The organism is Methylobacterium sp. PvP105 (assembly GCF_017876975.1).
Classification (GTDB): domain Bacteria; phylum Pseudomonadota; class Alphaproteobacteria; order Rhizobiales; family Beijerinckiaceae; genus Methylobacterium; species Methylobacterium radiotolerans.
The window spans coordinates 4638484-4751484 of sequence record NZ_JAGIPA010000001.1 but is presented as its reverse complement, the minus strand read 5'-3'; the positions used below and the strand labels follow the sequence as shown (position 1 = coordinate 4751484).

General features: G+C 71.6%; 104 protein-coding genes (2 of these 104 cut by a window edge). 53 read left to right on the top strand and 51 right to left on the bottom strand.

The genetic code is table 11. The annotated features are described in order from the left end of the window. Window positions 1–2269, bottom strand: partial view of a double-strand break repair helicase AddA gene (addA, locus tag J3A75_RS23260; protein WP_070999939.1) — the 5' portion only. It extends 1229 nt beyond the left edge of the window; 2269 of the gene's 3498 nt are visible here — the first part of the coding sequence; the start codon lies at window positions 2267–2269; its stop codon lies beyond the left edge, outside the window. A 137-nt stretch (window positions 2270–2406) separates the two neighbouring features. Between addA and minC (J3A75_RS23255) the strand changes: the two genes are divergently transcribed. The 5 genes from minC (J3A75_RS23255) to J3A75_RS23235 all read left to right on the top strand — a co-directional run bounded on the left by minC (J3A75_RS23255) (window position 2407) and on the right by J3A75_RS23235 (window position 6299). Next, window positions 2407–3150, top strand: coding sequence for a septum site-determining protein MinC (minC, locus tag J3A75_RS23255; protein ID WP_012320318.1), 744 nt, complete (start codon window positions 2407–2409; stop codon window positions 3148–3150). A 206-nt stretch (window positions 3151–3356) separates the two neighbouring features. After that, on the top strand, window positions 3357–4085 hold the full coding sequence (minC, locus tag J3A75_RS23250; RefSeq protein WP_012320317.1) for a septum site-determining protein MinC: 729 nt from the start codon (window positions 3357–3359) through the stop codon (window positions 4083–4085). A gap of 13 nt (window positions 4086–4098) precedes the next feature. Continuing rightward, entirely contained in the window at window positions 4099–4914 is an 816-nt protein-coding gene (minD, locus tag J3A75_RS23245; RefSeq protein ID WP_012320316.1) for a septum site-determining protein MinD, read from the top strand. Further along, window positions 4911–5252 carry a cell division topological specificity factor MinE gene (gene minE, locus J3A75_RS23240; protein WP_012320315.1) on the top strand — a complete coding sequence of 114 codons (342 nt, stop codon included), beginning with the start codon at window positions 4911–4913 and terminating at the stop codon, window positions 5250–5252. The genes minD and minE overlap by 4 nt, the downstream gene beginning before the upstream one ends. Before the next feature lie 162 nt (window positions 5253–5414). Then, window positions 5415–6299, top strand: coding sequence for an alpha/beta fold hydrolase (locus J3A75_RS23235; RefSeq protein WP_029358940.1), 885 nt, complete (start codon window positions 5415–5417; stop codon window positions 6297–6299). On the opposite strand, the gene J3A75_RS23230 is transcribed toward J3A75_RS23235, so the two are convergent. Together J3A75_RS23230 and J3A75_RS23225 are read right to left on the bottom strand one after the other, a co-directional pair. Continuing rightward, window positions 6289–7725, bottom strand: coding sequence for a cytochrome P450 (locus J3A75_RS23230; protein WP_199825798.1), 1437 nt, complete (start codon window positions 7723–7725; stop codon window positions 6289–6291). The two genes, J3A75_RS23235 and J3A75_RS23230, sit on opposite strands and share 11 nt — an antisense overlap. Window positions 7726–7802: 77 nt before the next feature. Next, window positions 7803–10451 (bottom strand): ABC transporter ATP-binding protein/permease, encoded by a 2649-nt coding sequence (locus J3A75_RS23225; protein WP_070999938.1) that lies wholly within the window; start codon window positions 10449–10451, stop codon window positions 7803–7805. Between the two features lie 416 nt (window positions 10452–10867). Here J3A75_RS23225 and typA point away from each other — a divergent pair, with 416 nt between their 5' ends. Further along, window positions 10868–12691 carry a translational GTPase TypA gene (typA, locus tag J3A75_RS23220; protein WP_012320311.1) on the top strand — a complete coding sequence of 608 codons (1824 nt, stop codon included), beginning with the start codon at window positions 10868–10870 and terminating at the stop codon, window positions 12689–12691. Window positions 12692–12857: 166 nt separating this feature from the next. Further along, on the top strand, window positions 12858–13091 hold the full coding sequence (locus J3A75_RS23215; RefSeq protein WP_070999937.1) for an RAG2 PHD domain containing protein: 234 nt from the start codon (window positions 12858–12860) through the stop codon (window positions 13089–13091). 52 nt (window positions 13092–13143) lie between these two features. Here J3A75_RS23215 and J3A75_RS23210 read toward each other — a convergent pair whose 3' ends face one another. From J3A75_RS23210 to cysK, 5 genes are all read right to left on the bottom strand, one after another. Then, complete coding sequence (locus J3A75_RS23210; protein WP_164891370.1) at window positions 13144–13302, bottom strand: hypothetical protein; 159 nt, start codon at window positions 13300–13302, stop codon at window positions 13144–13146. Then, the gene (locus tag J3A75_RS23205; RefSeq protein ID WP_012320308.1) at window positions 13299–13613 is read right to left on the bottom strand and encodes a hypothetical protein; all 315 of its coding nucleotides are present in this window, start codon (window positions 13611–13613) and stop codon (window positions 13299–13301) included. The genes J3A75_RS23210 and J3A75_RS23205 overlap by 4 nt, the downstream gene beginning before the upstream one ends. Beyond that, window positions 13613–13792: a hypothetical protein gene (locus tag J3A75_RS23200; RefSeq protein WP_058606441.1), complete on the bottom strand. Its 180-nt coding sequence runs from the start codon at window positions 13790–13792 to the stop codon at window positions 13613–13615. Before J3A75_RS23200 ends, J3A75_RS23205 begins: the two co-directional genes overlap by 1 nt. An 81-nt stretch (window positions 13793–13873) precedes the next feature. Beyond that, window positions 13874–14377, bottom strand: coding sequence for a hypothetical protein (locus tag J3A75_RS23195; protein ID WP_012320306.1), 504 nt, complete (start codon window positions 14375–14377; stop codon window positions 13874–13876). Window positions 14378–14684: 307 nt separating this feature from the next. Further along, on the bottom strand, window positions 14685–15659 hold the full coding sequence (gene cysK, locus J3A75_RS23190) for a cysteine synthase A (RefSeq protein WP_070999936.1): 975 nt from the start codon (window positions 15657–15659) through the stop codon (window positions 14685–14687). Window positions 15660–15888: 229 nt separating this feature from the next. Between cysK and J3A75_RS23185 the strand changes: the two genes are divergently transcribed. After that, the gene (locus J3A75_RS23185; RefSeq protein WP_083374380.1) at window positions 15889–16887 is read left to right on the top strand and encodes a TAXI family TRAP transporter solute-binding subunit; all 999 of its coding nucleotides are present in this window, start codon (window positions 15889–15891) and stop codon (window positions 16885–16887) included. 9 nt (window positions 16888–16896) lie between these two features. Here the strand turns inward: J3A75_RS23185 and J3A75_RS23180 are convergent, their stop codons facing one another. Next, window positions 16897–17433: a GcrA family cell cycle regulator gene (locus J3A75_RS23180; protein ID WP_024829353.1), complete on the bottom strand. Its 537-nt coding sequence runs from the start codon at window positions 17431–17433 to the stop codon at window positions 16897–16899. 456 nt (window positions 17434–17889) lie between these two features. Here J3A75_RS23180 and J3A75_RS23175 point away from each other — a divergent pair, with 456 nt between their 5' ends. After that, window positions 17890–19077 (top strand): patatin-like phospholipase family protein, encoded by a 1188-nt coding sequence (locus J3A75_RS23175; protein WP_024829354.1) that lies wholly within the window; start codon window positions 17890–17892, stop codon window positions 19075–19077. 53 nt (window positions 19078–19130) lie between these two features. Here the strand turns inward: J3A75_RS23175 and J3A75_RS23170 are convergent, their stop codons facing one another. From J3A75_RS23170 to J3A75_RS23160, 3 genes are all read right to left on the bottom strand, one after another. Continuing rightward, window positions 19131–19259 carry a hypothetical protein gene (locus J3A75_RS23170; protein WP_012320301.1) on the bottom strand — a complete coding sequence of 43 codons (129 nt, stop codon included), beginning with the start codon at window positions 19257–19259 and terminating at the stop codon, window positions 19131–19133. 95 nt (window positions 19260–19354) lie between these two features. Beyond that, window positions 19355–20767, bottom strand: coding sequence for a pyruvate kinase (gene pyk, locus J3A75_RS23165; RefSeq protein WP_012320300.1), 1413 nt, complete (start codon window positions 20765–20767; stop codon window positions 19355–19357). Window positions 20768–20919: 152 nt separating this feature from the next. Further along, window positions 20920–21414: an SRPBCC family protein gene (locus J3A75_RS23160; protein ID WP_070999934.1), complete on the bottom strand. Its 495-nt coding sequence runs from the start codon at window positions 21412–21414 to the stop codon at window positions 20920–20922. Between the two features lie 144 nt (window positions 21415–21558). Here J3A75_RS23160 and J3A75_RS23155 point away from each other — a divergent pair, with 144 nt between their 5' ends. Next, window positions 21559–22851: a lytic murein transglycosylase gene (locus J3A75_RS23155; protein ID WP_070999933.1), complete on the top strand. Its 1293-nt coding sequence runs from the start codon at window positions 21559–21561 to the stop codon at window positions 22849–22851. Window positions 22852–22858: 7 nt separating this feature from the next. On the opposite strand, the gene J3A75_RS23150 is transcribed toward J3A75_RS23155, so the two are convergent. From J3A75_RS23150 to J3A75_RS23115, 8 genes are all read right to left on the bottom strand, one after another. Next, the gene (locus J3A75_RS23150; protein WP_024829356.1) at window positions 22859–23647 is read right to left on the bottom strand and encodes an aldolase; all 789 of its coding nucleotides are present in this window, start codon (window positions 23645–23647) and stop codon (window positions 22859–22861) included. An 87-nt stretch (window positions 23648–23734) separates the two neighbouring features. Further along, window positions 23735–24751, bottom strand: coding sequence for a biotin-dependent carboxyltransferase family protein (locus J3A75_RS23145; protein WP_024829357.1), 1017 nt, complete (start codon window positions 24749–24751; stop codon window positions 23735–23737). Further along, window positions 24751–25485: a 5-oxoprolinase subunit B family protein gene (locus J3A75_RS23140; protein WP_070999932.1), complete on the bottom strand. Its 735-nt coding sequence runs from the start codon at window positions 25483–25485 to the stop codon at window positions 24751–24753. The genes J3A75_RS23145 and J3A75_RS23140 overlap by 1 nt, the downstream gene beginning before the upstream one ends. Continuing rightward, a complete protein-coding gene (locus tag J3A75_RS23135) occupies window positions 25482–26243 on the bottom strand; it encodes a 5-oxoprolinase subunit PxpA (protein ID WP_024829359.1) in 762 nt (253 codons plus the stop codon). The genes J3A75_RS23140 and J3A75_RS23135 overlap by 4 nt, the downstream gene beginning before the upstream one ends. A 28-nt stretch (window positions 26244–26271) precedes the next feature. Beyond that, window positions 26272–27543, bottom strand: coding sequence for an MFS transporter (locus J3A75_RS23130; protein WP_012320293.1), 1272 nt, complete (start codon window positions 27541–27543; stop codon window positions 26272–26274). A 43-nt stretch (window positions 27544–27586) separates the two neighbouring features. Beyond that, entirely contained in the window at window positions 27587–28402 is an 816-nt protein-coding gene (locus J3A75_RS23125; RefSeq protein ID WP_029358951.1) for a putative hydro-lyase, read from the bottom strand. 165 nt (window positions 28403–28567) lie between these two features. After that, entirely contained in the window at window positions 28568–29461 is an 894-nt protein-coding gene (locus J3A75_RS23120; protein ID WP_012320291.1) for a LysR family transcriptional regulator, read from the bottom strand. A 121-nt stretch (window positions 29462–29582) separates the two neighbouring features. Beyond that, window positions 29583–31091 (bottom strand): oligosaccharide flippase family protein, encoded by a 1509-nt coding sequence (locus J3A75_RS23115; RefSeq protein WP_029358953.1) that lies wholly within the window; start codon window positions 31089–31091, stop codon window positions 29583–29585. An 809-nt stretch (window positions 31092–31900) separates the two neighbouring features. Between J3A75_RS23115 and J3A75_RS23110 the strand changes: the two genes are divergently transcribed. After that, window positions 31901–32827 carry a glycosyltransferase family 2 protein gene (locus tag J3A75_RS23110; RefSeq protein WP_070999931.1) on the top strand — a complete coding sequence of 309 codons (927 nt, stop codon included), beginning with the start codon at window positions 31901–31903 and terminating at the stop codon, window positions 32825–32827. A 52-nt stretch (window positions 32828–32879) separates the two neighbouring features. Here the strand turns inward: J3A75_RS23110 and J3A75_RS23105 are convergent, their stop codons facing one another. The 4 genes from J3A75_RS23105 to J3A75_RS23090 form a co-directional block, all read right to left on the bottom strand. After that, entirely contained in the window at window positions 32880–33293 is a 414-nt protein-coding gene (locus J3A75_RS23105; RefSeq protein ID WP_012320288.1) for a DCC1-like thiol-disulfide oxidoreductase family protein, read from the bottom strand. Next, window positions 33290–34969 (bottom strand): hypothetical protein, encoded by a 1680-nt coding sequence (locus tag J3A75_RS23100; RefSeq protein ID WP_024829363.1) that lies wholly within the window; start codon window positions 34967–34969, stop codon window positions 33290–33292. Before J3A75_RS23100 ends, J3A75_RS23105 begins: the two co-directional genes overlap by 4 nt. Window positions 34970–35266: 297 nt before the next feature. Next, window positions 35267–36019: a glycosyltransferase family 25 protein gene (locus tag J3A75_RS23095; RefSeq protein WP_012320286.1), complete on the bottom strand. Its 753-nt coding sequence runs from the start codon at window positions 36017–36019 to the stop codon at window positions 35267–35269. A gap of 156 nt (window positions 36020–36175) precedes the next feature. Then, window positions 36176–37513 (bottom strand): O-antigen ligase family protein, encoded by a 1338-nt coding sequence (locus tag J3A75_RS23090; RefSeq protein WP_245364402.1) that lies wholly within the window; start codon window positions 37511–37513, stop codon window positions 36176–36178. A gap of 423 nt (window positions 37514–37936) precedes the next feature. Between J3A75_RS23090 and J3A75_RS23085 the strand changes: the two genes are divergently transcribed. The 3 genes from J3A75_RS23085 (at window position 37937) to J3A75_RS23075 (ending at window position 42796) form a co-directional block, all read left to right on the top strand. Further along, window positions 37937–38335, top strand: a complete 399-nt coding sequence (locus J3A75_RS23085) for a hypothetical protein (RefSeq protein WP_012320284.1) — start codon at window positions 37937–37939, stop codon at window positions 38333–38335. Window positions 38336–38526: 191 nt separating this feature from the next. Beyond that, window positions 38527–39636 carry an efflux RND transporter periplasmic adaptor subunit gene (locus J3A75_RS23080; RefSeq protein WP_029358959.1) on the top strand — a complete coding sequence of 370 codons (1110 nt, stop codon included), beginning with the start codon at window positions 38527–38529 and terminating at the stop codon, window positions 39634–39636. Continuing rightward, the gene (locus J3A75_RS23075) at window positions 39629–42796 is read left to right on the top strand and encodes an efflux RND transporter permease subunit (protein WP_070999930.1); all 3168 of its coding nucleotides are present in this window, start codon (window positions 39629–39631) and stop codon (window positions 42794–42796) included. The genes J3A75_RS23080 and J3A75_RS23075 overlap by 8 nt, the downstream gene beginning before the upstream one ends. Window positions 42797–42838: 42 nt before the next feature. Here the strand turns inward: J3A75_RS23075 and J3A75_RS23070 are convergent, their stop codons facing one another. From J3A75_RS23070 to J3A75_RS23060, 3 genes are all read right to left on the bottom strand, one after another. Next, window positions 42839–43621, bottom strand: a complete 783-nt coding sequence (locus J3A75_RS23070) for an ABC transporter ATP-binding protein (RefSeq protein ID WP_024829367.1) — start codon at window positions 43619–43621, stop codon at window positions 42839–42841. An 85-nt stretch (window positions 43622–43706) separates the two neighbouring features. Continuing rightward, on the bottom strand, window positions 43707–44486 hold the full coding sequence (locus tag J3A75_RS23065; protein WP_245295806.1) for an ABC transporter permease: 780 nt from the start codon (window positions 44484–44486) through the stop codon (window positions 43707–43709). An 8-nt stretch (window positions 44487–44494) separates the two neighbouring features. Further along, a complete protein-coding gene (locus J3A75_RS23060) occupies window positions 44495–45475 on the bottom strand; it encodes an aliphatic sulfonate ABC transporter substrate-binding protein (RefSeq protein WP_012320279.1) in 981 nt (326 codons plus the stop codon). A gap of 606 nt (window positions 45476–46081) precedes the next feature. On the opposite strand from J3A75_RS23060, the gene J3A75_RS23055 reads away from it, so the two are divergent. The 6 genes from J3A75_RS23055 to J3A75_RS23030 all read left to right on the top strand — a co-directional run bounded on the left by J3A75_RS23055 (window position 46082) and on the right by J3A75_RS23030 (window position 53179). Next, window positions 46082–47338, top strand: a complete 1257-nt coding sequence (locus tag J3A75_RS23055) for an NAD(P)/FAD-dependent oxidoreductase (RefSeq protein WP_012320278.1) — start codon at window positions 46082–46084, stop codon at window positions 47336–47338. A 213-nt stretch (window positions 47339–47551) separates the two neighbouring features. Continuing rightward, window positions 47552–48271 (top strand): cell division protein DivIVA, encoded by a 720-nt coding sequence (locus J3A75_RS23050; RefSeq protein WP_245364403.1) that lies wholly within the window; start codon window positions 47552–47554, stop codon window positions 48269–48271. Window positions 48272–48384: 113 nt separating this feature from the next. Then, a complete protein-coding gene (locus J3A75_RS23045; protein ID WP_070999929.1) occupies window positions 48385–48630 on the top strand; it encodes a hypothetical protein in 246 nt (81 codons plus the stop codon). Between the two features lie 857 nt (window positions 48631–49487). Continuing rightward, complete coding sequence (locus J3A75_RS23040; RefSeq protein ID WP_024829371.1) at window positions 49488–50030, top strand: DUF4188 domain-containing protein; 543 nt, start codon at window positions 49488–49490, stop codon at window positions 50028–50030. Between the two features lie 136 nt (window positions 50031–50166). Then, on the top strand, window positions 50167–51522 hold the full coding sequence (locus tag J3A75_RS23035; protein ID WP_245295805.1) for an LLM class flavin-dependent oxidoreductase: 1356 nt from the start codon (window positions 50167–50169) through the stop codon (window positions 51520–51522). A 145-nt stretch (window positions 51523–51667) separates the two neighbouring features. Next, window positions 51668–53179 (top strand): HWE histidine kinase domain-containing protein, encoded by a 1512-nt coding sequence (locus J3A75_RS23030; RefSeq protein WP_012320273.1) that lies wholly within the window; start codon window positions 51668–51670, stop codon window positions 53177–53179. A 20-nt stretch (window positions 53180–53199) separates the two neighbouring features. Here J3A75_RS23030 and J3A75_RS23025 read toward each other — a convergent pair whose 3' ends face one another. The 6 genes from J3A75_RS23025 to J3A75_RS23000 all read right to left on the bottom strand — a co-directional run bounded on the left by J3A75_RS23025 (window position 53200) and on the right by J3A75_RS23000 (window position 59484). Continuing rightward, the gene (locus J3A75_RS23025) at window positions 53200–53766 is read right to left on the bottom strand and encodes a cytochrome b (RefSeq protein WP_012320272.1); all 567 of its coding nucleotides are present in this window, start codon (window positions 53764–53766) and stop codon (window positions 53200–53202) included. Then, window positions 53763–54911 (bottom strand): acyl-CoA dehydrogenase family protein, encoded by a 1149-nt coding sequence (locus J3A75_RS23020; RefSeq protein WP_070999928.1) that lies wholly within the window; start codon window positions 54909–54911, stop codon window positions 53763–53765. The genes J3A75_RS23025 and J3A75_RS23020 overlap by 4 nt, the downstream gene beginning before the upstream one ends. A gap of 276 nt (window positions 54912–55187) precedes the next feature. Next, window positions 55188–56078, bottom strand: a complete 891-nt coding sequence (locus tag J3A75_RS23015; protein ID WP_053620502.1) for a LysR family transcriptional regulator — start codon at window positions 56076–56078, stop codon at window positions 55188–55190. Between the two features lie 81 nt (window positions 56079–56159). Further along, window positions 56160–56624: a DUF1348 family protein gene (locus J3A75_RS23010; RefSeq protein ID WP_070999927.1), complete on the bottom strand. Its 465-nt coding sequence runs from the start codon at window positions 56622–56624 to the stop codon at window positions 56160–56162. A gap of 122 nt (window positions 56625–56746) precedes the next feature. Continuing rightward, window positions 56747–58810: a pyridoxamine 5'-phosphate oxidase family protein gene (locus tag J3A75_RS23005; protein ID WP_024829374.1), complete on the bottom strand. Its 2064-nt coding sequence runs from the start codon at window positions 58808–58810 to the stop codon at window positions 56747–56749. Between the two features lie 56 nt (window positions 58811–58866). Further along, window positions 58867–59484, bottom strand: coding sequence for a glutathione S-transferase family protein (locus J3A75_RS23000; RefSeq protein WP_024829375.1), 618 nt, complete (start codon window positions 59482–59484; stop codon window positions 58867–58869). A 435-nt stretch (window positions 59485–59919) separates the two neighbouring features. Between J3A75_RS23000 and J3A75_RS22995 the strand changes: the two genes are divergently transcribed. The 12 genes from J3A75_RS22995 (at window position 59920) to eutC (ending at window position 71528) form a co-directional block, all read left to right on the top strand. Next, window positions 59920–61074 (top strand): transporter substrate-binding domain-containing protein, encoded by a 1155-nt coding sequence (locus J3A75_RS22995; RefSeq protein WP_070999926.1) that lies wholly within the window; start codon window positions 59920–59922, stop codon window positions 61072–61074. Further along, the gene (locus J3A75_RS22990) at window positions 61071–61712 is read left to right on the top strand and encodes an ANTAR domain-containing response regulator (RefSeq protein WP_012320265.1); all 642 of its coding nucleotides are present in this window, start codon (window positions 61071–61073) and stop codon (window positions 61710–61712) included. The genes J3A75_RS22995 and J3A75_RS22990 overlap by 4 nt, the downstream gene beginning before the upstream one ends. 35 nt (window positions 61713–61747) lie before the next feature. Further along, the gene (locus J3A75_RS22985; RefSeq protein ID WP_012320264.1) at window positions 61748–62995 is read left to right on the top strand and encodes an urea ABC transporter substrate-binding protein; all 1248 of its coding nucleotides are present in this window, start codon (window positions 61748–61750) and stop codon (window positions 62993–62995) included. 103 nt (window positions 62996–63098) lie between these two features. Continuing rightward, a complete protein-coding gene (locus J3A75_RS22980; protein WP_012320263.1) occupies window positions 63099–63971 on the top strand; it encodes an ABC transporter permease subunit in 873 nt (290 codons plus the stop codon). A 10-nt stretch (window positions 63972–63981) separates the two neighbouring features. After that, the gene (locus J3A75_RS22975) at window positions 63982–65028 is read left to right on the top strand and encodes a branched-chain amino acid ABC transporter permease (RefSeq protein WP_012320262.1); all 1047 of its coding nucleotides are present in this window, start codon (window positions 63982–63984) and stop codon (window positions 65026–65028) included. Next, the gene (locus J3A75_RS22970) at window positions 65025–65771 is read left to right on the top strand and encodes an ABC transporter ATP-binding protein (protein ID WP_043074114.1); all 747 of its coding nucleotides are present in this window, start codon (window positions 65025–65027) and stop codon (window positions 65769–65771) included. Before J3A75_RS22975 ends, J3A75_RS22970 begins: the two co-directional genes overlap by 4 nt. Next, window positions 65764–66474 carry an ABC transporter ATP-binding protein gene (locus J3A75_RS22965; RefSeq protein WP_012320260.1) on the top strand — a complete coding sequence of 237 codons (711 nt, stop codon included), beginning with the start codon at window positions 65764–65766 and terminating at the stop codon, window positions 66472–66474. The genes J3A75_RS22970 and J3A75_RS22965 overlap by 8 nt, the downstream gene beginning before the upstream one ends. Window positions 66475–66507: 33 nt before the next feature. Continuing rightward, the gene (locus J3A75_RS22960; RefSeq protein ID WP_070999925.1) at window positions 66508–67500 is read left to right on the top strand and encodes an acetamidase/formamidase family protein; all 993 of its coding nucleotides are present in this window, start codon (window positions 66508–66510) and stop codon (window positions 67498–67500) included. 21 nt (window positions 67501–67521) lie between these two features. After that, window positions 67522–68283, top strand: a complete 762-nt coding sequence (locus tag J3A75_RS22955; RefSeq protein ID WP_043074112.1) for an SDR family NAD(P)-dependent oxidoreductase — start codon at window positions 67522–67524, stop codon at window positions 68281–68283. Window positions 68284–68540: 257 nt separating this feature from the next. Then, window positions 68541–69245 (top strand): L,D-transpeptidase, encoded by a 705-nt coding sequence (locus J3A75_RS22950; protein ID WP_012320257.1) that lies wholly within the window; start codon window positions 68541–68543, stop codon window positions 69243–69245. A 97-nt stretch (window positions 69246–69342) separates the two neighbouring features. Further along, on the top strand, window positions 69343–70746 hold the full coding sequence (locus J3A75_RS22945; protein WP_070999924.1) for an ethanolamine ammonia-lyase subunit EutB: 1404 nt from the start codon (window positions 69343–69345) through the stop codon (window positions 70744–70746). After that, window positions 70743–71528 (top strand): ethanolamine ammonia-lyase subunit EutC, encoded by a 786-nt coding sequence (gene eutC, locus J3A75_RS22940; protein WP_012320255.1) that lies wholly within the window; start codon window positions 70743–70745, stop codon window positions 71526–71528. Before J3A75_RS22945 ends, eutC begins: the two co-directional genes overlap by 4 nt. A 25-nt stretch (window positions 71529–71553) precedes the next feature. Here the strand turns inward: eutC and J3A75_RS22935 are convergent, their stop codons facing one another. Next, window positions 71554–72510, bottom strand: a complete 957-nt coding sequence (locus tag J3A75_RS22935) for a GlxA family transcriptional regulator (RefSeq protein ID WP_012320254.1) — start codon at window positions 72508–72510, stop codon at window positions 71554–71556. Window positions 72511–72704: 194 nt separating this feature from the next. Here J3A75_RS22935 and solA point away from each other — a divergent pair, with 194 nt between their 5' ends. The 5 genes from solA to J3A75_RS22910 all read left to right on the top strand — a co-directional run bounded on the left by solA (window position 72705) and on the right by J3A75_RS22910 (window position 77210). Continuing rightward, a complete protein-coding gene (gene solA, locus J3A75_RS22930; RefSeq protein ID WP_409518674.1) occupies window positions 72705–73877 on the top strand; it encodes an N-methyl-L-tryptophan oxidase in 1173 nt (390 codons plus the stop codon). A gap of 71 nt (window positions 73878–73948) precedes the next feature. Continuing rightward, the gene (locus J3A75_RS22925; protein WP_012320252.1) at window positions 73949–74791 is read left to right on the top strand and encodes a transporter substrate-binding domain-containing protein; all 843 of its coding nucleotides are present in this window, start codon (window positions 73949–73951) and stop codon (window positions 74789–74791) included. Window positions 74792–74828: 37 nt separating this feature from the next. Continuing rightward, on the top strand, window positions 74829–75578 hold the full coding sequence (locus J3A75_RS22920) for an amino acid ABC transporter permease (protein WP_012320251.1): 750 nt from the start codon (window positions 74829–74831) through the stop codon (window positions 75576–75578). Continuing rightward, window positions 75575–76426 carry an amino acid ABC transporter permease gene (locus J3A75_RS22915; protein WP_070999923.1) on the top strand — a complete coding sequence of 284 codons (852 nt, stop codon included), beginning with the start codon at window positions 75575–75577 and terminating at the stop codon, window positions 76424–76426. The genes J3A75_RS22920 and J3A75_RS22915 overlap by 4 nt, the downstream gene beginning before the upstream one ends. Before the next feature lie 4 nt (window positions 76427–76430). Continuing rightward, window positions 76431–77210 (top strand): amino acid ABC transporter ATP-binding protein, encoded by a 780-nt coding sequence (locus tag J3A75_RS22910; RefSeq protein WP_012320249.1) that lies wholly within the window; start codon window positions 76431–76433, stop codon window positions 77208–77210. A 33-nt stretch (window positions 77211–77243) separates the two neighbouring features. Here J3A75_RS22910 and J3A75_RS22905 read toward each other — a convergent pair whose 3' ends face one another. The 4 genes from J3A75_RS22905 to J3A75_RS22890 are packed head-to-tail and all read right to left on the bottom strand — an operon-like array spanning window position 77244 to window position 82678. Beyond that, a complete protein-coding gene (locus tag J3A75_RS22905) occupies window positions 77244–78134 on the bottom strand; it encodes a polysaccharide deacetylase family protein (protein WP_070999922.1) in 891 nt (296 codons plus the stop codon). A gap of 11 nt (window positions 78135–78145) precedes the next feature. Beyond that, a complete protein-coding gene (locus tag J3A75_RS22900; protein WP_070999921.1) occupies window positions 78146–80614 on the bottom strand; it encodes an ATP-binding cassette domain-containing protein in 2469 nt (822 codons plus the stop codon). A gap of 4 nt (window positions 80615–80618) precedes the next feature. Beyond that, window positions 80619–81488, bottom strand: a complete 870-nt coding sequence (locus J3A75_RS22895; protein ID WP_070999920.1) for a branched-chain amino acid ABC transporter permease — start codon at window positions 81486–81488, stop codon at window positions 80619–80621. A gap of 8 nt (window positions 81489–81496) precedes the next feature. Then, window positions 81497–82678, bottom strand: a complete 1182-nt coding sequence (locus J3A75_RS22890) for an ABC transporter substrate-binding protein (protein ID WP_043074107.1) — start codon at window positions 82676–82678, stop codon at window positions 81497–81499. Window positions 82679–82875: 197 nt separating this feature from the next. On the opposite strand from J3A75_RS22890, the gene J3A75_RS22885 reads away from it, so the two are divergent. Then, window positions 82876–83292 (top strand): nuclear transport factor 2 family protein, encoded by a 417-nt coding sequence (locus J3A75_RS22885; protein WP_012320244.1) that lies wholly within the window; start codon window positions 82876–82878, stop codon window positions 83290–83292. Window positions 83293–83301: 9 nt separating this feature from the next. On the opposite strand, the gene J3A75_RS22880 is transcribed toward J3A75_RS22885, so the two are convergent. Next, complete coding sequence (locus J3A75_RS22880; protein ID WP_070999919.1) at window positions 83302–84009, bottom strand: GntR family transcriptional regulator; 708 nt, start codon at window positions 84007–84009, stop codon at window positions 83302–83304. A 536-nt stretch (window positions 84010–84545) separates the two neighbouring features. Between J3A75_RS22880 and J3A75_RS22875 the strand changes: the two genes are divergently transcribed. From J3A75_RS22875 to J3A75_RS22860, 4 genes are all read left to right on the top strand, one after another. After that, window positions 84546–84926 (top strand): hypothetical protein, encoded by a 381-nt coding sequence (locus J3A75_RS22875; RefSeq protein ID WP_012320242.1) that lies wholly within the window; start codon window positions 84546–84548, stop codon window positions 84924–84926. Between the two features lie 213 nt (window positions 84927–85139). After that, complete coding sequence (locus tag J3A75_RS22870; protein WP_012320241.1) at window positions 85140–86003, top strand: outer membrane protein; 864 nt, start codon at window positions 85140–85142, stop codon at window positions 86001–86003. Window positions 86004–86369: 366 nt separating this feature from the next. Beyond that, window positions 86370–86603, top strand: a complete 234-nt coding sequence (locus J3A75_RS37405; RefSeq protein WP_158682012.1) for a hypothetical protein — start codon at window positions 86370–86372, stop codon at window positions 86601–86603. Between the two features lie 886 nt (window positions 86604–87489). Next, the gene (locus tag J3A75_RS22860) at window positions 87490–89271 is read left to right on the top strand and encodes a putative bifunctional diguanylate cyclase/phosphodiesterase (RefSeq protein WP_029361359.1); all 1782 of its coding nucleotides are present in this window, start codon (window positions 87490–87492) and stop codon (window positions 89269–89271) included. A gap of 407 nt (window positions 89272–89678) precedes the next feature. Here the strand turns inward: J3A75_RS22860 and J3A75_RS22855 are convergent, their stop codons facing one another. The 3 genes from J3A75_RS22855 to J3A75_RS22845 form a co-directional block, all read right to left on the bottom strand. Beyond that, window positions 89679–89966 carry a hypothetical protein gene (locus tag J3A75_RS22855; protein ID WP_024829391.1) on the bottom strand — a complete coding sequence of 96 codons (288 nt, stop codon included), beginning with the start codon at window positions 89964–89966 and terminating at the stop codon, window positions 89679–89681. A gap of 202 nt (window positions 89967–90168) precedes the next feature. Continuing rightward, window positions 90169–90432, bottom strand: a complete 264-nt coding sequence (locus tag J3A75_RS22850; protein ID WP_012320238.1) for a hypothetical protein — start codon at window positions 90430–90432, stop codon at window positions 90169–90171. A gap of 1 nt (window position 90433) precedes the next feature. Next, window positions 90434–92125 carry a methyl-accepting chemotaxis protein gene (locus tag J3A75_RS22845; RefSeq protein WP_012320237.1) on the bottom strand — a complete coding sequence of 564 codons (1692 nt, stop codon included), beginning with the start codon at window positions 92123–92125 and terminating at the stop codon, window positions 90434–90436. A gap of 554 nt (window positions 92126–92679) precedes the next feature. On the opposite strand from J3A75_RS22845, the gene J3A75_RS22840 reads away from it, so the two are divergent. Next, complete coding sequence (locus J3A75_RS22840; protein ID WP_012320236.1) at window positions 92680–93105, top strand: MucR family transcriptional regulator; 426 nt, start codon at window positions 92680–92682, stop codon at window positions 93103–93105. A 258-nt stretch (window positions 93106–93363) separates the two neighbouring features. On the opposite strand, the gene J3A75_RS22835 is transcribed toward J3A75_RS22840, so the two are convergent. Continuing rightward, on the bottom strand, window positions 93364–93546 hold the full coding sequence (locus tag J3A75_RS22835; RefSeq protein ID WP_024829393.1) for a hypothetical protein: 183 nt from the start codon (window positions 93544–93546) through the stop codon (window positions 93364–93366). 200 nt (window positions 93547–93746) lie between these two features. Continuing rightward, the gene (locus J3A75_RS22830; RefSeq protein WP_024829394.1) at window positions 93747–94151 is read right to left on the bottom strand and encodes a DUF983 domain-containing protein; all 405 of its coding nucleotides are present in this window, start codon (window positions 94149–94151) and stop codon (window positions 93747–93749) included. A gap of 199 nt (window positions 94152–94350) precedes the next feature. Here J3A75_RS22830 and J3A75_RS22825 point away from each other — a divergent pair, with 199 nt between their 5' ends. Both J3A75_RS22825 and J3A75_RS22820 read left to right on the top strand, forming a co-directional pair. Next, on the top strand, window positions 94351–95742 hold the full coding sequence (locus tag J3A75_RS22825; protein ID WP_043074097.1) for a PLP-dependent aminotransferase family protein: 1392 nt from the start codon (window positions 94351–94353) through the stop codon (window positions 95740–95742). A gap of 160 nt (window positions 95743–95902) precedes the next feature. Beyond that, window positions 95903–96412 (top strand): c-type cytochrome, encoded by a 510-nt coding sequence (locus tag J3A75_RS22820; RefSeq protein ID WP_083374379.1) that lies wholly within the window; start codon window positions 95903–95905, stop codon window positions 96410–96412. Window positions 96413–96473: 61 nt separating this feature from the next. Here the strand turns inward: J3A75_RS22820 and J3A75_RS37080 are convergent, their stop codons facing one another. Next, complete coding sequence (locus J3A75_RS37080) at window positions 96474–96605, bottom strand: hypothetical protein (protein WP_012320231.1); 132 nt, start codon at window positions 96603–96605, stop codon at window positions 96474–96476. A gap of 224 nt (window positions 96606–96829) precedes the next feature. Next, window positions 96830–98584, bottom strand: coding sequence for a DUF3369 domain-containing protein (locus J3A75_RS22815; protein WP_070999916.1), 1755 nt, complete (start codon window positions 98582–98584; stop codon window positions 96830–96832). Window positions 98585–98718: 134 nt separating this feature from the next. On the opposite strand from J3A75_RS22815, the gene J3A75_RS22810 reads away from it, so the two are divergent. The 5 genes from J3A75_RS22810 to J3A75_RS22790 all read left to right on the top strand — a co-directional run bounded on the left by J3A75_RS22810 (window position 98719) and on the right by J3A75_RS22790 (window position 104399). After that, entirely contained in the window at window positions 98719–99480 is a 762-nt protein-coding gene (locus J3A75_RS22810) for a response regulator (protein ID WP_012320229.1), read from the top strand. Between the two features lie 140 nt (window positions 99481–99620). Then, on the top strand, window positions 99621–99878 hold the full coding sequence (locus tag J3A75_RS22805; protein ID WP_043074095.1) for a hypothetical protein: 258 nt from the start codon (window positions 99621–99623) through the stop codon (window positions 99876–99878). A 15-nt stretch (window positions 99879–99893) separates the two neighbouring features. Then, a complete protein-coding gene (locus tag J3A75_RS22800) occupies window positions 99894–100127 on the top strand; it encodes a hypothetical protein (protein WP_070999914.1) in 234 nt (77 codons plus the stop codon). Window positions 100128–100389: 262 nt separating this feature from the next. Then, window positions 100390–102765, top strand: coding sequence for a sensor histidine kinase (locus J3A75_RS22795; RefSeq protein ID WP_071000711.1), 2376 nt, complete (start codon window positions 100390–100392; stop codon window positions 102763–102765). After that, the gene (locus J3A75_RS22790; protein ID WP_070999913.1) at window positions 102762–104399 is read left to right on the top strand and encodes an ABC transporter substrate-binding protein; all 1638 of its coding nucleotides are present in this window, start codon (window positions 102762–102764) and stop codon (window positions 104397–104399) included. Before J3A75_RS22795 ends, J3A75_RS22790 begins: the two co-directional genes overlap by 4 nt. Window positions 104400–104432: 33 nt before the next feature. Here the strand turns inward: J3A75_RS22790 and ugpB are convergent, their stop codons facing one another. Next, window positions 104433–105740: a sn-glycerol-3-phosphate ABC transporter substrate-binding protein UgpB gene (gene ugpB, locus J3A75_RS22785; RefSeq protein ID WP_107645346.1), complete on the bottom strand. Its 1308-nt coding sequence runs from the start codon at window positions 105738–105740 to the stop codon at window positions 104433–104435. Between the two features lie 50 nt (window positions 105741–105790). Beyond that, window positions 105791–108136: a sensor histidine kinase gene (locus J3A75_RS22780; RefSeq protein WP_012320224.1), complete on the bottom strand. Its 2346-nt coding sequence runs from the start codon at window positions 108134–108136 to the stop codon at window positions 105791–105793. A 209-nt stretch (window positions 108137–108345) separates the two neighbouring features. Between J3A75_RS22780 and J3A75_RS22775 the strand changes: the two genes are divergently transcribed. The 3 genes from J3A75_RS22775 to efeB all read left to right on the top strand — a co-directional run bounded on the left by J3A75_RS22775 (window position 108346) and on the right by efeB (window position 110981). Beyond that, a complete protein-coding gene (locus J3A75_RS22775) occupies window positions 108346–108531 on the top strand; it encodes a hypothetical protein (RefSeq protein ID WP_012320223.1) in 186 nt (61 codons plus the stop codon). 241 nt (window positions 108532–108772) lie between these two features. Continuing rightward, window positions 108773–109660 (top strand): iron uptake system protein EfeO, encoded by an 888-nt coding sequence (gene efeO, locus J3A75_RS22770; protein ID WP_024829404.1) that lies wholly within the window; start codon window positions 108773–108775, stop codon window positions 109658–109660. A gap of 79 nt (window positions 109661–109739) precedes the next feature. Beyond that, complete coding sequence (gene efeB, locus J3A75_RS22765; RefSeq protein WP_012320221.1) at window positions 109740–110981, top strand: iron uptake transporter deferrochelatase/peroxidase subunit; 1242 nt, start codon at window positions 109740–109742, stop codon at window positions 110979–110981. A 308-nt stretch (window positions 110982–111289) separates the two neighbouring features. On the opposite strand, the gene J3A75_RS22760 is transcribed toward efeB, so the two are convergent. From J3A75_RS22760 to fixJ, 3 genes are all read right to left on the bottom strand, one after another. Further along, window positions 111290–111970: a helix-turn-helix domain-containing protein gene (locus J3A75_RS22760; RefSeq protein WP_012320220.1), complete on the bottom strand. Its 681-nt coding sequence runs from the start codon at window positions 111968–111970 to the stop codon at window positions 111290–111292. 72 nt (window positions 111971–112042) lie between these two features. After that, window positions 112043–112450, bottom strand: a complete 408-nt coding sequence (locus J3A75_RS22755; protein ID WP_024829406.1) for a response regulator transcription factor — start codon at window positions 112448–112450, stop codon at window positions 112043–112045. Between the two features lie 191 nt (window positions 112451–112641). After that, window positions 112642–113001, bottom strand: partial view of a response regulator FixJ gene (gene fixJ / locus J3A75_RS22750; protein WP_012320218.1) — the 3' portion only. The gene runs 258 nt beyond the window's last position; 360 of the gene's 618 nt are visible here — the last part of the coding sequence; its start codon lies beyond the right edge, outside the window; its stop codon occupies window positions 112642–112644.

The window sequence follows — 113001 nt, the reverse complement described above, 5'->3', positions numbered from 1 at the left end:
CGAGGAACACGTCGATGGCGTCCCCGGCCTCGCCGCCGAGGCGGGCCACCAGCTTGGCCCGGCCGCCCTGCGGCCCGAGGAGCCGGGCGTAGAAGCCGAACGGGCCGTGGAGCCCCGCCAGCGCGATCCAGCCCGACAGGGCCTCGAGCCCGCGCCGCGCGGCCGCGTCGCCCGCTTCGGCGTGGCGGTGCAGCGCATCCTCCAGGGTCTCGGCGAGGTCGCGGCGGGCCGCGATCCGCACCAGGTCGTCGTCGGTGAGGCCAACGAGCGGCGTCTTGAGGGCGGTCGCGAGGGTCAGGTCGTCGGCCGGCAGGAGCCCCGCCCGGCCGGCGGCGACCAGGTCGGCCACGGCGATGTGCGCGGAGACCTCGAGCCGGTCCTGCCCGGCGACCGGGACGCCGATGCCCTTCAGGGCGCGGATCACCTCCTCGAAGGCGGGCCCGCGCTTCCGGACCAGGATCAGGACGTCCCCGGGGCGCCAGATCCGGCCGGTCGCGTCCCCCGTGGTGGTCCAGGCGCGCACCGCCTGCGCCACCCGGCGGGCGGTAATGATCGCGGGAGCGCTGGTCTCCGGCGCGTCGACGGGGGCGGTCCAGGCATCCGGCTCCGCGGCCGGCTCCGGCTCGGCGATCGGCCACAGCTCCACCGCGCCGGGCGCGCCCGGCCGGGCACTGGCATGCACGGTCGTGCGCACCGTGTCCTCGAACGAGAGCCCCTCGTTGTGCGCGTCGAGAGCGAAGACCGCGTCGACGGCGCGCAGGACGAGGCCGGTCGAGCGGAACGACAGGGTGAGCGGCACGTCCTCGAAGGTCAGGCCGGCCGAGCGCGATTCCGCGATCCAGGACGCGCGGGTCAGGGCGAATTCCCGCGGCTCCGCGCCCTGGAAGCCGTAGATCGACTGCTTGGGATCGCCCACCGCGAAGCGCGTCCGGCTGCCGATCCGCGCGCCCTCGCCGGCGGCGAATTCCTGCGTGATCGCCCGCAGGATCGCCCACTGCTCCGGGTTCGTGTCCTGCGCCTCGTCGACGAGGACGTGGTCGATCCCGCGGTCGAGCTTGTACAGGACCCAGCCGGCACCGACGCGCCCGAGCAGGTCCAGCGCCTTGTGGATCAGGTCGTCGAAGTCGAGGGCGCCGAGGCGCGCCTTCTGCGCCTCGACGCGGCGGTGGATCTCGGCGGCGATCTGGAACAGCGCCTGCGTGCGGGCATGGGCCCGGGCGGCGCGCAGGCGGTCGAACAGCGGCTCCAGCCGGTCCCGCTCGGCGAGCAGCGCCGCCTTGGCGCCGGCCGGCACGCCCTTGGTCCCGAGGCTGCTGTCGGCCTTGGGCTCGTCCTTCTGGGTGAAGAACACCGACCGGTAGAGGGCGAGCGCCTCGGCCCGTTCGGGAAGGTCCGCCGCGCGCACCCGCTCGGCCTCGGCGGCCTCCAGGGCGTCGGCGAGCTTCTCGTCGTTGGCCTTGCCGGTGCGGAGCGCCGCGACCAGCGCGGCGCGCTCCTCCGGACGGCACCCGGGACCGCCCTCGAGGATCGCGGCCTCGATCCGCTCGGCGGATTCCTCGGCCGCCAACCCCAGCGCCCCGTGCAGCCGACCGAAGGCCCGCTCCAGGCCGGCGGCGTCGCCGATGAAGCTCCGCGCCCGCATGGCCGCCCGGATCGCCGCCCGCAGGGTGTCGCCCGTGGCTTCCGGCGTGACCCGCGCGAGGGCGGCGCTCAGCGGCGTGTCGCCGTTCGCGACGGCGTCGGCCAGGACGTTGGCCATCTCGATGTCGAACAGTTCCCGGGCCTTGGCCTCGTCGAGCACCACGAAGCGGGCCGGCACGTTCGCCTCGAAGGGGAACATGTGAAGCAGCCGCTCGCACAGGGCGTGCAGCGTCTCGATCTTGAGGCCGCCCGGCGTCTCGACCGCCCGGGCGAAGAGGCGGCGCGCCAGCCGCAGGCGCTCGGGCCCGGCGCGCTCGCCGGTGAGTTCGGCGAGTTCGGCGGCGAGGGTCTCGTCGTCCAGCGTCACCCAGCGACCGAGGAGCCGGAAGACGCGGATCGCCATATTGGCCGCCGCGGCCTTGGTGAAGGTCAGGCAGAGGATCCGGCCGGGCGGCGCCTCGTCGAGGAGCAGCCGGACCACCCGGTCGGTGAGGACCTTGGTCTTGCCCGCGCCGGCATTGGCCGAGACCCAGGCCGAGGCGCGCGGGTCGGCGGCCCGACGCTGGTTGGCGCGGGTCAGGTCATCGACGACGAAGGGGGCGGGGGCGTGCGAGGTGGCGCTGCTCAACGGTCCGGTCCGGCTCGGCTGCCGGCTCTCTCTACAACAGAAACGCGCCCGCGGACCGGCCAAGGCGTCACACCGGGCCTTGCGGGATTGCTCCCGGCGCGGCGCCGTCCCATGGATGCAGACGATCCCTCCCGCGCATGCCGAACACGCCCGTGACCCAGCCGACATCCGAGCCGGCGCGCCCGCCGATCCGCTTCCGCGGCCGCTCCTTCATGGCCACCGTCCTGGCGCCGATACCCCCGGTGGCCGACTGGTTCGGCGACCTCGACGCCCTCAACCGCCGCGCGCCGAACTTCTTCGCCGGCCGGCCGGTGATCCTCGACCTGTCCGGATTGCGGCTCAACCGGGAGGATCTCGACGGTCTGCTCGCCGAGCTGGCCGCCCGCAACATCGCGGTCCTCGGGATCGAGGGCGCGGCGCCGTCGCTGCTGGATTCCGGAACCCCGCCGGCCCTGTCGGGCGGGCGGCCTGCCGGGGAGGTCGCCGCCCCGGACGAGTCGGCCGCGGACGCGCCGGCGCCGGCCGAGCCGCAGGCCAAGGAGACGGCCCGCTCGCTGATCCTCGACGCGCCCGTGCGCTCCGGCCAGACCGTGCTGCATCTCGAGGGCGACGTCACGGTGCTTGGCGCCGTGGCGTCGGGTGCCGAGGTGATCGCGGGGGGCTCCATCCACGTCTACGGCGCCCTGCGCGGTCGCGCGATCGCCGGCGCGGCCGGGAACCCGACGGCGCGGATCTGGTGCCGGCGGTTCGAGCCGGAGCTGGTGGCGATCGACGGCCTCTACCGCGCCGCCGACGACCTCGACCCGGCCTTCCGGGGACAGGCCGTGGAGGTGCGGCTGCTGGAAGACGCGATCAAGCTCAACCTGTTCGAGCGGGGGTGAGAAGCTTCCCGACGGCCCCTCCCGTCTCCGCGGCGCGCTCGGACAGGTGGTGCTCCCCTCGCGAGAGCCGCGATGGGGCTGTGAAACCGTCCTCCGCTGCCCCGATACCAGGATCCCGGCAGAATTTGCCGACCGGATCAGAAACTTAACCCTTCGGTAACCATACCCGCCGTCAATGGTCCGGTAAGGACTCTTAACGGGCGGACATGAGCGACACCCTCCCCGAGCCGATCGATCCGGAGACCGCCCGCGCGGCGGCTCCTTCCGCGCCCCGGCCGCTCAGCCTGCGCGGACGGGCCTTCAAGGCCCTGGCCCTCTGCCCCGAGCCGCCGCTTCCGGAGTGGCTCGCGGGACTCGACGCGGCGCTCAAGCGCTCGCCGACCCTGCTGAAAGGCCGGGCCGTCATCCTGGACTGCGCCCAGCTCAAGCCCGAGCCGGACGCGCTCGAGACGCTCATGAACGAGCTCAAGGCCCGCGGCATCGCGGTCCTGGGCATCGAGGGTGCCGACGCGGTCGCGGACGGTCTGCCGCCGCTGCTGGTCAAGGGGCACCCGTCCGAGAAGGTCGAGATCCCGAGCGTCCCGGCCGAGCCGGAGCCGCAGGTGGTCACCTCGATCACCGTCGAGGGCTCGGTCCGCTCCGGCCAGAGCGTCATCAACCCGACCGGCGACGTCACCGTGATGGGGTCGGTCTCCTCCGGGGCCGAGATCCTGGCCGGCGGCTCCATCCACGTCTACGGCGCCCTGCGCGGTCGCGCGATCGCCGGAGCCGCGCGCAACCCGCGCGCACGAATCTACTGCCGCAAATTCGAGCCCGAGTTGCTGGGGATCGACCGCCTCGTGCGGACGGCGGAGGACATGGGCACGGCCCTGCGCGGCAAGGCCGCCCAGGTCTGGCTCGATGGCGGCAACATCCGAATGGCAAGCCTGGATTAAGGGAGATCGACGCGTGGCAAAGGTTCTCGTCGTCACATCGGGCAAGGGCGGCGTCGGCAAGACGACGACGACCGCGGCCCTCGGAGCGGCCCTGGCCCAGGGTGGTCAGAGCGTGTGCGTCGTCGACTTCGACGTCGGCCTGCGCAACCTCGACCTCGTCATGGGTGCCGAGCGCCGGGTCGTCTACGACCTCATCAACGTGGTCAACGGCGACGCCAAGCTGCCGCAGGCCCTCATCAAGGACAAGCGGCTCGAGACCCTGCACCTCCTGCCGGCCTCGCAGACCCGCGACAAGGACGCGCTCACCGACGCGGGCGTCGCCCGGGTGATGGAAGAGCTGCGCGAGAAGTTCGACTGGGTCATCTGCGACTCCCCCGCCGGCATCGAGCGCGGCGCCCAGCTCGCCATGCACCACGCCGACGTGGCGGTGGTCGTGACCAACCCCGAGGTCTCCTCGGTGCGCGACTCCGACCGGATCATCGGCCTCCTCGATTCCAAGACCGCCAAGGCGGAGAAGGGCGAGGACATGGAGAAGCACCTGATCCTCACCCGCTACGACCCGATGCGGGCCGACCGCGGCGACATGCTCAAGACCGAGGACGTGCTCGACATCCTGTCGATCCCGCTGCTCGCGATCATCCCGGAGAGCCAGGAGGTGCTGCGCGCCTCGAACCTCGGCTGCCCGGTCACGCTGAACAACCCGCTCTGCGCCCCGGCGCGGGCCTACGCCGACGCGGCCCGCCGGCTCAAGGGCGAATCGGTCCCGATGAGTCTGCCGGTCGAGCGCAAGTCCTTCCTCGACAAGCTGTTCATGCGGAGGGCGGCGTGAGCATCCTGGGACTGTTCCAGAAGCGCAGCTCCGGCGCGGTCGCCCGCGACCGCCTGCAGCTGATCCTCGCCCACGAGCGCGCGGAGTCGGGTCGCCCCGACCTCGTGATCCAGCTCCGGGAGGAAATCCTGGCGGTGATCGCCAACCATGTCGCGGTGGAGCCCGACAAGGTGAAGGTCACCCTGGAGCGCGGCGAGGGTGTCTCGACCCTCGGCCTCGACATCGAGCTGCCGCTCGGCGCCTCGGGCAAGCTCGACGCCAAGCTGGCCGCGAAGCTCGCGGAGGTCGCCGCCAACAAGGGGGGCGCCAAGCCGGCCTCCTCCAAGAAGGCCGCTTGAGCCGGGCGGGGACCGTCCCCGCCGGCACGGAAGACTCGAGCCGCGCCCGGTCCGCCGGGTGCGGCTTCGTCGTGCCCGCCACGAAGTCCGGCCTCGGCTCTCGACCGGGTGCCCCGTCGCGCCATCTCGGAGTCCTGGGGGGTGGTCGGTGAGAGGATCGACATGCCGAGCGCCACGACGGACGACGGGATACGGCTCCATTACGAGGAGAGCGGCGAGGGGACGCCGCTGATCTTCGTCCACGAATTCGCCGGCGACCATCGCAGCTACGAGGCCCAGCTGCGCCATTTCGGCCGCCGCTACCGCGCGGTCGCGTTCAATGCCCGGGGCTACCCGCCCTCCGACGTGCCGGAGGCCGTCTCGGCCTACGCGCAGGCGCGCGCCGCCGACGACATCCTGGCCATCCTCGATCATCTCGGCGCGCCGAAGGCCCACGTCGCCGGCATCTCGATGGGCGCCTTCGCGACCCTGCATTTCGGCCTGCGGCACCCTGACCGCGCGCTGTCGCTCTGCCTCGGCGGCTGCGGCTACGGCGCGGAGCCCGAGCGGCAGGCCCTGTTCCGCGCCGAGGCGGACGCCACCGCCGAGATGCTGCGCCGCGACGGCATGGCGGCCTTCGCGGAGCGCTACGCCGTCGGGCCGACGCGGGTGCAGTTCGAGACCAAGGACCCGCGCGGGCACGCCGAGTTCAAGCGGATGCTCGCCGAGCACTCGGCCCTCGGCTCGGCCAACACCCAGGCCGGCGTGCAGAAGGGGCGGCCGTCGCTCTACGACCTCACGGATGAGCTCGGCCGCATGACCGTCCCGACCCTGATCGTCGCCGGCGACGAGGACTGGCCCTGCCTCGCCCCGAGCCTGATGCTCAAGCGGGTCATCCCCTCCGCGGCCCTCGCCATGCTGCCCAATACCGGCCACGCCCTCTCGGTCGAGGAGCCCGACGCCTACAACCGGCTCCTCGACGACTTCCTGGCGCAGGTGGAGAGCGGCCGCTGGCCGATGCGCGATCCCCGCGCGACCTCGGCGACGATCACCGGGATCAGGGGCTGAGCGGCTCGCGGGGGATCAGTCGGAACCGGGCCGGCCGGTCCGGCTGGGTCGTGACGACCGCCTGGGGCAGCACCGGCTCGCGCTCGTCGAGCACCAGCCGGAACCGCTGCAGCACCCGCGCCAGGGACAGGACGGCCTCGCTCAGGGCGAACTGCGCGCCGATGCACACACGCGGACCGGCCCCGAACGGCAGGTAGGCGAAGCGCCGCGGCGCGGGCGCGCCGGGCAGGAAGCGGCCCGGATCGAACGCGTCCGGATCCGTCCAGAGCGCGCGGTGGCGGTGGAGTACCCAGGGGCTCACCATGACGATGTCGCTCGCCTTGACGGCGTGGCCCGCCACGTTGTCCGGGCCGAGCGCACGCCGGACGACCACGAAGGCCGCCGGGTACAGGCGCAGGGTCTCGTCGATCACCGCGCGGGTCAGTGGCAGCCGCCCGTCGCTCTGGCATCCGGTCGGATCGGTCAGGTCGGCGGCCCGCGCCTCGGCGGCGACCCGCTCCTGGACCTCCGGCGCGAGGGCGAGCAGGTAGGCCGCCCAGAACAGCGTGCCGGCCGTGGTCTCGTGGCCTGCCAGGATCATGGTGGCGACTTGGTCGCGCAGCTCGTCGGGCGTGAAGGCCGCGCCCGTGTCCGGATTGCGCGCGGCCGCGAGCAGGTCGAGGAGATCGCCCGACCGGGACCGGTCCCGCTCCGCCGCCCGGCGCGCCGCGATGATCCGGTCGAGGAACGGGATCCACCGGCGCCGGAACCGGCCGCGCGACCAGTCGAGGGGCACCGGCCAGCCCGGGGGGATCACGATGTCGAGGAGGTGCGGCCGCCCCATCCGCTCGGCATACTCGGCGATGAACTGGCGCAGCTCGGCGCCGTGCTCGTCCATGCCCACCGAGAACATGGCGCGCCCGGCGATCTCGAGGGCGAGTCGGTAGAAGGACGTGAACAGGTCGACCGGCCCCGCCGCGGCCTCGGCGGCGATCCGCTCCATCCCGTCGGTCACGGCGGCGGCGATATGGGGCACCAGCCCGTCGATCGCCCGCGGCGTGAAGGCCGGCGCCAGGGTCCGCCGCTGGTGCCGCCACGCCGAGCCCTCACTGATCAGGAGCCCGTCGCCGAGGATCGGGCGCAGGATGCGGGTCGTCCCGGTAGTGCGGGCGTAGTTCGCCTGGTTCTCGACCAGGACCCGGCGGATCGCCTCGGGGTCGTTCAGCACGAAACTCGACCGTCCGAGCAGGCCCCGGCGAGTGACCGGCTCCTCGAAGGCGCGCTGGGGGAAGCCCGCCAGCGCGTTGTCGCGGATCGAGCGCAGGTAGGCGGCCAGCGGCAGCTCGCGCTCCGGCGGGGCGCGGTGCGGCGGCACCACGCGCGGCATCCCGGCGAGGCTCGGGATCGTCCGGTCCGGGGTCGCGGTGGCGTCCGAGAATGTTGGCATGGGGTGCCATCCTGTGCCGGAGACGGGCGGCCCTGTAAACCGCCGCCCGCGCCCCGCGCGCACCGGTCACGCTCACGTCATTCGGCCGCCGTGCGCAGGCGCGTCTCGGCGCTCTGGACCGGCAGGCGCGCGGGGAACCGGGCCGGATCCGATTCCGGCGACAGGCTCGCCACGAGGCTGGCCCGGGGCAGGGTGGTCTCGGTCACGTCGAGCAGGGTGTCGACGCCCCGCTCCAGATGCTCGTCCACCCGGTCGATCACGAGGATCTCCGGGTCGCGCAGGATCGCCCGTGCGAGACCGACCCGGACCCGGACGCGCTCGGGGAGCAGCTGCCCGCGGTTGCCGACCTCCTTCTCGAGGCCGCGCCGCTGGATCGGCCGCTCCAGGTCGAATTCGCGGAACACCGCGCGGGCCTCCCGCTGAATCAGCGCCTCGCCATGCATCCGCGCCGTGTCGATGCGGCCGAAGAGCAGATTGTCGAGCACCGTGCTGCGCGGGTTGATCCGGTTCGGGTCGTAGGATTCGACGTCGCACCCGTCGTCGCCGTGCATGAAGCCCTGCACGACGGCCCGCGCGCCGACGATCCGCTTGGCCAAGGTCTCGTCGAGCAGGCCGAAGCGCATCCGCGGCTCGACATAGGCCAGGGCCAGGGCCAGGAAGGCCACGCTGTCGGCCTCGCTCAGGCGCCCCGCGTCGGGCAGGCGCGCGAGCCGGCGCAGGTAGTCCGGCAGCGCGTCCGGGGTGATCAGCGAGAACCGCCGGAACAGCGGGTGGCCCGGCGGCACGTCGGCGAAAATGTCCTTGAGGTTGCTGGCGATAGCCACGCCCATCCGGTCCAGCTCGTCGAGGAGCTTCACCTTGTCCAGCGCTTCGCGGAACAGCGTGACGCCGGCCAGACGGCGCGGTTCCGTCAGCGTCGGGTCGCGGGGGACGCCGAACAGCAGGTTCTCTCCGACGGTGGCCTGCTCGTTGTAGCGGCCTCGGGCGAACGGGATCACCAAGTCGGCGAGGCCCTTCTGGGCGAAGTGCTCGCGCAGGTGCTCCCGCGCCGCGATCATGCGCTGGCCCACCGGCGTGTCATGGGCCACCGAACTCAGGGCGCCGAGCCCGAACCGGTAGAGTTCGTCGCCGAGATCGAGCCGGCCGAGCAGGTCGAGCAGGCGCTCGTCGAGCTCCCCGGCATCCCGGACGCCGAGGCGCTCGAAGTCGATCCAGGGGTCCTCGACGCTGTCGCAGGGATTGCCGGTCTTCACCGCCTCGTTGATCCGCGTTTTGCTGAGATCGAGGCTGTTGGTGCGCAGCGGGTGCACGCGCAGCCCGTAGAGGATGTTGTCGCGTAGCGTCCCAGGGAACAGCACGGGCTGGACGCCCGCATAGGCGATGCGGCGCGCGTGGTGCCGGCGCGGCAGGGTGGAGAGGTCGTGCTCCCCGATCCGGATCGTTCCCCCGGGCGGCGACTGCAACCCGGCCAGGACCCTGACGAATTCCTGCGCGATCGGTCCGGGCGGGACCAGGGCGATCCGCCCCGGCAGACGCACCTCCGCGTCCCCGACCTCGATCACGGAGCCGCCCTGCGGATCGCGCAGCTGCAGGCCCTCGAGGCGCAGCGGGCTGCCGAGGCGGGGCGCCGCGCGCTCGGATTCGTGCTCCGCCGGCACAAGGCGCTGCGGACCGAAATGCGCCGCCACGGTCTCGTACTTGACCTCGACGTCGAGGCGCTGCTGGTCCCAGTCGATCAGCTCCTTGAGGGGCGGCGGCAGGTCGCGATAGGCGGCCAGGACCGCCACGAGCTGGCCGATGTCGAGCTGCCCCTTCAGGGCGAAGTAGCCGCCGATCGCGTAGAACAGGAACGGCGTCACCTGCGCGAGCAGGTTGTTGAGGTACTTCACCGCGAACTTGCGGCGGTAGATCCGCAGCCGCAGGTCGTAGAGCCGGTAGAGGCGGCCGCCGATCTCCGCCCGCTCCCAGCGGCCGGTGTCGTTGAGCAGCACCGCCTGCAGGCCGTCCAGCACCTCGGCGACGCGGCCGGCGAGGGCGCGGGACGCGATCTGGCGCTGGCGGCTGAGGCGGATGATCTCCCGCCGCAGCCGCGGGATCACGATCATCTGCACGGCGACCATGCCGCCGGCCGCGATGCCGAGCCACATGTTCTGCATCATGATGAAGGCCAGCGCCGTCGCGGCCTGCGTGCCCAGGAAGACCGGCACCACGATCGCGTCGCCGATGAAGGAGCCGATCGGCTCGACCTCGTCCCGGATGATCGTCGCCGTCTCGGAGGATTTCACCTCCCGCTGCGTCTCCGGCGAGAAGCGCAGCATCAGCGAGAACAGCTGGAAGCGCAGGCGGCGCAGCATCCGCTCGCCGAGGATGCCCTTCTGCAGGTTGATCCAGAACTTGAAGGCGCCGTTGATCAGGACGAGGCTGAGGAACAGGGTCGACAGGCTCAGCAGCAGCTCGAACCGGTCGAGCTGGAACCCCTCGAACAGGTGGGTCTTGCCGCCGCCCAGGAAGGCGGGCCACTCGACCGTGAGCTCGAGGAACGGCGCGGTCGCCTCGCCGTGCGCGTAGGCCTTCCCGGTGATCGCGTCGTTGACGATGCGCTTCGGCAGGTCGAGCGAGGCGAAGTAGAACGGGAGCGACGCGAGCACGACGGCGCAGATCCTGAGCTGCGCGCCCTTCGAGTAGCGCCAGATGTACGGGAACAGCCGCGGCTCAAGCGCGCGCATCGTGTCCTTCCGAGGAAAGCCCGCCCCGGCAGCCCGAGGGCCGAATCGCCGCAGCCGGGCACCTGATCCTGGTCGATACGCTACCCGAGGGATCCGGTTTCATCCAATACAACCCGATACGGACGGCTTCGCGCCGATCACGGCGTCATCGTGCCGTCATATAGGGCAGGCGGTGCGGGAGAGAGCGCGCAGATCAGCCCTGCAGCGGCGGCCAGGCCGCGGCCCCGCGCCGGTGCCACCTTCGGAACTGCCCCCAGCAATCCCCGCCACGCGACGCCCCCATGACCTCAGCGGCCTTGCCCAACCGCGCGCGTCCTTATATTGCGACGCAACCACCACGACTCCGTACCTGAACCGGCGCGGACGGCCGCGCCGCGCGGCCGCCAGGGAGCCGGCACAACCCGTTTCGGGCCGCCATGAATCTGCGCAACATCGCCATCATCGCTCACGTCGACCACGGCAAGACGACCCTCGTCGACAAGCTGCTGGCCCAGTCCGGCACCTTCCGCGAGAATCAGCGGGTCGAGGAGCGGGCGATGGACTCGAACGACCTCGAGAAGGAGCGCGGCATCACGATCCTCGCCAAGGCGACCTCGGTCGTCTGGAAGGACACCCGCGTCAACATCGTCGACACTCCCGGCCACGCCGATTTCGGCGGCGAGGTCGAGCGCATCCTGTCGATGGTCGACGGCGTGATCGTGCTGGTGGACGCCGCCGAGGGGCCGATGCCCCAGACGAAGTTCGTGGTCGGCAAGGCGCTCAAGATCGGCCTGCGCCCGATCGTGGCGATCAACAAGGTCGACCGTCCGGACGCCCGCATCAACGAGGTCGTGAACGAGGTCTTCGACCTGTTCGCCGCCCTCGACGCCACCGACGAGCAGCTCGACTTCCCGATCCTCTACGGGTCGGGCCGCAACGGCTGGATGGCCGACAGCCCGGACGCGGACCCGTCGGTCGGCCTCACCCCGCTGTTCGACCTCGTGCTCAAGCACGTGCCGCCGGCCCGCACCGAGGAGGGGCCGTTCCGGATGCTCGGCACCCTGCTGGAGGCCAACCCGTTCCTCGGCCGCATCATCACCGGCCGCATCGCCGCGGGCTCGGTGAAGCCCAACCAGTCGATCAAGGTCCTCGACCGTCACGGCAAGGTCGTCGAGACCGGCCGCGTGTCGAAGATCCTCGCCTTCCGCGGCCTCGAGCGCGCCCCGATCGATGTGGGCGAGGCGGGCGACATCGTGTCGATCGCCGGCCTGATGAAGGGCACCGTGGCCGACACGTTCTGCGACCCGCAGGTCGAGACCCCGATCCAGGCGCAGCCGATCGACCCGCCGACCGTGACGATGTCGTTCATCGTCAACGACAGCCCGCTCGCCGGCACCGAGGGCGACAAGGTCACGAGCCGCATGATCCGCGACCGCCTGTTCAAGGAGGCCGAGGGCAACGTCACGCTCAAGATCGAGGAGGCCGCCGACAAGGACAGCTTCTACGTCTCGGGCCGCGGCGAGCTGCAGCTCTCGATCCTGATCGAGACCATGCGCCGCGAGGGTTTCGAGATCGCCGTGTCGCGGCCCCGCGTCGTGTACGAGCGCGACGAGAACGGCGGACTTCTGGAGCCGATCGAGGAGGTCGTCATCGACGTCGACGAGGAGCATTCCGGCGTCGTCGTGCAGAAGATGTCCGAGCGGAAGGCCGAGATGCTGGAGATGCGGCCCTCGGGCGGTAACCGCCTGCGCCTCGTGTTCCACGCCCCGACCCGCGGCCTGATCGGCTACCAGGGCGAGCTGCTGACCGACACCCGCGGCACCGCGATCATGAACCGGCTGTTCAAGGCCTACGAGCCCTACAAGGGCGAGATGCCGGGCCGGCGCAACGGCGTGCTGATCTCCAACGACCAGGGCGAGGCCGTGGCCTACGCCATGTGGAACCTGGAGGACCGCGGCCCGATGATGATCGAGCCCGGCTGGAAGGTGTACCAGGGCATGATCGTCGGCGAGCACAACCGCGAGAACGATCTCGAGGTGAACGTGCTCAAGGGCAAGAAGCTCACCAACATCCGCACCACGTCGAAGGACGAGGCAGTGCGCCTCACGCCGCCGATCCGGATGACCCTGGAGCGCTCGCTGGCCTGGATCCAGGACGACGAGCTCGTCGAGGTGACGCCGAAGTCGATCCGCCTGCGCAAGGCGATCCTCGACCCGAACGACCGCAAGCGGGCCGAGCGGTCGAAGGAGAACGCCGCCTGAAGCGGTCAACCGTCGCCGATCGTGTACGACAGGCAACCGGGCGCTCAGGCCCGGTTGCTGATGCGGCCCTTATTCCGGGCCGCTCTCGGGCCTATCGAACCCTTATGCCGGGGGCGATACCTCGGTGCGGCGGACCCGAGAGGCCCGCGTGAACCCCGTGACACCGATGCCCGTCGCGTTGAACCCGCTTCCGTCGCTCGCCCAGGCCGCCTCCGCGCCACCCTCATACCTCGTCGGTCAGGACGGCGAGGGGCATTGGGTCGCGGTCGAGACCGGTGGGCGCGCCGGAGGCATCTTCCGCAGCCGCCAGGACGCGATCCGCTACGCCTGCGTCGAGACTGGCTGCCGTCCCGGCGAGGTGCTGCTGGCCTCCGGGCCGATCGCCTTCCGGCTCTCCTGAACCCCGGGACGCCGCGGCGTACCTCGCCGCGGCGCCGCTCGGGCCTGTCGCGTCAGCTGCTGCCGGGATCGGTCTCGTCGTTCTGGGTCCCGCCAGAGGGCGTACCCTGTCCGGGCTTGCCCTCCGTCTTCTCGTTCGGGTCCTTGACCGCGTCGGGGGCGACGTTCTTCGGCGCGTCCGGCTGCGCGCCGGTCTCTCGAGGCTCGCTCATTCCCGGTTCTCTCGCTCCGCCCGGTAGTGCCCGCCCGCGACCTTCGTGTCGGCGGCCGGACCCCGCGAGGCCTTCTGGTCCGAATGCCCCCCTGAGGAGCCGCCGATCGCCGGCGGCGCGCGGCCGGGCTCGCCGGCCGCGCCCCAGCCCTCCTTGGGTTCGGGCCGCGGCGTCTCGCCGGAGCCCATGTCGGTGATCGCCGCCTGATCGGAGGTCTGATGGCCGCCCCCGGCGGGCGGGCTCCCGCGCGACCCGACCTTGTCGTCGGGCTTGCGGGTGACCGTTCCGGATTCGCTCGTCGGCCTGACCATCAGCGCTTCCCGTCGTCCTGGCCGATGGCGGCGGTGGCGCGGTCGATCGCCTCACCGAGATCGGTGCCGGACCGCGCCTCGTCCTCCATCTGCCCGAGCTTCTCGCGCGGCGTCTCGGTGTCGGTGGTCGCCCCAGCGTCGGGGTCCTCCCGCGACGGCCGTCCGGTCTGTTCTGTCATGGCTCGCCTCTCTGCGTCTTCGGGAGACAACGGAGGCGGCGGGGGAGGGTTGCGCGGACCGGGTGACCGACGGCGTGCGGTTCAGGTCTCCGGGCCGACGATCCGGGACAGGACGGCGTGCATGAGATGCCGCGCCGAATCCTCCGCCGCCCCGCGATCCGACGCCCGGGCCTCGATCGTCAGGAGATCCCCGTCCCGCAGGATGACCGCGGTGGCGCCCGCGCCGCTGTCCAGCGCGTACACGCTCATCCAGCCGACCGCCGGGCCGGCGGCCAGACCCGAGAGGCGGCAATCCGGATTGCGCTTCACGCAGATCGCCTCGAGCGCCGCGAGGGTCGTCTGGCCGGAGCGGACCCGGGCCTCGGTTCCGTCGGCGAGGCGCCCGATCCGCATCTCGATCGACGGGGCGCCCGTGCAGGCGGCGCAGTTCAGGTTGAGATGCTGCGCCTCCACCTGCGCCGTGGCCCGAGGCCCGAGCGCCGCTCTGGCGGTTTCGGCCAGCCCGGTGAGGTCGTGGACCGCGAAGCCCAGGGCCATCGCCGCCTGAGCCCAGAGGCCAAACACGAGAATCAGAAGGCTGCGCATGGGAAGAAGCATTGTCCGTTCGCCGGTCGGCGTTAACGGAAAGATCCTGCTGCGTCCAGATGCGGTGGGCCGGGGCGATTGTCTCGGCGACGGCAGATCAAATCGACTGTTCTGCTGTGGTTATTGTTCAGAAGATCGATCTTCTGGCCTGCAAGGGCGCGATCGGGCGGTCGAATGAACGAAAATTCGGCCTCGTCGCGTCGACTGTATTGGTGGCCACTCGGGCGAGGGCCGCGCGGATCCGTGTCCGCGCGGACCGGGTGGCCGACGGGAGGGGAGCGGCCCGAAGGCCGCCCCGCTGCCGGCCTCAGCCGATCCCGTCGAAGAGGGCGGACGAGATGTAGCGCTCGGCGAACGAGCAGGCGACGGTCACGATCCGCTTGCCCTGGAACTCGGGGCGCTTGGCCAGCTCCAGCGCCGCCGCGACGTTGCCACCGGTGGAGATGCCGCCCGGGATGCCCTCCAGACGGGCGAGCGCCCGGGATGTCTCGAACGCCGCCTGGTTGGTGACCTTCAGGACGCCGTCGAGGATGTTGGTGTGCAGGTTGTCGGGGATGAACCCGGCGCCGATGCCCTGGATCTTGTGCGGGCCGGGCTGGCCGCCGGAGATCACCGGGGAATCCTCGGGCTCCACCGCGAAGACCTTGAGGTTCGGCAGGCGCGGCTTCAGCACCTCGCCGACGCCCGTCACCGTGCCGCCGGTGCCGACGCCGGCCACGAACGCGTCGAGCTGGCCGCCCGTGTCGCTCCAGATCTCCTCGGCGGTGGTCTTGCGGTGGATCTCCGGGTTGGCCGGGTTCGAGAACTGCTGCGGCATGACCGAGCCCGGGATCTCCTTCAGCAGCTCCTCGGCCTTGGCGATCGCGCCCTTCATGCCCTGCGCGCCCGGCGTGAGCGCCAGCTCCGCGCCCAGGAAGGCGAGCATCTTGCGCCGCTCCAGCGACATCGTCTCGGGCATCACCAGGATGAGCCGGTAGCCGCGGGCTGCCGCCGTGAAGGCGAGGGCGATGCCGGTGTTGCCCGAGGTCGGCTCGACCAGCGTGCCGCCAGGCTGGAGCTTGCCGGAGGCCTCCAGCGCATCGATCATGTTGACGCCGATGCGGTCCTTCACGCTGGCGATCGGGTTGAAGAACTCGAGCTTCAGCAGAATCTCGGCGTCGACGCCGTGCTCCTTGGGCAGCCGGTTCAGGCGCACCAGAGGGGTGTTGCCGATGGTCTCGGTGATCGAGCCGTAGACACGGCCGTGGCCGACCTTCGCCGGTGCGTTGAGGGTATCGGCCATCGCGGAACTCCTGCTCGTGGTGACGGATCGGACAGATGTCGTGCCCGGGGGCGGCCCCGCCAAGGGATCGCCCTCGCGTGGGAGGCTTGACCGGCCCGGACGGGAGGCTGCGATATCGCGTTGCCGCGGCCGGAGCAATCGGGCTAAGTGCCGTTACCGAAAGTTCTTTCCGGAATTGGGCGAACTTTCGGAGCGGGGTGGAAGACCTTTATTGAGCGGCCCTTTCCTCATGGAATTCTATTCTCCAGCCTGCCCGGCCACGGCCGGCGCTGCCGGACCGTTCGGCGCATTCGGCAGGCGGGGCCTGCCCCTTCGGCCGACTCGTCGGGCCGCTCTGCTGGCGGGCCTCGGCCTGATCCTGGCGCCGCCGGCGCGCGCCGCCGGGGCGCTCCGCCTCGTGCTCGCCACCGCGACGCCCGGCGGCGGCTTCCCGGCCTTCGGGGAGACCTTCGCCGGCGCGATCGCGGCCGCGGACCCGGCCCTGACCGTCGAGCGGCGTGCCACCGGCGGCTCGTCCGAGAATGTCGGCCTCCTCCGCGCCGGCCGCGTCGATCTCGGCCTCGTGCAGGGGGAGTACGCCTATCCCGCCCTCGCCGAGGGCGGCGGCCTGACCGTTCTGGCGCCGATGTACCCGACGCCGGGCCTGTTCGTGGTGCCGGCCGGCAGCGCGATCCGCTCGGTGGCGGATCTGCGCGGGCGCAGGGTCGTCCTCGGCACGCACAAGTCCGGGCTCACCGTCATGGGCCGGAGCGCCCTCGGCGCCTCCGGGCTCGATCCCGAGCGCGACATCAGCCCGATCCTGCTCGACCGGGCCGCCGACGGTCCGATACTGGTGCGGGAGGGCCGCGCCGACGCGCTGTGGGGCGGCGGCCTCGACTGGCCGGGCTTCCGCGCCCTGGCCTCGGATCCCGGCGGAGCCCGCTTCTTCGGACCGTCCGAGGCGGGCATTGCGCGCCTCGCGCAGCCCGGCGCGGCGACGCGGCGTCTCACGGTTCCGGCCGGCAGCTTCGCCGGGCAGGCGGAGCCGATCGAGACGGTCGGATCCTGGAGCTTCGTGCTCGCGCGGCCCGGCCTCGACGAGGAGACGGCCTACCGCGTCGTGAGTGCGCTGGCGCGGACCGATCTCACCACCGCCCGGCCGAGGAACCTCGTCGGCCTCGTCACGGCGGATCGGGTCAATCCCGGGACCGCCCGCGTCCTCCGCGAAGCCGGCGTGACGCTGCGCTGACGGCGCGGCTCAGCGGAAGGAGGCGACGCGGCGATCACGCTTCCGCTCGGCGGCGGGCTGGTAGGCGATCTCGGCGTGATGGGTGCAGTACGGCAGGCCGGTGATCGACCGGGCGCCGCAGAAGCGGAATTCCGGCGTCGTCGGGTCGCCGAGGGGCCAGCGGCACATGGATTCCCGGAGGTCCATGATGGTGACGCGCTCCGACACCGCGAGGGCCACGGGCGCGGGCGCCGCGGCCGGCGCGGGCGCCGGGAATTCCGGGGCCGGACGGTGGGCCAGGATCGCGACCGGCTCGGGCGCCTGGGTCTCGACCACCGCGATGGCGGTCTCGATCTCGACCGTCTTCGACGGCGGGACGGCGGTGGCGGTTTCCTCGCCGCCGCGGGCGCGGCCGGCCAGACCGAGGCGGTGGACCTTGCCGATGACGGCGTTGCGGGTGACGCCGCCGAGTTGCGCCGCGATCTTGCTGGCGCTCTGCCCGTCTTCCCACAGGCGACGCAGCATCGCCACGCGATCGTCCGTCCAGCCGAGACCCGCTTCCATCATCCCCTCCGCCCCCTGCGGCTCGGCTGCGTTCCCGAAGGCACGTCCGTGTGTTCCAGGCCGACAGGCGCCGTATCCTCGGCCGGCCCTCTCGCCACGCAGACCGCGCCCTCGCGCACCGGCTGCCGCATCGCGTGCGACACCCTGTCTCGCCAGGCCACGGGGGAACCCTAGCGCGGCGCTCGCGAACCTTGCAAGGGCGCGCGGCCACCGGGCACCAGCCGCCGCGCCGCCTGTCCACCGGCAATGGCCCGAACCGGCACGGCCCGGTACGGCGCCGCACCGTCCCGCGCGCGCCCGCCACGGCCACGCTCGCGCCCCGATCGCGTGGGAGCGTGACCCCACCGCAACAGCGCGGCCTTATCGTTCCGTCGAAGCCGGCTAAGACGGAACAGGCGATACGGCCAAGCTCGTTCCGTGTGGCAGAGTGGGCGTGTTTCGCGGTTCGAGGAAGTGACGATGGGTTCTCGTCAGGTCAGCCTGCGCATGGCGGTGGCGTTCGGGCTGGCGGCGCAGGTCGCGGCCTGCGGCAGCGTTCCGCGGACTCCCTACAGCGCCGAGCAGGCGGCGTTCGCCACCGTGCCGGGCATTCCCGGCGCGCGCGTCTTCGCGGACGCGTCGGTGGACACGATCGCGGCCCTCGCCGCCAATCCGGAGCGGCGCCTCAAGGGCTTCACCTACCTGGCCCTGTCGGGCGGCGGCGGCGACGGCGCCTACGGGGCGGGCGTGCTCAACGGCTGGACGGCGTCCGGCAAGCGGCCGGAATTCACCCTGGTCTCCGGCGTCTCGACGGGGGCGCTGATCGCGCCCTTCGCGTTCCTGGGCTCGGCCTACGATCCTTACCTCACCGAGTTCTACACGAGCGGCGTCGCCGGCGAGCTCGTGGCCTCGCCGAATCTGGCCAACGTGCTGTTCGGCTCCGGCCTGTTCGGCGACGGGCGCCTGCGCAACCTCATCGACCGCTACGTCACGGACGATCTCCTCAAGGCCGTGGCCGAGGAGCACGCCAAGGGCCGGCGCCTGCTCGTCGTGACGACGAACCTGGATTCCCAGCGCGCGGTGATCTGGAACATGGGCGCCATCGCGGCGAGCGGGGTGCCCAATGCCCGCCAGCTGTTCCGCGACGTCCTGGCGGCCTCGGCCAGCATCCCGGCGGTGTTCCCGCCCCAGTTCATCGACGTCTCGGCGGGCGACGCGCGCTTCCAGGAGATGCACGTCGACGGCTCGGTGGTGACACCGGTCTTCACCCTGCCGCAGACCCTGCTGCTGCGCGACGGACGGATCCGCACCGGCGGCAAGGCCGAGATCTACGTGGTGATCAACGGCCGCCTGGAGCCGGACTTCGAGGTCACGAAGGACAACACGCTCTCGATCGTGGAGCGCTCCTTCACGACGGCGAGCCGCGCCCGCTCCCGCGCGACGCTGACGGCGACCTACGCGCTGGCGCGCACCAACGGCATCGGCTTCAATCTCACCTACATCGACGAGAACGGACCCAAGGCCTCCGCCGCGAAGGGCTTCGACACCGCCTACATGCGCGCCCTGTACGAGGCCGGCTACGAGAAGGGCCGGACAGGCGCCTTCTGGCAGCACTCGATCCCCGCCGCGCCGGTGCTGAAGGAGACGGCGAGCGCCGTGGCCAACTGATCGCCCGACCGTTCCGCCGCGCGCCCGACACGGGCGCGCGGCGAACGGCGCGGCTACTTGCCCAGGATCTTCGTCACGAGGCGGCCGAGGGGCGTCGCCGTGCTGGCGTTCCGGTCGTCCCGGTCGACGGGGCGATTCTCGTTGCCGAGGATCTTGGTGACGATGCGTCCGATCAGGTTCATGGGTCGGCCCTCCGGTCACGCGCCCAAATGGCGCAGCTTCCCCAACAACGGGTCAGGCGCGGGCCGCGTTCCAGCCCGGCGCCCGATCGGGCGCCTCAGACCTGCATGAGGCGGATGTTGTTGGTGTTGCCGGCGGTGTGGAACGGGATGCCGGCGGTGACCACGATGATGTCGTTCGACCGCGCGAAGCCCTCGTCCTGCGCGTGGTGGCAGGCCTTCGAGGTCATCTCCTCGTAGCTGTCGACGTCCTCCGTCAGGACGCTGTGCGCCCCCCACAGCAGGCTCAGCCGCCGCGAGGTCGCGACGTTGGGGGTCAGGGCCAGGATCGACGCGGCGGGGCGCTTGCGCGCGACCCGCGCGGCCGTCGTCCCGCTCGCCGTGTAGGCGACGATCGCGGCGGCGTGCACGGCCTCGGCGAGGTCGGCCGTGGCGGTCGCCACCGCGTGGGGCGGCGTCTCCTCCTCGCCCGGCTCCGAGGCCGCGACGATCGAGTGGTAGAGCTTGTGCCCCTCCACGCTCCGGATGATCCGATCCATCATCGCCACCGCCTCGACCGGGTAGCGGCCTGTGGCGGATTCCGCCGACAGCATCACGGCGTCGGCGCCGTCATAGATGGCGGTGGCGACGTCCGACGCCTCCGCCCGGGTGGGCGCGGGGGCGTTGACCATCGAGTCGAGCATCTGGGTCGCCACCACGACGGGCTTCACGGCGAGCCGGCAGGCCCGGATCAGCTCCTTCTGCCGCCCCGGCACGTCCTCGTGCGGGATCTCGACGCCGAGGTCGCCGCGGGCGACCATCACGGCGTCGGAGAGCCGGATGATGTCGGCGATCCGCTCCAGCGCCTGCGGCTTCTCGATCTTCGACATGATGCCGGCCCGATCGCCGATGATTCCCCGCGCCTCGATGACGTCGGACGGCTTCTGGACGAAGGACAGGGCGACCCAGTCGACGCCGAGATCGAGCCCGAAGGCGAGGTCCGCCCGGTCCTTCTCGGTGAGCGGCGACAGGTCCAGCAGCGTACCCGGCAGGTTCACGCCCTTGCGGTTCGAGATCGGCCCGCCGGTGACGACCTCGGCGGTGATCGAGGTCCGCTCGGGCCCGGTGACCCGCACCCGCACCCGGCCGTCGTCGATGAGGAGTTCCTGGCCCGGCACGACGGCGTCGAAGATCTCCGGGTGGTGCAGCGGGATCGCCTGCTTGTCGCCGTCGGCGCCCTCGAGGACGAAGCGGACCGTCTCGCCGGCCTCGAGATCGAGCCGGCCGCCCTGCAGCGTGCCGATCCGGATCTTCGGCCCCTGCAGGTCCTGCAGGATGCCGATCGGCCGGCCGACCTCCTTCTCGAGGGCGCGGATGGCGCCGTGGACCTTGGCGTGATCCGCCTGGAGGCCGTGGCTGAAATTGAGCCGGAACGTGTCGACGCCGGCGAGGAACAGGGCGCGGAGCTGGTCCGGGGCGGAGCTGGCGGGACCGACGGTGGCGACGATCTTGGCGTGGCGGTGACGGCGCATGCGGGTCTCGGCCTCCTGAGGCTGCCTCTGGGAATCGAGCCGGGCGCTCGCTCGCGCCGACGGCGCTCACATCGGTCCGCGACGGCCCCGCGGCGAGACCCCGCGGCGCGCGGCGGGCGATTTTTCGCGCGGCGGGCCGATTCCGCGGGCGGCTATCTGGCCGCCTCCCGGGCGATCCCGGCAAGGCCGGCGTCGAACACGCCCGTGATGTCGGCGACGGCGTCGGCGTCGCTCATGCCCTCGGCGTCGAAGGTCGCGCTCCAGATCACCATGGACCCCGCGCCGTTGGGACGGACCGCCAGCGTCGCGTTGTAGGCGCGCACCGGCAGGGGACCCTGGATGAAGCTGTAGCTGTAGCTCATGCCGGTCTCGTCGCGCGCGGTCTCGACCTCGGCGATCGTGCCCCGGCCGCCCTGCACCACGAGGCCGCGGATCTGCGCGCGGATGCCGTCATCGTCGTCGTCGCCCGAAAGGATGCAGCGCTGGACCTGCGGGTGCCAGTTCTGGATCGCGCAGAAATCGCCGACCAGCGCCCAGACCGCCGCGGGCGGGGCCGGGACGTCGCGGCTGCGGGTGACCTCCAGGGCGCTGGCCGGTCCGGCGCCGAGGACGGCCGCGACGATGACCGTCAGGGAAGCGGGCTGCATCACGGGTGGTCTCCGGGCAGGCGGGCTGGTGTGACGCGACTTGGGGCGCTGCCGGGGCCGCGGCGAGCCTCGGGCCGCGTCTCGAAGGTGTCGCTGCCGGCCCGCTATGCTACGCCGCCCTCGTCTGGATCACCGGAGATGCCCATGGACGATCGCGCCGCGCCGAAGCGGCCCGTGACCCGGAGCGGCGCAACGCGCGCGGTCCTGGCGACGGGTGCCGCACTCGTCTTCGGCACGGTCGTGCCGGCGCGCGCCGCCGGGCCCGACCCCACCCCGCCGGTCGCACCGCAGTCCTTCGAGGCCTGCCGGGCCGACCTGATCGCCTGGGTCACGGCCCGCGCCGTGCCGCAGGGCCTCGCCGAGGCGCAGCTCGCCCACCTCACGCCCGACCCCGACGTGATCGCCGCGACCCAGAGCCAGGGCGAGTTCGTCCGGCCGATCTGGGACTACATCGAGGCCAGCGTCACGCCGGCCCGCGTCGAGTCCGGTCAGCGCAAGCTCGCCGAGCACGCCGACACGCTCGCGGCCATCGAGGCCAGGTACGGGGTCGACCGCCACATCCTGGTGGCGTTCTGGGGCGTGGAGTCGAGCTACGGCGCCGTGCTCGACAATGCGGCGGTGGTGAAGCCGGTCGTCCGCTCGCTCGCGACGCTCGGCTGCAGCGACCCCAACCGCATGACCTACTGGCGCGACGAGCTGGCGGCGGCGCTCCAGATCCTGGCCTGGAACCAGGCGCCCCTCGACCGGATGCCCGCCGGGCTCACCGGATCCTGGGCAGGCGCCATGGGGCACACGCAGTTCATGCCCAGTGTATACCAGCGCGAGGCGGTCGACTTCGACGGGGACGGCCGGCGCGACATCTGGACCTCGGTGCCGGACGCGCTCGCGTCGACGGCGAACTACCTGCGCAGCCACGGCTGGAGACCCGGCGAGGGCTGGGGCGCCGAGGCGGTGCTGCCCGAGACCTTCGACGCGGCGCTCGCCGACGAGACGACGGTCCGCACCGTCGCGGCGTGGCGGGGGCTCGGCGTGAGGCCCGCCCGCGACCGCGCCCTGCCGGACACGGCCGAGGCGACCCTGATCCTGCCCGCCGGGATCCGCGGCCCCGCCTTCCTGCTGCAGCCGAACTTCGCGGTGATCCTCCGCTACAACACGGCCCTGTCCTACGCGCTGACCGTCGCGCTCCTGTCGGAGCGCCTGCGCGGCGACCCGGGCCTGGTGCACGACTGGCCGCGGGGCGACCGGCCCCTCACCGCCGACGAGCGGCGCGACCTGCAGACCCGCCTGACGGAGCGCGGCTTCGCCACCGGCGGGGTCGACGGCAAGATCGGCCCGAAGACGCGGGCGGCGCTGCGCGCCTTCCAGGGGTCGGTCGGCCTGCCGCCGGACGGTTACGCCGACGCCGCGCTGCTGGACCGGGTCCGGGCCGCGCCCTAACGGGCGCTCACGCCAGGAAGGCGGGCTCGTCCCGGGCGAGCACCCGCTTGACGCTCTCCAGGTGCAGCCGCGCGCTCTCGGCGCGGCCGGCCGCCTCCTGGGCCGCCACGTGCTTCACGATCGCCTCGGGCACGGCCTTGAGCGCGCGCCCCGTGCTCATGGCCAGGACCTGCGCCTGCGCGGCGCGCTCCAGGTAGTAGAGGTCGTCCCAGGCCTCCGCGATGGTCTCGCCCAGCACCATCACGCCGTGGTTCTTCAGGAACACCACGTCCGCATCGCCGGCGCTCTCGGCGATCCGCCGGCCCTCGGACGCGTCGAGCGCCAGTCCGTTGTAATCCTCGTCCACCGCGATGCGGCCGTAGAAGCGCAGGGCGGTCTGGCCCGCCCACAGCAGCGGCTCTCCCTCCAGCATGGCGAGGGCCGTCGCGTAAGGCATGTGGGTGTGGAACGCGGCCCGGGCCCGGGGCTTCAGCCGGTGCAGTTCGGCGTGGATGTGGAAGGCGGTGGCCTCCGGCTGGCCGTCGCCCTCGATGACGTTGCCGTGGAAGTCGCAGAGCAGCAGGCTCGACGCGGTGACCTCCGCGAAGGAGAGGCCGTAGGGATTGACCAGGAACAGGTCGGGCCGCTCCGGCAGCACCGCCGAGAAGTGGTTGCAGATGCCCTCTTCCAGGCCGTGGCGGGCGGCCCAGCGCAGGCAGGCGGCGAGGTCGATCCGGGCGCGGCGCACGCTGTCGGCGTTCAGGGGCTCGTTGCTGCGGGCCGGCGGGGTCCCCGGGGCGGTAACGGCGTGCGCCATGCGTGCGGGCTTTCCTGTGTAAAGGGATCGGGCCGGGCGACCCGGCCGGGGCCGCACTCTAGACGCTCGCGCGCAGCCGCCAAGCGCTCAGGCGCGGCCGTCCGTGACGCCGCCGACGAGGTTGAGGCCGAGCAGGAAGTCCGACGCGAAATCCGTGCGGACGACCGGCTCGCGCGGGATCGCCTCGCGCAGGAGATCGCGCTCGGCGCGGCGCGCCGCGACCGCCTCCGCCACCGAGACGCGCCGGAACGACAGGCGCGCCCCGCCCCGGACCTGCGCCAGCCGCCCGAGATCCGGCCCGATGACCGTGGCGATCTTGGGGTAGCCGCCGGTGGATTGCCGGTCGGCCATCAGGATGATCGGCAGGCCGTTGCCGGGGATCTGGATCGCCCCCATGGCGACGCCGTCGGAGACGATGTCGTGCCCCTTGGCGTGTTTCAGCGGGGTGCCGTCGACGAAGCAGGCCATCCGGTCGCCGCGCGGCGAGACCGTCCAGGGGCCGGCCAGGAACGCCGCGATCTGGTCTGGCGCGAAGTAGTCGTCCTGCGGGCCCAGCACGACCCGGATCTCCCGCCCGTCCCGGATGAGCCAGGGCGCGACGAGCCGCTGCGGCGGCCCGTCCGGTGTCCGACCCTCGGCGACGGGGAGGCGGTCGCCCGCGGCGAGGCCGCGGCCGTCGAGGCCGCCCAGCCCCGAGCGGGTATGGGTCGCCGCCGACCCGAGGACCGGCGCCACGTCGAGACGCCCGGCGACCGCGAGGTAGCCCCAGGCGCCGGCGTCGCCGGCCCGCACGACGAGGGTCTGGCCGGGCTCCAGGGTGAGCGCGACCGTGTCGGGCAGGAGCACGCCGTCCAGCGCGACGCGGAAGCCCGGCGCCAGCAGGGCGAGCCCGACGGCGCCGTCCTGCGCCGAGACGGTGACGCCGCCGGTGGAGATCTCGACGGCGGTGGCGTCGAGGGCGTTGGACGCCGCCCGGTTGGCGGCGGCGTGCATCAGCGGATCCATCGGGCCCGCGGCCGTGATGCCGTAGCGCAGGTAGCCGTGCCGGCCCCCGTCCTGCAGGGTGATGCCGGGTCCGGCGGCGTCGATGACGAGGGCGGGCATCAGCGCGCCTCCCCGCGGCGGGCCACCGGCTCGCCCGCCGCCTCGCGCGCCGTGAGGGCGTCGAAGGCCGCCGCATCCACGGGCTCGAAGCGGATCAGGTCGCCGGCGCCGACGAAGAAGCTCGGGTCGCGCTCCGGCGCGTAGAGGCGGGCCGGGGTCGCGCCGATCACGTACCAGCCGGTCGGCATCGGCACGGTCGCCACCGCGGCGAGTCCGCCGCCGATCATGATGGCGTTGCGCGGGTGCGGCGGCCGCGGGCTCGCCCGCCGGGGCACCGCCAGGGGCTTCGGCAGGCCGCCGAGATACGCGAAGCCCGGCGCGAAGCCGTACATGTAGACCCGGAAGGTCGTGGCCGCGTGGCTCGATACCACCGTCTCCGGCGACAGGCCGCTCTGCTCGGCGACCTGCGCGACGTCCTCCCCGTGGGCCGCGTCGTAGCAGCAGGGCAGGGTCCAGAGGGTCGGGCTCGCCGCGCGCGCGGTCGCGCCCGCCGCCAGCGTCCGGACCCGCTCGGCGAGCGTCCCGCGGTCGAGCACCAGCGGGTCGTAGTGCAGCATCAGGGAGCGGTAGGTCGGCACGCGCTCCCGCAGCCCCTCCGGCGGGTCCGCCCCGAGGGCGTCGTCGAGCGCCAGGACTCGGTCGCTGATCGCCGGGTCGACCGTGCTGCCGAACTCGACCACGAGGGCCGCCTCGCCGGCGTCGAGGAGGCGGGGCTCGTCCAGCGCCGCGCTCACGGCCGGAACGGCGCCAGCGTGACGCCCGCGCCCTCCAGCCGGGTCCGCACCGCCCGCGCCGTGGCGACGGCGTGGTCGGAATCGCCGTGGACGCAGATCGAGCGGATCGGCGTCGGCAGCGTTTGACTGTCGGCCGTGAGGATCGCGCCCGCCTCGACCATGCGCAGGACGCGGTCGGCCGCCTCGCCGGAATCGGTGATCATCGCGCCGGGCTGGCTGCGGGGGATCAGCAGGCCGGTCGGCGTGTAGCCGCGATCGGCGAAGATCTCCTGGTGGACCTCGAGGCCGCAGGCCTCGCCCGCCGCTACCTGGGCGGTCAGCGCGATGGCGAGCAGCGCCAGCTCCCGGTCCACCGCGCGGACCGCGCGGGCGATGGCGTCGGCCACCGGCCGCTCCTCGGCGGCGACGTTGGCCAGCGCCCCGTGGGCCTTCACGTAGGTGATGCGGTGGCCGGCATAGGCGGCGAGGGCCTGCGCGGCGCCGATCTGGTAGGCGACGAGCCGCTCGATCTCGGCCGGGCTGTACGGCATCCGTCGCCGCCCGAAGCCCCAGAGGTCCGGGAAGCCCGGATGGGCGCCGACGGCGACGCCGCGCGCCTTCGCCAGCGCGAAGGTCCGGGCCATGATCTCGGGGTCGCCGGCGTGGAGCCCGCAGGCGACGTTGGCCGAGGTGACGATCCCGAGGATTGCCGCGTCGTCGCCGCAGGCGTAGGCGCCGTAGCCCTCGCCGAGGTCGGAATTGAGGTCCACGCTGGTCATCGCCGCCGCTCCGCGTGCCGATCGGGTCTCACAGGGCCGCAACGGGTTCCGGCTCGGCCGGATCCGCGGTGCAAGAATCGAGCGCGCGGCCCGCCGTCTCCGGCAAGAGAAGCGCCGCGACGATCACGAGGCAATAGGCCCCCGCCGCCACGACGCCGATGGCGGTGCCGAGTGTCAGCGAGCCGCTGAGATGGCCTACTACGGCCGGGCAGATCGCGCCCGTGGCGCGGCCGAAATTGTAGCAGAATCCCTGTGCGGAGCCGCGGATCCGGCTCGGGAACAGCTCGCTCAGGAAGGCGCCCATCCCGGAGAAGACGCCGGAGAGGAAGAAGCCCAGCGGGAAGCCGAGGACCAGCATCACCGGGTCGGTGATCGGGATCAGCGTGTAGGCCAGCACGAGGACACCGGCGCAGAAGCCGAACAGGACGAAGCCGCGACGGCGCCCGATGCGGTCGGAGAGCCAGGCGCTGGTCAGGTATCCGACGAACGACCCGAAGATGAGCATCAGCAGGTAGCCGCTGGTGTTCAGCACCGAGAGGTTGCGCTCCGTCTTCAAGTAGGTCGGGAGCCACGTGGTCACCGCGTAGTAGCCGCCCTGCATGCCGGTCGCGAGCAGGCTCGCCAGCACGGTCCGGCCGATCAGCGGCCGGGAGAAGATGTCGAGGAAGCTGCCGGTATCGCCGACGTCGCGCATCGCGGCGCGGGTCTGGCGGTAGATCTCGGGGTCCTCGATGTTGCGGCGGATCCAGAAGATCAGCACCGAGGGGAGGGCGCCGAGCCAGAACAGGATCCGCCACGCCACGGCGGGCTCCGCCAGGGCGAACACGGCCCAGAAGGCGATGGCCGCGCAGGCCCAGCCGACCGCCCAGCTCGACTGGACGAGCCCCACCGCCTTGCCGCGGTAGCGCGCCTGGATCGTCTCGGCGATCAGCACCGACCCCACCGACCACTCGCCGCCGAAGCCGAAGCCCTGGAGCGCGCGGGTCACGAGCAGCTGCTCGTACGAGTGGGTGAAGCCGCTGAGCACCGTGAACAGGGTGAACCACGCGACGGTGCCCTGCAGGACGACCACCCGGCCGTAGCGGTCCGCCAGGATTCCGGCTGCCCAGCCGCCGATCGCCGAGGTCACCAGCGCGGCGGTGGCGATGTTGCCGGCCTCGACCTTGGTCAGGCCCCAGACCACGACCAGGGTCGGGATCAGGAAGGTGTAGACCATGTAGTCGAACGCATCGACGCCGTAGCCCGCGAAGGCCGCGCCCAGGACCCGGCGTTCCGCCGGACTCGTGTCTTTCACCCACATGGCGCAACTCCTTCGCGGACGGGCCGCCACGCGGCCGGGAGGGTCACAGGAACGGCAGGTCCCGGTTGAGGAGGTCGGTGATCAGCATGTGACCGGGCGCGTGGGTGATGCAGAGCGGCAGTCGCGCCGCCATCGCCACCGCCTGCGGGGTGACCCCGCAGGCCCAGAAGACCGGGAGCTCGTCGGGCTCGATCGGGACGGGGTCGCCGAAATCCGGCCGCGCGAGGTCGCGGATGCCGATCAGGCCCGGGTCGCCGAGATGGATCGGCGCCCCGTGGACCGCCGGCATCCGGGCCGTCACCTGCACGGCCTTGATGGCGTCCGCCGCCTTCATCGGCCGCATGGAGACCACCAGGGGGCCGTGGAACGGTCCCGACGGTTGGGTCTCGATCGACGTCCGGTACATCGCGACGTTGCGGCCCAGGGCAACGTGCCGGAGCGGGATGCCCGCCTCGATCAGGCCGGCCTCGAACGAGAAGGAGCAGCCGAGGACGAAGGTGACGAGGTCCTCGCGCCAGACGCCGGTCAGGTCGGGCAGCTCCGCCGCGAGTTCGCCCCCCTCGTAGACGCGATAGCCGGGGACGTCGGTGGCGAGGTCGAGGTCCGCCCCGAGCGTCGGAAGCGCGCGGGCGCCGGGCCGCGAGACGCCGAGGATCGGGCAGGGCTTCGGGTTCTGCTGGCAGAAGCGGTGGAAATCCTCCGCCATGGCCCGCGGCAGGATCATCAGGTTGCCCTGCGCGTGGGCGGGGACGAGACCCGAGGTGTGGCCCCGGAACCGGCCCGCGCGGATCGCGCGCCGCGCGTCCGCCGCGTCGGCGAAGACAGGTGCGGCGCCGTCGGCGCCCGGGTGCTGGCTCACCGCGTTGATCTCCCCGGCTGGTCGTCGCGCGCCGGAACGGCCGCGTCGGCCGCCCGGATTCCGCAAGATCCCGATCGCTTCAGCGATTCATTTCCTGCGGCAACGATCCCATCGCGCCGCGGGGCGCGCCAATCGTGATTGCGAATGGGGCGCGATAAACCCGTCTTATCGGCCGGCGGCCCAGGTCTCGGCGACCTCCTGGGCGAGGCGGGCCGCGTCCGCCACGAAGTGGTGGGCCGGCCGCTTCGTGTGCATCGCCGTGAAGGTCAGGTCCGAGAGCGTCGGCTCGGCCGGCAGGACCCGCAGGGTGCCGGCGCGGAGCTCGGCCTCGACCACGGCCGGCGGGATCACGCAGATCCCGAGGCCCTCGACGCCCATCTTCACGATGGTGGCCAGCGAGGCGCTCGTGTGGATCTGGCTCGGCAGGAGGTTCTCCTGCAGGACGAGGTCGCGCAGCTCGACGTAGGGGCTGGTGTTGCGCGGGTAGGTGATGAGCGGGTGGTGCAGCAGCGCGCCGAGGCTCAGGGGCTCGTCGCCCGGCAGCAGGCCCGGCGCGGCGATCCAGGCGACGGGGGTGCTGAACAGCGCGCGGTTGGCGAAGCTCGGCAGGGTGATCGGGCCGACGAGGAAAGCGAGGTCGATCTCGTCGGCGACCAGGGCGGCCTGCATGTTCGGCGAGATGTCGACCGTGATGTCGACGCCGATCCCGGGATGGGCGGCGCGCATGCGCTCGATGAAGCGCGACAGCCACAGGTGGACGATCGTCTCGGACACGCCGAGCCGCAGGGTGCCCCGCGTCCGGCCGGTCTCGTGCAGGGCCGCGCTCATCTCGGTCTGGAGCGCCAGGAACCGCTCGGCGAAGCCGAGGAGCAGACGCCCCCGCTCCGTCAGCGCGACGTCCCGGCTGCGGCGCTCGAACAGCGTCCCGTACTCATGCTCCAGGGCCGCGATGCGCTGGGAAACCGCCGGCTGGGTGGTGTTCACCTTCTCGCTGGCGCGCCGGAAGCTCGAGAGTTTCGCGACCCAGTAGAACACCTCCAAGCTGCGGAAATCCGCCATCCCGCGATCGTCCCGCGCCGCCGTCGTGTCCGGTCATATCGCGCTCCGGCGCGCGGAAGCGCAAGCGTGCGGCTGCTCTCGTCCTGGGTGGACGACCTGACGCTCGCGCCGCGGCGCGCCGCTAGAGGTCCGACACGGTCGTGGCCGGGCGGGCCGGGCGCATGTGCGCGAGTAGCAGGCGCGCTTCCGCGACCAGGGGATGGTCCAGGTACCAGAGGCCGCAGGCCCAGCCGGCGACCCCGGCGGCGATCGCGGCCGCGAGGCTCGGCAGCGGCGTCTCGGCCGACCATCCCCAAGCCGACATGACCAGGATGGCGGGTGCGACGGCGATCGCCGTCAGTGTGGCGGCGTGGAGGTAGATGGGGGCGTAGTCGCGCCTGAAGGTGTCGGTCATCCGCTCGAGATGCGGCCGATAGAGTCCCACGGCCAGGAGCGCCTCGCCGATCCGTGCCGCGCCCGCGCCGCCGAGGCCGAACAGGCAGCCGACGCTGAACATCACGAAGCCGGCGCCGTGGCGCAGGAACTCGAACCGCGCCTGGAGGGCGGTCTGATCCCGGATCAGGAACACCTCCCAGGTCATGCTGAGCGAACTCAGGACGATCGCGGCCACGGACAGCAGGCAGAAGGGCAGCGCCGCGCCGTCCCAGCCCGGACCGAGCAGGAGGCGCACGATCGGCCCGGCCAGGACGGCCGCGCCCGCGAAGGCCGGCCAGAGCAGCACGGTGATCATCCGCAGCGTGTGGAGGTAGCACGCGCGCAGGGACTGTCCGTTCCGCTGCTGATTCGCGAGGTCCACGAAGGTGATGCGGGTGATCACCACGTGGAGGTGGTCCCACATCAGGGTGTTGAGGCTCGCCGCGCGGGAGTAGAGGCCGAGGGCGCTGAGCCCGAGCATCCGCCCGAGGACGAGGTCGCCCATCCGGCCGGCGATCCCCGCGACCCCCGCGATGGCGAAGAGCCGGCCGCCGTAGGTCAGGATCTCGCGCCAGCCCGCGAGCCCGAGGCGCAGCGACACGTAGCGCAGCCCGAGGCCGTTCGCAGCCAGCGCCGCCGCGACGGCGCCCGCGGCCTGCCCGTAGGCCTGGCTCATGTAGCTGAAGCCGAGGAGGGCCAGCGCCAGCATCGCGCCACTGGCGACGAGACCGCGCAGCATGTTGACCAGGGCCACGCCGCGGAAATTGCCGTGCCGCTCGATCATGGCGGCCGGGCGGAACTCCAGTGCGCCGACGAGGGGCACCACGGCGAGGATGGCGAGGGCGCGCTGGACCTCCGGCTCACCGAGGAGAACGCTGCCGAACACGCTGAAGGCCAGGATCAGGATCGCCGCCGCGCCCGACAGCATCAGGTTCACCGTGAAGACGCTCGCCAGCAGCGCCGCGTCCACCCGCTCCGCGCGGACGATGTAGCTCGATAGGCCGCAGGAGCGCAGCGTCGACAGCAGGCCCGCGATGGCGGCCGCGAGGCTGAAGATGCCGGTCTCGTGGGGGGTGAGCAGGCGCGCCAGGGCGAGCGAGGTACCGAACTGTGCCAGGAACAGGCCGCCCTGGCAGAATCCCATCCAGGCCAGGCTGCGGCGCTTCGAGAACGCGGGCGGCGCCGTCGCTTCCGGCCCCTCTCGGAGTTCTGCCATGGGATCCTTCGGACGCGACAGGGTGGAGGCGGCGCTGGCTGCGGCCAGGGCGCGATCGGTCAGAACGGTCTAACAATGCCCGGTCGACCGTGGCAGCTGGCCAATCGGAGGACCAGGCCCACGCCCGATGGCCGAGGCCAAGCGGGCCTGCCGTCAAGCTCTGGAGCCGCGGAGAGGCCTGAAACCTTCGGATTCCTGCCAGGGAAGAGCTGCCTCTTGCTGTATGGGGTGAGTAGAATCGGGGTGCGTCGATAGAGAAATCCAGGATCCGAGGTATCCATTCTTTATCGGCTGCTTCTGGTGCGGCTCGGGCTGTATGCATCGCGTTGTATCGCGATTTCGAAAAAATCGATCACATGAATGGTGCGCGGCTCGGACAGAATGATCTGCATCGGCGGGCGAAAGCTCTCGCGAATGATTTGAGGGCACCGTCTCGGCGCGTCCGGGGCTGCTCTCTGATGCACTGGGCAGAGGAGATATCGCGCATTTGTGGTGATAGACCGGCAAATTCTTGGGACGTATTTCTCGTCTCATGGGACGAGAAAAGCGAGATCGGGCGATCGTGGTCGGAGCAGGGGGCGGAGCTGATCTCTTTCTATAGTTCGCCGACGATGGGAGCAGCGGCCGCTTTGCCTCAGCAGCCGCGATTTTTTGCGACGCCACATCACCGAGATGTTTGGTTCCGCATCCAAAAGGCGTAGCCCGCCCTACGGCGCACGGATCAATGGAGTGCAATGATATTACTATACCTTGTCTGCAGCTTGTTTTATAAGTTCCCGGTCCTGGCAGTATTTTTGAGATAATGCCAAATGAAAGTCAGCTTTATCGTATGTACCCGGAACCGCGTTGCGTCCCTCTTGGAAACGCTCGGGTCGATGACGCGGGCGATCGAGGCCGCGCCGGGCGCTGAGGCCGAGATCATCGTCGTAGATAACGGGTCGAGGGACGGGACGGATACGGCGCTGAAGCGCTGGTCGGCCTCCGTGTCGACCGATCGTTTCGATGTTCTGCTCCTCGCGCAGTCGCGCCCGGGTGTTGCTGGGTCTCGAAACGCCGCGATCGCGCGTTCTTCCGGAGACATCATCGCGTTCATCGACGACGATTGCGTCGTGTCGGATCAGTATCTGCGAGACCTGATCGCGCACTATGCCGGCGACACGGAAAGCGTCATTCGCGGTGGCCGGGTCGAGCTGGGATCGCCGCAGGACATCGACTTCACCACGAAGACCGCGGCCCGGGCCAGCCGGCTGACGTACCCTGACCATCCCGGCGGCTTCGTCCACGGTTGCAACATGACCTGCAGCCGTGCCGTCATCGAGCGGATCGGCGGGTTCGACGCGGCCTTCGGCCCCGGAGCGACGTTCCGCGCGGCCGAGGATACGGATTTCATCTATCGCGGCTGGGCGGCCGGCGTGGCCGTCGAGTACGTGCCCGACATGAGCGTCAAGCACTTCCACGGGCGCCGGGATCACCGCACGATCGACCGACTGCACTGGAACTACCAGTTTGGCAACGGCGCGCTCTACGCCAAGCACATCGGCCGCAGCCCGTGGCTGATCAAGCACCTGTACTGGTCCGCCCGCAACGCCGCCCGCGAGCTGGTCGGGGGCCCGCGCTTCGACGCGCATCTCGGCCTGACGTGGCGCGCCATCGTGACCGCCAATCTGAGCGGCGTCCTGGCCTTCGCCTGGCACAGCGCGCGGACGCTGCTGACGCGCTCCACCGTCCGGGCCTAGACCCCTGCGCTCCGTCGGGCACGGCCGGAGCGCGGCTCGTGCAGTGGCCCGCTCAGCGGGTCGTCGCGCCGCCGGACTGCGCGAGGAGCGTCCGGCCGAGCATCAGTAGCGTGACGCGCCGTCCGAGCTTCATCGCCGGGTAGAGAAGCCGCGCACGACCGGGACTGCGCAGGAGTCGCGCGAGGAGCCGGCTGGCCACGCCCCGGTCGTCGCTGAGGCGCGACAGCAGGACGAGCGCGTCCGGGCCGTAGTACAGGTTCGCCCCGTGACGGACGACCATGCCCTCGTTGAGGTCGTACCCGCGCCGGGTGATCTCGTCGACCAGGGGACCGCCGCTCCGGGCGTCCACCAGGGCGACGGTGCCCACGGACCGGCGCAGGGCCATGAGGTGCACGTAGTTCGAGCAGAACGGACATTCGCCGTCGTAGACCACCGTCAGGGCGGCCTCGGTGGAGGGGGCGGTCATGGGGTCAGATCGATCCTGTGCTCGGCTTCGGACACCACGCGGCGGACGGTGACGCCGTCCTGCATGCTGAAGCAGACGGATTCGCGCCGGTACACGTAGGCGACGATGTCGGCCATGGCGACCGTGTCGAAGCCGGCGGCATACTGGAGCGGCACGAAGAAGTGGTGCGGATAGAGCGCGTAGGGAAACAGGCCGGTCCTATCGCGGATCGCGCTCACGAGGCGATGGTAGCCCCGGATATAGGCGTCCATCGCCGGCCCATCGATCTCGGTCTTCGCGTATTCCTGCCCCATGCCGTCCGGCGCGGTCAGGACGGGCACGTCGCAGGCCGTCGAGGCCGTGACCTTGCGGAACACCTGAGTCCCGCCGTTCGGATTGTCGAGGGCGAAGGCGTGCGCGGCGTCGGGCGCGCCGTAGGCCATGTGGGCGAACGGGTAGGAGTAGAAGGTGAAGAAGTTGGTCGGCACGTAGTGCCGCTGGCCGTTCCGGTCGATCGCCTCGAAGTACATCTTGTTGTTGGCCAAGGTGTCGTACCAGCCGAGCCAGGCCTGGGTCATGAAGGTGTTGCCGGTCAGGATGAACAGCACCGACAGGATCCCGACCGAGACCGGCGGGCGCTCGTAGTGCCGGCTGACGACGACGGCAGCGATGGCGAGGTTCAGCATGATCCAGGGGGCGAAGTTGGCGCCCATGAGCACGATGATCGACAGGTGCATCACGTCGAAGCCGAGCAGGAGCAGCAGCAGCCAGCGGCGCGGCATCAGGATCCCCACCAGGGCGATACCCTGCCCGAACAGGATGAGCGTGTTCGTCAGCGCGCTCGAATGGCTCAGGATCATCCGCATCGCCTCCACCAGCACGGGCCAGCCCGCGTAGGGGACGTGATTGTTGTCGAGGCCGACGACGAAGATCTTGCCGGGATCGTTGTTGAGCAGCCAGGAGAGCGGGCCCTCGTCGAGCGTGACCTTGGCGAGGAACGAGGAATAGTAGTTGCCGAGGTGGATGCTGATCGCCGCCGCGATCAGCACCTTCGAGAACATCGTGCTGGCCGCCGCGACGTCCGCCCGCGCCGAGGCGCCCAGGCCGGGCCAGTCGCGGATCCGCGCGGTCATGTGGGCCACCAGGAGGCCGGCGACGAGGCAGAAGCTCACCTCCGCGAGCGGCAGCACGTCGATGATGTGGCCGTGCCAGAGGCCGGTGACCCGGATGACCGCCTGCTTGCTCCAGACCAGATAGGTGGCGCTGATCAGGGCGAGGGAGGGCCAGCGCAGGCAGAGTACACCCCCGGCCACGGCCGCGACCCAGAGCACCGCGATGGCGCCGACGGCGACGGTCGCCTTGGCACCCGGGAGGACGATGGGGAAGAGCGGATAGTGGATCAGCGCGTACCCGCCCGCGATCGCACCGATCATCTGCAGCAACCGGACCGCGGCGAGATCGGCGGCGGCGAAGCGCACCCGCGTCATCGCGAGGGCCAGCGCCACGGGGAGCGCCACCCCGTAGTAATTGTTGATCGCCGTGACGCCGTGCGAGATCTTCAGCAGGGCCAGCAGGCCGCCGATCTGCGCGACCAGGATCAGGTAATAGCGCGCCCGGTCCGCCACCGGCCGGACGAGGCGTCTCAGGGCTGAGTCGAGGGACTTGTCCGTGCCGGTGATCGGGAGCGAGCTGCTCATCGTCTGTCTTCCGCCGCGCTGGTGCGACCGCCGCCGTTGGAGGCGACGACCTCATCCCCAAGGGCCCGCGACGACGGGGCGGCCAGCGGCCGAACGGGTCCCTCCGTCATACGGGCGTCTCGAGGAGGGCCCGCCGCGGACGAGTCCTGCCGCCGCGGGCTCCTGCCTCGCCGGTGAGCTTGGCATTTCACGGGGGTGTGAGGAGCCGCAAAGAGGGGGATCGCACCTACGCCTTTCGGTCATCCCGGCCGTCTGAAGTCCAGGCACACGCGGCCGCACCGCGGAGCGGGACGCGCGTCAGCGCGGCGCCTGTCCCGCCAGGGGGGAGGTCTCGTCGACGAACGTCATCTTGGCGGCGAGGCGCGCCGCCAGGATCCGTCGCCGCGCGGTGAACAGGGGCCTGAGGAGGGCGCTGCCCTTCAGGAAGGCCGCGATCCTGGAGCGGGACGTGAAGATGGTCGACTCGAAGGGCTGCCGGGAGACGGCGTTCGGGACGAGCGCGCGACCGCGTGTCAGGGCGCCGCGCTCGAAGAAGTAGCTCCAGTTGTCCGACGTCACCGCGACCGGTCGGTTCGCGCGCAGGATCCCCTCGGCCGCCGCCCGGGTGATGACGTAGGCCGCGGCCGTGCCGAGGCTGCTCATGTCCATGGGCAGGCACAGCCGGTGCTCGCCGACGGTCACGGCGCCGACCGAGCTGAACGCGCCGACCGTCTCGGCCCAGTTGAAGAGCAGGACGACGTCGCCGGGCCGCAAGGCGGCCTCGATGCCGGCCACGATCTGATGGATCTGCGGCGGCAGGACGACGTCATCCTCGACGATGAGGGCGTGGGGCAGGTCGAGCGCGATCATCCGCTCGTAGGCGCTCATGTGGGACAGCGCGCACCCGATCTGACCGGCGGTCAGGTCGGGCTGGAACGGGGCGTTCGGATCCGGGACCGGGCCTTCGTAGCCTGTGATCTCGCAGTGCCGCCCCCAAACGGCGGCGAGGTGCCGGGTCAGATAGGCGTGCCGTTCGCGGAACCGGGGCAGGGAGATCCCGAAGCAGTACATCGTCGTCACCTCTGATGGGGCCTGTCCGACCGGCCGCGGCGACCGCGTTCGGCGCCCGTGATTCTTCCCGATCAGGACCTTCGACCCCGATCGAGATCTTCGACGCCGGCCGTTCGGGGCCCCGCCGCGGGTCGGGCGCCGCTCAGGGCTGGCGGGTCAGTCGCGGGTGATCGGTTCGCTCCCGTCGATGGTCGGTGACCGCACCACCGGCAGGATCGCCGCGAGGAGGAGCTGGTGGAGACCGTGATTGACGAAGAGCGGGCACTCGAAACACACCAGGACGAAGAGCTGGCTCATGAACAGGATCGGCCAAGCCTCGACGTAGCCGGAGGAGCGCGCGAAATCGGCGATCACCCGGCGTGCGGTGTCGAGCAGCGCGACCGTGAAGAGGATCACGCCGACGATCCCGAACGCCACGGCCGTGTCGATGAAGTTGTTGTGGAAGAACCACAGCTTCTGCTTCATGACGAAGTGCAGGTAGGCGGCCGTGGTGACCGGGCTCTCCCAATAGGCTTTGTAGCCGATGCCGATGAGCGGCTCCCGCCAGAACTGGTCGAGGCCGAACTGCCAGAGGACGGTTCGGCCGGTCAGCGTGGTGTCCTTGCCGAGATCGGACAGAAGGCTCGCCGAGATGTCGGCCCCGCGCGCGGCGGCGACGAGGATCCCGACACCCGCCAGGGCGATGGCGATGCCGAGGCAGAAGCCGGTCACGTGCTTGCCCTGCCGCCACGCGAAGATCGCGGCGAGCGGCATCAGCCCCGCGGTGGCCGCCACCAGGGCCGTGGCCGAGTGCGTCGCCAGGAGGAGCGCCAGGGCGAGACAGAAGCCGAACGCGGTCAGGAGACGGTTCCATCCCTGCAGGAAGAGGCAGGCCGCGCAGAGGATCTGAAGGCTCGACAGGGAACCGAGGACGTTCTTGTGCGAGTAGATCCCGGCCCAGTTGCCGTCGGTCCCGCGCGTCAGGGCCGGCGCCGCCACCGTGAGGAAGGCCGACAGAAGCTGCCCGGCCAGCAGGCCCAGGAAGACGATCCTGACCAGGCGGGACAGACCCATGGTCGTCCGCAGGGTGATGCCGGCCACGATCGTCGCGAGCAACTGGAGTCCGTGATAGGCGGAGAGGCCGGGCGTCAGGGACCAGAGGGCCGACGCGATCGCGAGGAGCGGCCAGCTGAGCAGCAGCAGGCGGCTGCCGAACAGGGTGGCGACGAGGTCGCGGCGCAGGACCAGGAACGCGAAGGCGATCAGGTCGGTGCCGATCCAGACGGCCTTGTCGACGCCCGGCAGCTTGATCTGCTCGCCGACCACCGGCGCGAAGAGGAACAGGACGATCCACGCCGCGGCGGCCACGCCGAGCCGGGGCATTGCGTCGACGCCTTCACCCGCGCCCCCGGCACCCGCCCAACGGTGATCCGGCCCGTACGGCCCGAGCGGCGACCACGCGAGGCCGCTCGCATGGCCCGGTCCAAGGCTCGCCAAGTCTCGTGGAAACGCCATCGCTCGATCTCGGACGCCCGGGGTGAGGCAGTGTCCCGTCCGCCCTGCGGTCGGACACCGCTCGGGGCTGCCGCGGACACGCCCCCTCGCGAGTCGACGCTAGTCCGGGCATTCCGAACTCAGAACTCGACCAAACGAGGTAGCGGCGGCTCGCGGAGGGCGCGGGCCCGGAAGGCCGCGACGGGACACGCTGCCGAAGCGACCGCCGTGGCGGGATAAGATGCCGCAGCCCGTGTTCGCAGCCGCGACGTCGAACCGACCATGCCGCTGCGGGTACTGTCTCTTTATCATACGATTCAAGCTTGTCCGACGCTCCGCAATAGCGCGATCGGCAGGCAGCATTTCGCGGAACTTGGGACTCGTGGCGGAACTCCTGGGACGATTAGGCATTTGGCAGTTCGATAAATCCTGGAGGAGCGTTTGATGAAGGTCTCTCGTCTGTCCGGCGCGGTTGCGCTTCTGGCCCTGATTGCCGGTCCCGCCCTCGCGGCGCCGTGCAACACCGGAACCACAAAGTCGAAGACCCCCGATCAGCAGGCTTCGAATCCCAAGAGCTCCGACGTCGACAAGTCGAGCAAGAACCTCGCTGGCGGCAACCAGCCGGCCTCGCCGGGCACCGTCGGCGCCATGAACAACGCGGGCGCCACGCAGACGGCCGATCGTCAGGCGCAGACCGACGCCGGCTCCAAGTCGAATTCGACCGACCCGGCCGCCGCGAATCTGGCCGGTGGTCAGCAGCCGGCTTCCCCCGGCACGGTCGGTGCCATGAACAAGGCCGCCGCCGATCGGCAGACTGCCCCGGTATCCGGCGACGATTGCTGATCTGACCCGACCTTTCCCGGCACGTTGAGAGCCCGCCTCGCACCGTCGAGGCGGGCTCTCGCGTGCCTGCCCGCGCTCCGGACAAACCCACAGCCAGACTCCCGCCTGACGGTTTGAGCCGGCCACGTTCGGGTGTATTCGGCACCGAAACCGGGTAGATTCGGCAATCGGGCCAGGGGGAGGATCGCGACGTGAGTGGTCGCCGGGCGCTGCTGCTCATCGGAGGGATCCTGCTGGCCGCGGCCGGTCTCGCTGTCACGCCGACGGGCGAACGCCTTCGCGCCGATGCCGGCCCGGTGGTCGCGGAGGTGCGGGCGCGCGTCGCGGCGCTGATCCCCGCACGGCGGGACGATACGTCCACGGCCGCGCAGCTGCCGGCGCCGCGCACCGCCATCGAGGACGGCCGGACCCTGGTCCGGCTGACGCCGGCCGAGCGCGCGCGGATCGGTCTCGTCGCCGAGGCGCGACCCGCCATCCTTCACCGACAGGAATTGACCGCCTACGGCAGCGTCCTCGATCTCGCCCGCATCACCGAACTGACCAACAGCTACGCGGGCGCCGTGGCGGCGCTCCAGACGGCCCGCGCCCGGGTCGAGGTCTCGGCCAGCGCCGCCCGCCGCGCGCGGACTCTCGGGGCCGGGGTGGTGGCGGTGGCGCAGATCGAGACCGCCGAGGGCACGCTCCTGACCGATCAGGCGTCGGTCACCGCGGCGGAGTCGCAGGTGCGCACCCTCGCGGCGACGGCGCGCCAGGAATGGGGCCCTGTGCTCGGCAAGGCGATCATCGAGCGGTCGCCCCTGGTAACGCGCCTGATCGAGCGGACCGACTTCCTCGTGCAGGTGACGCTGCCACCGGGGGAGACTCTGCCGGAGGCGCCGCGGGCCGCTTTCGCCGAGGTGCCACCGCAGAGCGAGCGAGTCGCCCTGCGACTGGTCTCGCCGGCGACGCGGACCGATCCGCGGATCCAGGGGCAGAGCTTCTTCTACCTCGTCTCCGGCGACAGCGGCCTCCTGCCCGGGACCAGCACGATGGCGTTCCTGGCGGCGCCGCGGGCGGTGAAGGGCGTGCTCGTGCCGGAGGACGCCGTCGTCCACGGGGAGGGCGGGACCTGGGTGTATCGCGGGGCCGGCGACGGCGCCTTCGTGCGCCATCCGGTGCGGCCGGACGCCCCGATGTCGGCCGATGCCTTCGTGGTCGAGGATCTGCCGGACGGCAGCGAGATCGTGCTGCGGGGCGCGCAGGCCCTGCTCTCGGAGGAGATGAAGAGCCGCATCCGCGTCGTGGGCGACGACGATGATTGAGCCCCCCGCTGCCGCCGGCCGCGGCGGTCCGCAGGCGGCCCTCGTCGGCTTCGCCGTCCGGTTGCCCAAGGTGGTGCTGGCGCTGGCCTGCGCGGTCCTGGTCTTCGGCCTCTACGCCCTCGCGGGGGCGCGCTACGACGTGTTCCCGGAATTCGCGCCGCCGACCGTCACGATCCAGACCGAGGCGCCGGGCCTCGATTCGGAGCAGGTCGAGGTGCTGGTCACGCAGCCCGTGGAGGTGGCGGTCGGCGGCCTGCCGGGCCTGGAGACTTTGCGCTCCACCTCGATCCAGGGCCTGTCGGTGATCACCGCCGCGTTCCGGCCAGGCAGCGACGTCGACCGGATCCGCCAGCGGGTCAACGAGCGCCTGGCGGCTCTCGCCGGCCGCATGCCGGACGGGGTCGCGGCGCCCGCCATGACCCCGCTGACCTCCTCGACGCTGACCGTGCTCCTCGTCGGGCTCACCTCCGAGACCCGCGACGCCATGGACCTGCGCCAGGTCGCTGAATGGACCGTGCGCCGACGTCTCCAGGGGGTGCCCGGCATCGCCCAGGTCTCGCTCTACGGCGGGGGCGTCCGCGCCCTGCAGGTCCAGGTCCGCCCCGACGACCTGATCCGCTTCCAGATCGGCCTCAACGACGTCCTGGCGGCCGCCCGGAAGGGGACCGGTGTGCGCGGGGCGGGATTCGTCGACACGCCGAACCAGCGCGTCCTGCTCCGGACCGAGGGGCAGTCGCTCACCCCGGAAGCGCTCGGGCAGATCGTGCTCCACAACGACGGCGGGGCGAGCGTGGTCCTCTCGGACGTGGCGACCGTCACGGCCGCGCCCGAGCCGGCGATCAGCGCGGCCCTCGTGGACGGCAAGCCCGGCGTGCTGCTGATGGTCGGCGCCCAGGTGGGCGTCGATACACGCGCCGTGACTGCCCGCCTGGAGGCGGCCCTCGACGAGTTGCGGCCGGTCCTGAAGCGCGAGGGCGTGAGCGTGCGGGCCGACCTGTTCCGGCCGGCGAACTTCGTGGACGTCGCCACCGGCAACGTGATCCAGGCGCTGGCGCTCGGCGGCGTGCTGGTGGTGGTCGTGCTCCTCGTCTTCCTGGCGGACTGGCGGGCCGCGCTGATCAGCGCGACGGCGATCCCGCTGTCGCTGATCGCCGCCGCGCTGGCCCTCCAGGCCTGGGGCGAGAGCCTCAACACGATGACGCTCGGCGGGCTGGCCCTGGCCATCGGCGAGGTGGTCGACGACGCGGTCATCGGCGTCGAGAACGTCTCGCGCCGGCTGCGGGAGGCGCGGGGCGGACGGCGCGGCCTGCCCCGCGTGGTGCTGGCCGCGATGCTGGAGGTGCGGACCTCGGTCGCCTACGCGACCCTCGCGGTGATCCTGATGTTCCTGCCGGTCCTGGCGCTGACCGGCGTCGCCGGCCGCCTGTTCGGGCCGCTGGCGCTCGCTTACATCGCGGCCGTCGTCGCCTCGCTCCTCGTGGCGCTCACGGTCACGCCGGCCTTGGCGCTCCTGCTCCTCGGAGGCCGCATGGCGCGCGACACGGGCGCGGCGCCGCCCGACCCGCCCGTGGTGCGCTGGAGCCGGGCCGCCTACCTGCGGTTGCTCGCCGGGATCGGGCGGGTGCCGCGGATCGCGATGGCGGGCGCCCTGCTGGTCACCCTCGCGGGGGCCGCCATCCTGCCGACCCTCGGCGCGGTGTTCCTCCCTGACCTGAAGGAGGGGCACATGATCCTGCACATGGTGGCCATTCCCGGCACCTCCCTGCAGGAATCGCAGCGGCTCGGGACGCTGATCACCGGTGACCTGAAGGACATATCGGGCGTGCGCGCCGTGGCGGCGCAGATCGGACGGGCCGAGGCCGCCGAGGATACCGCCGGGCCGCATTACAGCGAGATCCACATCGACCTGGAGCCGGGCCTCGACGGCGCCGCCCAGCGCCGGGTCGAGGCGGCCATCCGGCAGCTGATCGCCGGCTTCCCGGGGGCGGCGTTCTCGCTGAAGACCTTCCTCACCGAGCGCATCGAGGAGACCGTCTCGGGCTTCACCGCGCCGGTCGTCGTCAACGTGGTCGGCAGCGACCTCGACCGGATCGAGGCCGTGGCCCGCTCGGTGGCGCAGGAGCTCTCGGAGGTGAAGGGCGCCCGGGATGTCCAGCAGGCCTCGCCGGCCGGGCTGCCGCAGGTCACGGTGGCGCTGCGACCGGTGGACCTGCGGCACTGGGGGCTCGATCCCGTGGAGGTGCTGGAGGCGGTGCGCACAGCCTACCAGGGCGACACGGTCGGTCAGACCTATCGCGGCAACGCCGTGTTCAACGTGCTGGTGATCCTCGACGCGCGCGTGCGGGACCGCCTCAGCGCGGTGGGCGACCTGCCCCTGCGGGCGCCCGGCGGACGCTACGTCCGGCTGTCCCAGGTCGCCGACGTCTACGAGAGCGCCGGACGCTACCAGGTCCAGCACCTCGGCGCGCAGCGGGTGCAGGCGGTGACGGCCAACGTCGCCGACCGCGACGTGGCGGGCTTCGTGGCGGCGGCCAAGCGCAAGATCGCCCGCGAGGTTCGGCTGCCGGAGGGCGTCTACGTCACCTTCTCGGGTGCCGCCGAGGCGCAGGCGGCCGCCCGCCGCGACCTGCTGGTCCATGCCGGGATGGCCGGCTTCGGCATCGTGGTGCTCCTGGCCATCGTCACCGGCTCCGCGGCGAACCTGCTCCTGGTCCTCGTCAACCTGCCCTTCGCCTTCGTGGGCGGCGTGGCGGCCGCGGCGCTCACCGGCGGGGTGCTGTCGCTGGGCTCGATCGTCGGCTTCGTGACCCTGTCGGGCATCTCGTTGCGCAACAGCGTGATGATGATCGCCCATTACGAGCAGATGGTCACCCGGAACGGGCGGCCGTGGGACGCCGCCACGGCGGCGGAGGGCGCCGCGGACCGGATGGTTCCGATCCTGATGACCTCCTTGGTCACGGGCCTCGGCCTGCTGCCGCTGGCGCTCGGCGCCGGTGAACCCGGCCGCGAGATCGAGGGCCCGATGGCCCTCGTGATCCTCGGCGGCCTCGTCACCTCGACGGTGCTGAACCTGCTGATCCTGCCGGTGATGGCGCTGCGGTACGCCCGGTTCCGCCACCAGGACCCCGCGGATCTGGAACTGACGGCGGTCGGGTCCTGAGGGCGCGCCCAGCCGGCGCCGGCTGACGGGCCCCCGCTGGCCCTACCACCAGCTCGCACGGGTCTCGGGAGCGGGCGGCCGGCTGCTCGCGGCCGGGCGCAGGGAGTGGTCGAGCGCGGCCAGCACGCGGCGCACGGCCTCCTCGTAGGTCGCGGCCACCGGCTCGCGCGGCCGGGCGAGCCCGATCGGGACGGTCTCGTCGAGGCGCCCGGGCCGCGGGCGCATCACCACCACCCGGTCGGCCAGGGTGACGGCCTCCCCGACATCGTGCGTGACGATCAGGATCGTCGGCTTCGACTCGGCCCAGAGATCGAGGAGCTGGTCGTGCAGCCCCTTCCGGGTGAATGCGTCGAGGGCGGAGAACGGTTCGTCGAGGAGCAGCACCCGTGGGCGCGCCACGAAGGCCCGGGCGATCGCCACGCGCTGCTGCTGACCGCCGGACAGCTCGCGCGGCCAGCGGCCGCCGTGCTCGGCGAGCCCGACGCGCTCCAGGGCGTGCGCGACGCGGGCGCGGCGCTCGGACCGGGACAGGTCGGCGAGGCCGAAGCCGACGTTGCCGGCCACGTCGAGCCAGGGCAGCAGGCGCGGCTCCTGGAAGACGACGCCGACGCTCGGATGGGGCGCGCGGATTGGCTCGCCGTCGACCGCGACGGCACCCGCGCTCGCGTGGTCGAGCCCCGCGATCAGCCGGAGCAGCGTCGTCTTCCCGCAGCCCGAGCCGCCGATCAGCGCGACGATCTCGCCCTGCTTCACCGACAGGTCGATGCCCGACAGCGCCTGCGTGCCGTCCGCGTAGGTCTTGGAGAGGGCGTCGACGGTCAGCACGGGCGTCTCTCGGCGGGCGTGGCGTGGGGATCGCGTCGCGCGGCGCCCTCCCGGCCCGCGGCGCGCGTCCGCACCGGTGCGGCGGTCACAGGCTGTCCCGCACGGTATCCTGCCACCGGGTCAGGGGGCCGGTCAGGGCGACCAGGGCCATGTCGGCCGCCTTGCCGACGAGGGCGAAGGCGATGATCGCCGCCACGATCTGGTCGGGCTTGCTGAACTGCTGACCGTCCACCAGCAGGTAGCCGAGCCCCTCCGAGGCGCCCATCAGCTCCGCCGCCACGACGAACAGGAAGCCGAGGCCGAGCCCCGTGCGCAGGCCCACCAGGGTCGCCGGCAGCACGGCCGGCAGCAGGATCCGGCGGGCGAGGGCGAGCCGCGACAGCCGGAAGATCCGGCCGACCTCGACCAGCTTGCGGTCCACCGAGGCGATCGCGCCGGAGACACCGACATAAACGGGGAAGAACACGCCCACGGCGATCAGCAGCACCTTCGGTGTCTCCAGGATGCCGAACCACAGGATGAAGAGCGGCACCCAGGCGAGCGACGGGACGGCCCGCAGCGCCTGCAGGCTCGGGTCGAGGAGCCAGCGCAGCGGCGGGACCGTGGCGACGAGGGCCCCGGCCAGGATGCCGGCCGCCGCGCCGCACAGGAAACCGAGCCCGACCCGCACGAGGGTCGCCTCGACATGCATCCAGAGGTCGCCCGAGACGGCCAGCGCCCAGAGGGTCGCGGCGATCCGGCTCGGCGGCGGGAGCAGCCGCCCGGACGCCGCCCCGCTGGCGACCGCGATCTCCCAGCCGATCGCCAGTATGAGCGGCAGGAGCAGGCCCAGTCCGGCGCGACCGCCCCGCCGCAGCAGCGGCACGCGGCCGCTCACTGTCCGGCGACGGGATTGAAGCGCGTGTCGAGCAGGCCGTCGACGGACGCGGACACGTCGGTGCCCGCCGGGATGATCCCGGCCTGCTGGAGGGCGGTGCCGGCCGCCTTGATCGACTGCGCCTGGGCGGCGCCGATCGCCGGCTGGGACAGGTCGGTCCGCTCGAGCTGCCGGGCGATCACCGGCTCGGGCAGCTTGGTGGCCGCGACGAGGGCGGCTGACAGGGCCTGCGGGTTGGCCAGGGCGTGAGCGCGCGCCCGCTCGTAGGCGGCGATCACCGTCCGGACGAGGTCGGGATGGGCCGTCGCGAAGTCCTCCCGGACGTCGAGCAGACCCCAGGTGTTCGCCGCGGCGTCGCGGTAGAACAGGACGTCGCCGTTCTCGATCTCGGCCGCCGCCATCATCGGGTCGAGGCCGGCCCAGGCATCGACGTCGCCGCGGTCGAGGGCGGTCCGTCCGTCCGCGTGCTGCAGCAGCACGAGCTTGGCGTCGCGCTCGGTGAGGCCGGCGCCCTGGAGCGCGCGGATCAGGAAGATGTGCGGGTCGGTGCCCCGGGTGACGGCGACGCGCTTGCCCTTCAGGTCGGCAGGCTTGGTGATGCCGCTGTCCTTGCGGGTGACGAGCGCCGTCCACTCGGGGCGCGAGTAGGCGTAGATCGCCTTGATCGGGTTGCCGTTGATCCGAGCCACGAGGGCCGCGGCGCCGGCCGCCGACCCGAAATCGATGGCCCCGGCGTTCAGGAACTCGAGCGCCTTGTTGGAGCCGAGCGACTGGACCCAGCGGACCTTGATGCCCCGCGGCGCCAGCGCCTCCTCGAGGAAGCCCTTGTCCTTCAGGAGCAGGCCGACCGGGTTGTAGGTCGCCCAGTCCAGGCGGATCTCCTTCGGATCGTCGGCCCGGGCCTCGCGCGTCGCGAGCGCGCCGATGCAGGCCAGGGCGACGCTGGCGGCCAGAAGGGATCGGCGGGTGGTGCGCATGGTCGGGCCTGATGTCGTGGCGAAACGGAGGGCGGGGTGCGGGGCCGGCGCGGGGCAGCGGACCCGCGTCGCGGCGCGGTCCCGAGCGGTCTCGTCCGGGCGGCTGGGTTCAGGGACGCGGCGCGGTCGGCGCGTCGATCGGACGAACGTGTCCGGTGCGTGCGAGATCCGGAATGGCCCCGATCCCGCGACCCGCGCCGACACGTTTCCCGGCTCCGGGATCGCGACCGGTCCGCCCCTGCGTCTTCATCGTACCTGCGCGGCCCTCAGCGTAACTGTGAATACAAGATCCTGTCGGCCGGTCGCGGAGTCAACAAAAGGGCTTTCTCTACTTGGCGGTGCCGGAGCAAGAATTTTCGGTCGTCCGACCGGGGACGAGAAGAATCTACGCGCCGCGCGGCGGCACCGCGCCTCCCGCACTGTCGTGAGACCGCGGCTGCGGGCTGACACGCCGTTCCGGCTCGACGCAGGCGCGCCGCAGCGCGGGCTGCACGACAGGCGTTGGACTGTTCGAAGCCGTAGCCGAGCGATTTAAGGCAGTAACCGTTGCTGCGAGGCCGAGCGACGTGCAGAGTTCGATGCCCCGGGCGCGCGCGGAGCTCTGCTATGGTCTCGAGAATCGTCGTGATCGGCGGCGGCTTCGCCGGTCTCTGGGCCGCCGCCGCGGCCGCGCGCGCGCGGACCGAGTTCGGCCTCGACGACCGGATCGCGGTCACGGTGATCGCGCCGGACGGGTTCCACGTCATCCGGGTCCGCTGCTACGAGACCGATCTCAGCGCCCTGCGCGTGCCCCTCGACGACGTCCTCGGACCGATCGGCGTGCATCGCCGCGCGGGGCGCGCGATCGACATCGACCCTGCGGCACGCACGGTCACGGTCGAGTCCGCCGCGCCATCCGGCGGCGTCGACACGCTGGCGTATGACCGCCTCATCCTGGCCGCCGGAAGCCTGCTGCTGCGGCCCGATATCCCGGGTATCGGCGACGCCTTCGATGTCGACACCTTCGCGGGGGCTCAGGCCCTATCGGCGCATCTCGATCGCCTCGGCGACGCGGGCCGTCCTGACCAGACCGGCCGCTGGACCGCCGTCGTCATCGGCGGCGGTCTGGTGGGACTGGAGCTCGCCTGCGAGCTGCCCGTCCGGCTCGCCGCTGCCCGCGACCGGGTCGGGGCGACGGGGCCGGTCCGCACCTTCCTGATCGACCAAGCGGAGGAGATCGGGAGCGCCATGGGCGCGGCCGCCCTGCCGGCGATCCGCGAGGCTTTGAGCGGGGCCGGCGTGACCTGCGTCGGCGGTGCGCGAGTCGCCGCCATCGATCGCGCCGGTGTGACGCTGGCGGACGGAACGCACCTGCCCGCCTGGACGAGTGTCTGCGCCACCGGCATGCGGGCGAACCCGCTGGGCGCGACGCTCGACGTCCCGCGCGACACGCTCGGCCGCGTGCCGGTCGACGCCTTCCTGGCCGTCGAGGGGCTCGCCGACATCTACGCGGCCGGTGACGTCGCCTCGGCGGCGGCCGACGATGCCGGCCATCGCACGGTGATGTCGTGCCAGCACGCCCGGCCGATGGGCCGGTTCGCCGGCTACAACGCCGTCTGCGATCTCGCCGGCCGGCCGGAGCGGCGGCTGCGCTTCGCCGCGCCCGACTACGTCACCGTGCTCGATCTGGGCGCCTGGGGAGCGGTCTACACCTCCGGCTGGGATCGCGGCACGCTGGTCTCGTCCGGCGCCGCCGCGAAGGCAACGAAGCGGATCATCAACGGCACGCGGATCTATCCGCCCCTCGACCGCGACGCTGCGGCCATCCTGGCCGCGGCCGCGCCGATCATCCAGGCTGCGCCCGCGACCCGGGCGGGGCAATGATGCCGGCGTGCCTGCGCCGGGTTCGGCTTACCGGTCTCCGGCGGCAGTGACGCTGGCGAAAGCGCTCGTGAGGCGCCGAACACCGCGGACGATCGGACGGAGCATTGTCGAGCCAGCCAGCTCCGACCTGCCGAGACTGATAGGTGTCAATCGAGCCGGCCCGGAGTTCGGCCTGCAGACGGCGGGTTAACTGTCCATCAACCATACCAGAGATTGTATTGGCCGTCGATAAAATCCCGCCAGGGTAGAGCCATCATGGTCGCGGCCCCCACAGCCACATGGTCCCATATCCTCACGCAGGTCGCCGACAGCCTGGACCGCTTCGTCGAAGAATCGTCCGCCGAGATCGCGAAGCTCAAGCCTTCCTTCGATACGGTCGGGGTGCCGGCCGGATCCACCGCGCTACACATCGAGGAGGTCGCGCATCCGCCGATCTTGCCGGAACCCGCGGTCAACGACGCGGGCCCCGCGGCGGCCCCCTCAGATCCCGAGGCGGTGTCGGATTGGATGAGCACGCTCGACATCATCAACGGCATGGCCGGCCGCGCCGAAGCGCAGAAGCAGCGTCTGCAGGAGCAGAGGACATCGCACGAAGCCGCCCTGGCCGCCGCGCAGCGCGCGCTGGCGGAGACGCAGCACCGCCTGCACCTGTCCGAGATGCGCGTCCGCGAGGTCGAGGCCCGCTCCGATATCCGGCTGCAGCGAGTCCAGGCCGAGGCCGATGCCCAGGTGCAGGACATCCGCGCGGAGGCCGAGGCCCGGGTTCGGACGATCCGCGCCGAGGCGGAGGCCTGGGTTCGGGCCGCCGAGGAGCAGGTCCGCGTCGCCGACCTGCGCGCCGAAACGGCGGAGAAGTGGCTCGGCCGGATCGACGCGGCCGCCAAGGCCCTTCTTCTGGGCAGCCACGGGCGCCGCGGACCTTCGAGAGCCTGAGGCCGAATGCCGGGGCCGAGCCCGTGTCGGCGCCAGGCCGCCCGCCCCACCGGCGCGCCGCTTCCCGGCGCCGGCCGGAGCCCGGTATCGGACGTCCAGCCCGAAGAAGGATCGTGGCGATTGCCTGTTCGGCCGAAGCCGCGCGCCGGTTCAGCCCGTGGAGCGCGTCGATCCGGCTGGTCGCCGCCGTGGCGGTCGCCGCCGCGCTGCCCCTCTGCGGCTGCGTGTCCACCCCCGCGCCGACCGCCGACATCGCCGTGGCGGATCCTTCGGCGTCGCTCCAGGCGGCGACGATGCGGCCCGGTCCGGACATCGACGCGAGCCCGTCCCGATGGCGCCTGCGGCTCACCCGTCTCTAGGCGCGGTCCGGCCACGGCTCGGCTCCAGGATCGGCCTTCGTTATGCCCTGCCGGCTGTCCGAGCGCGGCGCGCGACGTTCCCGACACGGACTATCTCAACGGAGACGCTGCTACATCGCCGGATCCTGACGTCTGGCGCGAACCCATCGCGCGGCGTGTCGAAGGCCTCGAACCGTCGGCGCGGTGACCCGCGGCCGGTTCACGCGGTGGTGGCCGAGCGCGCGAGGGCCGGCGGGCCGCCACCCAACCGCGGCATCCTCCGGCGCGCACCCGGACCGGGCTGCTGGACCACCCGGGCCGTGCGCCTCGCATCGACGCGCCGGGCGGCGTCGCACCGCGTGACCCTCGAGTCTTACAAACTGTTCATGTCGTCGAAGGCAAATCGTCAGATGAAGAGGGCAACCCAAGAGACGTCGAGGAATTGACCGGCTGTAGCAAGCCTGAAGATCTTGCCGGGCCCGACAGGGGCCGATCCCTCAGAGAGAGTCGAGACAATGACTGATCCTGGCACCTTCCGCGAAGCCCTTCTCGCTGTGGTTGTCTTGGGAGGAGGGGCTTTCATGGTGGAGCAGTACATCCGGATCCGGGCATGGCCTCGGTCCCGGCCAGACCGCGCGGATGGCGGTGAGCGCGCGCGCTGAGGCGCGCGCCATCCGGATTTGTCCCGCGGACGCGCGCGCGGCGGATTCCGGTTCGACCGGAGGCCGCGCCCGCGACCGGGCCGTGTCCATGAGCTGCTGAGAGTTGGCCGATACTGGCAGGCGCTCCAGGTTGTAGCCGCCATGCCGGGCGAATATTGCTGAAAGTCGATATCGTCGCGTATTCTTGGCGCCCACGGCCGACCGGATCGGCCCGCGATGGAAGGCGCGATCATGGGCGCGATCAAGGGCGCGAACCGGCGAGACGCGGTTCCGGACTTCTCGGGATACCCGGACCTCGTCGTGATCTATCTGGGCATGAAGGTCCGGACCCTGGCCGGCGTGAAGACACTGCTCGGCTTCGGCCCCCGGATCGACAGGGTCGGCGCTGCGCGGCCGGAGGGACTGCTGCACTACGAGAACAACATCATCTTCAGCCTGCGCCCGCTGCATGTCGGCATGCGCTGGTACTGGCGCGACATCGACAGCATGGTCGCGTGGTCCAAGTCCGAGCCGCACCGGATCTGGTGGCGGGATTTCCTGCGGGACACGCGCGGCGTCGGCATCTGGCACGAGACCTACCACATGCGCGGCGGCATGGAGGCGATCTATCACGACGTCGCCGAGCCAGTCGGATTCTCGGCCTTCATGCCGATGCAGGAGGCCCGGGGCTCCCTGGTGGCGCGGCACGGACGGTACGCCTCCTCGGACCTGCGCGATCTTCCCGCCGACAACGCGCCGGACGCCTCCGTCCCGCGCTGACGCGCTGCCCGCCGCACCTGCCGGACTTCCACCGCGCACCCGCGACGGGCCGCGGGCGGGCGGGGCGGGGTTCGCCCCGGCGGGCGGGTCGGCTAGACACCGGCCCGTGCGAGAGGCACGGAGCGGATCAGGCACGATGACGGTCGGTTCGATGAGACAGGGCACCCTGCGCCTCGGCGCGTTCTTCTACGCGACCGGCCACCACGTCGCCGGCTGGCGCCATCCGTCCAGCGAGGCCGACGGCGGCCTCGTCCTGGAGCGCTATGTCGGCTGGGCGCGGCGGGCCGAGGCCGCGAAATTCGACCTCATCTTCCTCGAGGACGGGAGCGGGATCCGCGACCTCGACCTGCGATCGAGCGAGCGCACCGCGCGCTCGACCCATTTCGAGCCCCTGACGCTGCTGTCGGCCCTCGCGGCGGTGACGAGCCGGATCGGTCTCGTCGCCACCACCTCCACCAGCTTCAACGAGCCCTTCAACGTCGCGCGCCGGTTCGCCTCCCTCGACCATCTCAGCGGCGGGCGCGCCGGCTGGAACCTCGTGACCTCCGCGACCGACGCGGAGGCGGCGAATTTCGGCGGCGACCGGATCGACCCCCATGCCGACCGCTACGAGCGTGCCGAGGAGTTCGCGGACGTGGTCCTCGGGCTGTGGAACACCTGGGACGACGGCGCCGTGATCATCGATCGCGCGAGCGGCCAGTTCTCGAAGCCGGACGGCTTCCGCCCGCTGAACCATCGGGGCAAGCATTTCGAGGTCCGCGGTCCGCTCAACATCTCGCGGACGCCGCAGGGCCAGCCCGTGCTGGTGCAGGCCGGCGCCTCCGGACCCGGCAAGGACCTCGCGGCGCGGACCGCCGAGATCGTCTTCACCGCGAACCAGACGCTGGAGGAGGCGGTCGAGTTCTACGGCGATCTCAAGGGGCGCATGCCCGGTTTCGGTCGTGCGCCGGATGACCTGAAGATCATGCCCGGCCTGTTCCCCGTCGTCGGGCGCAGCGAGGCCGAGGCGCGGGCGAAGTTCGAGGCGCTGCAGGACCTGATCGACCCGGTGGTCGGGCTGGCGCTGCTCGGTCGCATGATCGGCGGCCACGACCTGTCGGGCTACGATCCCGAGGGGCCGGTGCCGGAGCTGCCCGAGACCGAAGGCATCAAGTCCCGCCAGCAGCTCATGTTCGACCTCGCCCGCCGCGAGGGCCTGACCCTGCGCCAGCTCTACCTGCGCATCGCCGGGGCGCGCGGCCACTCGCAGATCGTCGGCACGCCCGCCCAGATCGCGGACGAGATGGAGGCACGGTTCCGCGCCGGCGGGGCGGACGGCTTCAACATCATGCCGCCGACGCTGCCCGGAGGCCTCGACGACTTCATCGCGCTGGTCCTGCCGGAGCTGCGGCGGCGCGGCCTGTTCCGGACCGAGTACGAGGGCCGGACCCTGCGGGACCATCTCGGCTCGCGGCCGCCGGCAGGGTTCGGTCCCGGTCGGGCCACGGTGTAGCGGCCGGGGGCTTCCCGCTCGACCCGGTCCAGATCGGGCGAGGCGTCGCGGTGCACCTGCGGCGTCTCGGCCCGCGTGACGGTTGCGCACAAGCGATCCGCGCTGTGGTACAGCCACGCGACAAGGGCCGAGGGCCGCCATCGGTATGTCGTGGCAGGGGCGACGGGCATTGACGGATCAGCAGGAACGCACGCGCTTCGAGGCGGAATTCGCCCGCACCGACGCGAGTACCGACCCCTTCGTCTCCGCCGTGCGGGCGACGCGGATGCCGATGCTGATCACCGATCCCCATCAGCCGGACAACCCCATCGTCTTCGTCAACGCCGCCTTCTCGAAGCTGACCGGGTACCGCCACGACGAGATCATCGGCCGGAACTGCCGGTTCCTGCAGGGGGCCGAAACTAACAAGGCCGACATCGCGAAGATCAGGGCGGCGATCGCCCGCCGCGTGCCGATCGAGATCGAGCTCCTGAACCACAAGAAGAGCGGCGAGGTCTTCTGGAACCGGCTCCTGATCTCGCCGGTCTTCGATCGCGACGGGGAGCTCACCTACTTCTTCGCGTCGCAGTTCGACGTGACGCTGGAGCGGGAGAAGCTCGCGCGGATGCAGCGCGACCGGGAGGCGCTCGAGCGGGAGGTGGAGCGCCGCACCGGCGATCTCACCCGCAGCGAGGAGCGGCTGCGGTTCATCCTGAAGGCCGGACGATTCGGATCGTGGACCCTCGATCTCGCCGACATGCGGCTCGTGGCCTCCGACGCCTGCAAGGAGAATTTCGGGCGGGCGCCGGGCGAGCCGTTCAGCTACGAGGACCTGATCGCCGCGATCGATCCCGAGGACCGGCCCCGCATGCAGGCGGCGGTGCAGACCTCGATCCGCGAGCACAGCGACTACGACATCGAGTACCGGGCGCGCACGCCCGGCGGTGAGCTGCGCTGGCTGCAGATCCGCGGTCAGACCTTCTACGACTCGGTCGGCCAGCCGCTGAGCATGGCCGGCGTCTCCATCGACGTGACCGAGCGCAAGCGCGCGGAGGAGCATCGCACGCTCCTGGCCGACGAGCTGAACCACCGGGTGAAGAACTCGATGGCGACCATGCAGTCGATCGCGCACCAGACCCTGCGCAACGCCGCGTCCCTTGAGGAGGCGCACAGGACCCTCGACGCGCGGCTGCACTCCCTCTCGGCGGCACACGACGTCCTGACCCGCGAGAGCTGGATCGGGGCCACGCTGAACGTCATCGTGGAGGGCACTCTCCAGGCATTCCGGGGCGGCGCGAGCCAGCGCTTCCTGATCAACGGCCCGGACGTGTGGCTGACGCCGCGCCTGACCCTCGCCTTCACGATGGCGCTGCACGAACTGGCGACCAACGCGGTGAAGTACGGCGCCCTGTCGAACGACCGGGGGCGGGTGATCCTGAACTGGGACGTTGTGGATGGGGCGACGCCGGCCCATCTCTGGTTCCGGTGGGAGGAGGTCGGCGGACCCGCGGTGACGGCGCCGGCCCGCGGCGGTTTCGGCACGCGGCTCATCGAGCGGGCGCTGGCCGCCGAGATGGGTGGCTCGGCGGAGATCGAGTACCGCGCCCACGGCGTGGTGTTCACGCTGAACGCGCCGCTGCCCGACCGGGCGCCCGCCGCGGCGGAGGCGAAAGCCTGAGGCGCGCGCGGCGCCACCGGTCAGGTCATGCGCGTCAGGACGGCCTCGTTCCAGAGCCTGCGGTGCAGGATCGCCATCGCGGCGTGGCCGAGCACGACGGCCAGGAGCGCGAAGCCCAGCCAGTAGTGGAGCAGATCGGCGGGCAGCATCATCCACTCGATCTTCGTCTCGCGCCCCGGCATCACCGGGACGCCGTAGGGCGTGAAGGGCTTGCCCGATCCGTACTGGCGCAGCAGCGCGAGGCTCGGCACCAGGACCATCAGGAGATAGATCAGGCCGTGACCGGCCGCGACGGCGCGCCCCGGCGCGCCCGGATGGGCGGGGCGCCGGTGAAGGTTGGCGAGGCCCCAGACCCCGCGCAGCAGCACGAGCACGAACAGGGTGAAGCCGAGCGTGAAGTGGCTGCCGCCGACGAGGCGCGTCAGCGCCGTGTCGCCGATCGTGACGTAGAGCAGCGCGCCCGCGAATTGCCAGGCGAACAGGGCGGCCATCAGCCAGTGGAAACCGCGACTCACGCGGCCGTAGCGCTCGGGCGTGTCCAGCCAGACGGCCCGCGGTGCGGTGGTGGGACGTCCCGGCCCCGTCACGCGGCGTTCTCGGTCCACAGGTCACCGGCCATGCCGGCGCTCCGCAGAATCTCGGAGGCCGCGCTGGTGAGCGCACGATCCGGCCCGGGCTGGCGCAGGTAGGTGGCGAGATCGCGCGACAGCCGCTCCAGCGGATGGCCGCGCAGGAAGCCCTGCAGGCCGACCGAGCGCTGGGCCAGCTGGAGCACGTCGAGGCCGGCCCGTTCGACCGCGAGGCGGACCAGATTGATGTAGGCGACGACGCGCTCCGGCGGCATCGCCGCGTCCGACGCGATCTGCGCCCCGCGCTCGACCCAGAGCCGCGCGCCCTCGACCGCGATGGCGCCCTCGCCGAGGCGCGCCAGCTGGTGCGGGTCGCCGCCCCGGCCGAGGCGGTCCAGATGGCCGCGCCAGGCATCGTACACCGCCTCGATGCCGCCGAGCTGCACCGCCGCGAATCGCCACGCGCCGCCCGAGAAGGCCGGTTGCCGGAAGTAATCGTCGGGCGCGCCCAGGATCTGATCGGCGTCGAACGCGAGCCCGGTGAAGTCGACGGTGCCGGTCGCCGAGGCGCGCATGCCCTGCGCCCGCCAGGCCGCGAGGTCGGCCCGCGTGCCGGCCTCGATCGGCACCACCATCATCGCCGTGCCGGCCTGTGCCGGATGCCCCGCGGTGACGAGGGCGCGGGTGACGAAGCCGGCGCCCGACGCATAGGTCTTCACGCCGCGGAGATGGCCGCTGGCGTCCGAGGCCTCGATCCGCAGGCCGCCTTCGCCCGGCTCGGTGTTCCAGACACCGAACAGGTGGCCGGCGCGCGCGTCCGCGAACAGGCGGACGCGCTGGGCGGGCGCGCCGTACCGGGCGATGAGCTGGAGGGCGTTGACGTGGCCTTCGTAGAGCCGGCCGAGGGCGAGGCTCCCGTAGCCGACCAGCCGCAGAACCTCCGCCAGGGCACCGGCGCCCGGCTCCGTCCCCAGGCCCGCGCCGCCGTGATCCACCGGGACGGGCGCGGCGAGCAGACCCAGGCGGGCGAGATCGGCGATGTCGTCCTGCGGAAAGCCGTGGTCGTGATCCTGGGCGTCGGCCCGCGCGGGCGCCGCCGCGGCGATCGCGCGGGCGGCCGCCGCGGAATCGTAGACGGGGTCCAGGCGGGTCCATTGATCCATGCGCCTGTCTCCTCTCAGATCGCCGCCGGACGCGGCGTGCGCGCCGCGTGCCGCTGGTCCGGGCACATCGCGCCATCGAGATACGGGCGAGCGGCCGCTGAAGCGCGGCCGCGCACGGTCGCGCGCTCGGGTCTCGTCACGTATGGCCCCCATTGCCCGCGGAAGATGCGGGCGATCCTAAAAAACTAACTTAAGACTGAAACATCCTTTCCTGGCCGCGGCTGCGACCAATACGACCCGAGCGGCCAGAACGGCCCTCGCCGGCCCGGCGCGCCCTCAGTTCAGCGTCGGGTTGGCGCGCAGGCGCGACACCGCCAGGTCGACGAAGGTCCGAACCTTGGCGGGCGCGTGCCGGCCTTCCGGGTAGAGCACGTGGACGGGCAGCGGCGCCTCCTCGTACTCGGCGAGCACGATCTGCAGGCGGCCGTCCCGCAGGTCCGGGCCGATCTGGTAGTTCAGGACCCGCGCCAGCCCCCAGCCCGACCGGGCGGCGCCGATCGAGACCTCGTTGGTGTTGCCCTGCAGGGTCGGGTGAATGACCACCCGCTCGTTTCGGCCGAACCGCCATTCCGGCGACGCGAAGGCGCCGGTGGAGACGGCGATCCGGTGCCGCTTCAGATCCGCCGGCGTCGTCGGCACGCCGTGCCGCGCGAAGTAGTCCGGGGCGCCGCAGATGACGTGGCGCACCGACCCGACCCGGGCTGCGGTGAACCCGGAATCGGTTAGGTGACCGATGCGGATCGCTACGTCGATCCCTTCCTCGACGATGCTCACCGGCCGGTCGACGAAGAGGGTCCGCGCCGCCATGGTGGGGTAGGTGTCGAGGTAGTCGGTGACGATCGGGAGCACGTGCATCCGCCCGAACAGGACCGAGGCCGTCACCGCGAGCGTGCCCGAGGGCGTCGCGTTGGAGCCGGCCGCCGCCGATTCCGCCTCGGCGATGTCGGCCAGGATCCGCCGGCAATCCTCGTAGTACCGGCTGCCCGCCTCCGTGAGCTTCACGGAGCGTGTCGTCCGGATCAGGAGGCGGGCGCCGATGGTCTCCTCGAGCGCGGCCACGGCGCGCGTCACGGCCGGCGGGCTCATGTGCAGGAGCCGGGCGGTCTGCGCGAAGCTCGCCGTCTCGGCGACCTTGGCGAAGATGCGCATGGCCTGCCACCGATCCATGGCTTCGCTCCGGGATTTCGCGGCCGGGTCGCGACGCTCACGCCAGGCCCGGCCTGTCGTGTCGGCGTGTCGGCCGGGCGGTCAGAAGCCGAAATGGCTCAGGCCCGGATGATCGTCCGGCCGGCGCCCGAGGGTCCAGTGGAACTTGCGGTCCGTCTCCGCGATGGGCAACTCGTTGATGCTGCTGTGCCGATAGCGCATCAGCCCGTCCTCGGCGAACTCCCAGTTCTCGTTGCCGTAGGCCCGGAACCAGTGGCCGCTGTCGTCGTGGTACTCGTAGGCGTAGCGCACGGCGATCCGGTTGCCGGTGAAGGCCCAGAGCTCCTTGATGAGACGGTAATCGAGCTCCCGGTTCCACTTGCGGGTCAGGAACGCCTCCACCTCCTGCCGTCCGTTCAGGAACTCGGCGCGGTTCCGCCAGCGGGTGTCGGTCGTGTAGGCCAGCGCGACCTTGGCCGGATCGCGGCCGTTCCAGCCATCCTCGGCGAGGCGGACCTTCGTGATCGCGCTCTGCTCGTCGAAGGGCGGCAGCGGCGGACGGGACATGGTGGACTCCTTGTTCTCGGGATGAAGGTTCAGCCCGGCTCCGGTATCGGCGCTGCGCAGAATGATCCGGCGCCGCCGGGCGCGGAAGGTGGAAAACGGCGCGGGCCGCGCCGTCCCGCGCGTCAGAGCGCGAGCTGCACCCGGCCTGTGCCCTCCGCGGGCACTGCGGAGCAGATCAGCACCTCGTCCTCCGCCACGGGCGCGCTCGGTTCCCGGAGGTAGGTCACCGCGCCGGCGAGCAGCTTGGTCCGGCAGGTCCCGCAGCTGCCTTCGCGGCAGCTGAAATCCGGCGCGAGGCCGCGGGCTTCGGCGAGGTCGAGGAGGCTGCCTGAATTCGGCGTCCAGCGCGCCTCCTTACCGGTGTCGAGAAAGGCGACCGGCACCGTCTCGGTGGCGGCCGGCGGGCGCGGGCGCGCCGCCACCGCCGTCCCCGCGTTGCGGACCAGCCCCGAGGGCCCGAACGCCTCCGCGTGGATCCGGTCGTCCGCCACGTTGTAGCCGCGCAGCCCGTCGTAGAGCGCCTGGGTGAAAGCCGGTGGGCCGCACAGGTAGAAGTCGTAGTCCGCGAAGGCGAGGAACCGCGTGAGCAGCGCCATGTCGATCCGGCCCGCGGCCTCGTAATCGGTGCCGGGCCGGGCATCGGACACGTCGCTCAGGACGCGCACGATCCGGACCGCCCCCTGCGCCGCCGCGGCGAGTTCGGACAGCTCCCCGTCGAAGGCGCGCTCGGCGCGCGTGCGGGCGGCGTAGACGAGCGTGGTCGGGCGGATCCTGCGGGTGCGCAGGCCCTCGTAGACCACGTGCCGGAGCATCGCGAGGAGCGGCGTGATCCCGACGCCGCCGGCGAGCAGCACCGCGGGGCGCGCCGCGCCCGCATCGAGGGTGAAGCCGCCGTCGGGCGCGCGCGCCTCGACGATGTCCCCGACCCGAAGGCGGTCGTGGAGGTGCTGCGAGACGGCACCGTCGCGCTTCACGCTGATCCGGTAGGTGGGATCCGAGGGCGCGACCGAGAGCGTGTAGGTCCGGATCACCGGCGCCTCCGCCCCGGGCAGCGTCACGCGGATCGGGAGATGCTGGCCCGCGCGGTGCGGGAGTCGGCCGGCCCCGTCGTCCGGTGCCAGGTGGAAGGACCGGATGGTGCGGCTCTCGTCGACGATCTTCGCCACCCGGAACGGCCGCCACCGCGTCGCGCGCCCGGTCGCCCGGACGCGGTCGGCTGCCTCCGCCCAGTCGCCGGTCATCAGCGCGTTCGGCGACCAGCCGTCCGCCCGGAACGTCCAGCGCAGCGGCAGGGCGCCGCGCCGGCGGATCACCCGGCGCGGCCGGAAGGTCCAGAGCCGCTCGGCGCCCTGGAACGCGGCGATCTCGGGCGAGTCCAGGATCACCGCGGCGTCGCCGGTCAGCTGCAGGAGATCGCCCGTCTCGAAATCGGTGAAGACCAGGCCGGCCCTGCCGTTCAGGAGGATGTTCCCGAGGGTGGCGAAGAACAGGTTGCCGGCGAAGTCAGGGATGGTCAGCGTGCCGTCCGCGGCGACGCGGACGAACCCCGCCCTGCCGCCGCGATGCGAGACGTCGACCTGGCGCCGGCCCTCGCGGTCGGCGTAGGAGGCCACGAAGAACGTGTCGGCCGCCGCGATCAGGGCGCGCGCCGACGCGTCGAGCTCCGCGCTCTCCTCGGCGGTGACCGGGACGGGGACGCCCGGCTCGCCCACGAAGGTCATGTCGCGCAGCTGGATGTATTGCGGGCAGTTCCCGAAGCTCTGATCGACGTCGAAGTGCAGGACCCCGCCGTCCGTGGAGCGGACGAGGCCGTTGACGCGGTTGCGGCGGCGGCTGCTCAGCTCGATCCCCAGGAGACCGATGGCGTCGCCGGCGCGCGTGCCCTCGGACGCGGGGTCGGCCGGGTCCGGTCGCGCGGCGATGTCGAGGGTCGTGGCCGAGGGCGAGGTGATGAAGCCGGGCCTGCCGGCCAGGAGCGTGGCCCAGGCGTCGCCCTGCCGGTCGACGCTGCCCAGCACGATGAACGGGATCTGCGCGTAGAAGGCGCGGTGCTGATCGGGCATGAAATCCCGCACCACCCTCTGGCCGATCACCGCCATCCGGTCGGCGGCGCCGACCGACTCCTGGATGGACGTCTCGCCGGCATGCCAGGTCGGCAGCGTCGCAAAGGTTTGACCGTCAGCCATCTCCGCCTCCTCCACGCGTTCCCCCCCGGGCGCGGGTGCGCCCGGGGCTCTTCTGGTCACGCCGCCGCCGTGAGGCCCGCGGGAGTCTCGGCGAAGGGGACGAAGCCCGGCAGGCCCTCGACCCGGCGCAGGAAGGCCTCGACCCGCGGGTAGCCCGACAGGTCCACGTTCCCCTCCGGGGCGCGGGCGAGGTAGCTGTAGACCGCCACGTCCGCGATGGTCGGCCGCTCGGCCGCGAGCCAGTCCCGCCCGTCGAGATGTGCCTCGATCCGTCCCAGGAGCGTGTGCGCCCGGCCGATCACCTCCTCCGGTGAGAACTTGGCGCCGAAGACCGTGATCAGCCGCGCGGCCGCCGGGCCGTAGGCGAGCTCGCCCGCCGCGACCGAGAGCCAGCGCTGGACCGCCGCCGCGGCGCGCGGATCCTCGGGCAGCCAGTCGGACCGGCCGAGCCGCTTCGCCACGTAGACGAGGATGGCGTTGGAATCGGAGACGATCACGCCGTCGTCGTCGAGCACCGGCACCTGACCGAACGGGTTCATGGCGAGGAAGGCCGGCGTCTTGTGCGCGCCCGCCTTCAAGTCGACCTCGATCAGCTCGTGCGGGGCGTCGACCAGGGACAGGAACAGGCGCGCCCGGTGCGCGTGGCCCGAGAGGGGATGGTGGTAGAGCTTCATGGTGGATCTCCGTCGGGAGCCGGGATCGTCCCGGGCCGTATGAGGAGAATGCCGTCGCTTCCGGGCGAGCAGAATGCGCGTTCTGCGCAGTTCATCATTCCTGAGATTGGAATAATCGCGCCCGCCGATGGTGCCGACCTCGATCCTGCTCCCGCGTCGGCCGGCCTCCGCCTCACCTCCGCAGCAGCACCGCGGATCTCGGCGCCGGTGAGGGGCGGTCGCGCGGACGCCGGCCAGCGAGCCGGGAAGCAACCACCCAGACTCCGGTTCTGAAAAGACTGCGCGGCACTTGACACAAGGGCCATAACCGAGGAGCCTAGTTTTCAGGCGCGGGGCAAAGCTGCCCAGTTTCGCGCCAATACGTCACCATCTTTCTCGGCGATGCCGCCCGCAGTGCTCACGCACTGGCGGGCTTTTTGCGTTCTGAAGGACTGCATGGGCCTCAGCCATCACCGCGTCGGCATCCTCTTCTCCGCGGACGGACCTTACGGTCTCGTCGGGCGGGCGATGCTGAACGGCGCATTGCTGGCCGTCGCGGAGGTGAACGCGCGCGGCGAATGCGTCCTCGAGCCGGTGATCTGCGATCCGCACGGCGCCCTCGCGGGCTACGTCGCCGGGGCCGAGCGGCTCCTCGGCGGGGGGATCCGCCACGTCGTCGGCTGCTACACCTCGTCGAGCCGCAAGGAGATCATCCCGATCTTCGAGAAGCGGGACGCCCTGCTCTGGTATCCGTCGCATTACGAGGGCTTCGAGACCTCGGCGAACGTGGTCTACACCGGCGCTGCGCCGAATCAGCACATCGTCCCGCTGGTCCGGCACCTGCTGGCCCGGGGCGGCCGCACGGCCTTCTGCGTCGGCTCCAACTACATCTGGGCGTGGGAGAACAACCGGATCCTGCGCGAGACGCTGGCGATCGCCGGCGGCGCGGTCGCGGGCGAGCGCTACCTGGCGGTGGGCGAGACCGCCTTCGATCAGGTGATCGCGGCGATCCTGGCCGCGAGGCCGGACTTCGTGTTCAACACGCTGATCGGCATCTCGGCGTACCGGTTCTTCCGCGACTTCCGGAGCGCCTGCGCGGCGCACGGCATCGACCAGGCGCGGACCATACCGGTGGCGAGCTGCAGCCTCGCCGAGCCGGAACTGGAGGCGATCGGGCCGGAGGCGGTCGACGGCCACCTGTCCTCCAGCGTCTACTTCACGTCGATCGACACGTCCCGCAACCGCGCCTTCCTGGCGGCCTACGCGACGCGCTTCCCCGACGGGCCGACCCCCTCGGCGGATGCCGAGGCCTCGTACATCGCGGTGCATCTCCTGGCGCGGGCGCTGGTGCGGGCCGGGACCGAGGACGCCGCGTCGGTGCGCCGGGCGGCCTGCGCGGAGGGGTTCGACGCGCCCCAGGGGCCGGTGTGCCTCGACGAGACGACGCTCCACGCCTGCCTGACGCCCCGGATCGGGCTCTCGACGGCGGCGGCCCGCTTCACCATCGTGGCGGAGGCCGCGGAGCCGGTCGCGCCGGACCCCTACCTCGTGCGCAGCGATCCGCGCGTCGTGCCGGTGAGCCGGCGCCCGCGCCTGCGGGCGGTGCCATGACGACGCCCCGGCTGATTCAGAACTTCAGCGGCGCGCAGGCCCTGCTGATCGCGCCGCCGAGCACCGCCACGGACGTCCTGGCGAGCACCCTGATGAAGCTCGGGCTCACCGTGGCCTCGGTCGTGCCGGCCGGCGAGGCGCCGTGGCTCGATCTCGAGAGCCTCGATCCCGAGCACCACATCGTCGTCGTCGACGGCGACCTGCCGCTGCCGGGCCTCGCGGCGAGCGCCGTCCCGGACCTGCCGCCGGTCCCGGTGGTCGGGCTCGTGGGCGTCGAGGCGCCGAGCCGCCTCAAGGGGCTGCTCCAGCTCGGCGCCACCGGCCTGCTGCGCAAGCCGATCCACGGCGCCTCTGTCTACGCGGCCCTGTTCCTCGCGGTGAACGAACACAACCGGCGCCGCCTGCTCGAGGAGCGCATAGCGCGCCACGAGGAGCGGCGGCGCGGCCGGCGCCACGTCGTCAAGGCGATCCTGCGGCTGATGCAGGAGCACGGCCTCGACGACGACGCGGCCTACGAGGCCCTGCGCCGCGACGCCATGCGCGCCCGTCAGCCCCTCGAAGCCTACTGCGAGGCGCTGGTGCGCGCCCGTCCGTCGGTCACGGCGCCTGCCGCCGCGCCGCGGCTCGCCCGATCCTGAGTTTCCGTCGCCACCCCGAAGACGAGGACGCCCTGATGCCGAGAACGCCCCGCGGATCCCGACTGCCCGCCCTCGCGGCCGCCCTGCTCGCGGGCGCTTCCCTGGCCGCCCCCGCGGCCCGCGCCGCGGACCCGATCAAGCTCGGCGTCCTCGAGGACCAGTCCGGCGATTTCGCGGTCGCCACCATCGGCAAGGTCCACGGCATCCAGCTCGCCGCGGACGAGATCAACGCCGCGGGCGGCATCGCCGGGCGCAAGCTGGAGCTCGTCATCTACGACACGCAGTCCGACAACACGCGCTACCAGGAATTCATGCGCCGCGTGCTCCAGCGCGACAAGGTCAACGCCGTCTTCGCGGGCTTCTCCAGCGCGTCCCGCGAGGCCTACCGGCCGATCGTCGACCAGCTGGACGGCTTCGCCTTCTACAACAATCAGTACGAGGGCGGCGTCTGCGACGGCCACATGGTCGTCACGGGCGCGGTGCCGGAGCAGCAATTCTCGACGCTGATCCCGTGGATGATGGAGAAGTTCGGCAAGCGGGTCTACACGATCGCGGCCGACTACAACTTCGGTCAGATCTCGGCCGAGTGGGTGCGCAACATCGTCAAGGAGAACGGCGGCGAGATGGTCGGGGAGGAGTTCATCCCCCTCGGCGTGTCGCAGTTCTCGCAGACGATCCAGAACATCCAGAAGGCCAAGCCCGACATCCTGATGACGCTGCTCGTCGGCACCGCGCAGGCCTCCTACTACGAGCAGGCGGCGGCCGCGAACCTGAAGGTGCCGATGGGCTCCTCGGTCAATATCGGCCAGGGCTACGAGCACAAGCGCTTCCAGCCTCCGAGCCTCGCCAACATGTACGTGACCACCAACTACATCGAGGAGGTCGACAGCCCGTCGAGCAAGGCCTTCCTCGCCAAGTGGAAGGCGAAGTTCCCGAACGAGCCGTACGTGAACCAGGAGGCCGAGAACTCCTACCTCGCGGTCTACCTCTACAAGCAGATGGTCGAGCGGGCGAACGGATCGACCAAGCGGGCTGACCTGCGCAAGGTCATCGCGGCGGGCGACGTCTGCGTGGACGCGCCGGAGGGCAAGGTCTGCATCGACCCGAAGAGCCAGCACGCGTCGCACACGATCTACCTCGCGAAGGTCGACGAGAAGCACGCGATCTCCTTCCCGAAGACCTGGGACAACATCCAGCCCTACTGGCTCGGGAAGGCCGGCTGCGACCTGACGCAGAAGGATCCGATGGCGCAGTACACGCCGAGCAACCCGCCGAAGCCCTGACCTGCCGGGACGGAAATCCGCGCGCCACGGCCCCGGGCCGGAGACGACGCGACGTTGCCGGGGCCGAGGCCCCGGCCCACAGCCATCACGATCGGGCCTCCGGATGGATCTGCTGACCCACGCCTTCACGTTCCTCTACCAGATCGGCGACGCGTTCTCGTTCCTGGTCCTCTCCGCCTGCGGCCTCGCGGTGGTGTTCGGCATGATGGGCGTGATCAACCTCGCGCACGGCGAGCTGATCATGTGCGGCGCCTACGTCACGGCGGCGACCACGCGGGCCGGGCTGCCGCTGCCGCTGGGCATCCTGGCGGGCGCGCTCGCGGCCGGGGCCGTCGGCATGGTGATGGAGCGCCTCGTCATCCGCCACCTCTACGGGCGGCCCCTCGACACGATCGTGGCGACCTGGGGCATCAGCCTCGCGGCGACGCAGGGCACGCTGATCCTGCTCGGCTCGAGCATGCCGGGGATCGGCACGCCGCTCGGCAGCTTCACGGTCGGCGGCTACTCCTACTCGACCTACCGCGTGGTGCTGATGGTCGCCGCCGTCGCGGTGCTGGCCGGGCTCTACATCGCCTTCAACGCCACCCGCTTCGGGACGCTCGCCCGCGCCACCATCCAGGTGCCGCACATGGCCGAGGCCCTCGGGGTCGACACCCGGACGGTCTACGCCCTGACCTTCGGCCTCGGCGCGGCGCTGGCGGGCCTCGCGGGCGGGCTCTACGCGCCGACCATGACGATCGTGCCGACCATGGGGACGACCTTCATCATGGAGGCGTTCGTCACCGTGGTGGTCGGGGGCGCCGACATCTTCCTCGGGACGGCACCGGCGGCCCTGGTGCTCGGCACGGTGCGGGCGCTGCTCACCACCTGGCAGGGCCAGCTGTTCGGGCAGATCGGGCTCCTCGTCGCGGTCATCCTGGTGATCCGGGTGCTGCCGCGGGGCATCTCGGGCCTGATCCTGCGCGAGCGGGCGTGAGGCCATGGCGATGACGCTGCTCCGCCGCCTCGAAGGCCCGCAGACCCTGGGACGCGGGCCCGCCTTCTGGACCGTCTTCGCGGTCGCGGTCGCGGCGGCCGTCGCCTACCCGTGGTTCGCCGACGGCTACACGGTCGGCAACACCGCCTACTTCTTCTGCTGGGTATTCATGGCCCTCGGCCTGTGCCTGATCTGGGGCTACGGCGGCGCGCTCAGCTTCGGCCAGACCGCCTTCTTCGGCCTCTCCGGCTACGCCTACGGCGTGCTCACGCTGAACGTCGGCGCCGCCTACGGCTTCACCCTGGCGGCGCTGGTTCTGGCGGTGGCGCTCTCGGCCGTGATGGCGGCGCTCCTCGGCTACTTCCTGTTCTTCGGCCGGATCGGCGGGGTCTTCCTCGGCATCATCACCCTGTCGGTGACGCTCGCCCTGGAGCGCTTCATGGCGCAGACCGCCGGCCCGGAATGGAAGATCGGGGCGGCACGCCTCAACGGCTACAACGGCATGAGCGGCATGCCGCCCCTCACCGTGCCGTGGTTCGACGGCGACCTCGTGCTGTTCCCCGACGTGGCGCTCTACTACGGGCTGCTGGCTCTCCTGATCGTCGTCTACCTCGCGCTGCGCATCCTGGTGAACGCGCGGTTCGGCAACGTGCTGGTGGCGATCCGCGAGAACCCGGAACGGGCCGAGATGCTGGGCTACGACGTGCGGCGCTACCAGCTCGCCGCCTTCGTGATCGGCTCGGGCCTCGCGGGGCTGAGCGGCACGCTCTACACTGCCTGGGGCCAGTACATCACGCCCTCCAGCATGGGTCTCACCGCCGCCGCGCTGCCGGTGATCTGGGTCGCGGTCGGCGGCCGCGGCGACCTGACGGCGACGCTCATCGGCACGCTCCTGGTGCTCGGCGGCTTCCAGGCGCTCACGATCTACGGCAGCCAGTATGCCCTCGTGGTGATGGGCCTGCTCCTCGTCGCGGTGGTGCTGGCGGCGCCCGACGGCCTCGTCGTGGCGGCCCTGCGCGGCCTCGGCCGCCTGCGTCGCCGGGAGGCGGGCCGATGACGCCGCTCCTCGAGACCCGCAACCTCAGCAAGCATTTCGGCGGGCTGCACGTCACCAACGACGTGAATTTCGCCCTCGGGGCGGGGGAGATCCACTGCCTGATCGGACCGAACGGCGCCGGCAAGAGCACCTTCTTCCGCCTGCTGCTGGGCGAGTACACGCCGGAGCGGGGACAGATCCTCTACGCCGGCGAGGACATCACCGCGCTCAAGCCCTTCGCGCGGATCCGGCGGGGCATGAGCGTCAAGTTTCAGGTGCCGGGCATCTTCCCGAGCCTGTCGGTCGCACACAACCTGGAGATCGCCCTGCAGCACCACCTGGAGGGCGCCTCGCTCGGGGCGGAGATCCGGCGGCTGCTCGCCTTCCTCAACCTCACCGCGGCGGCCTCCGACCGGGCCGGCGCCCTCAGCCACGGGCAGAAGCAGTGGCTGGAGATCGGCATGGCGATCAGCCTCAAGCCGCGCCTGCTCCTCCTCGACGAGCCCACAGCCGGGATGTCGCCGGACGAGACCTTCGCCACCGGCGAGATGGTGCAGGCGCTCAACCGCGACGGCGTCGCTGTGCTGGCCATCGAGCACGACATGGCCTTCGTCCGGCAGATCGCCCAGCGGGTGACCGTGCTCCATGTCGGGCGAATCTTCGCCCAGGGCACCACCGAGGCGATCATCGCGGACGAGCGGGTCGCCGCGATCTACCTCGGGGAGGCGGACGCGCCGCCGCTGCGGAGCGTCGCCGATGCCTGAGCCGCTCCTCACGACGACCGGCCTCCGCGCCGGCTACGGCGGCAAGCCCGTGCTGCAGGGCGTCGACCTCGCGGTCCAGCCCGGCGAGATCGTGGCGGTGATCGGCCGCAACGGCGTCGGCAAGTCGACGCTGATGCGCAGCCTCGTCGGGCTGCTGCCCGCCTCCGCGGGCGGCATCGCGTTCCGGGGCGCGGCCGTGGAGGGGCTCGCCGCCCACCGCCGCGCCCGCCTCGGCATCGGTTACGTGCCCCAGGGCCGCGACGTGTTCCCGCGCATGAGCGTCGCCGACAACCTGACGGTCGGCGCCTCCCTGCTGCCGAAGGGCGAGCGGCCGGATTACGAGCGCGCCTTCGGGCCGTTCCCGATCCTGCGGGAGCGGCGCGGGCAGCGCGCCGGGACGCTCTCGGGCGGCCAGCAGCAGCAGCTCGCCATCGGCCGCGTCCTCGTCGGCGGGCCCGCGCTGATCCTGCTCGACGAGCCCTCCGAGGGCATCCAGCCCTCGGTGGTGCAGCAGATCGGCCGCACCCTGGTCGATCTCAACCGCCGCACCGGGGTGACGATCGTGTTCGTGGAGCAGAACCTCGACCTGATCCGCGCCATGGCCCAGCGCAGCTACGTCCTGGACAAGGGCCGGATTGTCGCGGAGCTGACGGCCCGGGATCTCGACGACCGCGACCTCGTGCGGCGCCACCTCGCCGTCTGACACCAAAGTCCGACAACCAAGGGAGAGACGACCATGCAGTGGCTCGACCAGTCCATCATGGCCCACAAGGGCGTCGCGGGCGGCAAGCCCGGCCAGGAGCACACGATCACCGAGGCCGAGCAGGGCCGCTACCACTACGTCTACGGGCCCTTCGCCGAGCCGGTGCTGACCGTCGATCCCGGCGCCGTCGTCACGGTCGAGACCCACGACGCGTTCGAGGGCAAGATCCGCCACGAGACCGACAGCCCGACGCAGATTCTGAACTTTCCCTACCTCAACCCGCAGAACGGGCCGATCTACGTGAACGGCGCGGAGAAGGGCGACTGCCTCGCGGTGGCGATCCGCTCGATCCGGCCGCGCGGCCCGCAGCCCTGCGGCACGACGCTGATCATGCCGGAATTCGGCGGCCTCGTCGCCACCGGCGACACAGCGCTCCTCAACCCGTCCCTCCCCGAGCGGGTGCGCAAGCTCGAGGTCACGGCCGAGACCGGCGTGCGCTGGAGCGACCGGATCACGCTGCCCTACCAGCCGTTCATCGGCACGATCGGCACCTCGCCGGAGATCGAGGCGATCTCGTCGCTGCAGCCGGACTATTACGGCGGCAACATGGACCTGCCGGACGTGGGCGTCGGCGCGGTGATCTACCTGCCGGTGAATACCGCGGGCGCGCTCCTCTATCTCGGCGACTGCCACGCCGCGCAGGGCGACGGCGAGCTCTGCGGCGTCGCGGTGGAGCACCCCACCCACACGACGGTGCAGATCGACCTGATCAAGGGCTGGACCTTCCGCTGGCCGCGGCTCGAGACCGCCGACTTCTACATGACGATCGGCTCGGCCCGGCCGATGGAGGACGCCGCGCGCATCGCCTACCGGGAGCTGGTTCGCTGGCTCGCGGCCGATTTCGGGTTCGACGAGATCGACGCCTACATGCTGCTCACCCAGTGCGGGCGCGTCCGGCTCGGCAACATGGTCGATCCGAAATACACGCTCGGCGCCTCGATCACGAAGGCGATCGCCCACGCCTGATCGGCGCCGGAGGAGGACGGCATGGATCTCGGGCTGAGAGGCCGCCGCGCGCTGGTGACCGGCGGCACCAAGGGGATCGGCGCGGCGATCGTCGACCTGCTGGCCGACGAGGGGGCCGCGGTCGCCCTCTGCGCCCGCAACGCCGCGGAGGTCGCCGCCAAGGTGGCGGCCCTGCGTGCCAGGGGCGTGGCGGCAACCGGGCGCGCCGTCGACGTCGCCGATTCCGCGGCCCTGCGCGGCTGGGTCGCGGAGGCCGCGGAGGAGCTCGGCGGCCTCGACATCGTGGTGCCGAACGTCAGCGCCCTCGCGGTCGGCGGCGACGAGGCGGCGTGGCGGAGCGGCTTCGCCGTGGACATGATGGGCACCGTCTCGGCGGTCGAGGCGGCGATGCCGTACCTCGAGCGCTCCGAGGCGGGCGCGATCGTCGTCATCTCCAGCGTCTCCGGGCGCGAGATCGACTTCGCGGCCGGTCCCTACGGCGCCTTCAAGGCCGCGCTGATCCACTACGCGCAGGGCCTCGCCTTCCAGCTCGCGCCCCGGAACATCCGCGCCAACTCGGTCGCGCCCGGCAACACCTACTTCGCGGGCGGCGTCTGGCACCAGATCGAGACCGGCAACCCGGCGCTGTTCGCCGAGGCGCTCCGGCTGAACCCGACCGGCCGGATGGCGCGGCCCGAGGAGGTGGCGCGCGCGGCCGTCTTCCTGGCGAGCCCGGCCGCCAGCTTCATCACCGGAACCAACCTCGTGGTCGACGGCAGCCTGACCCGCGGCGTGCAGTTCTGACGCCGATCGGCCTCGCCCCGCGCCGGGACACCTGGGGCTTCCGAAGCACACCCGGCGCGTTCAGCACGGTCGTTCAGCGAGGAAGTCCGGAGATCGCGAGGACTCACCACACTTGCGACGCATTTCGGCCGCTCTCAACCCGGTAAAGACAAGCTTGCCACGCGCGCTGGCACGCGGCACTCTCGAGCTTGGCCGTTCGCGCGGCGGTGGCACGCCGCGCGGTCGCGCCGGGCTGCAGGACAGGGAAGTCCAGGGCGATGATGACGGACGATCGCGAGGCCGGAGGCCTCGACGGGCGCGGGCGCCTCGGATGCGGGGCGGGCGTTCTCAGCCGCCGGTCGTTCCTGGCCGGCTCGGCCCTCGGGATCGGCGCGCTCTCGCTCGGTGGGTGCGGGACGACCGACACCCTGCTCATGGCCGAGGCGGCGAAGACCTACGGTCCGATGCCGAACGAGAAGTTCCCGATCCCGGCGGTCGACATCAGCAAGGTCAACCCGAAATACTATCGGCGGACCGTCCAGTACGCCTCGTCGGAGGCGCCCGGCACGATCGTGGTCGATCCCGCCAACTATTACGTCTACCGCATCGAGGGCGACGGCACCGCCACGCGCTACGGGGCCAATGTCGGCCGCCAGGGATTCCTGTGGAACGGGAACGCCTATGTCGGCCGCAAGTCCGAGTGGGCGACCTGGACCCCGCCCAAGGAGATGATCCGGCGCCAGCCCGAGGCCGCGAAATACGCCCGCGGCATGCCGGGCGGCCTCGACAACCCGCTCGGCGCCCGCACGCTGCACCTGTACCAGAACGGCGCCTACACGCTCTACACGATCTACGCCAGCAGCGACGCCGAATCGATCGGCACGGGCATCACCAGCGGCTGCGTCGGCCTGCTCAGCCAGGACATGATCCACCTCTACGCGCGCACGCCGGTGAAGACCAAGGTGGTCGTGCTGCCGGCCTGAGGGCGGGCAGCGCCCGCGCCGTCCCCGCTTCCCGGAGGCCCCGACATCCTGCAGGATCGGGATCCCTGAGATCCGACAGCGCGCCGGGAGCGCCCGCATGGCCTACGCGACGACGATCGAAGGCACACGCTTCACCTTCCCCGACCTGCGCAGCCTGCTCGCCAAGGCGACGCCGGAGCGCTCGGGCGACCAGCTCGCCGGGCTCTGCGCGGAAGGTCCGGTCGAGCGCCTGGCCGCGCAGATCGCCCTCGCCGACCTGCCGCTCAGGACCTTCCTGGCCGAGGAGCTGATCCCCTCGGACGAGGACGAGGTCTCGGACCTGATCGCCCGCCGGCACGACGCCGCGGCCTTCGCGCCGGTCTCGTCGCTGACGGTCGGCGCCTTCCGCGAGTGGCTGCTCGCGCCCGCCGCCGACGCGCGGGCGCTCGCCGCCCTGTCGCCCGGCCTCACGCCCGAGATGGTCGCGGCAGTGTCGAAGATCTGCCGCCTGCAGGACCTCGTCGCGGTGGCCGCCAAGCGGCCGGTGGTGACGCGCTTCCGCTCGACCATCGGCCTGCCCGGGCGCCTCGCCACACGCAACCAGCCCAACCACCCGACCGACTCGTCCGAGGGCATCCTGATCTCGGCCCTCGACGGCCTGCTGATGGGCTCGGGCGACGCGGTGATCGGCGTGAACCCGGCGACCGATTCCCTGCCGGACTACATCCGCATCGTCGAGCTGCTGGAGACCCTGCGGCTGCGCCTCGACGTGCCGACCCAGCACTGCTGCCTCGGCCACGTCACGGTGGCGATCGAGGCCATGGCCCGGGGTGCGCCGGTCGACCTCGTGTTCCAGTCGGTGGCCGGCTCGCAGAAAGCCAATGCCGGCTTCGGGGTCGACCTCGCCGTCCTGCGCGAGGCCTCCCAGGCGGCGCGCGCGCTCGGCCGCTGCCCGGAGGGCGGGCAGTTCATGTACTTCGAGACCGGCCAGGGCTCGGCCCTCTCGGCGGACGCTCACTGGGGCGTCGACCAGCAGACGATGGAGGCGCGGGCCTACGCGGTGGCGCGGGAGTTCGACCCGCTGCTCGTCAACACGGTCGTGGGCTTCATCGGTCCCGAGTACCTGTACAGCGGCAAGCAGATCATCCGCGCCGGACTGGAGGACCACTTCTGCGGCAAGCTTCTCGGCCTGCCGATGGGCGTGGACGTCTGCTACACCAACCACGCCGACGCCGACGGCGAGGACATGGACGCGCTCCTGACCCTGCTGTGCGCGGCCGGGGTCAACTTCGTCATCACCGTGCCGGGGGCGGACGACGTGATGCTGAACTACCAGTCGCTCTCCCACCACGACGCGGTCTTCGCCCGCGAGACCCTGGGACGCCCTCCGGCGCCGGAATTCGAGGCGTGGCTGCGAGCCGTGCGCATCACGGACGCGCAGGGTCGGCTGGCCAGCGCGGCGGGCGTGCTGCCCCAGGCCCTCGCCGAGGCGTCCCGGCTCCTGCCCGGGAGGGCGGCGTGAGCGACCCGGCCGAGCCGGCGCGCCCGGGCCCCCCGACGCTGCGCGACCTGCGCGGGCTGACCCAGGCGCGCATCGCGCTGGGCGCGCACGGGGCCGGCCTCCCGACCGGCGCGGCGCTCGCCTTCGGCCTCGACCATGCCCGCGCCCGCGAGGCGGTGTGGACGCCCCTCGACGCGGCGGCGATCCGCGAGGCGCTGCGGGTCGAGGGCCTGGACTCGGTGGAGGTCCGCTCCGCCGTGGCCGACCGGACGGAGTACCTGCGCCGGCCGGACAAGGGCCGCAGCCTCGATCCAGGGGCCGCGTCCGCGCTCGACGGGCACGGGCCGGGCTTCGATGTCGCCGTCGTGATCGCGGACGGCCTGTCGGCCACGGCGGTCGCGCTGAACGCGGTCCCGGCCGCCGCGGCGCTGGCGGCGCGGGTGCGGCGGGCCGGCTGGAGCCTGGCGCCCGTGGTCGTCGCGCTCCAGGGCCGCGTGGCGATCGGCGACCCGATCGGGGCGCGGCTCGGGGCGCGCTGCGTCGTGGTGCTGATCGGCGAGCGTCCGGGCCTGTCGGCCTCGGACAGCCTGGGCTGCTACGTCACGTTCGGCCCGGAGCCGGGCCTGCCCGACGCGCGGCGCAACTGCATCTCGAACATCCGGGAGGGCGGCCTGGCGGTCGAGGCGGCCGCCGGGCAGATGGAGGCTCTGCTGCGGGCGATGCTGGCCCAGGGCACCAGCGGCGTCGCGCTGCGCCGGGGCGATCCCGCCGACCCGCCGGCTCTCCCGGACGCGCGCGACTAGACCGCTCGGACTGCCCGGGTGGACGTCACGCTCGCTCCGCGGACGGGCTGCAGCCGAACCGGGACCGGTAGCAGCGGGCGAAATGGGCCGCGCTCGAGAAGCCGCAGGCTGTGGCGATCTCTCCGATCCGGAGCGGGCTCTGGCGCAGCAGGCGCCGTCCGTGGGCGAGGCGGATCGCCCGGTACTGGGCCGAGAAGCTCAGCCCGAGCTTCTCGAGGAACAGCCGGTCGAGGTGGCGCGGGCTGATCGCCGCGAGGCGCGCCATCGCGAGGCGGCCGAGCGGCGCCTCCACGGTCTTCTCCATGGTCTCCAGTACCGCCAGCAGGGCCGGATGGTGGACCCCGTAGCGCTCGACCGCGGAGGCCCGCTGCGGGTCGTCGGCGGCGCCGATGGCGGTGTGGAGGAACCAGTCGGAGACGCGGCGGGCGAAAGCCTCGCCCATGCGCTCGGCGATCAGGGCGTGGGCCATCTCCAGGGGCGCGACCCCGCCGCCGCAGGTCAGGCGATCGCCGTCGGCGACGTAGCGCGCCCGGCTCAGGCGTGCCTCCGGGAAGGTCTCGACCGTGGCGCCTGCATATTCCCAGTGGAGCGTGAACGCGCGATCGGCCAGTAGGCCCGCCGCGGCCATCAGGTAGGGACCGCCCGAGATGCCGCCGATGCGGACGCCGAGCCGGGCCATCCGCCGCAGGGTCGCGTGGATCTCGGGCCTGTCCCACCCGTTCGGCTCGCCGCCGGCGCAGACGAAAAGGGTGTGGAGCTGGCCGCGCAGGCGCGGCAGCGCCTCGGTGGGGACCTCTGCGCCCGACGAGGCGGCGACCCGGCCCTCTGCCTCGCCGAAATAGCGCAGCCGGTAGAGCGGCCGCCCGGCGAGCTCGTTGGCCGCGCGGAACGGCTCGCAGCCCGAGGCGAAGGACAGCAGCGCGAAGCCGGGCACGAGGATGAAGCCGATCTCCTGCGGTCGATCCCCGGTCTCCGCGTCCATGTCGCCCGCGCCCTCCGCTCCCTGACGGCTCAAACGTGCAAGAAGTCGTCCGTTTCGGTCAAACGTCTCGTCCGGCATCCATCATTCTGCGTGTCGTCTTCCTGTGCCGCGCGAGACCGCCCCCGGATGCCTCGACCTGCCGATCTTCCTCCGTTCCGCGCTGCGGCGGTGTCCCGTCCCGGCAGCGAGCGGGCGTGCCGGCCGTGAGCCGCCGCTACGATGTCGCCGTCCTGGGCCTCGGCGCGATGGGCAGCGCCGCGCTCTACCAGCTGGCGAAACGGGGCGCCTCGGTGATCGGGCTCGACCGCTTCGCGCCGCCCCACGTCCTCGGGTCCAGCCACGGCGAGACGCGGATCACCCGCCAGGCGGTCGGCGAGGGCGCTGACTACGTCCCCTTCGTGACCGCCTCGCACCGCATCTGGCGCGAGCTGGAGGCCGAGACCGGCGAGACTTTGCTGAACGCCTGCGGGGCGCTCGTCATGGCCCCGGGCCACGGCGTCTCCTCGCATCACGGCAAGCCGGACTTCGTCGGACGCTCCATCAGCGCCGCTGAGGGCGCCGGCATCGTCCACGAGGTGCTCGACGGCGCGGAGGTGGCCCGCCGGTTCCCGCAATTCCTCAACCTCGCGGGCGACGAGAAGGCCTATTACGAGCCGGGCGGCGGCTACGTGTTCCCGGAGCGCTGCCTCGCGGCGCAGCTCGGCCGCGCGGGTGCCGCGGGTGCCGAGATCCGCACGAACTGCGCGGTGGTCGGGCTTCAGCAGGACGGGAGCGGCGTCCGCGTCGACACGGCGGAGGGGACCATCCTGGCCGACCGCGCCGTCGTGGCCGCGGGCGCCTGGACGGCCCCGCTGCTGGGGAGCCCGTTCGACCGACTGCTGACCGTCCGCCGGCAGCTCCTGCACTGGTACGCGCTCGCGGACGAGACCGCCTACGGGCCGCACTCGCCGGTCTTCATCTGGATGTACGGGACGAGCGACACCGAATACCTCTACGGCTTCCCGCCGCTCGACGGCTCCATCAAGGTCGCGACGGAGCAGTACGACACCACCACCACCGCCGACGGGGTGGCGCGTCGCGTCGATCCGTCCGAATCCGACGAGATGTACCGGCTGCGCGTCGCGAACCGGCTGGCCGGCGCGACTCCGGAGCTCGTCCAGGCCGCGGCCTGCGTCTACACGGTCACCCCCGACCGCGGCTTCATCATCGACCGGCATCCCGAGATGGAGCGCGTGCGGGTGGTGTCCGCCTGCTCGGGGCACGGGTTCAAGCACTCGGCCGGCATCGGCGAGGCCGTCGCGGCTGAGCTGGTCGGGACCGGCAGCACCGTCGATCTCGCGCCCTTCGCCCTGGCACGTTTCAGTTGATGCGCCGGCTAATGGCTCGTGGATTGCTTGAAACCGTGCCAAGATCAGTCGACCCGAGCAGGAAAGACCCGATGCGTCTCACGATCCGCACCCTTCTGACCACCGGTGCGCTGTCCGCCCTCGCGGCATTGTCGACCGTCGCGCTGCCCGGGCGGGCCGCGGCCGCCGACGGCGTCGACGCGATCAAGAAGCGCGGGACGCTGATCGTCGGCGTGAAGGCGGATTACAAGCCGTTCGGCTTCCGCGACCCGAGCGGGACGATCATCGGCCTGGAGCCCGACCTCGCCGCCGACCTCGCCAAGCGGCTGGGCGTGAAGCTCGAGCTCGTGCCCGTCGTCTCGGCCAACCGGATCGAGTTCCTGCAGCAGGGCAAGGTCGATCTGCTGATCGCCACCCTGTCGGACAAGCCGGAGCGCCGCCGCGTCGTGCAGGCGATCGACCCGAACTACTATTCCGACTTCGTGAACGTCCTGCTGCCCAAGTCGTCCGGCATCACCGACTGGGCGCAGCTCAAGGGCAAGCCGCTCTGCGCCACCTCGGGAGCGTGGTACAACAAGGACGTCGCGCGGACCTACGGAGCGGAGATCGTCGCCTTCGACGGATCGGAGAAGCCGCTCTTCGCGCTCAAGCAGGGCAACTGCATCGGCTACGTCTACGACCAGAGCATGCTGCAGGGTAAGCTGCTCGACGACGACTGGAAGGCCAACTACGCGCTGCCGCTCAAGGGCATCCTCGACGCCCCGTGGATGATGGCGGTGGCGCAGGGCAACACCACGCTCCAGGCCGCCGTCGAGGACGCCACCAAGGACTGGATGAAGACCGGCTTCATCGTCAACGAGGAGAAGAAGTGGGGCATCGAGCCGACCGCTTACTCGAAGGCGATGCACGAGAAGTACAAGAACGCGACCAACTGATGCGCGCCTGCACGACGGCCTTGAGCGTTCGCCCGCGATGATCGCCACGATCCAGGCGTGGTTCCAGCAGCTCTACGAGACCACGGGCTTCAACTTCACGGTCTTCTACGATCCCTACGACTGGGACCGGTACGTGGCCGGCCTGCGGATGACGCTGCTCCTCGGGATCAGCACCATCCTGGCCAGCCTCGTCATCGGCGCCGTGGGCGCGCTCCTGCAGAGCGGGCCGTCGCGCGTCCTGCGGGCGCTGGTCAACGGCTTCGTGGTGGTGTTCCGCAACACGCCGCCGCTCGTGCAGATCTTCTTCTTCTACTTCGGCCTCGGGACGCTGCTCCCGGACATCCGCTCGGCCGACGGCCTGCGGGCGCCGATCCTCAACAATGTCCAGTGGGCGATCATCTCGCTGTCGCTGTTCGCGGGCGCGTTCAACGTCGAGATCTTCCGCTCGGGCATCGAGGCCGTGCCGCGGACCACGGTCGAGGCCGCCGAGGCCCTGGGCTACACCCGCTTCAAGGCCTACCGGTACGTCGTCCTGCCGCTGGCCCTGCGCGTCTGCCTGCCGGCCCTGAACAACAACCTGATCAACCTCCTGAAGACCACGACACTGGCCTACGCCATCGCGGTCCCGGAGACCCTGTACGCGGTCAAGCAGATCTGGTCCGAGTCGCAGAACGTGCTGGAGATGATGCTGGTGCTGCTGGCGACTTACGCGGTCCTCGTCGGCGTGCTCGTCTGGATCATGCACCGCTGGGAGCGCGCCCTGCGCATCCCGGGATACGGCCGATGAAAGCGGCCGATCCGCGGGGCGGGCGGCCGAATGCCCTGCCGGTCCTCCTGCCCTTCGCGCTCCCGGAGGACCGCGCGGCGGCGCGCCTGCGCCCGGCCCATCTCTGGCTGCTCGCCGCGCTCGCCCTCGTCGCCGTCCCGGCCTGGGCGCAGGGCGGGGCCGCCGCGCTGTCGCCGCTGGAGGTCGTGATCAAGTGGGCGCCCCTCCTGCTCACGGGCTTCGCCTTCAACGTCGCGATCTCGCTGATGGCGATGGCGATCGGGACCGTGGCGGGCATCGGGCTCGGGCTGGCCATGCTGGCCGAGGGGCGGATCCTGCCCCGCCTCGCGTGGTGCGCCACGCAGGTCTTCCGCAACGTGCCCTGGCTGGTGCTGCTGTTCTTCGTGATGTTCCTGGTGCCGTTCCAGATCACCGTGTTCGGCGTCCGCGTGCCGCTGCCCGACTGGGTGAAGGCGACCTTCGGCTTCAGCCTGCCGGTCATGGCCAACGTCGCCGAGATCGTCCGCGGCGCGGTGCGCTCGGTGCCGAACACCCAGTGGGAGGCCGCCGAGTCGCTGGCCTTCACCCGGCGGCAGACGCTATGGCGCATCATCCTGCCCCAATGCGCGAAGCGCATGCTGCCGCCCTGGATGAACGTCTACTCGCTCATCGCGATGGCGACCGTGCAGGCCTCCATCGTCGGCGTCACCGAGATGCTGACGCTGACCGCGCAGGTGCACGCCGCCGAGGGCGGCCGCCCCGAGCTGTTCGCGCCGCTCTACGGCTTCGCGCTCCTGTGCTTCTTCCTCTACTGCTACCCGATCGACCGGTTCACCGCCGCCCTGGAACGCCGCTTCGAGACCCGCTGAGACCATGACGCGCGCGACCCTGGCCGCCACCCCGTCCCCGACCTGGACCCCCGATCAGCCGATCGTCCGCATCGCCGGCGTGCACAAGTCCTTCGGGACCTTCGAGGTGCTGAAGGGGATCAGCTTCGACGTGCGCAAGGGCGAGGTGGTCTGTATCATCGGCCCATCGGGCTCGGGCAAGTCGACGCTGATCCGCTGCGTCAACGCGCTGGTGCCGGTCAGCGCGGGCTCGATCGAGGTCGAGGGGATCGACGTCACCGATCCCCGGCTCGACAAGCTGGCGCTGCGCCGCAAGGTCGGCATGGTGTTCCAGCAGTACAACCTGTTCCCGCACAAGACCGCGCTTCAGAACGTGATGATGGCCCCCATCCACGTCCTCGGGCAGGACAGGCGCGAGGTCGAGGCTCGGGCGCGGGCGCTCCTCGCCAAGGTGCGGCTCGCCGGCAAGGAGAACGCCTATCCGGGCGAGCTGTCCGGCGGCCAGCAGCAGCGCGTGGCCATCGCCCGCTCGCTGGCGATGCGGCCGGACGTGATGCTGTTCGACGAGGTCACCGCCGCTCTCGATCCGGAGACGGTCAAGGAGGTGCTGGTGACGATCCGGGAGCTCGCCGAGGAGGGCATGACCTGCATGCTCGTCACGCACGAGATGAACTTCGCCCGCGACGTCGCCGACCATATCTACTTCACCGACCGCGGCGTGATCGTCGAGCACGGGCCGCCCGCGACCTTCTTCGCTTCCGCACGGGACGAGCGCACGCGCCGGTTCCTGTCGCAGGTGCTCTGAGCTCGCCGGGTCGGCCCCGGGGTCCGGACCGCGTCAGCGCGGCCCGGCCTCCCGCGCCACGATGTGGTCGGCGATCGCCCCCGCGGTGGTGAGCCAGATGTCGGCGCGCCGGTCGACGATGTGCCGGAGCGCCCGCCGCAGGGGCCGTATCCGGTGCGGCCGCCCGACGATGTAGGGATGGAGCGCGATGCCCATGACCAGGGGTGCGGCTCGCGCCTGCTCCAGCATCTCGTCGAAGGCGTCGACGATGGCGTCGGCGAACTGGCGGCCCGTCTCCTTGCGGGCGACGATGGCGGGGATGTCGTTGAGTTCCTGCGGGTAGGGCACCGTCAGGATCCGGCCGCCGCCGCGGGTCGCGAACCAAGTGGGCTGGTCGTCGTGGTCCCAGTCGAGCAGGTAGCGGTAGCCGGCCTCGGCGAGCAGGTCGGGCGTCACCCGCGACTGCGAGATCCAGGGCCCGAGCCAGCCGGCGGGCGGGCGGCCCTCCTGCGCGGCGATCACCCGGGTCGTCTCGGCGATCAGCGCCCGCTCCGAGTCCTCGTCGAGGGTGCCCTGCCGCTCGGCGTTGGTGCGTCCGTGGCCGACGATCTCGTCGCCCCGCGCCCGGAACGCCTCGATCAGCCCGGGGCAGTCCCGGTACAGGTTGCTGTTGACGAGCACGCTCGCGGGCATCGCCAGTTCGTCCAGCATCGCGGCGATCCGCCAGGCGCCGACCCGGTTGCCCCAGTCGCGCCACGCGTAGTTGAGCACGTCCGGCTGCGGGCCGCCCGGGGCCAGCTCGGCGCCGAGGCCCTCGCCGAACGCGAAGGTCTCGAGGTTCAGCCCGAGATAAACGGCCAGCCGCTTGCCCTCCGGCCAGTCGTAGACCGGCCGGTCGGGGAGGGCGCTGTAGCCGTAGCGGCCGTGTCCGGCATTCGTGTCCATCGTGGCCCCCGTTACGCCGCACCGAGATAGGCCGCTTCCAGCCCCTTGTCCGCCGACAGCTCCGCGGCGGTTCCCCGCGCGACGACCCGGCCCTGCTCCAGCACGTAGCCGCGATCGGCGACCGTGAGGGCCAGCGCCGCCATCTGGTCGACGATCAGGATGGTGACGCCCTCGTCGCGCAGCTCCGCCACGGTGGCGTAGAGGGCGTTGATCATCGCCGGGGCGAGGCCCAGCGACGGCTCGTCGAGGAGCAGGATGCGCGGATGCGCCATCAACCCGCGGGCGATGGCCAGCATCTGCTGCTCGCCGCCGGAGAGCAGGCCCGCCCGGCTCCCCGCCCGGTCGCGCAGCCGGGGGAACCGGTCGAGCAGGCGCTCCACCTCGGCCGGGTCGATCGGCGTCCCGCGCCCGAAGGCGCCGAGGCGGATGTTCTCGACGACGCTGAGCTCCGGGAAGACCTGCCGGCCCTCCGGCACCAGGACGAGCCCAGCGCGGGCGATCCTGTGGGCGGGTAGAGCCTCGACGCGCCGGTCGTCAAATACGATCGCGCCCGCGACCGGGCGCAGCAGCCCCGCCAGCGCCCGCATGGCCGTGGACTTGCCGGCGCCGTTCGCGCCCAAAAGGGCGACGGTCTCGCCCGGCCGCACGTCGAGATGGACGCCGTCGAGGACCGGCGCAGCGCCGTAGCCGGCGGTCAGGTCGAGGACCGAGAGGACGGTGTCCGCCGGCCCCTGCCACGGCGCGCCCCGCGGCCGGGCCGGCGTGTCGGCGCCGCCGAGATAGGCGCGCAGCACCGCCGGGTCGCGCCGGATCTCGGCGGGCGTGCCCCGCGCGATCGGGCGTCCGGCATCCATGACCAGGATGTGGTCGGAGATGCCCATCACCAGCGGCATGTCGTGCTCGACCAGCACCACCGCGACGCCGCTGTCGGCGATCCGGCGGATCAGACGGGCCAGCCGGTCGGTGTCGGCCCGCGACAGGCCGGCGGCGGGCTCGTCGAGGAGCAGCGCCGCGGGGCCGCCGGCGAGCGCCCGGGCGATCTCCACGAGACGCCGGTCGACATGGGGCAGCTCGGCGGCCGGGCGGTCGAGGGCGCCGCGGTAGCCGACGAAGGCGAGGAGCGACGCGGCCGTCCGGCGGTCCCCCGCGCTGGCGCGGCGCCAGAGCCGGCCCGGCGCGGATCCGAGGGCGACGTTGTCGACCACGGTCAGCGAGCCGAACAGCCGCGTGGTCTGGTAGGTGCGCGCGATGCCGGCGCGGGCGACGACATGCGCCGGCCGCCCGGCGAGATCGCGTTCGCCGAGCCGGATCGCCCCGGCGCTCGGGCGGTAGAAGCCCGAGACCATGTTGAGCACGGTCGTCTTGCCGGCCCCGTTCGGGCCGATCACGCTGGTGACCGCGCCGGGCCGGGCGGTGAGGTCGACGCCTTCCGCCGCCGTGATGCCGCCGAAGCGGATGCCGATCCCATCGAGGACGAGGGCCTCGCGCGCCGCCGTGCCGGGCAGCGGCGCCTCTCCGCTCTCCTCGGCGACCCCATTGTCGCGGCCCCGGGGCAGCAGGCGGGCGAGGCTGCCGACCAGCCCCGAGGGCACCAGCCAGAGCACTGCCAGGGTCGCGATCCCGAAGAACAGCAGGCGGTACTCCGCGAGGCCGGACAGCGCCTCCGGCAGCAGCACGGTGACGAGGGCCCCGAGGAGCGGGCCGAGCACCGTGCCGGCTCCGCCGACGATCACCGAGAGGACGAACAGGATCGACTGCGAGAACGGGAACGAGCTCGGCGCAATGAACAGCATCAGCGGCGGCAGGACGGCCCCCGCGAGGCCGGTGAGGGCGGCGGAGATCGCGAAGGCCAGGGTCTTCACCCGGACCGGGTCGAAGCCCAAAGCCGCCGCGGCGACGTCGGCGTCGCGCACGGCGCGCATCGCCCGGCCGAGGCGGCTGCGGGCGAGGAGGTCGAACCCGGCGAGGCTCGCGCCGGCCGCGAGCACCGCCAGCACGGCGAGCCCGGCCGCACTCACCGGCTCGCCGAGGAGCGTCGGCGGGTCGGTGACGACGAGGCCGTTCTGGCCGCCGGTCAGCTCCCCGCCCTCGATCAGCCCGTGCTCGACGATGAAGCCGAAGGCGATCGTCAGCATGGCGAGGTAGGGGCCCTTCACCCGCATCGCCGGCACCGCCACAAGGCCGCCGACGAGCGCCGCGATCAGGGCCGCCGCCGGGAGCGCCAGCCAGAAGCTGACGCCGTGGAGCGTCAGGATCGCGCTGGCGTAGGCGCCGATCGCGTAGAAGCCGGCCTGGCCGAAGGAGATCAGCCCGGTCAGGCCGAGGAGCACGTTGAGGCCGACCCCCGCCACCGTGGTCAGCGCCACCAGGGCGATCACGAAGTGGCTGTAGCCGGCAGTCAGCGCGACGAGGCCGAGCGCGGCGGCGGTGAGGCCGGCAATGCCGAGCCGCATCGCCGGGGCCGAGCGCAGACGGTGCATCGCGTCAGACCTTGTTGACCGCGGCGCGGCCGAGCAGGCCGTCGGGGCGCAGGGTGAGGGCCAGGATGATCACCGAGAACACCACGAGCTGCGTGTAGGTCGAGCCGAGGGTCGCGGTGACGCCGGCCTCGACGAGGCCGTAGAGCAGCCCCGCCAGGATCACCCCGGTGGCGGAGCCGATGCCGCCGAGGATCGCCACCGCGAAGGCCTTGAGGCCGAACAGCGTGCCGAGCTCGGCCGAGACCGAGAACAGCGGCGCGATCAGGAGGCCCGCGATGCCGGCCAGCACCGCCGAGAGCGCGAAGGCGCAGGCCACGGTGCGGCGCACGTCGATCCCCATCAGCCGGGCGGCGTCGGCGTTCTGCGCCACGGCGAGCAGGACGCGGCCGAGATCGGTCCGGCGGAACACCGTGCGGATCGCGAAGGCGAGCGCGACCCCGACGACCGGGATCACGAGCTGCAGCGGGTAGATGCCGGTCCCGAGGATCTCCACCGGCTTCGTGGCCAGCGGCGAGGGCAGGCTCCGCGGCTCCTTGCCGAAGGTGAACAGCACGGTGTTGTCGAGGACGATGCCGCCCGCCACCGTCGCCAGGAGCCACGCATCCGAGCCGCGCGCCACGAACGGGCGGACCAGCGCCCGCTCGACCACGAGGCCGAACAGGGCGCAGCCGGCGAGCGCCAGGACGATCGCGGCGGGCATCGGCCAGCCGAGGGTGACGCCCAGCGCGTAGGCCAGGACCGCGCCCAGGGTGACGACGCTCCCCTGCGCGAAGTTCACGGTCCCCGACACCGCATAGGTCACGTGGAAGCCCAGGGCCACGAGCCCGTACATGCTGCCGAGGCCGAGACCGCTGACGAGGATGGAGGTCAGCATCGCCGGGCTCAGTTGGTCACCGCGACGATCTCACCGTCCTTGAAGCGGGTGAACACGTAATCGTTCGGTCCCAACGCGTCGTGCTGGCCGGGGGCGAAGGGCTTGTCGTAGGTTTTGATCAGGCCCGGATAGGTGCCGATCTTGTAGAAGCCGTCGCGGACCTTCGGGCCCTCGGTCGAGCCGGCGGCCTGGATGGCGAGCGCCAGCAGATGCGTGGCGTCGTAGGCGTTGGCGATGCCGACGGCGGGGGTGACGTCGGCCATCGACTTGATCGCCGGGTACTTGGCCTTGAGCGCATCGAGCACCGCGCTCGCCTTCGGCGACGCGTTGCCCGCGAAGGTGAAGGTCTGGATGAAGTGGACCTTGCCGGCGCTCGGGCCGGCGAGCTCGTCGAAGCGCCCGCCGGCCGGGCCCCAGTGCGAGACGACCGGCACCGACCAGCCCATCCGGTCGAGGGATTTCACCACCTGGGCCGAGGGGCCGACATTGCCGACGAGGAACAGCGCGTCGGCGCCGGCCTCCTTCAGCCGGGACAGCTGGGGCACCATGTCGACGTCGTTGGCCTCGTACTTCTCGATGCCGGCCGCCGGCAGGTTGGCTGCCTGGAGGGCGTCCTTGAGGCCCTTCTGGTTCGACTCGCCCCAGGCGTTGTTGACGAGGATCATGCCGGGCTTCTTCGCCCCGTAGGTCTTCACCGCGTAGGATACCAGCGCCTCGTCGACGAGGGCGTCGACCGCGGAGACCCGGAAGGCGTAATTGTCGGCGGCGCCGTTGCGGGTGATGCCGGTCCCGGCCGCCCACGGGCCGATGAACGGCACCTTCATCTGGTTGGCGATCGGCACGATCGCCATCGAGACCGGCGTGTCGAGGCCGCCGACCACCGCGACGACGCCGACCCGCTGGATCAGCTCGCGGGTCGCCAGCACGCCCTTGGACGGGTTGGCCTCGTCGTCGCGGGCCACGAGCTCGAGGGGGCGCCCGAGGACGCCGCCCTTGGCGTTGATCTCGTCGATCGCGAGCCCGATCCCGCGGGAGATCGCCTCGCCGGATTTCGCGGACTGGCCGCTCAGGGCGGTCACGAGGCCGATCTTGACGGTGTCGGCCGCCTGCGCGGCCGAGACGGCGAGGCCGAGCAGGGCGCTCGTCGTCACGGCGATGCGGCGCAGGGTCGGGGGCAGGAAGGAGGCCATGGCTGTCTCCGAGGGGCGGGGCAGCCCAGCCGACCGCAACCTCCATGCCACTGAAAAATCGAAGCTTCGCCGCCCGCACGTGACCGTGCGTGCTGCACCGAAGGCAATCTGTGCTCAATCGTCGATCAAAGTGCATACACTTCCTGCATGCACAGAAGAGGCTTTTGCGGCACGTTAGGGCCGACAGGAGGCCTGCCATGACCGACGTGACCCACGATGCCGCGACCGCGCGCGACGCCGCCAACGTCACCGCCTATCTCGAAGCTTCGATGGTGCCGGATCCCGAGACGGCCGCGCGCTACATGGCGCCGGGCACCCGGATCGTGTTCACCGGCGCCCGGGTCTTCAACCATCCGTCCGAGGTCACGGCCTTCAATGCCGGCCGCTACGCCTGGGTGAAGAAGCGGATGGAGCGGCTGGACGTGGTCCCGGGCGACGGCGTCACCACGGTCTACAGCCTCGGCACCCTGTACGGTGCGTGGCCGGACGGCACGCCCTTCGAGGGCAACCGCTACGTCGACCGTTTCACCGTGCGCGACGGCCTGATCGTCGGCATGGAGGTCTGGAACGACAGCGCCGAGCGCCTGCTGACGAAGCACGGCCTCACGGCCTGAGGCGGGAGGTCAGGCTCCGCGGCCGGCACCCGCGACGTAGGGCGCCAGCAGGCGGGCGAGATCGCGCTCGCGCGGGGTCGGCGGCACGATGCGCGCCCGCTCGGCGACGGCGTCGAGGTGGTGGTCCATGAGCGTGGCGGCGCGCTCGGCATCGCCCGCGACCAGGGCGGCGACGATGTCGCGGTGCTCGCTCACGGCGCAGTCCGAGGAGTGCGGCCGGCTGTAGAGGGACAGGATCAGGGCGCAGCGATAGCCGAGTTCGGCGACGTAGCGGGTCAGCACGGCGCTGCCGGTCATCTCGGCGAGCATCAGGTGGAACTCGGTGGCGAGGCGGATCGACAGCGCCTCGGGCCCGCCCCGGGCGGCCTCCTCGCGGGCGATCTGGTCCAGCAGAACCTGGCGCTGGTCCGGACTGAGCTGTCCGGCGAGGCGGCGCACCACGAGCCGCTCCAGGCCGAGGCGCACGTCGAAGGTGTCGCGCGCCTCCTCCCAGCTCGGCGTCGCCACGACGGCGATGCGGTTGCGGCGCAGGTCGACCAAGCCCTCGCCGGCGAGCCGCAGCAGGGCTTGCCGCGCGATGGTGCGGCTGACCCCGAAGCGCTCGCCCAGGGCATCCTCCGGCAGGCGGTCTCCGGGGGCGAGCGCCCGTTCCACGATGGCCCGTCGCAGGGCCTGGCAGATCGCGCCCACGCGATCGCCCTCGTCCGCCGCCTTCATGGACGGCGCCTGGACTCTGTCGCCCGTATCCGCGCGGACTGAACCGTCATGATCCTCCCTCGGGTGCGATCCATCGCGACGCGTCGGGCCTGTGCCCGATCGGCTCTTCGCAGACCTGATGCCGGGTGTGCAACGGTCGCGCCAGCGCCGGCGGCGACCGCCCGGAGCCCGGAAAGACCGTCGATCGGGCGGCGCGGGCGGCCACATAGCCATCGCGGATGCGCGTCTGCCGACTCGCCGACGGCCCGCGTCGTGCGGGCCGTACGGGGATCGTGAACAAAGTGTCGCCGATCCTCCGACCTGATCCCTCGCCATGGGCGGCCGCGCGATCGCGATGTCGCCAAATGTCCGCTCGGTGTTCGGCAGGACGCTCTGTCTCAAAATCGGTCTTCTGCGTCCCAAAACACGGGTATGATCCGCGGTGTGTAGGGCCAGCTACAGCGGCTTCACGGATCGGACCTTACGGACCTCCGCGGACGCAGACGACGTCGAGGTCGCGCGAAAGATCGCGACGACGATCGTGCGGGGGCGGGGTCATGAAGCAAATCGTTCTTCCATCCGTGGTCGTGGGCATCCTGTGCGGTGCCTGCGCGACCTCTTCCGACAAGGTCGCCGCGACGTACGTGTCGCCGATCCAGTACAGCAACCTGTCCTGCACCCAGATCCGCGAGGAGGCCGGCCGCGTCTCGGTGCGCGCCGCGCAGGCTGCCGGGGCGCAGGACGAGAAGCGCCGCGGCGATCAGGTCGCCACGACGGTCGGCGCCGTGGTGTTCCTGCCGGCGCTCCTGTTCATCGACGGCGACAATCACCAGACGGCCGAACTCGCGCGGCTCAAGGGCGAGGTGAAGGCGCTGGAGCAGGCTTCCGCCGAGAAGCGCTGCGGTCTCGACTTCGAGCCGCAGCCCGCGCGCCGCTGAGCCGTCCGGCCCGGACCCGCGCGAAGCACAACTCAAAGACGATGTGGTTTGTGACTTCTATTCTTTGAGTAGATTATGGACGTTGAGGAGTTGGTAACTCTATGTAATTCAATCCCTGAAGACATGCAAAGTGTTGCCGGTGCGTTACATCGTCAATGAAGCGCGCCTGATAAGTCATCGCCACTCAATGGCACCAACGGAAACTGCGCAGACATGACCAAGATTCTGGCCTCTCTGGCCGCCTTCACTGCCCTCACCGCCGCGGCTTCCGCTGCCGACCTGCCGCGTCGTGTTCCGCCGCCGGTGTTCACGCCGGTGCCGGTGTTCACCTGGACCGGCTTCTACGTCGGCGTGAACGCCGGCTACGGCTTCGACGCCAACAGCCGCAACACCACCAACTACGCCCTGCGCGGCGGCACGCTGGCGAACTCGCCCGACACCAACGCGGTGGTCAGCGTCAACAACCGCAGTAACAACAATGGCTTCTCGGGCGGCGCCCAGATCGGCTACAACTGGCAGCTGACCCCGGGCTCGGGCATCGTGGTCGGTTTCGAGGCCGACGCCCAGTACGTCGACTTCGCCCGCCGCGCCAACGGCACGCTCAACTATGGGCTGACCGGCACCCCGGGCTTCGCTTTCTCGGCGCCGCGCGCCTACGTGGCGACCAGCGGCAACGGGCTGGATTACTTCGGCACCGCCCGCGGTCGCCTCGGCTACGCCTTCGACCGCACCCTCGTGTACGGCACCGGCGGCTACGCCTACGGCTCGGGCCAGGACGACCAGACCTTCGCCGGCCGCAACTTCCGCAGCAGCTTCCGCAACGGCTACGCGGTCGGCGGCGGCGTCGAGTACGCCCTGCCCACCGACTCGTTCCTGAACTTCTTCCGCTCCTCGGCCGTCACCCTGAAGGTCGAAGGCCTGTACGTGAACCTCGACCGCCAGAAGAACACTGCCAGCGGCGTCTTCATCCCGAACCTGCTGCCGCCGCGCGGCGTCGCCTACCTCAACGGCGCCGCCGCCGGGACCGAGTTCGCCGTCGTCCGCGCCGGCCTGAACTACAAGTTCGGCTCGTACTGAGCCGAACCCGCGCCTCGAGGGTTGGCATCGGCCCGCGCGGCGGCTCGGCATGGGACTGGTCCTCTGCATGCCGGTCGCCGCGCGGCGGCGATGACCTTCGTTCGATCCTTGCATCCCCAGCCCGATCAAACTGGCGCGAGGTCGACAGAGCCCCGGGAGCCGACCGCTCCCGGGGCTTTCGTTCGAAGGGCCCTCCGCGGTCCGGGACGCGCATCGGGACCGGGTCGCGCGGGGTTGCCGTCCTCGCGCACCTGCGCACCGTCGCGCCGCGCGGGCCGTGTCGATCCTGGGACGGCCATCCGCGCCACGGGCATGGGCCGCGCTCGACCCCGGTGTCCGACCGCGTGTCGCTGTTCGACGCGGAGAATGCGGACCGACGTCGGCGAGATTTCGGACGACATGGAGAAGCGGCTGGGCGTCGCCCTGGCCGCCGGGTCGATCGTCGGAATCGGCGTGACGCTGTTACCGCAGGAGCAGGAAGATGCCCTGCTGGGCGGATCTGGCCAGCGACAGGGCCAACATGCTCACCGACTGGCGGGTCGACAGCGCCTGCGAGTTCGCCGAATCCCGGCTCAACTCGGCGTCTGTCGGGTGATTTGATGAACCCGTTCCTCGTGCCTGCGCGATCTCAGGCCTAAAATTCGATGTCACTGATGTGTCCGAATGGCCGTGAAAGGTTGTGGCAAAGTAAATAGGCCGTGAGAACGGTTTTACCCAGAACTCGCCGAAGATGTCTACTGCTGGTTGATTTGATGCTGGCCCTGGGATGCCGGGCCCCGAGGGAGGTCGGAGGATACCGGACCAATCCGGGGTCAGGGCCCGTCTGTCCAGGGTCCGGGCCGCACGATCTGGCGCCCGACACCGCGAGACGGGCGACTGACCCTCATCAAAGTCGAGCCCCGCGAGAGAAAGCCGATCCTTAGGGGTCGTCCTGTCCCCAGCTTCTGCGCGGAAGCAATGCTGCCATGCAGGGACGGGGCCGCAGGCAACCTCACGGCCCTCCGCCGATCCATGAGCGGCCAAAGCCGGATGATCGGCGACGAGAAGTGCGTCGAGGTCCCCTATCGGCAGATCGAGAATTTCGCATGACGGTAGTGGTCTCGGGCCAAAATTCTACTCCTAATGTAAATTTCCGTCGATATTTGTTAAAATGCTTCGCTCTCAAAATAGTGGCGCGCTTGCAATTCGGAACGTGATGTACTTACGTAGAGGATGTATCGACAGCGGTCTCTTGTTCCTGCATCCGACATGTTCCTTCTGCACGGCTCTAATTCGGGATCACGCGCGTGACGGGTTTGTCCCAGCCCACCGGGTCCGGTCCGCGATCACGGGCCGCCCGCCATCCGCCGATCGCACCGACGATCCCGGCGCTCGAGGCGGTCACACGCCAGACCTGCGCGGCGGCCTCCCGGACGATCGCTTAGCGCCCGACCGATCGCGCCGCCCCGCGCGGCTCGGCGCCCCTTTCCCACTCGAGGACATCATCGTGCCGCATACCAGTCTCCGGCGCAGCGAGACTTCGGACAGTTCGCAGTGCGTTCCGGTTCTGCGGCCGAGAGCCGAGGGCATCGACCGGCTCGCGGCGCTGAACGCGGCCCTCTCGGAGCAGATCCGCCTGTTCGAGGGCGCGCTGCAGAACATGAACCAGGGCCTGTGCATGTTCGACGCGCAGTCCCGCCTCGTCGTGTCGAACAAGCGCTACCGCGATATCTTCAACATCCCGCAGGACATGGTCCTCACGGGCATGGCCCAGCACGCGATCTGCTCAGCTCTGGTCGCGCGCGGCCTCTACTCGCCGGAGGTCACCGTCGCGGAGATCGAGCGCAGCACCCGCGCCGCCCTTCAGGCCGCCGAGCCCGCGCCGATCACGCGCGAACTCTGCGACGGGCGCACGCTGGCGATCAATCACCGGGTCATGGACGGCGGCGGCTGGGTCTCGACATTCGAGGACATCACCGAGCAGCGGCGGAGTGCGGAGCGCATCGCCCACCTGGCCCATCACGACGCCCTGACCGACCTCGCCAACACGCGGGCGATGCGCCAGGGCTACCGAGATCTGATCGCGGCGCAGAACGACGAGCGACCGCTGCTCGCCATGTATTACATCGACCTCGACCGGTTCAAATTCGTCAACGACACCTACGGACATGCCGCCGGCGACGAGCTCCTGCAGGAGGTCGCCGCGCGGCTGCGGAGGAACACGCGGCGGGGTGACGTCGTGGCCCGCCTCGGCGGCGACGAGTTCGCGCTGGTCCACAGGGTCGTCGACGCGGCCGCCGCGACGTCGACCGCCCAGCGCCTCGTCAACGTCCTGTCGGAGCCGTTCGATCTCGCGAGCGGGCGCGTCCATACCGGCGCCAGCATCGGCCTCGCGATCCGCGCGGTGCAGGACCTGGACATGGACCCGTTGCTGCACGACGCCGATCTCGCCCTGCGGCACTCGAAGACCGAGGGGCGCGGCGTCTTCAGCGTCTTCGAGGCCAGCATGTCCGAGGCCTTCGAGGCGCGCCGCCAGATCGAGGCCGACCTCCAGGCCGCCCTGGCGGCGGATCAGTTCGAGCTGCACTATCAGACCCTCGTCGATGCCCGCGACGGGCATGTCGCCTGCGTCGAGGCGCTGGTGCGCTGGCGCCATCCCACGCGCGGCCTGGTCCCGCCGCTGTCCTTCATCCCCCTGGCCGAGGAGACCGGTCTCATCCTGCCGCTCGGCCGCTGGGTCCTGGAGCGCGCCTGCCGGGATGCCCTGGCGTGGCCCGAGAGCGTCGACGTCGCCGTCAACGTCTCCAGCGTCCAGATGCGTCAGAAGGGGTTCGGCGCGGAAGTGCTCGCCGTGCTGGCGGAGACCGGTCTGGCCGCGGCGCGGCTGGAGGTCGAGATCACCGAGACGTCGCTGCTGGAGGAGAGCGAGGCGACGCGGGAGAATCTCGCCACGCTCCACGGCGCCGGCATCCGGATCGCCATGGACGATTTCGGCACCGGGTACTCGTCCCTGAGCTATCTGCGCCGGTTCCCGATCGACAAGATCAAGATCGATCGCTCGTTCATGAGCGAGGCCGAGACGAGCGCCGACGCGCGCGCCATCATCCGGGCGGTGGCGGGGCTGGGGGTCAGCCTCGGCATCACGACGGTGGTCGAGGGCGTCGAGACGGCGCAGCAGCTGGAACTCGCGCGGGCCGAGGGTGTCGGGCAGGTTCAGGGCTATCTCCTGGGACGTCCGCAGCCGCAGGCGTCGCTGTCGCGCGCGGGCCTGCCGACGCATCGATGGTGATCCGATCGGCCATCCGCGGGGCCTCGGACCCGCGTCTCCGTAACGCCACCGGGCCGGAGACGGGTCATCGAGCGGGCGCGCCGGAGCCGCGCCGCTCAGGTCGAAGGCGGTCATCACGGGACGGAAGGTCTCCACGAAGGCGGGATCCAGGTTGCCGGACATCGATCGCAGGAGGCCGCAGGCCACTTCATCCGACATCGACGGTCGGTAGGGCCGCCGCGCGGTCAGCAGCCCCGGCTTGTTGAGGATCGACAGCGGGATCTTCGTCTTCCCGACATCGTGCGGCCGCGCGGCCTCGGTCAGGCGGTAGGCGTCGAGATCGCCGAAGCCCAGCTCGATCGCGAAGGCGGCCGCGAGGCCCGTCACCCGCAGGCAGTGCCGATGGGTGGCCTCATCGAGGCCGGGCGTCACCGTCCGGCCGGAGAAGAAGGTCTCGACGGGAACGGCCGGGCCACCTCCGTCAGCCCGGCCGCGGCGGCGGAGCCGCCCTGATCCCGGAGCCGATCGATCCTGTCCTGCACGATTCTCACCGCCGACGCGGCCGGGAGGGTCTCGCTCGTACCCAGCAGCCGCGCCAGGGCCTCGGTCGGCGCGGCGTTGCCGTGGATCAGGAGCGGCGACGGCGCGCCCGTGTCGCGGGCCGGCGCCAGTATCCGTCGCAGGCGCACGATCGCGTGCGACGTGAGTTGCGCCACGTCGCCGACGACGAGGTCGGCTCCGGCCGCCGGCGCGGCCTCGTCATAGAGGTCGTGGGTGCTTCACGGCCGGGCCGGATCGACGTCGCGCGCCAGACGCTCGGTGCGGGACAGGTCGTCGGAGACGAACAGCAGCCCGCCCAAGCCGGCTTCCCTGAGTCGGGGTGCGCGACGCCGTGACCGATTGGGGTCGCGGTCGCGATCAGGAGCCGAGCAGGTGCCGGAGGGCTGCGCCCGTTCCCGGATCCCGCAGCGTGAGGTCGTCCAGCGACTGATCCATCCCGCCGATGGCCTGCTCGAACACGTGGCTGAGTTCGGGCAGCCGCTCTCCGCAGCCCTGGATGTGCGGAGCGCGAGCCGAGATCCTCGCCGCGCGCGTGCGCGGCGACGAGATCCGCGCGCAGCCGGCGGACTGGTCCGAGCCGCGGGGCCGGACCGGGAGGACGCGGATCTCCGCCGCGATCACCTCAAGCGGCGCGGACGGTGGCGAGGAAGCGTGCGACTTCGGCGCGGAGATGCTCGGATTGCCGCGACAGCTCCGAGGCCGCCGACAGGACCTGACCGGCCGCGGCCCCCGTCTCCTCCGAGGCCTGCGCCACGCCCGCGATGTTGCCCGTCACCTCGCCGGCGCCGGTCGAGGCCTGCGCCACGTTGCGCACGATCTCCTGGGTCGCCGCACCCTGCTGCTCCACCGCCGCCGCGATCGACGTCGCCACGCCGTCGATCTCCCGGATCCGCCCCGTGATCCCGCCGATCGCCGTCACCGCCTGCGCGGTCACCCCCTGAACCTCGCCGATCTGGCGCGCGATCTCCTCGGTCGCCTTGGCGGTCTGCTCGGCCAGCGCCTTCACCTCGGAGGCCACCACCGCGAAGCCCCGCCCCGCCGCGCCGGCGCGCGCCGCCTCGATCGTGGCGTTGAGCGCCAAGAGGTTGGTCTGGCCGGCGATGCCCGAGATCATCCCGACCATGTCGCCGATCCGCGCCGCGTTCTGGCTGAGCGCCTGGACGAGGTGCGCAGTCTGGTCGGCCTCGCCCACCGCGGCCTGGGCGAGATGGGCCGAGCCCTGCACCTGCCGGCCGATCTCCTGCACCGACGAGCCGAGCTCCTCGGCCGCGGCCGCGACCGTGTTGACGTTGGTGGCGGCCTCTTCCGCTGCGGCGGCCACGGTGGTCGATTGCGCGGCGGTCTCCTGGGCGGTGGCGGTCATCTGCTGGGCGGTGGCCTGGAGCTCGGTGGCCGAGGACGAGACCAGGCCGACGATGCCGCCGACGGCGCGCTCGAAGCCGTCGGCGAGCTCGATCATGGTGCGCTTCCGCTCGGCGGCGGCGGCCGCGTCGGCCAGGCGCTTGACCTCGGCCTCCTCGGCGGCCTTGCGGGCGACCATGGCCTTGATGCCCTCGACCGCCTTGCCGACGGCGCCGATCTCGTCGCCGCGGCCGGCCTCGCGGATCTCCGCGTCGACCTCGCCGCGGGCCATCCGCTGCAGCACGCCGACGAGGCTGCCGAGCGGGCGGGTGATCCCGAAGATCACGATCAGCGCCGAGAGCGCCATCGCGCCGATCAGCCCCGCGACGGTGGCCGAGGCCAGGACCATCTTGGCGGTGCTCGCGGCTTGTTCGGCGCCGTCGCGCGCCTGCCGCAGCTCCGATGTCAGCCGGTCCACCCGGCCCTGGACGAAGTCTCGCACCTTGGCGCGGGCGACGGAACCTTCGGTCAGCAGGATCTTTGCAGCGGCTTCATTGTCGTTCTTGAGGCCGAGGCTGTTGGACCTGTCCATGGCGGCGAAGAACTCCTCCAGGATACCCTGGAGAGCCTGATTGGTGTTCTTCCGCTCAGGGGTGTCGGCGAGCGCGATCAGCGCCTTCGTCGCGTCGAACGCCCCCTTCGCCGCGGCATCGTAGCGGGCCCGGTAGCTGCCCATCTCCTGCTCGCGGGTCTCGAGAATGAGATTGCGCGCGTTGACGGCGGCCTCGTTGACGTTGATCCGGACGGCGAGGATCTTCTCCAAGCGAACGACCTGCAGATCGACGATGTCCCGGGTCTGACGCGACAGATCGTTCAGGTTAGCGTTCGCGTAGAAGATCAAACCAGCGGAGAGCGCCGCCATCAGCAGAAGTGGCAGGAACGATTTCACCAGGACTTTAGTATTGCGCAACATCACGGCCCCCGTCAGTGTCTGATGTGCTAGGTGTCAGTTATCATACTTAAAAAATAGTGAAGACAGGTTTTGACCGACTTATCGTCGTCGCGTAGATTGTCAATATCCGCGTGATGCAACTTGAGAGATCAGTTCTGGTCCGTGGCCGACACAGGGACGTGGACGTTGTCCGCCGCCGGGATTGGAGAGGATCTGCGGCGCGGGTCCCGTCATCAGGGCCGTCCGAGGAGCCCCTTCCGACCTCGGACCGTGACGCGCCCGGCACGCTCGGAGCCGAAGGTCTGCATCCCCGCGGCGCGTCCGCATTTGTCCGCGGCGCGAGGATCGCGCTCAGTGTCCGGTGGGACGATTGGCGGACGATATACGGACGAGGTGTGAAGGGTGCGCGATATGCATAACGCCCCTTTCTGGTTGAGCTATTTCTCTATCGATGTTTCCATAAGTAGAATATCGATCACAGGGTTCTTTTTTCAAGCTCAATCAAGGCAACGGATTGACATGCGAAAATTGATATACAACTCTTGCGCTGCGTGTCTTGAGGGGGATTGGCAGGTATGCTACCTGAGGTTGGTACTGGCGGGAGAAATGTTTTTGACGCGGCTTTGAAAAATTCAATAAAGATCGTTTGTGCCTACGTCTCCCGAAATTCGGTCTCGCACACCCAGCTCTGTGAGATTTTGGTTAGTACGTACGAGATGCTTTGCCAGATCAGCGTGGGGCCGGCGCCCGCGGTCGCGACGCCTGAAGCCGCGACCGCGCGGGAGATCCGCACGTCCATCCAGGCCGAGGGCCTGATCAGCTTCATCGATGGCAGGTCCTACAAGACGCTCAAGCGTCATCTGACGGCGCACGGCCTGACACCGCAGGATTACCGCGCCAAGTACGGGTTGCCGCGCGACTATCCGATGGTCGCTCCGGGTTACGCCGCCAAGCGCTCGGAGATCGCGCGATTGCTGCAGCTGCGCCATAAGTCCGGATAGGCCTGCGCGACCGCGCGAGGATCGGTCCGCCGGGATGGGTCCGACATCGCGGCGGGCGTCGCCGAACCGGCCGCGACTGCCACCGGCGCCACCGGAGGCCGGCCCCGCCGCGCTGCGCGCGCACGCCCGAGCGTCGCGATCGCGGTCTCCTTCGCGGAGGCGGTCGCGGCCGGCGGCCGCGACGACAAACGGGAAGATATCCTCGAGCCCTGAGCGGCGCTCTCGGGCGAGACGCGCTGACCCCCTCCCTTCGGGCTGTCAGGCGCGTCCGAGCGGGTATCGCGCCTTCTGCTCGGCCGCGAACCGGCTCGCCTCCGCCCGCATCCGGGTCCGGAACCGGTCGGCCTCCTGCCGATCGTCAACGCCCTCGGCGCTGATGAGCCAGCGGGACGTCGCCGCCGCGACGGCTGGGCCGACGCCGACGAGGGTGCCGTCGCGCATGTCCCGCTCCATGGGCGCGCCCCGGCCGAGGGCAACGCCCAGGCCCGCGGCCGCGCTGCCAGTCTTCGAAGAGGCGGATGTTGCGCTGGGCGGAGGCGGGAGCCGCCCGAGACGGAGGGCGCGATCGAGAACTCGGATCCCGGCGAGCTGCGGGGGCCACGCCTCGGCCAGGACCAAGGCCGGAGCGGGCTGCGACGCAGTCAGTCCCGCGGTGCCGGGCCGGCGACGGGCGCCTTCGGCACCGCGAGACGTCCCTCCGCGGCCTTGTTGATGTACTGGCTGGCGATGAAGAGTCCCTTCAGCGGCCGGATGATCGGCACGCAGGCCAGGATGAGCAGCGGGAGCGTCACCGCCGCGTGGACCCAGAGCGGCGGATCGTAGGCCAGTTCCAGCCAGATCCCGAAGGCGGTGACGGGGAACGCCATCGTCATCATGATGAAGAAGGCGGGCCCGTCCGCCGGGTCGGCAAAGCTGTAGTCGAGGCCGCACGCCTCGCAGCGCGGCCGCAGGGTGATGAAGCCGTCGAACAGACGGCCTTCCCCGCAGCGCGGGCAGCGGCAGCGCAGCCCGACCGACATGAGCGATTGATCGGTAGTCCTCTGCATCATCCACGTTCCTGAACAGCGGGCCGGTCCTTGTACGGACGGGCTTGTGCCTGTCGATTGTATGGCATATTAAACCATACAATGGCGGTGGAAACCGAGCGATCCGGCGAATCGTCCGCCGAGCGCGGAACGGACGCACGGCCGTGCACGCCGGTCGTACTCTGAATGTATGCATACGCCAGCGCGAGAACAGGGGTCAATGTTGGAATCCTGGAGCCCGACAATCGCCGGCGAGACCGGGCCCAAGTACCTCGCCATTGTCCGGGCGCTGACCGCGGACATCCGTGCCGGCCGGCTCGCGCCGGGAGCGCGCCTGCCGCCGCAGCGCGCGCTGGCGAAGCAGCTGAACGTCGATCTCACGACGGTGACGCGCGCCTTCAACGAGGCGCGCCGAGTGGGATTGATCGACGCGACGGCTGGCCGGGGCAGTTTCGTCCGGGGGTCCCGGTCGCCGGCCGCGGAGGTGCCACGGCCTGATCCGTCCGGCAGCATCGACTTCAGCATGAACATGCCGCCCCAGCCCGCGGCGGCGCGACTGGCGGAGCGCCTGGAGGCAGGTCTGTCGCGGCTCGCCGGATCGTCCGGCTTCCTCGCCCGAATGCAGTACCAGGACAGTGCCGGGAACCTGGCCGACCGGGCGGCGGCGGCCCACTGGCTCGGTCAACGGCTCGGGACACTCCCGGTGCAGCGCGTCCTCGTGGCGGGCGGTGCCCAGGTCGTGCTCGCCGCCGTGCTCGCCGCCATCCTGAAGCCGGGCGACGCCCTCTGCGTCCCGGCGCTCACCTATCCCGGGCTGCGCACGGCCGCGGAGCGCCGCGGAGTCCGCCTCGTGCCGGTGGCCGGCGACGCGGAAGGGCTCGAGCCGGACGCCTTCCGCGAACGCTGCGAAACCGAGCGTCCGCGGGCTCTGTACCTCGTTCCGACGCTCGACAACCCGACCACCGCGACCCTGCCGGCGGTCCGGCGGCGGCAGATTGCCGAGATTGCCAGAACGCACGGCGTCGCCATCATCGAGGACGACGCGTACGGCGCACTGCCCCTGGACGCTCCGGCTCCCATCGCGTCCCAGGCGAGCGACATCACGTGGCACATCGCGACGCTGTCCAAATGCGCGAGTCCCGGCCTGCGCGTCGCCTACGTCGCGGTCCCGGGAACGAACGAGGCGGTGCGGCTGGCGGCCGAACTGCGCGCCATCAACTTGATGGCCTCGCCTCTCACGGCCGCGCTCGCCTCACACTGGATCGCCGAGGGCGAGCTCGACGCCGTCGTCGCGGCGATCCGGCAGGAGAACGCGCTCAGGCAGGCCGTCGCGCGCGAGACGCTCCAGGGTCTCGACGTCCGGGGGCATCCAAGCGGGCACCATCTGTGGCTCCGGCTTCCCGCTTTCTGGCGTCGCGGCGAGTTCGGCGCCCACGCGCGGCAGCTCGGCGTGTCGGTCATCCCGAGCGACGCCTTCGCGGTCGGGCCTGCTCCGGAAGCCATCCGCGTCTCCCTGGGCGCGGCGCCGGACGCCGAGACGCTCCGATACGGCCTCAGCCTGCTCGCGACGTTGCTGGCGCATCCGCCCGGCGCGATCTCGACCGTTGTCTGAGCCGGCCGAGGCGGCCCGAGCCTCGCGCGTTCAGGCAGTCCGCGCCGCCCGGACGAGCGCCGTCCCCCGATCGTCGGCCGACTCCTGCTGGGAGAGTCGCGCTCCCCGTGGGACGCCCGGCGCGTGCCGATCCGAATCCGCTCACCGCGAAGGGAACGCGATGCTGTGCTGTCTTGGGCAGACGCGATCGCGGATCCTGCGCCGTCCCGCGCGCGCCGTGGCGCTCGCGCTGGCCCTGCTCGCGTCCGCCTGCTCGGACGATGGGCGGGAACGCCGCCGTGCCCTGGGCGAGACGCCGACGTTTGACGACGTCATGCGGGTGGCCGACTCGGAGCGCGGCGGGCGGCTGTTCGGTCAGTGCGCCGCCTGTCACACGATCAGCCCCGGCGCGGGCGATCGGAACGGTCCCGGACTCTACGATGTGCTCGGCAAGCCCGTTGCCAGCAACAGCAGGCGCTACGGCTATACCGGGGCGCTGCGGTCGCTGGGCGGCGTCTGGACCCCGGAGCTTATGGACCTCTGGCTCTCCGCCCCGGCGAAGCTCGCGCCCGGCACCAGCATGAGCTTCCGCGGCCTCCCCGATGCCCTCGATCGGGCGGATATCATCGCCTACCTTCGGTCGCATTCGCCCGGGGACGGTGACGCAGAGCCGCGGCCGGCGCGGCCCTGAGCCGGTCCTGTCGGCGTCGCTCGTCCGCCCGCACAGGTCGGAAGCGGGGCAGTGCTGCCGGTCAGACGAAATGCGCCGGCAGGGCCACGTCCTGCGCGTACTGGATCACAGCCAGTGCGAGACCCGCGATCATCGACCAAGCGACGATGCGGTCGGATCCGGACGCGGTGTTCGTCATCATGCGCGTGACCATCTACCGTCTCCTCCTCGTCGCGGCCCGAGATCGGCCGCCGTGAGGCGGCGTTATGGTCAAGCTCCTTTGCCGCAGGATTGCGCGAAGTATTTCGTCCCGTGCGGCGGCATGGGCTGACCCGACGATCCCGGCTCGCGCGGGATCGTCGGAACCGGCAGTCTGCGGCCGTCCTTCGCGACGGCGGCAAGCCGACGTCGGTCCGGCAGAGCTCCGGGAGCCTCCCCTCAGAACAGGCCGACGGATTCTTCCGGGAAGCGGATCGCGAAGACCGCGCCTAAGCCCGGCCCGGCGCTCTCGGCCGTGGCGCGGCCGCCGTGCAGCTCGGCGATCCGACGGACGATCGAGAGCCCGAGACCGGTCGAGTTCTCGCCGCCGGTGGGCTTGGCCGACAGGCGCTGGAACCGGCCGAACACGCGGGACGAATCCTCCGGCGACAGGCCGGGCCCGTGGTCGGCGACGGCGCAGACCAGCTCCGCGCCCCGCGGGCCCGGCTCGCGGCTGACCCGCACCGTGATCGCGCCGCCGGTCGAGCTGTACTTGATGGCGTTGGAGACGAGGTTGTCGAGCGCCTCGCGGAGGCGCTCGGCGTCGCCGCAGAGGAACAGCTCGTCCGGGCCCTCGCAGACCAGGGTCTGGCCCTTGGCGTCGGCCAGCGGCCGGTCGGCCTCGCAGACCTCCCGGGCGAGGCCCGCGAGGTCCACCGGTTCCCGGCGCAGGCTGATGTCGAGGGCGTCGTTCATCGCGTCCGCCATGAGGCTGTCGATCATGGTCGTCAGCCCCTTCGCGCTGGTGCGCACGTGCTGCACCTGCGCCCGCATCTGCTCCCGGTCCCCTTGCATGTCGATCAGGTCGGACAGCATCTCGGCGCGGCCGAGGATCACCGCCAGCGGATTCTTCAGATCGTGCGCGATCGTGCCGAGGATCTCGGTCTTGAGGCTGTTGGCGCGCCGCAGGTCCGAGCGCTGCAGGTCCAGCCGGCGGTTCGCCCGGATCAGCTCCGCGGTCCGCTCGACGACCCGCCGCTCCAGGTCGGCGTTGGTTTGCTGCAGCCGCTCGTAGAGGATGACGTTGTCGAACGCGATCGACAGCCGGCTCGTGAACAGGGCGATGAGCGACCGGTCCGTCTCGGAGAGCTGGCGGTCGGCCTCGATCAGCGCGACGATCTCGCTGCCGCTCGCCGTGTGCAGGTACAGGGTCGACCAGTGCTCGCCGAAGCTGTGGCGGCGCTCGGCGAAGGCCCGCTCAACGAGGGGTTGCACCCGCTCCTCCAGCGGCCAGGCCGGCTCGCGCCCGGCATAGTGGCCATAGCAGCCGGACCCGGCCAGGACGCAGAAGCGCTCCTGCGGGGCGGCGGTCTCGCGCAGGACCAGGATCCCCGCGCAGGCGACGTTCAGGAGCGAGGCGACCTGGGTGAGGACACCCTCGGCCAGGCGCTGCATCGATTTGTGGTCGAGGAGCATCGGCGCCGCGTCGATGATGATCTCGAGCCCGCGCCGGGTCTCGTCGAGGCGCTTCAGCTGCTGGTGGGCGCGCAGGGCCGCGGTGAGGCTGGTGAACAGCTTGTCGGCGGTCAGTTCGGTCTTCGCCTTGTAGTCGTTGATGTCGTAATCGACGATGATCCGCCGCTCCGGTGCCTGGCCGGGCTGGCCGGTCCGCAGGATGATGCGCACGGTCTCCTGCCGGAGTTCGCGCCGGATGTAGTCCACCAGCTCCAGCCCGGCATTGTCGGTCTCCATCACCACGTCGAGCAGCACCACCGCCACGTCGCGGCGCTCGGCGAGCAGCACCCGCGCCTCCGCGGCCGACCGGGCGGTGAGGATCTCCAGGCCCCGCCCGTCGAGGGTGTAGCTCGCCAGCGCGTAACGCGTGCCGTCATGGACCGCCGGATCGTCGTCGATCACGGCGATCACCCAGGCTCCCGCGGTCGGTTGCGCCTCATCGGGATCGTCGGGGATCAACGTGAGGGTATCATCGTCCATGGCTATGACCCGAAATGCTGCTCGCAACCGGACGACTACGCTAGAAATCGTGTTGAAAACTTGTCACGGTAACGTGAGCCGATACGATTCCTGCATTCGTTCCAGAGCGAACCCGGAAAGTGCGCACCGCTGCGATGACCATTCCAGACAGCCCCGCCCCCGGCACCGCCCGCGGCGTCGCGGCGATCCCGTCGATCGCCGTGGTCGACGACGAGGCGGCGACCCGCGAGATGGTCGGGGATTACCTCAAGCTCCACGGGTTCGCGGTGGTCCTGTGCGACGGCGGGCGCGCCCTGCGCGAGCACCTCGCCCACCACAGTCCCGACCTGATCGTGCTCGACCTGAACATGCCCGAGGAGGACGGGCTCTCCATCGTGCGCGACCTCAAGGCCCGCACGGCGATCCCGATCATCATGCTCACCGCCACGGCGAGCGCGATCGACCGCGTGGTCGGGCTGGAGCTCGGGGCCGACGATTACCTGCCCAAACCGTGCGAGTTGCGGGAGCTGGTCGCCCGCGTGCGATCGGTGCTGCGCCGCGTGCAGATGCCGGGCGCCGCGCCGGCCCCGGCTCCCGTGGGCGGACGCCGGATCCGGTTCGGCACCAAGTGGCTGGAACTCGACGCGCTGCGCCTGAGCGACGATGCCGGTCTGGAGCAGGCGCTCACCCGCTCGGAATTCGATCTGCTGAAGGCTTTCGCCGACAACCCGCGGCGCGCGCTCTCGCGCGAGCGCCTGCTCGACCTCGCCGACGCCCGCGACCCGGACGCGTTCGACCGCGCCATCGACGTGCGGATCAACCGCATCCGCAAGAAGGTCGAGCCGGATCCCGGCAATCCGCGCTACATCCGGACCGTGCGGGGTCTCGGATACATATTCCGCCCCGAGGGCGACTGATGTTCCCGGCTCAATGTTGCGTCGTGACGTGACAACGCAACAATTCGTGCTCCGGCTTGGGCTGGAAGCAATATCAGCGGTACGGAGCTTCCCTATCAGCGTGGCAGGACCGAGGGCCGCGGGTGCCCGGAGGACGGGCCATGCGACACGTGATCGGAACCTCGTCGGCCGCGGCGGTCGGCACGCTCTGCATCCTGGCCTTCGTCGGCTGGACCCCGGTGCCCGGCACCGTGACCGTGGAGGCCCGCGGCGGCGGCCGGGCCGCCGCGGCGGCCCGTGACGGCGTTCCCTGTGCTGGAGCGACCTGGCCCTACCCACCGGGCGCCTGCGCGGGTGCCGGCCCGGCCGCCCGGCGCGTCCGCCTCATCGCGGTCGATGCCGCGCCCGGCCCGCGGTGAGGGGCGGACCCGGCCATGCCGCACTTCAGCGATGATCCCGGCTTCGACGAAGATCCCGACCTGCTTCTCCGGCTGCGCCGCATGCTGCGCGGCGGCGATCCCCGGCCACGGCGTCTGCCGACCTGCGCGGAGCGGTTCGGCGTGCCCACGCCGCACGGCGCACCCACGCCGCGCGATGGCGCGCGTGACTCGCAGGATCCGGTGCTGGCCGGCCCCGCCCCGCGACGGGTCGGATCCCGACCGCGCTGAGACCGCGCGTGGTGGGTGGCTGCGAGGCGGCCTTTGCGAGCACAGCGAAGCGATCCGGCGGCGCCAGACCGACCGGGCGCGCGCAGCCCTGGGTCACTCCGCTGCGCTCGTGACGGCGGAGCGGGCGGCATCGACCGAAGGCTGCGAGCGGCGACCGGAAGACTTGGTCGCCCGGGCGCCAGGACCCGTCGGAGCGCCGCCCGATTGCACCGCACTCCGGCCCGGCCTTAAGTTGCTGCCGGACCCCTATGTCGGGACGCGGATGCGGGTTGGACCCAAGATCGCCCTGGTCGGAGGCGTGCCGATCCTCGCCGCCGGCGCGATCGCCATGGCCGGCTGGCTGCTCCTGGCGCAGGAGGAGCGCGCCCGGCGCGGTGCGGTCCTGGTGGCCGACGTCTACCACGACATCGCCACCGCCCGCTTGGTCCGTGATCAGTTCGCCGCCGCGGACGCGCGGGACCGGTCCGCCTATGCCGAGCGCTTCGCCGGCCTGACGGCGCGGGCCGAGGCCGGTCTCGGCCGGCTCGCCGGCTTCGCCCGCATCGACGAACAGCGCGCGCGGATCGCCTCTGTGGAGCGGGCCCTGGCCCGCTATCGGGGCGAGATGGACGCCTTCGTCCGGCGGACGCGGGAGAATGACGGCCTGATCCGCGAGATGACGCAGCGGGCCGACACCCTGATCGACCTCACCGACCGGGCACGCCTGCGGCAGCAGGCCTCGAACGCGGACCTCGCGCGCTCGATGGCCGAGAAGGTCGAGGCGCTGCGGGTCGCCCGGGGACTCGTCGCCCGCCTCAGCGCCCTGAGAGCCCGGAGCGCGGAGGGCGCCGTGGTCGCCGCCCAGACCGCCGCCCAGACCGCCGCTCAGAATGCCGCCCAGACCGCGGCCCAGGCGGGAGCGCAGGCTGTGGCCCGGAGCGACGCCCCCGCGGGAGCGGCGGGCGCGGAGAGCGAGGGCCCGCGCGCGCAGAGCCTTTTCCGCGCCGCCAGCCGCGATCTCGCGAACGCTCTGCGGGCCGACGGCCGGGATGCCGACGCCGAGTCCCTCGACGCGCTCGCCGCCGAGGCGGCGGCGCAGAAACCGGATCTCCGCGCGAAGCTCGACGGCTGGATCGAGCGCGTTCTGAAGATCGAGACCTCCGGCCAGGAGAGCCTGCACGACGAGGTGGCGCAGCTGCTCGCCTATTCCGTGGAGGCCAACGAGATCGAGCAGGCCACCCAGAACGTCGCGATCGGCACCCTCAAGCTGGGGCCGCGCACCGCCGGCGCCCTCCTGCACCGGGATGCCGCCCTCGCCGAGCGGATGCGCGACGAGGGCGAGCGCCTCGCCCGGAGCGCCGCCTCGCTGCCGATCTCGCCGCTGATCCAGGCCGAGATGATTCAGGCCCTCGACGGCTGGCGCGCGCGCCTGACCACCACCATCGGGGGCCTGCGGCAGCAGAACGCCATGATCGTCGCGATGGACGGGCTCGCCGCGACGATGATCGACAGCGCCAAGGCGCTCAACGACGCCTTCGTGGAGGATGCCGACCGGTTCGGCATCTTCATCCAGCGGATCCTGCTCGCCGGCGCGGCCGGCCTCCTGCTGTTCGGCGCCCTGGTGGTGATCTTCGTCGCCCGCTCGATCCTGGTGCCGCTGCGCGCGCTCCAGGGCGATATGGTCATGCTGACCGGGAACCCGGCGGGGGCGGCCGTGCGGGGCACGGCACGCCGGGACGAGCTCGGCGACATCGCCCGCGCCACCGCGGTCTTCGTGTCCGAGATCACCCGCCGGGAAGGCGCGCTGCGCCGGGCGAAGGATCAGGCGGACGTCGCCCTGGTCGAGCTGCGCCGGACTCAGGACGACCTCGTCCGGGCCGAGAAGCTCGCCTCCCTCGGGCAGCTCGTGGCCGGAGTCGCCCACGAGATCAACACGCCGCTCGGCATCGCGCTGACCACCGGGACGCTCATGAGCGACGAGGCGCGGACCTTCCGGACGGGACTGTCCGCCGGCACGCTATCGCGCTCCCGGCTGACTCACTTCGTCGACCGGGTCGAGGAGGGCGCCACCCTGCTCTGCGCCAACCTCACCCGGGCCGCCGACCTCGTCCAGGGCTTCAAGCAGGTCGCGGTCGACCGGGTCAGCGACGAGAGCCGCAGCGTCGCGCTGGCGACCTGGCTCGACGACCTGCTGACGAGCCTGCGGCCGATGCTGCGCAAGGGCGGCCACGTCGTGGAGCGCGCCTGCCCGGCGGACCTCGTCATCGTCACCAATCCCGGGGTGCTGGCGCAGATCGTAACCAACCTCGTCGCCAACGCGGTCGTGCACGGGTTCCGGGCGGGCGAGCCGGGACGGATCACCGTGGACGTGTCGGAACGGGAGGGGGGCCTCGTGCGGATGGAGGTTCGCGATACCGGTCAGGGCATCCCGCCGGAGCACCTCGAGCGCATCTTCGACCCGTTCTTCACGACGGCCCGGAGCGCCGGCAGCACGGGACTCGGCATGCACATCGTCCACAATCTCGTGACCGCCAAGCTCGGCGGCCGCATCGCGGTCAGCAGCGAGCGCGGTCAGGGGACCGTCGTGCAGGTCGATTTTCCCGCAGAGGGCGCGGGAGCGGCCGCGCGGCCGCGGACCAGCGCGATCGGCACGCCGTGAGGCCGGCCGCGGCATGCCGGGCCGGGCTCCTCGCCCTGGCGGCCGGCCTGGCTTCCGGCCCGCTTTTCGACCCCGGCCCGGCGGCGGCGCGCACCTTCGTGTTCTGCTCGGAGGGCAGCCCCGAATCCTTCGATCCCGCCCGCGCCACGACCACCACCACGATGAACGCCGCGTGGCAGGTCTACAACACGCTGGTGGAGTTCGCGCCCGGCACGACGACGATCCGCCCGGCCCTCGCCGAATCCTGGACGATCTCGGAGGACGGCCGGACCTACGTCTTCGCCCTGCGGGACGGCGTCCGCTTCCACGCCAACGCGCGCTTCACCCCCACGCGGCCCCTGAACGCCGACGACGTGGTGTTCTCCTTCGCCCGGCAGCGGCGCTCCGGACCCGACGGCGCCGCGCCGGGCTTCCCCTACTTCCACGACCTCGGCCTCGCCGACCTGATCGAGGCCGTCGACGCCCCGGATCCGCACCACGTCCGGTTCCGGCTGCGCGAGGCCGACACCACCTTCCTCGCCAACATCGCCCAGGCCTTCGGCGCGATCCTGTCGGCCGAGTACGCGGCGACCCTCGCGGCCGGCAACGCGTCGGACGAGATCGCGCGGGCGCCGATCGGGACCGGCCCGTTCGTGTTCGAGGGGTACCGGCCGGATCAGGTCCTGCGCTACCGCGCCTTCCCGGAATACTGGCGCCGCGCCGCGGACGACGGCGAACCGGGCGAGCGCCCCGACGGCCTCGTCTTCGCGATCACGCCGAACGCGGCGGTCCGGCTGACCAAGCTGCGGGCCGGCGAGTGCCACGCGATGGCGTTTCCGGCGACCGGCGATCTCGACGCGATCCGGGCGGAGCCGGGCCTGACGCTGCTCGCGCTCGCCGAGCTGAACGTCGCCTACCTCGCCCTCAACACGACCCGCTCACCCTTCGGAGACGTCCGGGTGCGGCGCGCGGTCAACCTCGCCATCGACCGGCGGGCGATCGTGGCGGGGGTCTACGGCGATGCCGGGATCCTGGCTCAGGGGCCGCTGCCGCCGGGGATCTGGGCCTACGACGCGGACCTGCCGGACACCCCCTTCGACCGCGGCGAGGCGCTGCGCCTGCTGGCCGAGGCCGGGCTCGCCGAGGGCTTCGACGTCGAGCTGTGGTATCCGCCGGTCAGCCGGCCCTACAATCCGAACGGCCGGCGCGTCGCCGACATGATCCAGGCCGACCTCGCGCAGGTCGGCATCCGCGCGCGCCCGGTCACGCGCCCCTGGAACGCGTACCGCGCCGCCCTGTACGGCGGAGAGCCCGCGCTGATGCTCTACGGCTGGACGAGCGACAACGGCGACCCGGACAACTTCCTGAGCGTCCTGCTCGGCTGCAAGGCCGCCCAGACCGGCGGCGCCAACCTCGCCCGCTGGTGCGACCCGGCCTACGACCGGCTGGTCGAGGCCGCCCGCCGCACCGGCGACCGGGCGGCGCGGCAGGCGCTGTACCGTCAGGCCCAGGCCATCGTCCGGCACGCGATGCCCTGGGTGCCCCTGGCCCACACCAAGGTGCATCTGGCGCTCCGCAACGACGTGCGCGGCCTGACGATGGATCCCCTCGGCCGCCACCTCTTCGAGACGGTGCGGTTCCGCGCCGCCCGGTGACGACGGCGGCGCGGGCCGACCTATCCGCCACGCTCACTTCTTGGTCCGCTGCTGGAAGACCCGCAGCACTTGGTTGCCCCGTGCCACGGCGTCGTCGAGGGCCTGCTGCGGCGACTTCGCACCGTTGAGCGCCGCCTCCAGTTCCTCGGCCCAGAGGTCGCGGATCTGCAGCATGTTGCCCAGGCGCAGGCCGGCGGTGTTGCGCGTCGGCGGGCGCCGGGTCAGCTCCTGCACGGCGACGTGGAGCTGCGGGTGCCGCTCGAAGAAGCCCTCCGCCACCGCGTCGGCGTAGGCGGCGCGCGTCGTGGGGATGTAGCCGGTGTTCCGGTACAGCGCGGCCTGCTGCCGTCCCTCCATCAGGAACGCCAGGAACCGGGCGACGCCGCGGTACTCGTCCGGCGTCTTGCCCTGCATCGCGTAGAGCGAGCCGCCGCCGAGGATCGCGTTCTGCGGCTCCGCGACGACGTCGGGATAGAAGGGCATCGGCACGACCGTCCAGTCGAACCGGGCCGCGGTGGAGACCTTGCCGTACAGGCTCGACGAGGTGAGGAAGATCGCGCAGTCGCCCGAGACGAACCGACTCTCGCCGCGATTGACGCGGTCGTTGTACTCGAACACGCCCGCACGCTTCAGGTCGACGAGGTTCTGCAGGTGACGGACCTGGAGCGGGCCGTTGAAGACGAGCTCGGCGTCGTAGCCGTCCAGGCCGTTGGAGCGGGTCGCGAGCGGCCGGTCGTGCCAGACGGACAGCTGCTCGATATGCACCCAGGTCGGCCAAGCCGACGACAGGGCGCACTGCTTGCTGTCCGCCGCCTTGAGCCGCCGCGCGGCCTCGAAGACCTCCGGCCAGGTGGCCGGGGGTTTCTTGGCGTCGAGGCCCGCCAGACGGAACCGGTCGCGGTTGATCCACATGACCGTCGACGAGACGTTGAAGGGCAGGGACAGCATCCCGCCCTCGGCATCCAGGTAGTTGGTGGCGACGACCGGCAGGAAATCCTCCGGCGCCACCGAGAGCCCCGCCTCCCGCATCACGGTGGCGACGGGCCTGACGGCGCCGATCGCGGCCGCCATGGTGCCGTTCCCGACCTCGAAAACCTGCAGCAGGTGCGGCGCCGCGCCGGTACGGTAGGCCGTGATGCCGCTGCTGATCGTCTCGGCGTAGGAGCCCTTGTAGACCGGCACGACCCGGTAGTCGGGCTGCGAGGCGTTGAACGTCTCGGCGATGCGGGTCACCAGCTCGCCGTTCGGCCCGTCGAGGGCGTGCCAGAACTGGAGTTCGGTGAGGGCTTCGGCGGGCAGCGGGCGCAGCGCGAGGAGCAGGCCGGCGAGCGCGCCGGACATCAGCGGCCTCAGGCGGCCGTCCCCGCGCCGCGCCGGTTGCCGCGCTCCGCTCATGCCAGCCGCTCCGGAAGCCACAGCCGCAGCACCGTGCCGGCGCCCGCGCTGCTCTGCAGTTCGACCCGCCCCTGGAGGCGGTTGACCACGAGGTTGTGGACGATGTGCAGGCCGAGGCCCGTCCCGCCGCGGGCACGCGCCGTGGTGAAGAACGGGTCGAACACGCGGCCGAGGTCGGCGCCGTCGATGCCGCGCCCGTCATCGGCGATCGAGAGACCGATGCCGTCCCCGGACCGGATCCCCGTGATGGTGATGCGGCCACCCTCCCGCTCCTGAAAGCCGTGCTCGATCGCGTTCTTGACAGCGTTCGACACGACCTGCGCCAGGATGCCCGGCAGCGTGTCGACGACGAGATCGGGCGGGCATTCGACCACGAAGACGTGCCGGCCCGGTCGCGCCAGGGCGCGCAGGCTCTTCAGCAACTCGTCGATCCAGTCCGCGAGGTTCAGCGCGCGGCGGTCCTCGATGGCCTGATCGGCCGCCACCTGCTTGAAACTGTAGAGGAGGTCGGCCGCGCGCATCAGGTTGCTGGTCAGGAGCTGAGCGCCCTCCCGCATCCGCCCGGCATACTGGGTCAGCCGCGAGCGGGAGAGCTGGTTCTCGCCCACCAGCCGCTCGAACGCGGCCGAGTCGGACTGGACCTGCGTCGCCGTGGTCAGGGCGATGCCGAGCGGGGTGCTGATCTCGTGCGAGACGCCCGCCACGAGCTGGCCGAGCGACGCGAGCCGCTCCGCGCGGATCAGGTCCTCCTGGGCCTGCCGCAGAGTGGTGAGCGCGTCGTCGGCCCGCTGCGAGGCGTTGCGCCGGTCCGCCTCGCGACGGCGGATCTGCTCCAGGAACGCGTTCGTCGCCCTGGCGATGTCGCCGAGTTCGTCGCGCCGCGTGAGCAGGTGGCCGTCGCGGCCGATATCCTCTGGCGCGGGCGCGGCGGCGGCCGTGACGATGCTGTGCTGCAGGGCGTGCAGCGGCCGGGTGATCGAGCGCGCCACCGCGGCGGCGGCGCCGATCCCGAGGCACAGGGCGCCCACTGCCCCGACGACCAGGAGCTGCCGGATCACGCTGCCGAACTGGTCGGCATCGTCGATGAAGGCCCGGCTCAGGGTCTGCGCGTTGGCGCTCATCGTGGCGGCGCGGCTGTCCATGTCGGCGATGGTGTCGTTCTGCTCGCCGATCTTCTCGATCGTCGCGGCGAGCTGCGCGCGCCAGCCGTCGATCGCCTCCGCCATCTCGTCCCGGATGCTCACCGGGATGAGCAGCGTCCGGGACGTGCCCGACAGCTCCGCGCCCGCCTCCAGCACCCGCGACGCCTCCGCGGTGTCCCGGCGCGCGAGCGCCGCATCGGTCCGCCGGGCGAGGCGCAGGGCCGTGAGGGCGATGTCCTGGGCGGAGAGTTCGGCCTCGTTCGAGAGGACCGAGTGACGGATCAGGAGCGCGACCTCCTCGTACAGCCGGTTCTGGCGGGCGACGCTCACTTGGACGAGCTGGTCGCACCACTCGACCAGGACGCGGCCGGCCTGGGTGGCGCGGGTCAATTCGAAGCCCTCGGACAGGACCCGGTTGAGGTCGTCCTCGGTCCGGCTCCGGTCGCGATACGCCTTCAGGAGCTCCGTCGCCCGGTCCGCCGCCCCCGCCTCGCCGTCGACCCGCAGGACGCGGCGCAGCCGGTCGCCCACGGCGTCGAGCTGGCGCAGGTCGGCGGCGAGTTCGTCGAACTCGATCGGGAAGACCGGGCGGCCGATGCGCGCCCGGTTCAGCTCCGCGGTGCTGATCGCCTCGCGCAGCTCCCGGAGGGCGGTGACGACGCCCTGATTCCGCTCCAGCTCGGCATCCTTGACGGCCAGGACGGCGATCAACTGGGCATTGTCCTGCTGCTGGCGCCGGCGCGCGACGTCGGTCAGCGCGACCAGGGCGTCCGCCCGCCGGGCCATGTCGGCGATCGTGGCGGTCGCCGTGCGCTCGGAGAGCAGGAGCGAGCGCATCCGCGTCACCTGCGAGTTCAGATCGCCCGTGACGGTCGCCACGAGCGCGGACTGGCCGCGCGTGCGCGCGAGACCCTCGAGACGTTCGAGCTGCCCGGCCGCGGTGGCGGCCCGCTCGTCGAAGCGGCGCTCGGCCTCGTCCCGCCGCGCGGTGCCGCCGCTGACGGCGTCCGCCCGCGCCCGGTTCATCGACGTGAGCGTCTGCGCCGTCTCCGTCGCCACCACGGCGCCGGTCCGGGCGCGCTCGGCCTCGTAGAGCAGGATCCAGGCGCCCAGCGCGATGGCGGCCGCGACGAGGATCGGGATCGCGCCGACCACGAGGACGCGGCGCGCGATCCCGGACCGCCCGAACCCGCGGGTCATCGCGCCTCGCACCGTGTCCCGCGCCCCGTCACCCGTGCGGCCTCCCGATCGGTCGCCGATTCCGCGACGACACATTCCGTTATTCTGCCATCGGCGCGATGACTTCCCGAGAGCGCTGAAGCAACACGGGACGCAATATTCCCGCAGCACGGCTTCCGTAGATACCGCCTCGCACAACGGTCCTCGAAGACCGAACGAGGGGAAACACCATGCTCGACGTCATCGCCCGCCTCCTGCTCTCGGCCGGAATCATGGTCGGTACGACCTACCTGCCCGCGCTCTCGCGGGCCGTCAGCGGGCAGCCGGCCGGCACCCGGGTCGCCACCGCCCCCGCGCCTGCCTGCCCGGCGAAGCCCGCGACGGCCGGGCTCCGCGCCCTGGCCTGCCTGGGCTGACCGGCATGGAGACGCTGCCTCTGGTCCTGCTCGTGGGCGGGAATGTTCTGCTCGCCATCCTGATCCCGCTCCTCGTCTGACAGCGCCGCGATCGTGATCTGCGAGCCGCCCGGGGAGCCGGTCGATCAGCACCGGCCCCGAACCGCCGCTGCGGTCGGAAGTTGCCCGACGGTGAGGCCTCGATTAGCCGGACCCCGCGGCCGGCTCGGGCCGCGCCCCGTGTCACGATCCGCCGCCGCCCATGCCCGAGTCTCCACGCCTCGCCCGGGACCGATCCCGCACCGCGGCCCTCGCTCTGGCGATGCTGATCGGCGCCGGCGATACCCGCCCGGGCTGGTCCCTCGACCTGCCGGACGGCCCGCGGCCCGCGCGGCCGTCCCGGCCGGTGGCGCCGGAGCTGGCCGCGGCCCTCGCGGCCTACAGGACCTACGTCGTGGCCCAGGCCGACGCCTTCGTGCGCGAGACCGCGCGCTTCGTCGCGGCGATCCAGGCCGGGCAACTCGCGGAGGCGCGCCGGCTCTACGCCCCGGCGCGCGCGCCCTACGAGCGCATCGAGCCGGTGGCGGCGCTGTTTCCCGAACTGATCAAGCGGCTCGACGTGCGCAGCGACGAGTTCGAGCTGCGCGAGCGCGATCCCGCCTTCGTCGGGTTCCATCGCCTGGAGATGGTCTTGTTCACCCTGAGCACGACGGAGGGGCTCGGCGAGATCGCGGAGCGGCTCGCCGCCGAGACCGTGACCCTGCGCGACCGCATCGCGGCGCTCGCCATCCCGCCCGCCCGGGCGGTCGGGGCGGCCTCGGCCCTGATCGAGGGTATCGCCGCCACCAAGATCAGCGGCGAGGAGGAGCGCTACAGCCGCACCGACCTGTGGGACTTCCAGGCCAACATCGAGGGCTCGAAGGTCGTGTTCACGCTCCTGCGCCCGCTCCTGGCGGACCGCGACTTCGTGGCCCGGGTCGAGCGCAGCTACAAGCGGGTCGAGGACCTGCTCGCCCGCTACCGCAGCCCGGACGGCGGTTTCCAGAGCTACGACAACCTGACGGCCCGGGATCGCAACGCCCTGAAGGGTCCCATCACCCTTCTGGCTGAAGATCTGTCGACGCTGCGTGGCCGGCTCGGTCTAGATTGATATCATTGCCGAGGTGTCGTCCTGTGGCCTTTCTTATAGGCTACAGTGCGGCAGAACGACCAGATTTTGCCGAGCGACAATGCGGTTCCCTTCACCGGTCACCACCCGCCGCCGGTTCCTCGGCGGCTTCGGCGCCGCCGCGCTCCTCGGGCCCGCCCGGGCCGAGGACGCGACGCCGACCACCGCCACCGAGGGCACGCTCGTCGCCCAGCCCTTCTACGGCCCTCATCAGGCCGGGATCGTCACCCCGCAGCCGGCCGCCGCCCTCTACGTCGCCTTCGACGTGCTGGCCGAGCGGCGCGGCGAGCTGCCCCACCTGTTCCGGACGCTCACCGAGCGCCTCGCCTTCCTGACGCGGGGCGGCGCCGTGCCCGATCTCCACCTCCAACTGCCGCCGCGCGATTCCGGCATCCTCGGGCCGACGGTCCTGCCGGACAATCTCACCGCCACGGTCTCGGTCGGCGCGAGCCTGTTCGACTACCGATTCGGCCTGGCCCGCGCCCGCCCGCGCCATCTCGGACCCATGGAACGCTTCCCCAACGACGCCCTCGACCCGGCCCAGTGCCACGGCGACCTGTTGATCCAGTTCTGCTCGAACACCGCCGAGACCAACATCCACGCCCTGCGCGACGTCATCAAGGCGACGCCCGGCCTCCTCACGCCGCGCTGGAAGATCGAGGGTTTCCTGCCGCCCCACGTGGTGAAGACCATGGGGGCCGACACCGTGCGGAACATGCTCGGCTTCAAGGACGGCACCGCCAACCTCGACGTGCGGGATCCCCGGCTGATGGACCGCTACGTCTGGGTCGGGGCGGGACAGGACGAGCCGGCCTGGACGGCGGGCGGAAGCTACCAGGTGGTGCGGATCATCCGCACCCTCGTCGAGCGCTGGGACCGCACGCCGCTCGGCGAGCAGGAGGCCATCATCGGCCGGCACAAGGGCAGCGGCGCGCCGCTCAGGCAGGGACACGAGCGCGAGGTTCCCGACTACGCCGCCGACCCGGACGGCGAGGCCATCTCGCTCGCCGCCCACATCCGTCTGGCCAATCCGCGCCTGCCGGGCACCGAGGGCAGCCTGATCCTGCGCCGCAGCTACAACTATTCCCGCGGGCTGACCGCCGCCGGCCAGCTCGACATGGGCCTGCTGTTCGTCTGCTACCAAGCTGATCTCTCGGCCGGCTTCATCACGGTGCAGAACCGTCTGTCCGGCGAGGGCCTCGAAGAGTACATCCGCCCGACCGGCGGCGGCTACTTCTTCGCTCTTCCCGGCGTTCCGGGGCCCGAAGCCTTTCTCGGGGAAGGCCTGCTGGCCGCGGTCTAGACATCGCCGTACCAGGTACCGGTTTCCGGATGCGACGGAGCGGCCGCCGGATGTCGGGTCCGATCCGTTGCGTCGAATCATTGCGCGACGGCCGGCTCCATCCATCCTGACCGGACGGACGGGACGGCGGGACGAGCCGGGCGATGCGCCCCGCCGTCGCGGGGAGCCGACATGCTGGTCGATACCGGGGCGTGCGAGGGGATCGCGCACCTCTGCCGCGACGGGCGCGCGGTCCCGTGAGGGCCTGTGGCATCGACCGGGATGGCCTGCCTCCCGAACCGTCCCAATCCGATCGGACCGCGCGCCCGTCAGTCGGCGAGGTGCCGCAGGGCGGCGGCGTTGCGCAGGATGACGGTCCGGCGGTTCGGAGGCAGCTCGATCAGCCCCGCCCGCTCGAGCTGGGTGACGGCGCGGGAGACGCTCTCGATCGTCAGGCCCAGATGGTCGGCCATGTCGTTGCGCGACATGGGCAGGCAGACCGCCCCGCCAGCGTCCGCCGTCCGCTCCGAAAGGGCGAGCAGGAAGCTCGCGATCCGTTCCCGAGCGGATTGGCGGCCGAGCAGCATCATGTGCTCCTGCGCCCGCTCCAGGTCGCGCATCATCGCGGCCACGACCTCGCGGGCGAGGTTGCCGTCGTCGCCCGTCAACGCCCGCGGCTCGCGGCGATGGACGACGAGCCGCGTCTCGGTGACGGCGTCGGCGCCGAACCGGTGTTCCTCACCGCATTCCAGACCGAAGATGTCGCCCGGCAGGTAGAAGGCGCCGATCTGCCGCCGACCGTCCGACAGCAGCTTGTAGGTGCGCACCACCCCGACGACGATCTTGTAGAAGGACATCGCCCGGTCGCCCTCGGCGTAGATCTCCTCGTTGGCCGCGAGGGTCCTGCGCGTCACGGTCCGCGCGTCGGACGCGAGCGACGCGGGGAGGGCTGCCGGCGCGCCGCGTCCGAAGACGGGGGCGAGGCCGGCGGCGGCGAGGGCGGTCTGCATGGGAGCCTCCGGGAGCGGAACGTGGCTCTTGGCTACGCCCTTCCCCGGCGCGGCGACATTCGGGGGCTTCTCTTAAGGGGTTTTACGGAGGCCGATCCGGTCGTCGGGGTGGAGGGCCAGGGCCTCGTGGATCCCCTCCAGGAGCGAGCCGTCCTCGAAAGGCTTCTCGACCACGCGTCTGAAGCCGGCATCCGCCGCGAGGCGGCCCAGGTCGCCCGACAGGCGGCCGGTGATCAGGATCGCCGGCAGAGCGACGTTGCGCGCGCGCAGCCGGGCCACGAGTTCGAGCCCGTCCATGTCGGGCATCCGGTAATCGACCAGGAGACAACCGTCCGTCGGCAAGGCGACGTCGCGCAGAAGCTGCGCGGCGCCCGCGTACAGGCGGACCTGCAATCCTTCGAGCTCCAGGACGAATTTCAGGGAGTCGCGGACGGCCTCGTCGTCGTCGACGACGAGGACCGGCCCCGTGAGCTTCGGCATTGCGGTGCCCGATCCTTCGTTGGGCCGGCGTAGGCCCGCCTCGGGCCGGGCGCCTTGATCTGCCTCAAGCAGGTCCCCCGCGTGTCGCGTGGCCCGCGAACGCGGTTCCCGCTTCGCGCCCGACGCCGCCCCGACACGGTGCCCCGGAGGTCCGGAAGACCGGCCGGACGCATGCCGGGTCGCCGCCGCGCTCAGTCGCCGTCCGCCTGTCCCGCGATCAGAGCCATGCGGACGAGCTCGGAGAGGCTGCCCGCCTGAAGTTTGGACATGACGTTCGCGCGGTAGATCTCCACTGTCCGCGGGCTGATGCCGAGGTCGAGGCCGATGACCTTGTTAGCCTTGCCGGCGACCAAGCCTTCCAGCACCTGCCGCTCGCGCTCGGTCAGCTCGGCCAGGCGCGCCCGCACCGCGTCGCGCTCGGACGCGCGCTTGCTGGTCCGGTCCGCCCTCGCCAGGGCCGAGCGGATGCTGGCGAGGAGCACCTCGTCGTCGAACGGCTTCTCGATGAAGTCGACCGCGCCGGCCTTCATGGCCTCGACCGCGAGGGCGAC

Bases quoted from the DNA above. Each gene is read 5' to 3' on its own strand.
- minC (WP_012320318.1), top strand. From the start codon at position 2,407: ATGCCGAACACGCCCGTGACCCAGCCGACATCCGAGCCGGCGCGCCCG.
- minC (WP_012320317.1), top strand. From the start codon at position 3,357: ATGAGCGACACCCTCCCCGAGCCGATCGATCCGGAGACCGCCCGCGCG.
- J3A75_RS23235 (WP_029358940.1), top strand. From the start codon at position 5,415: ATGCCGAGCGCCACGACGGACGACGGGATACGGCTCCATTACGAGGAG.
- J3A75_RS23230 (WP_199825798.1), bottom strand. From the start codon at position 7,725: ATGCCAACATTCTCGGACGCCACCGCGACCCCGGACCGGACGATCCCG.
- J3A75_RS23225 (WP_070999938.1), bottom strand. From the start codon at position 10,451: ATGCGCGCGCTTGAGCCGCGGCTGTTCCCGTACATCTGGCGCTACTCG.
- typA (WP_012320311.1), top strand. From the start codon at position 10,868: ATGAATCTGCGCAACATCGCCATCATCGCTCACGTCGACCACGGCAAG.
- J3A75_RS23215 (WP_070999937.1), top strand. From the start codon at position 12,858: ATGCCCGTCGCGTTGAACCCGCTTCCGTCGCTCGCCCAGGCCGCCTCC.
- J3A75_RS23210 (WP_164891370.1), bottom strand. From the start codon at position 13,302: ATGAGCGAGCCTCGAGAGACCGGCGCGCAGCCGGACGCGCCGAAGAAC.
- J3A75_RS23205 (WP_012320308.1), bottom strand. From the start codon at position 13,613: ATGGTCAGGCCGACGAGCGAATCCGGAACGGTCACCCGCAAGCCCGAC.
- J3A75_RS23200 (WP_058606441.1), bottom strand. From the start codon at position 13,792: ATGACAGAACAGACCGGACGGCCGTCGCGGGAGGACCCCGACGCTGGG.
- J3A75_RS23195 (WP_012320306.1), bottom strand. From the start codon at position 14,377: ATGCGCAGCCTTCTGATTCTCGTGTTTGGCCTCTGGGCTCAGGCGGCG.
- cysK (WP_070999936.1), bottom strand. From the start codon at position 15,659: ATGGCCGATACCCTCAACGCACCGGCGAAGGTCGGCCACGGCCGTGTC.
- J3A75_RS23185 (WP_083374380.1), top strand. From the start codon at position 15,889: ATGGAATTCTATTCTCCAGCCTGCCCGGCCACGGCCGGCGCTGCCGGA.
- J3A75_RS23180 (WP_024829353.1), bottom strand. From the start codon at position 17,433: ATGATGGAAGCGGGTCTCGGCTGGACGGACGATCGCGTGGCGATGCTG.
- J3A75_RS23175 (WP_024829354.1), top strand. From the start codon at position 17,890: ATGGGTTCTCGTCAGGTCAGCCTGCGCATGGCGGTGGCGTTCGGGCTG.
- J3A75_RS23170 (WP_012320301.1), bottom strand. From the start codon at position 19,259: ATGAACCTGATCGGACGCATCGTCACCAAGATCCTCGGCAACGAGAAT.
- pyk (WP_012320300.1), bottom strand. From the start codon at position 20,767: ATGCGCCGTCACCGCCACGCCAAGATCGTCGCCACCGTCGGTCCCGCC.
- J3A75_RS23160 (WP_070999934.1), bottom strand. From the start codon at position 21,414: ATGCAGCCCGCTTCCCTGACGGTCATCGTCGCGGCCGTCCTCGGCGCC.
- J3A75_RS23155 (WP_070999933.1), top strand. From the start codon at position 21,559: ATGGACGATCGCGCCGCGCCGAAGCGGCCCGTGACCCGGAGCGGCGCA.
- J3A75_RS23150 (WP_024829356.1), bottom strand. From the start codon at position 23,647: ATGGCGCACGCCGTTACCGCCCCGGGGACCCCGCCGGCCCGCAGCAAC.
- J3A75_RS23145 (WP_024829357.1), bottom strand. From the start codon at position 24,751: ATGCCCGCCCTCGTCATCGACGCCGCCGGACCCGGCATCACCCTGCAG.
- J3A75_RS23135 (WP_024829359.1), bottom strand. From the start codon at position 26,243: ATGACCAGCGTGGACCTCAATTCCGACCTCGGCGAGGGCTACGGCGCC.
- J3A75_RS23130 (WP_012320293.1), bottom strand. From the start codon at position 27,543: ATGTGGGTGAAAGACACGAGTCCGGCGGAACGCCGGGTCCTGGGCGCG.
- J3A75_RS23120 (WP_012320291.1), bottom strand. From the start codon at position 29,461: ATGGCGGATTTCCGCAGCTTGGAGGTGTTCTACTGGGTCGCGAAACTC.
- J3A75_RS23115 (WP_029358953.1), bottom strand. From the start codon at position 31,091: ATGGCAGAACTCCGAGAGGGGCCGGAAGCGACGGCGCCGCCCGCGTTC.
- J3A75_RS23110 (WP_070999931.1), top strand. From the start codon at position 31,901: ATGAAAGTCAGCTTTATCGTATGTACCCGGAACCGCGTTGCGTCCCTC.
- J3A75_RS23105 (WP_012320288.1), bottom strand. From the start codon at position 33,293: ATGACCGCCCCCTCCACCGAGGCCGCCCTGACGGTGGTCTACGACGGC.
- J3A75_RS23100 (WP_024829363.1), bottom strand. From the start codon at position 34,969: ATGAGCAGCTCGCTCCCGATCACCGGCACGGACAAGTCCCTCGACTCA.
- J3A75_RS23095 (WP_012320286.1), bottom strand. From the start codon at position 36,019: ATGTACTGCTTCGGGATCTCCCTGCCCCGGTTCCGCGAACGGCACGCC.
- J3A75_RS23090 (WP_245364402.1), bottom strand. From the start codon at position 37,513: ATGGCGTTTCCACGAGACTTGGCGAGCCTTGGACCGGGCCATGCGAGC.
- J3A75_RS23085 (WP_012320284.1), top strand. From the start codon at position 37,937: ATGAAGGTCTCTCGTCTGTCCGGCGCGGTTGCGCTTCTGGCCCTGATT.
- J3A75_RS23075 (WP_070999930.1), top strand. From the start codon at position 39,629: ATGATTGAGCCCCCCGCTGCCGCCGGCCGCGGCGGTCCGCAGGCGGCC.
- J3A75_RS23060 (WP_012320279.1), bottom strand. From the start codon at position 45,475: ATGCGCACCACCCGCCGATCCCTTCTGGCCGCCAGCGTCGCCCTGGCC.
- J3A75_RS23055 (WP_012320278.1), top strand. From the start codon at position 46,082: ATGGTCTCGAGAATCGTCGTGATCGGCGGCGGCTTCGCCGGTCTCTGG.
- J3A75_RS23040 (WP_024829371.1), top strand. From the start codon at position 49,488: ATGGAAGGCGCGATCATGGGCGCGATCAAGGGCGCGAACCGGCGAGAC.
- J3A75_RS23035 (WP_245295805.1), top strand. From the start codon at position 50,167: ATGACGGTCGGTTCGATGAGACAGGGCACCCTGCGCCTCGGCGCGTTC.
- J3A75_RS23030 (WP_012320273.1), top strand. From the start codon at position 51,668: ATGTCGTGGCAGGGGCGACGGGCATTGACGGATCAGCAGGAACGCACG.
- J3A75_RS23020 (WP_070999928.1), bottom strand. From the start codon at position 54,911: ATGGATCAATGGACCCGCCTGGACCCCGTCTACGATTCCGCGGCGGCC.
- J3A75_RS23015 (WP_053620502.1), bottom strand. From the start codon at position 56,078: ATGGATCGGTGGCAGGCCATGCGCATCTTCGCCAAGGTCGCCGAGACG.
- J3A75_RS23010 (WP_070999927.1), bottom strand. From the start codon at position 56,624: ATGTCCCGTCCGCCGCTGCCGCCCTTCGACGAGCAGAGCGCGATCACG.
- J3A75_RS23005 (WP_024829374.1), bottom strand. From the start codon at position 58,810: ATGGCTGACGGTCAAACCTTTGCGACGCTGCCGACCTGGCATGCCGGC.
- J3A75_RS23000 (WP_024829375.1), bottom strand. From the start codon at position 59,484: ATGAAGCTCTACCACCATCCCCTCTCGGGCCACGCGCACCGGGCGCGC.
- J3A75_RS22995 (WP_070999926.1), top strand. From the start codon at position 59,920: ATGGGCCTCAGCCATCACCGCGTCGGCATCCTCTTCTCCGCGGACGGA.
- J3A75_RS22990 (WP_012320265.1), top strand. From the start codon at position 61,071: ATGACGACGCCCCGGCTGATTCAGAACTTCAGCGGCGCGCAGGCCCTG.
- J3A75_RS22985 (WP_012320264.1), top strand. From the start codon at position 61,748: ATGCCGAGAACGCCCCGCGGATCCCGACTGCCCGCCCTCGCGGCCGCC.
- J3A75_RS22980 (WP_012320263.1), top strand. From the start codon at position 63,099: ATGGATCTGCTGACCCACGCCTTCACGTTCCTCTACCAGATCGGCGAC.
- J3A75_RS22975 (WP_012320262.1), top strand. From the start codon at position 63,982: ATGACGCTGCTCCGCCGCCTCGAAGGCCCGCAGACCCTGGGACGCGGG.
- J3A75_RS22970 (WP_043074114.1), top strand. From the start codon at position 65,025: ATGACGCCGCTCCTCGAGACCCGCAACCTCAGCAAGCATTTCGGCGGG.
- J3A75_RS22965 (WP_012320260.1), top strand. From the start codon at position 65,764: ATGCCTGAGCCGCTCCTCACGACGACCGGCCTCCGCGCCGGCTACGGC.
- J3A75_RS22960 (WP_070999925.1), top strand. From the start codon at position 66,508: ATGCAGTGGCTCGACCAGTCCATCATGGCCCACAAGGGCGTCGCGGGC.
- J3A75_RS22955 (WP_043074112.1), top strand. From the start codon at position 67,522: ATGGATCTCGGGCTGAGAGGCCGCCGCGCGCTGGTGACCGGCGGCACC.
- J3A75_RS22950 (WP_012320257.1), top strand. From the start codon at position 68,541: ATGATGACGGACGATCGCGAGGCCGGAGGCCTCGACGGGCGCGGGCGC.
- J3A75_RS22945 (WP_070999924.1), top strand. From the start codon at position 69,343: ATGGCCTACGCGACGACGATCGAAGGCACACGCTTCACCTTCCCCGAC.
- J3A75_RS22935 (WP_012320254.1), bottom strand. From the start codon at position 72,510: ATGGACGCGGAGACCGGGGATCGACCGCAGGAGATCGGCTTCATCCTC.
- J3A75_RS22925 (WP_012320252.1), top strand. From the start codon at position 73,949: ATGCGTCTCACGATCCGCACCCTTCTGACCACCGGTGCGCTGTCCGCC.
- J3A75_RS22920 (WP_012320251.1), top strand. From the start codon at position 74,829: ATGATCGCCACGATCCAGGCGTGGTTCCAGCAGCTCTACGAGACCACG.
- J3A75_RS22915 (WP_070999923.1), top strand. From the start codon at position 75,575: ATGAAAGCGGCCGATCCGCGGGGCGGGCGGCCGAATGCCCTGCCGGTC.
- J3A75_RS22910 (WP_012320249.1), top strand. From the start codon at position 76,431: ATGACGCGCGCGACCCTGGCCGCCACCCCGTCCCCGACCTGGACCCCC.
- J3A75_RS22905 (WP_070999922.1), bottom strand. From the start codon at position 78,134: ATGGACACGAATGCCGGACACGGCCGCTACGGCTACAGCGCCCTCCCC.
- J3A75_RS22900 (WP_070999921.1), bottom strand. From the start codon at position 80,614: ATGCACCGTCTGCGCTCGGCCCCGGCGATGCGGCTCGGCATTGCCGGC.
- J3A75_RS22895 (WP_070999920.1), bottom strand. From the start codon at position 81,488: ATGCTGACCTCCATCCTCGTCAGCGGTCTCGGCCTCGGCAGCATGTAC.
- J3A75_RS22890 (WP_043074107.1), bottom strand. From the start codon at position 82,678: ATGGCCTCCTTCCTGCCCCCGACCCTGCGCCGCATCGCCGTGACGACG.
- J3A75_RS22885 (WP_012320244.1), top strand. From the start codon at position 82,876: ATGACCGACGTGACCCACGATGCCGCGACCGCGCGCGACGCCGCCAAC.
- J3A75_RS22880 (WP_070999919.1), bottom strand. From the start codon at position 84,009: ATGAAGGCGGCGGACGAGGGCGATCGCGTGGGCGCGATCTGCCAGGCC.
- J3A75_RS22875 (WP_012320242.1), top strand. From the start codon at position 84,546: ATGAAGCAAATCGTTCTTCCATCCGTGGTCGTGGGCATCCTGTGCGGT.
- J3A75_RS22870 (WP_012320241.1), top strand. From the start codon at position 85,140: ATGACCAAGATTCTGGCCTCTCTGGCCGCCTTCACTGCCCTCACCGCC.
- J3A75_RS37405 (WP_158682012.1), top strand. From the start codon at position 86,370: ATGCGGACCGACGTCGGCGAGATTTCGGACGACATGGAGAAGCGGCTG.
- J3A75_RS22845 (WP_012320237.1), bottom strand. From the start codon at position 92,125: ATGTTGCGCAATACTAAAGTCCTGGTGAAATCGTTCCTGCCACTTCTG.
- J3A75_RS22840 (WP_012320236.1), top strand. From the start codon at position 92,680: ATGCTACCTGAGGTTGGTACTGGCGGGAGAAATGTTTTTGACGCGGCT.
- J3A75_RS22835 (WP_024829393.1), bottom strand. From the start codon at position 93,546: ATGCGCGACGGCACCCTCGTCGGCGTCGGCCCAGCCGTCGCGGCGGCG.
- J3A75_RS22830 (WP_024829394.1), bottom strand. From the start codon at position 94,151: ATGCAGAGGACTACCGATCAATCGCTCATGTCGGTCGGGCTGCGCTGC.
- J3A75_RS22825 (WP_043074097.1), top strand. From the start codon at position 94,351: ATGTTGGAATCCTGGAGCCCGACAATCGCCGGCGAGACCGGGCCCAAG.
- J3A75_RS22820 (WP_083374379.1), top strand. From the start codon at position 95,903: ATGCTGTGCTGTCTTGGGCAGACGCGATCGCGGATCCTGCGCCGTCCC.
- J3A75_RS37080 (WP_012320231.1), bottom strand. From the start codon at position 96,605: ATGGTCACGCGCATGATGACGAACACCGCGTCCGGATCCGACCGCATC.
- J3A75_RS22815 (WP_070999916.1), bottom strand. From the start codon at position 98,584: ATGGACGATGATACCCTCACGTTGATCCCCGACGATCCCGATGAGGCG.
- J3A75_RS22810 (WP_012320229.1), top strand. From the start codon at position 98,719: ATGACCATTCCAGACAGCCCCGCCCCCGGCACCGCCCGCGGCGTCGCG.
- J3A75_RS22805 (WP_043074095.1), top strand. From the start codon at position 99,621: ATGCGACACGTGATCGGAACCTCGTCGGCCGCGGCGGTCGGCACGCTC.
- J3A75_RS22800 (WP_070999914.1), top strand. From the start codon at position 99,894: ATGCCGCACTTCAGCGATGATCCCGGCTTCGACGAAGATCCCGACCTG.
- J3A75_RS22795 (WP_071000711.1), top strand. From the start codon at position 100,390: ATGCGGGTTGGACCCAAGATCGCCCTGGTCGGAGGCGTGCCGATCCTC.
- ugpB (WP_107645346.1), bottom strand. From the start codon at position 105,740: ATGTCCGGCGCGCTCGCCGGCCTGCTCCTCGCGCTGCGCCCGCTGCCC.
- J3A75_RS22780 (WP_012320224.1), bottom strand. From the start codon at position 108,136: ATGACCCGCGGGTTCGGGCGGTCCGGGATCGCGCGCCGCGTCCTCGTG.
- J3A75_RS22775 (WP_012320223.1), top strand. From the start codon at position 108,346: ATGCTCGACGTCATCGCCCGCCTCCTGCTCTCGGCCGGAATCATGGTC.
- efeO (WP_024829404.1), top strand. From the start codon at position 108,773: ATGCCCGAGTCTCCACGCCTCGCCCGGGACCGATCCCGCACCGCGGCC.
- efeB (WP_012320221.1), top strand. From the start codon at position 109,740: ATGCGGTTCCCTTCACCGGTCACCACCCGCCGCCGGTTCCTCGGCGGC.
- J3A75_RS22760 (WP_012320220.1), bottom strand. From the start codon at position 111,970: ATGCAGACCGCCCTCGCCGCCGCCGGCCTCGCCCCCGTCTTCGGACGC.
- J3A75_RS22755 (WP_024829406.1), bottom strand. From the start codon at position 112,450: ATGCCGAAGCTCACGGGGCCGGTCCTCGTCGTCGACGACGACGAGGCC.